General features: G+C 43.1%; 98 protein-coding genes, 3 tRNA genes, 1 other RNA gene and 1 pseudogene. 61 read left to right on the top strand and 42 right to left on the bottom strand.

Annotation, left to right across the window (positions count from 1 at the left end):
* The first annotated feature begins 154 nt into the window (after positions 1-154).
* From A3774_RS07600 to fadA, 5 genes are all read left to right on the top strand, one after another.
* The gene (locus tag A3774_RS07600) at positions 155-613 is read left to right on the top strand and encodes a hypothetical protein (RefSeq protein ID WP_067865700.1); all 459 of its coding nucleotides are present in this window, start codon (positions 155-157) and stop codon (positions 611-613) included.
* A 498-nt stretch (positions 614-1111) separates the two neighbouring features.
* Positions 1112-1861 (top strand): electron transfer flavoprotein subunit beta/FixA family protein, encoded by a 750-nt coding sequence (locus A3774_RS07605; RefSeq protein ID WP_067865703.1) that lies wholly within the window; start codon positions 1112-1114, stop codon positions 1859-1861.
* 11 nt (positions 1862-1872) lie between these two features.
* Complete coding sequence (locus A3774_RS07610) at positions 1873-2802, top strand: electron transfer flavoprotein subunit alpha/FixB family protein (protein ID WP_067865706.1); 930 nt, start codon at positions 1873-1875, stop codon at positions 2800-2802.
* A 73-nt stretch (positions 2803-2875) separates the two neighbouring features.
* Complete coding sequence (gene fadB / locus A3774_RS07615; protein WP_067865708.1) at positions 2876-5035, top strand: fatty acid oxidation complex subunit alpha FadB; 2160 nt, start codon at positions 2876-2878, stop codon at positions 5033-5035.
* 11 nt (positions 5036-5046) lie between these two features.
* Positions 5047-6222 carry an acetyl-CoA C-acyltransferase FadA gene (gene fadA / locus A3774_RS07620; protein ID WP_067865711.1) on the top strand — a complete coding sequence of 392 codons (1176 nt, stop codon included), beginning with the start codon at positions 5047-5049 and terminating at the stop codon, positions 6220-6222.
* Positions 6223-6307: 85 nt separating this feature from the next.
* Here the strand turns inward: fadA and A3774_RS07625 are convergent, their stop codons facing one another.
* The 4 genes from A3774_RS07625 to A3774_RS07640 all read right to left on the bottom strand — a co-directional run bounded on the left by A3774_RS07625 (position 6308) and on the right by A3774_RS07640 (position 9831).
* Positions 6308-7471: a PilT/PilU family type 4a pilus ATPase gene (locus A3774_RS07625; RefSeq protein WP_067865714.1), complete on the bottom strand. Its 1164-nt coding sequence runs from the start codon at positions 7469-7471 to the stop codon at positions 6308-6310.
* 97 nt (positions 7472-7568) lie between these two features.
* Entirely contained in the window at positions 7569-8222 is a 654-nt protein-coding gene (locus A3774_RS07630; protein ID WP_067865716.1) for a YkgJ family cysteine cluster protein, read from the bottom strand.
* A gap of 204 nt (positions 8223-8426) precedes the next feature.
* On the bottom strand, positions 8427-9203 hold the full coding sequence (locus A3774_RS07635) for an alpha/beta fold hydrolase (RefSeq protein WP_067865719.1): 777 nt from the start codon (positions 9201-9203) through the stop codon (positions 8427-8429).
* A 19-nt stretch (positions 9204-9222) separates the two neighbouring features.
* Positions 9223-9831 carry a TetR/AcrR family transcriptional regulator gene (locus A3774_RS07640; RefSeq protein ID WP_067865722.1) on the bottom strand — a complete coding sequence of 203 codons (609 nt, stop codon included), beginning with the start codon at positions 9829-9831 and terminating at the stop codon, positions 9223-9225.
* A gap of 138 nt (positions 9832-9969) precedes the next feature.
* Here A3774_RS07640 and A3774_RS07645 point away from each other — a divergent pair, with 138 nt between their 5' ends.
* Together A3774_RS07645 and A3774_RS07650 are read left to right on the top strand one after the other, a co-directional pair.
* On the top strand, positions 9970-10815 hold the full coding sequence (locus tag A3774_RS07645; protein ID WP_067865724.1) for a crotonase/enoyl-CoA hydratase family protein: 846 nt from the start codon (positions 9970-9972) through the stop codon (positions 10813-10815).
* Between the two features lie 33 nt (positions 10816-10848).
* On the top strand, positions 10849-12873 hold the full coding sequence (locus A3774_RS07650; RefSeq protein WP_067865727.1) for an NADPH-dependent 2,4-dienoyl-CoA reductase: 2025 nt from the start codon (positions 10849-10851) through the stop codon (positions 12871-12873).
* 42 nt (positions 12874-12915) lie between these two features.
* Here A3774_RS07650 and A3774_RS07655 read toward each other — a convergent pair whose 3' ends face one another.
* From A3774_RS07655 to A3774_RS07675, 5 genes are all read right to left on the bottom strand, one after another.
* Positions 12916-14754 carry an HD domain-containing phosphohydrolase gene (locus A3774_RS07655; RefSeq protein ID WP_067865730.1) on the bottom strand — a complete coding sequence of 613 codons (1839 nt, stop codon included), beginning with the start codon at positions 14752-14754 and terminating at the stop codon, positions 12916-12918.
* Positions 14755-14874: 120 nt separating this feature from the next.
* Complete coding sequence (locus tag A3774_RS07660; RefSeq protein WP_067865735.1) at positions 14875-15408, bottom strand: hypothetical protein; 534 nt, start codon at positions 15406-15408, stop codon at positions 14875-14877.
* A 146-nt stretch (positions 15409-15554) separates the two neighbouring features.
* Entirely contained in the window at positions 15555-16148 is a 594-nt protein-coding gene (locus A3774_RS07665) for a PqiC family protein (protein ID WP_067865738.1), read from the bottom strand.
* Positions 16135-17787, bottom strand: a complete 1653-nt coding sequence (gene pqiB, locus A3774_RS07670; protein WP_067865741.1) for an intermembrane transport protein PqiB — start codon at positions 17785-17787, stop codon at positions 16135-16137. Before pqiB ends, A3774_RS07665 begins: the two co-directional genes overlap by 14 nt.
* A 51-nt stretch (positions 17788-17838) precedes the next feature.
* A complete protein-coding gene (locus A3774_RS07675; RefSeq protein WP_067865744.1) occupies positions 17839-19134 on the bottom strand; it encodes a PqiA/YebS family transporter subunit in 1296 nt (431 codons plus the stop codon).
* A gap of 527 nt (positions 19135-19661) precedes the next feature.
* Between A3774_RS07675 and A3774_RS07680 the strand changes: the two genes are divergently transcribed.
* Entirely contained in the window at positions 19662-21836 is a 2175-nt protein-coding gene (locus A3774_RS07680; protein WP_067865746.1) for a putative bifunctional diguanylate cyclase/phosphodiesterase, read from the top strand.
* 151 nt (positions 21837-21987) lie between these two features.
* A complete protein-coding gene (locus tag A3774_RS07685; RefSeq protein WP_067865750.1) occupies positions 21988-22722 on the top strand; it encodes a glutathione peroxidase in 735 nt (244 codons plus the stop codon).
* Positions 22723-22779: 57 nt separating this feature from the next.
* Here A3774_RS07685 and A3774_RS07690 read toward each other — a convergent pair whose 3' ends face one another.
* The 3 genes from A3774_RS07690 to A3774_RS07700 all read right to left on the bottom strand — a co-directional run bounded on the left by A3774_RS07690 (position 22780) and on the right by A3774_RS07700 (position 26981).
* On the bottom strand, positions 22780-23616 hold the full coding sequence (locus tag A3774_RS07690) for a CvfB family protein (protein ID WP_067865956.1): 837 nt from the start codon (positions 23614-23616) through the stop codon (positions 22780-22782).
* A 162-nt stretch (positions 23617-23778) separates the two neighbouring features.
* The gene (locus A3774_RS07695) at positions 23779-25122 is read right to left on the bottom strand and encodes a DUF1329 domain-containing protein (RefSeq protein ID WP_067865957.1); all 1344 of its coding nucleotides are present in this window, start codon (positions 25120-25122) and stop codon (positions 23779-23781) included.
* A 29-nt stretch (positions 25123-25151) separates the two neighbouring features.
* Positions 25152-26981, bottom strand: a complete 1830-nt coding sequence (locus A3774_RS07700; protein ID WP_067865754.1) for a DUF1302 domain-containing protein — start codon at positions 26979-26981, stop codon at positions 25152-25154.
* Between the two features lie 283 nt (positions 26982-27264).
* On the opposite strand from A3774_RS07700, the gene A3774_RS07705 reads away from it, so the two are divergent.
* The 8 genes from A3774_RS07705 (at position 27265) to A3774_RS07740 (ending at position 33874) form a co-directional block, all read left to right on the top strand.
* Positions 27265-28323, top strand: coding sequence for an AraC family transcriptional regulator (locus tag A3774_RS07705; RefSeq protein ID WP_067865757.1), 1059 nt, complete (start codon positions 27265-27267; stop codon positions 28321-28323).
* A gap of 202 nt (positions 28324-28525) precedes the next feature.
* The gene (locus A3774_RS07710) at positions 28526-30304 is read left to right on the top strand and encodes an acyl-CoA dehydrogenase (protein WP_067865760.1); all 1779 of its coding nucleotides are present in this window, start codon (positions 28526-28528) and stop codon (positions 30302-30304) included.
* A gap of 60 nt (positions 30305-30364) precedes the next feature.
* Positions 30365-32023: an electron transfer flavoprotein-ubiquinone oxidoreductase gene (locus tag A3774_RS07715; RefSeq protein WP_269454614.1), complete on the top strand. Its 1659-nt coding sequence runs from the start codon at positions 30365-30367 to the stop codon at positions 32021-32023.
* A 271-nt stretch (positions 32024-32294) separates the two neighbouring features.
* A tRNA-Ser gene (locus tag A3774_RS07720) sits at positions 32295-32382 on the top strand.
* Positions 32383-32399: 17 nt separating this feature from the next.
* Positions 32400-32475, top strand: a tRNA-Asn gene (locus A3774_RS07725).
* A gap of 11 nt (positions 32476-32486) precedes the next feature.
* Positions 32487-32562 (top strand) — tRNA-Lys (locus A3774_RS07730).
* Between the two features lie 40 nt (positions 32563-32602).
* Positions 32603-32726, top strand: a non-coding RNA gene (locus A3774_RS07735) — RtT sRNA.
* A 212-nt stretch (positions 32727-32938) separates the two neighbouring features.
* Positions 32939-33874 carry a sensor domain-containing diguanylate cyclase gene (locus tag A3774_RS07740; RefSeq protein ID WP_067865763.1) on the top strand — a complete coding sequence of 312 codons (936 nt, stop codon included), beginning with the start codon at positions 32939-32941 and terminating at the stop codon, positions 33872-33874.
* A gap of 7 nt (positions 33875-33881) precedes the next feature.
* Here A3774_RS07740 and greB read toward each other — a convergent pair whose 3' ends face one another.
* Positions 33882-34391, bottom strand: coding sequence for a transcription elongation factor GreB (gene greB, locus A3774_RS07745; RefSeq protein WP_067865766.1), 510 nt, complete (start codon positions 34389-34391; stop codon positions 33882-33884).
* 104 nt (positions 34392-34495) lie between these two features.
* Here greB and A3774_RS07750 point away from each other — a divergent pair, with 104 nt between their 5' ends.
* The 3 genes from A3774_RS07750 to A3774_RS07760 all read left to right on the top strand — a co-directional run bounded on the left by A3774_RS07750 (position 34496) and on the right by A3774_RS07760 (position 37864).
* The gene (locus A3774_RS07750) at positions 34496-34924 is read left to right on the top strand and encodes a hypothetical protein (protein WP_067865768.1); all 429 of its coding nucleotides are present in this window, start codon (positions 34496-34498) and stop codon (positions 34922-34924) included.
* A gap of 255 nt (positions 34925-35179) precedes the next feature.
* Positions 35180-36283, top strand: coding sequence for a TMAO reductase system periplasmic protein TorT (torT, locus tag A3774_RS07755; RefSeq protein WP_197468033.1), 1104 nt, complete (start codon positions 35180-35182; stop codon positions 36281-36283).
* Positions 36284-36415: 132 nt separating this feature from the next.
* The gene (locus A3774_RS07760; RefSeq protein ID WP_197468034.1) at positions 36416-37864 is read left to right on the top strand and encodes a GGDEF domain-containing protein; all 1449 of its coding nucleotides are present in this window, start codon (positions 36416-36418) and stop codon (positions 37862-37864) included.
* A gap of 59 nt (positions 37865-37923) precedes the next feature.
* Here A3774_RS07760 and A3774_RS07765 read toward each other — a convergent pair whose 3' ends face one another.
* The 9 genes from A3774_RS07765 to A3774_RS07805 form a co-directional block, all read right to left on the bottom strand.
* Positions 37924-38307 (bottom strand): hypothetical protein, encoded by a 384-nt coding sequence (locus A3774_RS07765; protein WP_075107929.1) that lies wholly within the window; start codon positions 38305-38307, stop codon positions 37924-37926.
* Positions 38300-38572, bottom strand: a complete 273-nt coding sequence (locus tag A3774_RS07770) for a hypothetical protein (protein ID WP_067865774.1) — start codon at positions 38570-38572, stop codon at positions 38300-38302. The genes A3774_RS07765 and A3774_RS07770 overlap by 8 nt, the downstream gene beginning before the upstream one ends.
* Positions 38569-39399, bottom strand: a complete 831-nt coding sequence (locus A3774_RS07775) for a putative RNA methyltransferase (protein ID WP_067865776.1) — start codon at positions 39397-39399, stop codon at positions 38569-38571. Before A3774_RS07775 ends, A3774_RS07770 begins: the two co-directional genes overlap by 4 nt.
* Before the next feature lie 13 nt (positions 39400-39412).
* A complete protein-coding gene (gene dapE / locus A3774_RS07780) occupies positions 39413-40558 on the bottom strand; it encodes a succinyl-diaminopimelate desuccinylase (RefSeq protein WP_067865777.1) in 1146 nt (381 codons plus the stop codon).
* 143 nt (positions 40559-40701) lie between these two features.
* On the bottom strand, positions 40702-41733 hold the full coding sequence (dapD, locus tag A3774_RS07785) for a 2,3,4,5-tetrahydropyridine-2,6-dicarboxylate N-succinyltransferase (protein WP_067865780.1): 1032 nt from the start codon (positions 41731-41733) through the stop codon (positions 40702-40704).
* A 45-nt stretch (positions 41734-41778) separates the two neighbouring features.
* Positions 41779-42126, bottom strand: coding sequence for an ArsC family reductase (locus A3774_RS07790; protein WP_067865783.1), 348 nt, complete (start codon positions 42124-42126; stop codon positions 41779-41781).
* 14 nt (positions 42127-42140) lie between these two features.
* Complete coding sequence (gene dapC, locus A3774_RS07795; RefSeq protein WP_067865786.1) at positions 42141-43337, bottom strand: succinyldiaminopimelate transaminase; 1197 nt, start codon at positions 43335-43337, stop codon at positions 42141-42143.
* A 710-nt stretch (positions 43338-44047) separates the two neighbouring features.
* Complete coding sequence (locus tag A3774_RS07800; protein ID WP_067865789.1) at positions 44048-47212, bottom strand: efflux RND transporter permease subunit; 3165 nt, start codon at positions 47210-47212, stop codon at positions 44048-44050.
* Positions 47205-48491 (bottom strand): efflux RND transporter periplasmic adaptor subunit, encoded by a 1287-nt coding sequence (locus tag A3774_RS07805; protein WP_067865791.1) that lies wholly within the window; start codon positions 48489-48491, stop codon positions 47205-47207. Before A3774_RS07805 ends, A3774_RS07800 begins: the two co-directional genes overlap by 8 nt.
* Before the next feature lie 233 nt (positions 48492-48724).
* Here A3774_RS07805 and A3774_RS07810 point away from each other — a divergent pair, with 233 nt between their 5' ends.
* The gene (locus A3774_RS07810) at positions 48725-49576 is read left to right on the top strand and encodes an alpha/beta fold hydrolase (RefSeq protein ID WP_067865794.1); all 852 of its coding nucleotides are present in this window, start codon (positions 48725-48727) and stop codon (positions 49574-49576) included.
* 42 nt (positions 49577-49618) lie between these two features.
* Positions 49619-50638 carry a hypothetical protein gene (locus A3774_RS07815; RefSeq protein ID WP_067865797.1) on the top strand — a complete coding sequence of 340 codons (1020 nt, stop codon included), beginning with the start codon at positions 49619-49621 and terminating at the stop codon, positions 50636-50638.
* An 87-nt stretch (positions 50639-50725) separates the two neighbouring features.
* Here the strand turns inward: A3774_RS07815 and A3774_RS07820 are convergent, their stop codons facing one another.
* On the bottom strand, positions 50726-51412 hold the full coding sequence (locus tag A3774_RS07820; RefSeq protein WP_067865799.1) for a hypothetical protein: 687 nt from the start codon (positions 51410-51412) through the stop codon (positions 50726-50728).
* Between the two features lie 297 nt (positions 51413-51709).
* Here A3774_RS07820 and pdxH point away from each other — a divergent pair, with 297 nt between their 5' ends.
* The 4 genes from pdxH to A3774_RS07840 all read left to right on the top strand — a co-directional run bounded on the left by pdxH (position 51710) and on the right by A3774_RS07840 (position 53785).
* On the top strand, positions 51710-52357 hold the full coding sequence (gene pdxH / locus A3774_RS07825) for a pyridoxamine 5'-phosphate oxidase (protein WP_067865802.1): 648 nt from the start codon (positions 51710-51712) through the stop codon (positions 52355-52357).
* Complete coding sequence (locus A3774_RS07830) at positions 52354-53031, top strand: alpha/beta hydrolase (RefSeq protein WP_067865805.1); 678 nt, start codon at positions 52354-52356, stop codon at positions 53029-53031. Before pdxH ends, A3774_RS07830 begins: the two co-directional genes overlap by 4 nt.
* Positions 53032-53043: 12 nt before the next feature.
* On the top strand, positions 53044-53511 hold the full coding sequence (locus A3774_RS07835; RefSeq protein WP_067865808.1) for an FKBP-type peptidyl-prolyl cis-trans isomerase: 468 nt from the start codon (positions 53044-53046) through the stop codon (positions 53509-53511).
* 85 nt (positions 53512-53596) lie between these two features.
* A complete protein-coding gene (locus tag A3774_RS07840; protein WP_067865811.1) occupies positions 53597-53785 on the top strand; it encodes a YqaE/Pmp3 family membrane protein in 189 nt (62 codons plus the stop codon).
* A gap of 63 nt (positions 53786-53848) precedes the next feature.
* Here the strand turns inward: A3774_RS07840 and A3774_RS07845 are convergent, their stop codons facing one another.
* Positions 53849-54109 carry a hypothetical protein gene (locus A3774_RS07845; protein WP_067865815.1) on the bottom strand — a complete coding sequence of 87 codons (261 nt, stop codon included), beginning with the start codon at positions 54107-54109 and terminating at the stop codon, positions 53849-53851.
* A gap of 597 nt (positions 54110-54706) precedes the next feature.
* Between A3774_RS07845 and A3774_RS17165 the strand changes: the two genes are divergently transcribed.
* Positions 54707-54832: a hypothetical protein gene (locus A3774_RS17165; protein ID WP_269454615.1), complete on the top strand. Its 126-nt coding sequence runs from the start codon at positions 54707-54709 to the stop codon at positions 54830-54832.
* A 345-nt stretch (positions 54833-55177) separates the two neighbouring features.
* Entirely contained in the window at positions 55178-55372 is a 195-nt protein-coding gene (locus tag A3774_RS07850) for a hypothetical protein (RefSeq protein WP_156473682.1), read from the top strand.
* A gap of 47 nt (positions 55373-55419) precedes the next feature.
* Here the strand turns inward: A3774_RS07850 and A3774_RS07855 are convergent, their stop codons facing one another.
* Complete coding sequence (locus A3774_RS07855) at positions 55420-56550, bottom strand: methyltransferase (protein ID WP_067865821.1); 1131 nt, start codon at positions 56548-56550, stop codon at positions 55420-55422.
* Positions 56551-56828: 278 nt separating this feature from the next.
* Between A3774_RS07855 and A3774_RS07860 the strand changes: the two genes are divergently transcribed.
* From A3774_RS07860 to A3774_RS07885, 6 genes are all read left to right on the top strand, one after another.
* Positions 56829-57008: a hypothetical protein gene (locus A3774_RS07860; RefSeq protein WP_067865825.1), complete on the top strand. Its 180-nt coding sequence runs from the start codon at positions 56829-56831 to the stop codon at positions 57006-57008.
* Between the two features lie 483 nt (positions 57009-57491).
* Positions 57492-58409, top strand: coding sequence for an SPFH domain-containing protein (locus A3774_RS07865; RefSeq protein ID WP_067865828.1), 918 nt, complete (start codon positions 57492-57494; stop codon positions 58407-58409).
* Positions 58410-58859: an NfeD family protein gene (locus tag A3774_RS07870; RefSeq protein ID WP_067865831.1), complete on the top strand. Its 450-nt coding sequence runs from the start codon at positions 58410-58412 to the stop codon at positions 58857-58859.
* 53 nt (positions 58860-58912) lie between these two features.
* Positions 58913-59407: a M48 metallopeptidase family protein gene (locus tag A3774_RS07875; protein ID WP_067865834.1), complete on the top strand. Its 495-nt coding sequence runs from the start codon at positions 58913-58915 to the stop codon at positions 59405-59407.
* Between the two features lie 248 nt (positions 59408-59655).
* Positions 59656-60207 carry a DUF2726 domain-containing protein gene (locus A3774_RS07880; RefSeq protein ID WP_067865837.1) on the top strand — a complete coding sequence of 184 codons (552 nt, stop codon included), beginning with the start codon at positions 59656-59658 and terminating at the stop codon, positions 60205-60207.
* Positions 60208-60467: 260 nt separating this feature from the next.
* The gene (locus A3774_RS07885; protein WP_067865840.1) at positions 60468-62144 is read left to right on the top strand and encodes a S8 family serine peptidase; all 1677 of its coding nucleotides are present in this window, start codon (positions 60468-60470) and stop codon (positions 62142-62144) included.
* 130 nt (positions 62145-62274) lie between these two features.
* Here the strand turns inward: A3774_RS07885 and A3774_RS07890 are convergent, their stop codons facing one another.
* Positions 62275-62898: a LysE family translocator gene (locus tag A3774_RS07890; RefSeq protein ID WP_075107930.1), complete on the bottom strand. Its 624-nt coding sequence runs from the start codon at positions 62896-62898 to the stop codon at positions 62275-62277.
* Positions 62899-63632: 734 nt separating this feature from the next.
* On the opposite strand from A3774_RS07890, the gene A3774_RS07895 reads away from it, so the two are divergent.
* Both A3774_RS07895 and A3774_RS07900 read left to right on the top strand, forming a co-directional pair.
* The gene (locus A3774_RS07895) at positions 63633-64100 is read left to right on the top strand and encodes a DUF302 domain-containing protein (protein ID WP_067865845.1); all 468 of its coding nucleotides are present in this window, start codon (positions 63633-63635) and stop codon (positions 64098-64100) included.
* A 188-nt stretch (positions 64101-64288) separates the two neighbouring features.
* The gene (locus A3774_RS07900) at positions 64289-65269 is read left to right on the top strand and encodes a DUF6635 family protein (protein WP_067865847.1); all 981 of its coding nucleotides are present in this window, start codon (positions 64289-64291) and stop codon (positions 65267-65269) included.
* A 154-nt stretch (positions 65270-65423) separates the two neighbouring features.
* Here A3774_RS07900 and A3774_RS07905 read toward each other — a convergent pair whose 3' ends face one another.
* Positions 65424-65933: a DsrE family protein gene (locus A3774_RS07905; protein WP_067865851.1), complete on the bottom strand. Its 510-nt coding sequence runs from the start codon at positions 65931-65933 to the stop codon at positions 65424-65426.
* Between the two features lie 612 nt (positions 65934-66545).
* On the opposite strand from A3774_RS07905, the gene A3774_RS17250 reads away from it, so the two are divergent.
* From A3774_RS17250 to A3774_RS07925, 4 genes and pseudogenes are all read left to right on the top strand, one after another.
* Positions 66546-66713, top strand: a complete 168-nt coding sequence (locus A3774_RS17250) for a DUF2726 domain-containing protein (protein ID WP_407937492.1) — start codon at positions 66546-66548, stop codon at positions 66711-66713.
* On the top strand, positions 66695-66943 hold the full coding sequence (locus A3774_RS07910) for a DUF2726 domain-containing protein (protein WP_067865854.1): 249 nt from the start codon (positions 66695-66697) through the stop codon (positions 66941-66943). The genes A3774_RS17250 and A3774_RS07910 overlap by 19 nt, the downstream gene beginning before the upstream one ends.
* Positions 66944-67153: 210 nt before the next feature.
* Positions 67154-67546: pseudogene (locus tag A3774_RS07920) on the top strand (nuclease-related domain-containing protein); the annotation flags it as partial.
* Between the two features lie 160 nt (positions 67547-67706).
* Positions 67707-68621 (top strand): DMT family transporter, encoded by a 915-nt coding sequence (locus A3774_RS07925; protein ID WP_067865966.1) that lies wholly within the window; start codon positions 67707-67709, stop codon positions 68619-68621.
* A 106-nt stretch (positions 68622-68727) separates the two neighbouring features.
* On the opposite strand, the gene A3774_RS07930 is transcribed toward A3774_RS07925, so the two are convergent.
* The 3 genes from A3774_RS07930 to A3774_RS07940 all read right to left on the bottom strand — a co-directional run bounded on the left by A3774_RS07930 (position 68728) and on the right by A3774_RS07940 (position 73807).
* Positions 68728-71592, bottom strand: a complete 2865-nt coding sequence (locus A3774_RS07930; protein WP_067865863.1) for a valine--tRNA ligase — start codon at positions 71590-71592, stop codon at positions 68728-68730.
* 268 nt (positions 71593-71860) lie between these two features.
* Positions 71861-72295 carry a DNA polymerase III subunit chi gene (locus tag A3774_RS07935; RefSeq protein WP_067865866.1) on the bottom strand — a complete coding sequence of 145 codons (435 nt, stop codon included), beginning with the start codon at positions 72293-72295 and terminating at the stop codon, positions 71861-71863.
* An 18-nt stretch (positions 72296-72313) separates the two neighbouring features.
* A complete protein-coding gene (locus A3774_RS07940) occupies positions 72314-73807 on the bottom strand; it encodes a leucyl aminopeptidase (protein WP_067865869.1) in 1494 nt (497 codons plus the stop codon).
* Between the two features lie 226 nt (positions 73808-74033).
* Here A3774_RS07940 and lptF point away from each other — a divergent pair, with 226 nt between their 5' ends.
* Positions 74034-75152 (top strand): LPS export ABC transporter permease LptF, encoded by a 1119-nt coding sequence (lptF, locus tag A3774_RS07945; RefSeq protein ID WP_075107932.1) that lies wholly within the window; start codon positions 74034-74036, stop codon positions 75150-75152.
* Positions 75149-76237: an LPS export ABC transporter permease LptG gene (gene lptG, locus A3774_RS07950; protein ID WP_067865873.1), complete on the top strand. Its 1089-nt coding sequence runs from the start codon at positions 75149-75151 to the stop codon at positions 76235-76237. Before lptF ends, lptG begins: the two co-directional genes overlap by 4 nt.
* A gap of 49 nt (positions 76238-76286) precedes the next feature.
* Here lptG and A3774_RS07955 read toward each other — a convergent pair whose 3' ends face one another.
* The 4 genes from A3774_RS07955 to gloA all read right to left on the bottom strand — a co-directional run bounded on the left by A3774_RS07955 (position 76287) and on the right by gloA (position 79817).
* Complete coding sequence (locus A3774_RS07955; RefSeq protein ID WP_067865876.1) at positions 76287-76745, bottom strand: RDD family protein; 459 nt, start codon at positions 76743-76745, stop codon at positions 76287-76289.
* 49 nt (positions 76746-76794) lie between these two features.
* Complete coding sequence (locus A3774_RS07960; protein ID WP_067865879.1) at positions 76795-78039, bottom strand: YeeE/YedE family protein; 1245 nt, start codon at positions 78037-78039, stop codon at positions 76795-76797.
* Between the two features lie 209 nt (positions 78040-78248).
* Complete coding sequence (locus A3774_RS07965; protein ID WP_067865882.1) at positions 78249-79046, bottom strand: tetratricopeptide repeat protein; 798 nt, start codon at positions 79044-79046, stop codon at positions 78249-78251.
* Positions 79047-79424: 378 nt separating this feature from the next.
* On the bottom strand, positions 79425-79817 hold the full coding sequence (gene gloA, locus A3774_RS07970) for a lactoylglutathione lyase (protein WP_067865885.1): 393 nt from the start codon (positions 79815-79817) through the stop codon (positions 79425-79427).
* A gap of 174 nt (positions 79818-79991) precedes the next feature.
* Between gloA and A3774_RS07975 the strand changes: the two genes are divergently transcribed.
* Both A3774_RS07975 and fldB read left to right on the top strand, forming a co-directional pair.
* Positions 79992-80315 carry a phasin family protein gene (locus A3774_RS07975; RefSeq protein WP_067865888.1) on the top strand — a complete coding sequence of 108 codons (324 nt, stop codon included), beginning with the start codon at positions 79992-79994 and terminating at the stop codon, positions 80313-80315.
* A 64-nt stretch (positions 80316-80379) separates the two neighbouring features.
* A complete protein-coding gene (gene fldB, locus A3774_RS07980; RefSeq protein ID WP_067865891.1) occupies positions 80380-80901 on the top strand; it encodes a flavodoxin FldB in 522 nt (173 codons plus the stop codon).
* Positions 80902-80930: 29 nt separating this feature from the next.
* On the opposite strand, the gene nhaD is transcribed toward fldB, so the two are convergent.
* A complete protein-coding gene (gene nhaD, locus A3774_RS07985) occupies positions 80931-82382 on the bottom strand; it encodes a sodium:proton antiporter NhaD (RefSeq protein ID WP_067865894.1) in 1452 nt (483 codons plus the stop codon).
* 183 nt (positions 82383-82565) lie between these two features.
* Between nhaD and prfB the strand changes: the two genes are divergently transcribed.
* The 4 genes from prfB (at position 82566) to ung (ending at position 86507) form a co-directional block, all read left to right on the top strand.
* Positions 82566-83660 carry a peptide chain release factor 2 gene (prfB, locus tag A3774_RS07990; RefSeq protein WP_075107933.1) on the top strand — a complete coding sequence of 365 codons (1095 nt, stop codon included), beginning with the start codon at positions 82566-82568 and terminating at the stop codon, positions 83658-83660.
* Between the two features lie 120 nt (positions 83661-83780).
* On the top strand, positions 83781-85283 hold the full coding sequence (gene lysS / locus A3774_RS07995; RefSeq protein WP_067865896.1) for a lysine--tRNA ligase: 1503 nt from the start codon (positions 83781-83783) through the stop codon (positions 85281-85283).
* Between the two features lie 90 nt (positions 85284-85373).
* A complete protein-coding gene (locus A3774_RS08000; protein ID WP_231867963.1) occupies positions 85374-85817 on the top strand; it encodes a hypothetical protein in 444 nt (147 codons plus the stop codon).
* Between the two features lie 6 nt (positions 85818-85823).
* Complete coding sequence (gene ung, locus A3774_RS08005; RefSeq protein WP_067865979.1) at positions 85824-86507, top strand: uracil-DNA glycosylase; 684 nt, start codon at positions 85824-85826, stop codon at positions 86505-86507.
* Here ung and A3774_RS08010 read toward each other — a convergent pair.
* The 6 genes from A3774_RS08010 to rsgA all read right to left on the bottom strand — a co-directional run bounded on the left by A3774_RS08010 (position 86476) and on the right by rsgA (position 93426).
* Positions 86476-87723: a GGDEF domain-containing protein gene (locus A3774_RS08010; protein ID WP_067865898.1), complete on the bottom strand. Its 1248-nt coding sequence runs from the start codon at positions 87721-87723 to the stop codon at positions 86476-86478. The genes ung and A3774_RS08010 overlap by 32 nt on opposite strands.
* 94 nt (positions 87724-87817) lie before the next feature.
* Positions 87818-88834 carry a CAF17-like 4Fe-4S cluster assembly/insertion protein YgfZ gene (ygfZ, locus tag A3774_RS08015; protein ID WP_067865900.1) on the bottom strand — a complete coding sequence of 339 codons (1017 nt, stop codon included), beginning with the start codon at positions 88832-88834 and terminating at the stop codon, positions 87818-87820.
* An 88-nt stretch (positions 88835-88922) separates the two neighbouring features.
* Entirely contained in the window at positions 88923-89810 is an 888-nt protein-coding gene (asd, locus tag A3774_RS08020; protein WP_067865904.1) for an archaetidylserine decarboxylase, read from the bottom strand.
* Positions 89810-90622, bottom strand: coding sequence for a sulfurtransferase (locus A3774_RS08025; protein WP_067865907.1), 813 nt, complete (start codon positions 90620-90622; stop codon positions 89810-89812). Before A3774_RS08025 ends, asd begins: the two co-directional genes overlap by 1 nt.
* A 112-nt stretch (positions 90623-90734) precedes the next feature.
* Positions 90735-92351 (bottom strand): HDOD domain-containing protein, encoded by a 1617-nt coding sequence (locus A3774_RS08030; protein ID WP_067865912.1) that lies wholly within the window; start codon positions 92349-92351, stop codon positions 90735-90737.
* Between the two features lie 46 nt (positions 92352-92397).
* Positions 92398-93426: a small ribosomal subunit biogenesis GTPase RsgA gene (gene rsgA / locus A3774_RS08035; protein WP_067865915.1), complete on the bottom strand. Its 1029-nt coding sequence runs from the start codon at positions 93424-93426 to the stop codon at positions 92398-92400.
* Positions 93427-93597: 171 nt separating this feature from the next.
* On the opposite strand from rsgA, the gene orn reads away from it, so the two are divergent.
* Positions 93598-94140 (top strand): oligoribonuclease, encoded by a 543-nt coding sequence (gene orn / locus A3774_RS08040; RefSeq protein ID WP_067865919.1) that lies wholly within the window; start codon positions 93598-93600, stop codon positions 94138-94140.
* A gap of 10 nt (positions 94141-94150) precedes the next feature.
* Here the strand turns inward: orn and queG are convergent, their stop codons facing one another.
* Positions 94151-95275, bottom strand: a complete 1125-nt coding sequence (queG, locus tag A3774_RS08045; protein ID WP_067865922.1) for a tRNA epoxyqueuosine(34) reductase QueG — start codon at positions 95273-95275, stop codon at positions 94151-94153.
* An 81-nt stretch (positions 95276-95356) separates the two neighbouring features.
* Here queG and A3774_RS08050 point away from each other — a divergent pair, with 81 nt between their 5' ends.
* From A3774_RS08050 to A3774_RS08105, 12 genes are all read left to right on the top strand, one after another.
* Positions 95357-96886 (top strand): bifunctional ADP-dependent NAD(P)H-hydrate dehydratase/NAD(P)H-hydrate epimerase, encoded by a 1530-nt coding sequence (locus A3774_RS08050; RefSeq protein WP_067865925.1) that lies wholly within the window; start codon positions 95357-95359, stop codon positions 96884-96886.
* Positions 96879-97343, top strand: a complete 465-nt coding sequence (tsaE, locus tag A3774_RS08055) for a tRNA (adenosine(37)-N6)-threonylcarbamoyltransferase complex ATPase subunit type 1 TsaE (protein WP_067865928.1) — start codon at positions 96879-96881, stop codon at positions 97341-97343. Before A3774_RS08050 ends, tsaE begins: the two co-directional genes overlap by 8 nt.
* Positions 97344-97413: 70 nt before the next feature.
* On the top strand, positions 97414-98742 hold the full coding sequence (locus A3774_RS08060; protein WP_067865930.1) for an N-acetylmuramoyl-L-alanine amidase: 1329 nt from the start codon (positions 97414-97416) through the stop codon (positions 98740-98742).
* Positions 98743-98752: 10 nt separating this feature from the next.
* Positions 98753-100630 carry a DNA mismatch repair endonuclease MutL gene (mutL, locus tag A3774_RS08065; RefSeq protein ID WP_067865933.1) on the top strand — a complete coding sequence of 626 codons (1878 nt, stop codon included), beginning with the start codon at positions 98753-98755 and terminating at the stop codon, positions 100628-100630.
* A gap of 38 nt (positions 100631-100668) precedes the next feature.
* Entirely contained in the window at positions 100669-101574 is a 906-nt protein-coding gene (gene miaA / locus A3774_RS08070; protein WP_067865935.1) for a tRNA (adenosine(37)-N6)-dimethylallyltransferase MiaA, read from the top strand.
* Between the two features lie 125 nt (positions 101575-101699).
* Entirely contained in the window at positions 101700-101942 is a 243-nt protein-coding gene (gene hfq, locus A3774_RS08075) for an RNA chaperone Hfq (RefSeq protein ID WP_067865939.1), read from the top strand.
* 6 nt (positions 101943-101948) lie between these two features.
* Entirely contained in the window at positions 101949-103253 is a 1305-nt protein-coding gene (gene hflX / locus A3774_RS08080; RefSeq protein ID WP_075107935.1) for a ribosome rescue GTPase HflX, read from the top strand.
* Positions 103254-103385: 132 nt separating this feature from the next.
* Complete coding sequence (hflK, locus tag A3774_RS08085) at positions 103386-104576, top strand: FtsH protease activity modulator HflK (protein WP_067865944.1); 1191 nt, start codon at positions 103386-103388, stop codon at positions 104574-104576.
* Positions 104576-105448, top strand: a complete 873-nt coding sequence (gene hflC, locus A3774_RS08090; protein ID WP_067865947.1) for a protease modulator HflC — start codon at positions 104576-104578, stop codon at positions 105446-105448. Before hflK ends, hflC begins: the two co-directional genes overlap by 1 nt.
* A 127-nt stretch (positions 105449-105575) precedes the next feature.
* The gene (locus A3774_RS08095; protein WP_067865948.1) at positions 105576-105773 is read left to right on the top strand and encodes a DUF2065 domain-containing protein; all 198 of its coding nucleotides are present in this window, start codon (positions 105576-105578) and stop codon (positions 105771-105773) included.
* A gap of 66 nt (positions 105774-105839) precedes the next feature.
* Positions 105840-107015, top strand: coding sequence for an ATP phosphoribosyltransferase regulatory subunit (locus tag A3774_RS08100; RefSeq protein ID WP_067865951.1), 1176 nt, complete (start codon positions 105840-105842; stop codon positions 107013-107015).
* Between the two features lie 39 nt (positions 107016-107054).
* On the top strand, positions 107055-108350 hold the full coding sequence (locus A3774_RS08105; RefSeq protein WP_067865953.1) for an adenylosuccinate synthase: 1296 nt from the start codon (positions 107055-107057) through the stop codon (positions 108348-108350).
* Positions 108351-108465: the final 115 nt, after the last annotated feature.

A 108465-nucleotide genomic window follows, 5' to 3' on the forward strand; every position in this document is an offset into this window, starting at 1 on the left:
TCAGTGAAACGCCCTGTGCGGATCCGCATGCAGGGTGTTGTGGGGGCTGAGGGTTAGAGACCCTCGGCTACCCGATTATGTGTTTGGTTTCACTAGTTTAATGGCATACACCTTGCAGCACTTAATTTTTAACTAATGATACTAGGGGCTAACCATGCAAATTGGAAGTGCAATAGCGACTTCAGCTATAACACCAACACAAAAAAGCGGCAACAATATGCCGCCCCAAACAACGATGACTGGCAACACACAACCCAACCAACCGCTAGCTCGTGAACTTGCCGAAACATTTGACCCAAAGAATATGAACTACAACGAGTCAATGGCTCTTGCCAGCGCCTTAATGAAAGCTGGCGAGGGTGATTTAAGCTCAGCATTCCTCCCCCCGCCACTTCTAAAGGTTAATAGTGATGGGAGTGTAATCGACACAACTGGAACGCCGGAAGCGGATGCTAAAATGAATAATAAATTCAACATGTTCGAAACGCTTACAGCTAGAATTGACTTTAATAAAAGTATGAATTTTCCAACAGACTTACTTGAGGATGCTTATTCCTTTTTAGAGAAAGTTCAAGTCGCCCGTAACACGCCGAGTATCAATGAGTACACATAACATTTGTATATACGGGGGTCCGTGTATCTACCCATGCCAGACATCCATCTGTCTGATTTATAACTATTTTTAACTTAAGCATGGCTGCAATACAAGCATCATTTTGGATAAGAAGCGCTGTAAACCAGCATAAATAGTGTAAGGCTAAAAATATATTGTATATCCATACAGATATTGTAGAGAAACAATAGCTTTGCACGAAAAGGTAATTTTTTAACCCCAAGCGATTTATAGGGTTAGGTTTAGGTGCGTCAGCCTTTATGCCCTTAAATGACAGTTTGTAAGTTATTTGTGATCGTATTTGTTTGCAAAACATCTCCTCTGTAAGGCTTGTTTAATGGGCTTTTGATGCCTAATGGTAATTTTTGTCAGTGAAGTCGCTGCTTTTTGTTATTGTTGAATTCGGCATAGGTACTAGTATTTAGCTATACCTAAACCTTTACAGGGCGCATTTTTTAAAAAGCCCTGAAAGCCGAATAACAATGAGAAGAGGCGGTTATGAAAGTACTGGTTGCCGTAAAACGTGTAATTGACTACAACGTCAAAGTACGTGTTAAAGCCGATAATAGCGATGTTGATCTAGCTAATGTCAAAATGGCTTTAAATCCTTTCTGTGAAATAGCTATAGAAGAAGCCGTTCGTTTAAAAGAAGCCGGCGTGGCTGACGAAGTTGTTGTTGTCTCTATTGGTAGTAAAAGCTGCGAAGAACAGATTCGTACCGCATTAGCTTTAGGTGCTGACCGTGGTATTCGTGTTGATACTGAGGATGCGCCAGATTCTTTGTCCGTTGCTAAATTGTTAGCGAAGGTCGTGGAAAAAGAAGCGCCTGGTATGGTTATTTTGGGCAAGCAAGCGATTGACTCTGATAATAACCAAACGGGCCAAATGCTGGCAGCATTGCTGGATCGTCCGCAGGGAACCTTTGCGTCTAAGGTTGCCGTGGATGGTGACAAAGTACAGGTAACACGCGAGATCGATGGTGGTCTGCAAACGGTTGAATTACAGATGCCTGCGATTGTAACCACGGATCTTCGTCTTAATGAACCCCGTTATGCCTCCCTGCCTAATATTATGAAAGCTAAGCGCAAGCCTTTAGATCTACTGACCCCTGATGAGTTAGGTGTTGCTGTATCGAGCAATTTAACACTTTTAAGTGTTGAGCCGCCGGCAGAGCGTCAAGCGGGTATCAAGGTGAGTTCAGTTGATGAGCTGGTGGAAAAATTACGCAACGAAGCAAAAGTGATATAGGGGTGAATGTTATGACCATTCTAGTCATTGCAGAACATGATAATAATGAATTAAAGCCAGTCACACTGAATACGCTAAGTGCTGCGCAAGCGATTGGTGGAGATATTCATCTTCTTGTTGCGGGTAGTGGTTGTCAGTCTGTTGCGGATGCAGCTGCTCAAATTCCGGCTGTTGCACAGGTATTAGTGGCTGATAATGACGCCTATGAGCATCAGCTTGCGGAGAATGTGAGTAAGTTGGTGCAGGGTTTAGCGGCGAGTTATAGCCATATTTTAGGGGCGTCCACAACAACAGCTAAGAACGTGCTGCCGCGTGTGGCTGCGTTGCTGGATGTTAATCAGCTTTCAGATGTTATGGCGATTGAGTCAGCGGATACATTTAAGCGTCCAATCTATGCGGGTAATGCGATAGCAACGGTTAAGTCTGCGGATGCAATTAAAGTGATGACGGTTCGTGGTACCGCATTTGACCCTGTTGAAGGGGCGGGTGGTAGCGCAGAGGTTGTGAACTTATCAGACGTTTGTGATGCAGGAACCTCTCGTTTTGTTAATGAAGAGATTGCTGAGAGTGAACGCCCAGAGTTAACTGCCGCTTCGATCGTTATTTCCGGTGGTCGTGGTATGGGTAATGGCGAAAACTTTGAGTTACTTAATAAGGTAGCGGATAAGTTAGGCGCTGCAGTTGGTGCCTCGCGAGCAGCGGTGGATGCAGGCTTTGTACCTAATGATATGCAGGTGGGTCAGACCGGAAAAATGGTTGCGCCGGATCTATATATCGCTGTCGGTATCTCTGGTGCTATTCAGCATTTAGCGGGTATGAAAGATTCAAAAATTATTGTCGCTATCAATAAAGATGAAGAAGCACCTATTTTTCAGGTGGCAGATTATGGCCTTGTGGCTGATCTGTTTGAGGCAGTGCCTGAACTTGAAGGCAAGCTTTAACGCTTTTACTTAATTTTAAACAGCTCTGGCGTAAACCGCAGGGCTTAATAATAAAAAATACGGAGCAACTTAGATGCTTTTCGAAGGGCAAGCGATTCAAGTAAAGTCGATTGAAGACGGAATCTACGATCTAGTGTTTGATCGTCAAGGCGATTCAATCAACAAACTCGATCAGAGTACATTAGCTGAATTACGCACGGCAATTGATACACTTTCAGGTGTTGATGGCCTACGTGGCGTGATTTTCTCCAGTGCCAAAGATAGTTTTATTGTCGGTGCTGATATCACGGAATTTATGGGCTTTTTCTCATCCGATGAAGATGAGTTGGTTCAAGGTTTGTTAGATATTCACGGTTTATTCAATCAGATTGAGGACCTGTCCGTTCCTACGGTTGCGGCGATCAATGGTTTAGCTCTAGGTGGCGGTTTTGAGCTTTGTTTAGCCACCGATTACCGTGTACTGGGCGACAAGGCTAAGGTCGGTCTACCTGAAGTTAAATTGGGCATCTATCCAGGTTGGGGCGGTACTGTTCGTTTACCTCGCTTGATTGGTGTTGATAATGCTAATGAGTGGATCTGTGGCGGTAGTGAAAAACGCGCTAAGGCGGCGCTAACTGATGGTGCGGTAGATGCGGTTGTTGAAACTTCACGGGTTAAAGACGCTGCATTAGATCTATTGAAAGGCTGTATTGCTGGAAAATTTGATTATCAAGCGCGACGTGATGAGAAAATCAATCCTATCAAGTTAAATCAAATTGAACAGATGATGGCATTTGAGTCGGCTAAAGGTGTGATTGGTGCTAAGGCTGGTCCGCACTACCCAGCGCCAATGGCGGTACTAAAAACGATTCAAAAGCATGCCAACCTTCCACGAGATAAAGCCATAGAAATAGAAGCTAAAGGCTTTGTCAAAGTTGCTCAAACGGAAGTATGTGCGGCGCTTGTTGGTCTATTTATGAAAGACCAATATATCAAGAAAGTCAGCAAAGGTTTTGAAAGCAAAGCCGAGCCGGTGAAACAGGCAGCGGTGCTAGGCGCTGGTATTATGGGTGGTGGTGTTGCTTATCAATCGGCCTCTAAAGGCACGCCTATTTTGATGAAAGATATCAATGAGGCTGCTTTGCAGTTAGGTCTAGATGAAGCGACTAAACTGCTGAATAAGCAAGTCACTCGTGGCCGTATGGACACCACTAAAATGGCTCAAGTGCTTAACAGCATTAGACCAACCTTGAATTACGGTGATTTCTCTAACGTAGATCTTGTAGTTGAAGCGGTTGTAGAAAATCCAAATGTAAAAAAAGCGGTTTTGGCTGAAGTGGAAGGTCATCTACCTGAAGGTGCGGTATTGACCTCTAATACCTCAACGATCTCTATTACTGATCTAGCTACTGCGTTGAAAAAGCCTGAGAACTTCTGCGGTATGCACTTCTTTAACCCTGTTCATTTGATGCCTTTAGTTGAGGTTATCCGTGGAGAGAAAACCTCGGAAGAGGCAGTGGCACGCACAGTCGCTTATGCAAAAGCGATGGGTAAAACCCCTATTGTTGTTAATGACTGCCCAGGCTTCTTAGTTAACCGTATTCTTTTCCCATACTTTGGTGGTTTCAGCGCTTTAATTTCTGATGGTGCAGATTTCCAACAAGTAGATCGGGTGATGGAGCGTTTTGGTTGGCCAATGGGCCCTGCTTATCTGTTAGATGTTGTGGGTATAGATACGGCCCATCATGCCGATGCGGTTATGGCGGCAGGCTTCCCAGATCGTATGCAGCATGAAGGTGAAAATGCGATTGATCGCATGTTTAAGCTGGAACGTTTTGGCCAGAAAAATAACAAAGGTTTCTATCGCTATGAACTCGATAGAAAAGGTAAGCCTAAGAAGTTAGTAGATGATGAAGTGCCGGCGCTTTTAGCGGGTATTAGCTCTGAAACACGCGAGTTTAGTGATGAAGAGATCGTTGAACGTATGATGATTCCGCTTTGTATTGAAACGGTTCGTTGTTTGGAAGATGGCATAGTGGCAAGCCCAGCAGAAGCTGATATGGGACTTGTTTATGGTATAGGTTTCCCTCCTTTCCGAGGTGGCGCGCTTCATTACCTTGATCAGATCGGCTTAGCCGGTTTCTGTGAGATGGCTAAAAAATATGAAGCCTTAGGTCCGCTGTATCAGCCGACTGAAAAAATGAAACAGATGGCCGCCGCTGGCGATAAATACTTTTCTGAAGTTAAAGGTTAAGGGGTAAGACAATGAACTTGAAACCAAATGACGTAGTCATCGTTGACGGTGTGCGTACCCCAATGGGTAAGTCAAAAAATGGATCTTTCCGTAATGTACGTGCAGAAGCATTATCTGCAGCGATGATGACGGCACTTCTTGAGCGTAACGATGCATTAAATCCGGCTGATATCGAAGATGTGATGTGGGGTTGTGTTAACCAAACAAAAGAACAAGGTTTTAATATTGCGCGTAACGCGGCGGTATTAGCGGGTATTCCCCATACCGTTGCAGGGCAAACGATCAACCGTCTATGTGGTTCCTCTATGGCGGCGTTGCATGCGGTTGCTCAGAACATTATGACCGGTAATGGCGATGTCTTTATTGCTGGTGGTGTAGAGCATATGGGGCATGTCTCTATTATGCACGGCGTGGATATTAACCCTCAAATGTCTAAGCAAGTTGCCAAAGCGGCAATGATGATGGGCGTTACAGCAGAGATGCTGGGTAAAATGAACGGTATTAGCCGCGAGATGCAAGATGAATTTGCGGCGCGTTCACACCGTTTAGCCCATCAAGCTCATCTTGATGGTATGTGGGATAGCGAGATTGTGGCCGTCGAAGGACATGATGAGAATGGCTTTAAATCTCTACTTGAGGCTGATGAAGTTATTCGCCCAGAAACGACAGTAGAAACGTTGGCAGCGCTTAAACCTGTCTTTGTACCTAAAGTGGGTACAGTGACTGCGGGTACCTCCTCGGCTTTCTCTGATGGCGCATCAGCGATGTTGGTGATGTCAGCCGCTAAAGCTGAAGCCTTAGGACTTAAACCGCGGGCACGTATTGTTAGTATGGCCGTAGCCGGTTGTGATCCTTCAATTATGGGTTATGGCCCCGTACCGGCAACACAGAAAGCCTTGAAGCGTGCTGGTCTTACCATTGATGATATTGATTATGTTGAGTTGAACGAAGCGTTTGCGGCGCAAGGTTTGTCCGTTCTTAAAGGGTTGAAACTACTCGATAAGATGGAAGAGAAAGTAAACCTTAAAGGCGGCGCGATTGCGTTAGGGCATCCGTTAGGTTGTTCTGGTACGCGTATCACTAATACCTTAATGAATGTGCTTGAGCAACAAGATGGCACATTAGGCTTAGCGACTATGTGTATAGGTATGGGACAAGGTATCTCAACAGTAATTGAGCGTTTATAGGCTCAGACTACATTCGTATATTTTCAACCCTGCTCTATAGCTTTGTTTGCCCCATCCATTGGATGGGGCTTTTTTCGTTGTTACTTTAGACCTCTTCGCCCTCATCTAGCAGTCTTATTCCTGCGAGCGGATTCTCTTCGTCAAATGTTTCGTCTTGTGGTGTGTCTTCTTTTTCATCATCACCTTCCTCAACAGCAAGGTTCATTTTTAAACGCATATCGTTTGCTGAGTCGGAGTTGAGCAGGGCCTGTTCTTCGGTGATTATCTCTTGTTTATAAAGCTTATAAAGTGAATCATCAAAGGTTTGCATCCCTGTAGCTTCAGAGGATGAGGACATCACCTCTTTAATCTCTTTGATATCACCCTTCATAATCAGTTCTTGGATCGTTGATGTGCCTAACATCACTTCAATTGCGGCACAGCGTTTCCCCTCTTTTGTGGGGATGAGGCGCTGGGAAATAATGGCTTTAAGGTTAAGCGCTAAGTCGTGAAATATCTGTTTATGACGCGCTTGAGGGAAGAAGTTAATAATACGATCTATCGCTTGGTTAGCATTGTTAGCATGCAGTGTTGATATAGCTAAATGGCCGGTTTCAGCATAAGTTAAACACTGTTCCATCGTCTCTTGGTCGCGAATCTCACCGATTAAGATAACATCCGGTGCTTGTCTGAGTGCGTTCTTCAGGGCACTGTGAAAATTACGTGTGTCTACACCCACTTCGCGTTGGTTGATCAACGATTTTCTATGGTTGTGAACAAACTCTATAGGGTCTTCAATGGTAATGATATGGCCGCCACTGTTACGGTTGCGGTGGTCTATCAAGGCGGCTAAAGATGTAGATTTACCTGAACCTGTAGCACCAACAAATAATACCAGCCCACGTTTTTCCATAATGATATCTTTAAGAACATTAGGCAGCCCTAAGTCACTCATTTTTGGAATGTCGGTTTTAATATTTCGGGCAACAATGGAGTATTGGTTTCGCTGGCGGAAAATATTGATACGAAAACGGCCCACTTTAGGAATGGAGTAGGCTAAGTTCATCTCTAACTCGTCTTCAAAAACAGCTTGTTGTTGCTCATCCATTAGTTCGCGAGCGATCAGTTCAACTTCACCCGGTTTATAAGCTTCTTTACTTAGCGGTGTCAGCTTGCCTTCGAACTTTGCACAAGGTGGAGCTCCAGTGGTGAGATAGAGGTCTGATCCGTCGCGTTTGGACAAAATAGTAAGGTAGTCCTGAAACTGCATAATCTGCGCATCCTTTGAACAGCGAGTGTTAAATCAAAATATATAGGGCAGTGTAGTGTAAAGAGAGCGGTCCGTCATGGGGATCAGGGCGCAAAAATTATAAAGCCGCCAAAATGGCGGGAATGAATGCAAGCTGTTGATCTGAATCGGTTAATCTTTTCTGATCAGCCAATAGGGAGGTATTTGCGGCTTGATAAATACGAGATTTCACCGGATGTTGATCAATATTTCGGCCATCTTTGACGGATTTTTCGCAGTTCTGGGCATCGGGTGAGCTAAACCAGCGACAGGCCAAGGGACGTTTTGAATAGATAGAACATGCATTATTTTCATCAAGAAAAGGACAAGCCGCGCGGTATAGGGGTGGTTGCCGTGATGCTATATCGTCTATGAGTTTGGCTTTTAGTTGTTGAATCTTATCGTCGCTAAAGTGGTGATGAATATAATCGACAATATCATCGACTACTTGCTGTGATGTTTGAATAGGGAAGTAGCAGCAGTGATGGCAGCCTTTCTGGCAAGCGATCGTCTGATTAGTAGGGAAGCTTTTTTCAAAAGCGATTTCGGCGTCAGCAATATATTGTAGGGTGAGGTCCACTTTATCTGATGGGTTTTCAAGCGGTTCAATGACCGAATAGATCTGCGTGCCTAAGTGCGTAAATAGGGCTTCATATTCATGGCTTGCGTCACGAATCTTTTCCGCAACAATAGCAACATCAGCAGTAGAGAAGAATGTTTTTTGTTCAGACATAAGCGATCAGAATTATCGTTTTCAGATAATTATACGCTATTGAGGTTGTTCTAGGGGAGTTCTACTCGGAACTCTTTCTCGCCTAAGCCATGTACTGAATCGTAACTGCGAATAATGACTGATTTAATTCCAGCGGGGATCTTTACGTTAGGCAGCCTGCGTGTATGGCTGGGCTTGTTCGCTGTTTTAGGGCGAAAAATAACCTTAACAGCACTGATCCTTTAATACCTTATTTAATAGGTTGGCTGTTCCTTCTGGGTCTTCAAATGGGAAAAGGTGCCCTCCTTCAAAACTGATTAGCGCCATATTGGGAAATTTCCGTTGCCACCATTTTCGATCGCTTTTTTCGAAAAGGTCACTGTTGGCGCCATAAATAACAGTGCCTTTGACCTGTCTTAAAGATTTAGGTGCATCAAGTAGTACATTACGGAAAATGTCAGCTTCTACTTCAGGGGATATATTTAGCTCTACACCTTGATCTGTATCGACTAAGCCGTATTCAATATAGTCATCAAAGCAGCGTGGGTGAAACTTTTTAAACAGTGCTTTATTGCTAAAATACAGCTTTGCGGCGGGCCTGTCTTTAAAGTAGGTTCGGCGTTTTTTGGCGCGTGCTGCGGGGGTTATCTTATCGATAAAACCCAGTTTTTTTGCTAGTTTTAACGCATAGCGTTTACGTTTACTGAAAAGAACAGGGTCCAGTAAAATAACATGTTTGAAAAGATCAGGACGTAGTGAGGCTGCAATGAGTGTCACAATCGCACCTGCAGAATGGCCCATACCTACGACCGCTTCCTTATGATTTTTTTCAATATCTGCAATAAGTTCTGCTGCGTAATTTTTCAGATCATTATCAAGCGGATAGTCGCCATGTCCCATCTTTTCAACATAATTGATGAGGTAGTCGGGGAGTAAGCTAAATAGATAATTGTAGCTACTACCGGGGAAACCATTGGCGTGACTAAATTGAATCTGTGTCATTATGTCTATCTGTATATGATTAGCTGGTTTTTTTTATCAGTATCTCTACTGTTGTTTTGGCGATTTCATCTACATCATCTTGGTTGATGTACACGCCGTCATTAAAGAGTCGACATAATCCGTGTAAAGCAGCCCAACTTGATTGAGCTATTCGCAAAGGAGGATGGTTTGATTCGAAAACTCCTTCTGTTTGCAGAACGGTGATCCATTCTAGCCAGAGTTTAAAACAGTTTTTTGAGATCGCTTTTAATGATTTTGTTGGTCGTCCTGCTTTCCATATATCGCGTCCATACATCAAGTCGTAGGTTTCACTGTTTTCATTCGCAAAACGTATGTAGGTGAGCACATACTCTTCAAAAAGTTCAGCGGCAGGTAAATCTGTTTTTTGTGTTGATATAGCTCTAACGATTTGATCTTGCTGATAAAACCCTTGTTCAGCTATAGCGCAGAGCAACTCGTTTTTATCTTTAAAGTGATGATAGGGGGCTGTTCTGGATACGCCCACTTTATCCGCTAATTTGCGAATAGATAAATTATCTACACCGCCATCTGCGATTAGAATTGTAGCGGCGCTTAATAATTTCTCTCTTAAATCACCGTGGTGATAGGGCTTTTTTGTCTCAGTCATGGGGGGCAATTTATCAATCAATCTTGACAGTGTCAAAATTGATTACTATCTTAGTGAACTAGACAGTGTCTAGATTATGCTTTTAATGTGAGTGTAATCAGGTAATAAACCGTTTAATTAAACAGAAATGGATATCCCATGAGTTACGAAACCTTCACGTTGAGTGTTGAGAATCATATAGCACAGATAACGCTTAATAGGCCGGATGCATATAACTCCATGAACCGAGCATTTTGGTCGGAGTTTCCTCAGGCTGTTCAGGCATTAGATGCTGAAGGTGAAGCCCGAGTTCTGATTATTTCGTCTACAGGCAAACATTTTTGTGCGGGAATGGATCTAGAGGTTTTTACCCAGCCTGATCCGCAGATGTTTAATGGCGAAGCGGGTCGTAGAGCTGAAGCGATGAGACGTTTGGTGACTCAGCTGCAGCAGTGTTTTTCTGTATTGGAAGAGATTCGAATCCCTGTGTTATGCGCCATCCAAGGGGGCTGCATAGGGGGGGCACTCGACCTCGTTTGTGCTGCCGATATGCGTTATTGCACAGAGGATGCGTTTTTTACGATTAAAGAGACTGAATTAGGGATGACGGCAGATTTAGGTACATTACAACGTCTGCCTCAGCTAATCGCACCCGGTTTAGCCCGAGAACTGGCTTATACCGCAAGAAAAATGAAAGCTGACGAAGCTCACATTTCTGGATTGGTCAATTGTGTTTATCCTGATGGGAAGAGGATGTTAGAAGGAGTTAACAGGATTGCTGAAGAGATTGCGTTACGCTCTCCACTAGCTGTTACCGGTTGTAAGCAGATGATCAACTACGCCCGTGATCATAGTTTGGCCGATAGTTTAAGTTATATGGCTACATGGCAAGCAGGTATGTTTCAGCCAGCGGATATGATGCAAACCTTTAGCGCAAAAATGTCGGGCAAGCCGCCTGAGTTTGAGCCCCTAAGAAAGATTACACCACCACTGCAGAAAGCCTAACAATAATAAAATATATAAGACGAGAGTTTAGTCATGAGCAATACCCAATATCCTCACCTATTTCAGCCGTTAGATTTAGGTTTTACCACGTTAAAAAATAGAATTCTGATGGGTTCCATGCACTTGGGCTTAGAAGAGGCCCCTAATGGTTTCCAGCGCATGGCGGCCTTTTATGCAGAGCGTGCCCGCGGAGGTGTTGCCTTGATTGTGACGGGCGGTATTGGGCCTAATAAAGAGGGGGCAGTACATGGACATGCTGCTCAAATGGCGAATGCTGAAGATGTCGGCAATCATAAAATTGTTACTGAGGCTGTTCATGATGAAGGCGGTAAGATTTGTATGCAGATATTACATACAGGTCGTTATGCTTATAACCCTCAGCCTGTTGCGCCTTCTGCATTGCAGGCACCTATCAATCCTTTTCCGCCGAAAGAGTTATCAGAAGAGGATATTGAAAAACAGATTAAAGATTTTGTTCGATGTGCCACCCTTGCTCAAGAGGCCGGTTATGATGGCGTTGAGATTATGGGCTCTGAAGGTTACCTATTAAATCAGTTTATCGTGAGTCGCACCAATAAACGTGAGGATAGTTGGGGTGGCGATTATGAGCATAGAATTCGTTTTCCGTTAGAGGTCGTGCGTCGTGTACGCGAAGCGGTAGGCAGTGATTTTATTATTATCTACCGCCTATCGATGTTAGATCTTGTGGAAGGGGGCAGTAGTTTTGATGAGATTGTGCAGTTAGGAAAAGCAGTTGAAGATGCCGGTGCAACTATTATTAATACAGGTATAGGTTGGCATGAGGCGCGTATTCCTACCATTGCGACTAAAGTGCCTCGAGCTGCTTTTACATGGGCTTCAGCTAAAGTGCGTGCTGCACTGAGTGCGCCTGTGATTACGTCCAACCGTATCAATATGCCCGACGTTGCTGAATCGGTTTTAGCCCGTGGTGATGCGGATATGGTGTCTATGGCACGGCCATTTTTAGCGGATCCCGATTTTGTACGTAAAGCTGAACAGAATCAGGCAGATCAGATCAATACCTGTATCGGTTGTAACCAAGCTTGTTTGGATCATATTTTTGCTGGCAAATTAACGAGTTGCTTAGTCAACCCTCGGGCGTGCCATGAGACTGAATTGTTGATCGCACCGGCGACCCATAGTAAGAAAATAGCGGTGGTGGGTGCAGGTCCTGCTGGTTTAGCATTTTCTACAACGGCGGCTAAGCGAGGCCATCAAGTAACCCTGTTTGATGCAGCTTCTGAAATAGGTGGCCAATTTAATATAGCTAAGCGGATTCCGGGCAAAGAGGAATTTTATGAAACATTGAGATACTTCTCTAAACAGGTTGAACTGACCGGTGTTGAGTTGAAATTGAATACCTTTGTTAACGCTGAAATGCTTGAGGAGCAAGGATTTGATGAGGTTGTGCTGGCAACAGGGATCTCCCCTCGTACACCTGATATTGAGGGGATAGAGCACCGAAAAGTATTGAACTATCTTGATGTGATGTCGGGTGCTGAGGTTGGGCAAAAGGTTGCGGTGATTGGTGCTGGCGGTATTGGGTTTGATATTTCTGAGTATCTGATTCATCAGGGTGAATCTACGAGTTTAAATATCCCCGCGTTTATGCAGGAGTGGGGCGTAGATATGACGATGGATGCCCGTGGCGGTGTAGAAAAGATAACCCCAGTTTTTGAACCGGCCGCTAGAGAGGTTTATCTCTTACAGCGTAAAAAATCTAAAGTGGGTGCGCAGCTTGGTAAAACAACCGGTTGGATTCATCGCGCAGATTTAGCTAAGAAAGGCGTTAATATGCTAAATAACTGTGAATACCTGAAAATTGATGATGAGGGTCTGCATCTTCTTGTTAATGGTGAACCGCAAACTCTTGCTGTTGATAATGTGATTGTCTGTGCAGGGCAGGAGCCTCGCCGTGAATTGGTTGAACAGATTAAAAATGTAGCTGTTCACTTGATTGGTGGTGCGGATGTGGCATCTGAACTGGATGCTAAACGGGCGATTGATCAAGGTACCCGATTAGCGGCTGATATTTAATCTATAGCTAGAGAGTAAAACCACAGAGGGGTTCTGTGGTTTTCACACATGTTTTAGGCGTTCATAGACCTCTAAAATTTTCGGTAGGGCGCGATGAAAAGCTTTAATGATCTCAGGATCAAAGTACTTGCCTGATTCTTCATCAAAGAGTTTAAGTGCCTTTTCGACCGGCCAAGCTTCTTTATAAGGGCGTTTTGATGTTAAAGCATCAAACACATCGGCAACGGCAACAATACGTGCTGAAAGGGGGATCTCCTTCTCTTTCCAACCGTGTGGATAACCACTGCCATCCCATTTTTCATGATGTCCTTCAGCAATTTCGATACCGGTGGTGAACATACTATGGCCACTGGCATTAAGTTGTTCTTCGCAACGTTTTAATACTTCACCGCCAATAGCGGGGTGAAACTCCATATCTCGACGTTCTTCACCGGTTAATCGACCGGGTTTAAGTAGAATGCTATCGGCGACCCCTACTTTTCCAATGTCATGCATCGGCGAGAAGCGGAGAATGTCGCGTATGTAGCGGTTATCAATCAGATCTTGGTAAGGGCTGTTATGGCTAAGCTCTTCGGCGAGAATCATAGAGTATTGAGACATGCGTGCGAGATGGTCGCCAGTTTCCGGATCTCGACTTTCGGCCAGTTTTGATAGGCCGCTAATAGCCGATATAACGAGGCTTTCAACTAATTCTGTTTTCTCAAATGCGTGTTGGAGTTGCCCACCCGCGTTTTTTAATAGTTGCAGATGTTTTTCATCAAACGCGGATGGTTTTATGCTGGCAAAGAGTAAAACCGAACCGCTTTGATTATTAAATGGGAAAAATAGCGCTGAGTTGATCCCCGCATTGTGTAGATATGTAGCGAGCTCTGAGTGTTTCCCATCCCAGTCTTGATCTTCTTGCCAAAGAAGAGGTTCAGACAGTGTAATCATACTACACAGTTCACAATGGAGTTTAGAGTAACGGCTATTTTCTTGCAGTGTGAGTTGCTGATCGCTGTGAACTCTTTCCAGCAGTAAAGACTGGCTATCGTTACTATCGCGTATTAAGCACAGGGCATCGATTGGCAGACGTTGCTGATACTCTCGATAAACAAAGCATAGGGCACTATCAACACTGGTTGCTTGGTTAACGCTACGTGTCAGGTTGAAGGTAGTATCAAGATTGAAGGCTAAATCATTTATAGCGGAATAGATCGTCCCCATCTCATTCCTGCTTGTGATTGCATCATCTGCAGCGGTTTTTCCTTGGGCTAAGTGTTGTAAGCGAGACAGTATGCTTTGTAAGGGGCGACTAAAGAATTGGTTAAGTGCAAACAGCGCAGATAAACCCACCAGTAAAGAGAGGGCAAGCAGTGCAATATTAATCTGACTTTGTGTTTTTAGCTGTTGGTCTAACATCGTTTTAATGCGCTTATCTATCTGATCAGATAATGCATTAATCTCTTCTTGATGGGCGACGACCCAGTGTGCAACCGCTTCTAATTTAGGTTCAGCTAGATCCCCTCGAACAGTGTGTATTTCTTGGGAGTAGATTTTCCATTGTTGTTGGAGATCGGGCAGGTCTGTTAGCGTTAACAGTGTGTTATCTAATTTTAAGATGATGTTATTTAAATCTTGTCCATACATCCCTAAATCGCGGAAGTATGTCTCCCAGTCTCTAGGAGCCGCTTCTGCATATTGGCTGCTGCGAGTAATCAGCGAGCTAAAAAGCTGCTGCGTTGTACCGGAGCTTTGCAATGTGTCGTAATCATGGCGACGCTGATTCTCACTATAAAATGAAAACAGAGTATTAATAAGCAATACGCCGATTAACAGAACGATAACAAGGGTAATTTGAAAGCGAAGGGAGTGATAAATAGAGGTTGGTGCTATTTTCATTAAGAGCTTCCTGACCCGTTAAATGCTGTTAGATGCTGATTGGAGTGTATTGGAAGTGGAAAGTTTCGATCTAATAGAAAAAAACTGAACCAAATAGACCGTTTCGTTAACTTATAAGGTTTAAGCAACGGTTTCTATTAATTGGGGGAACTCTGTACCAGGATCGTTTGCGATCTGTTCCGCGAGTCGGCTTTGTAAGCGCTGTTGCAGCTCTTGTGCTTGTTGCTCGTTAGAATCAACGGGTTGTTCTGCATTTTGTTGAGCTAATGAGACTGAGGCTTGCTCTGTCTGCTCTGGGCGATTGCGCAAGCTCTCTTGTAGGTCCAGTGCTGTTTGGATGTCGATACCTTGGAATAATGCTGGATCAGCGCCGGTTTGTTCAGCCAGAAAGTTTTCTATCTGTTGTTGCTGAACTGCTGGGTCTGTCTGTTCTTCCGTATTGTTTACACGATTTGTGCGCGTCTCGGATGGATTGTTAATGTCTGGAATTTGGCTGGTGGCGGGTAGATCACGGTTTCTCTCAGCAGCGCCTGTTGAGGCGTTCGCGAGTGAGTCATTCACTGATGATGGCGCTGGTGGCTGATTAGCTGAATTATCTGTTCTTTGTGTAGATAATGTCGTTGAAAGGCCTGTTGAGAGAATACTATTTTCCATAAAGCGAACCAAAAGTTATTTAAATTGTGGATATAAATATATGTTTTTTTACTGCAGGTCGCTTTATGTAACGCAAACCCTAAGGCAAGTATAGACCATTTTTTGTCTATGAAGTTCATGCTCTATTTAGATCAACTTTAATGAGTCTATTCATTTAGTTGGTTGGTAATTTGTTGTGTTTGATCTTCTGCTAGTTGGGATAATAGCTGTCGTAGCTGAGATACAAGTGCGGCATAGCCGGGTTCCTCTAAAGGTGCCGAGAGATTAAAGCGTGCACTAAAAAGTACTTTGCCTTGTTTAGCTAATTGCCAGTAACCACTAAAAGTGGCGAGTCCATTTTCAGTACCATGGAATTGGTCCACATGGGTTGAAAGGCTGTATTGCCAATCGGAGCTTCGCCCAAATTGGCCATTGTCGATACGACTATGGCTGAGCTTTTTATTGAGTTCTCCATGTAACACACGGGTGATCGCTAAGTTAGGTTGCTCGGCCCAAAGGTGATGATTAGCAATTTTTAATTGGCTTTCAGTGGTTTGTATCGCGATACCAGCATTATTCAGATAGGCAGCCACCGTCACAGGCTTGAGACCTATGACGTGTTTAGTATCTACTTTTTGAATGGCTGCACTGTCACTACTGAGTAGATAAAACTGGTTTTCATCGCGGCTTGTTTGCTGGGCACAACCACTGAGTAATAAAAACGAGATAGCTAACGCCATTAAGCCTTTAGTCGTCGGCATTTTTACCTCCAGGAATAAGGTCTGGGCCTTTTTGAGCATCAAAAATAAGTGCATTAGGTTTTTCATCTAAAGTTTTTATGACCGGTTGTAGCTGTTTTAAGGTTTGTTGCAATGTTTGTAGTGTGTTGTGTATCTCTAAATATAGCTGACTGTCGGGGGTTAGTCCTTGGGCTGCTAGGCGTATCTCTTTTAAGGTGGCGGTTAGCTCTTCAGGTAGCGCTTTTGTATCTTTACTTTTCACTAAGCTTTCGATCTGTTGGAGTGTTTGATCGAGTTGGGTGATTACTTTCTCGCTGGAACTGAGAGTATGGTCGAGCTGATCAAGTACAGGCTCAACTTTTAAGCGTTCTATTTTGCTTAACACTGCAATTAATTTATTCTCCAGTTGTACAAAGCCTCCTGGCGCTGTAGGGATAACGGAATAGTCATCGACTTTGGTGAGTGTTTTATGGGGAGAGTCTGGGTAAAGGTCTAAGTCGACAAATAAACTACCTGTGACAAGGTTGCCTGATTTAAGGCTTGCTCGCATACCGCGCTCCACCCAGTTACTAAGTTTGGAATGCACTTCGGCTAATATGCGCTCTTCATCTTTATAACCTAGACGTCCAGGTTCGAGCCTGATCACTACAGGTATACGTGAATCAGTAATCTCTGAAAGGTGAGCGATTTGAAAGGAGATATTTTCTACGGTGCCGACTCGAACACCACGAAATTCAACAGGTGCTCCGGCAACCAGTCCTCGTACCGACTGATCGAAGAGTAACAGATACTCATTATAGTACGCATAAGGGCGTTCTTTGACGCTATTAAAATCTGCATAAAGGCGGAAGCGGTCGCCATCTTTTGCTGTGCGTCCTTGTTGTTCGCCTTCTAATAAATCGAAAGTGATGCCGCCACTAAAAAGGGTGTCGAAAGTTCCCGTTTGAACATTAACACCGTTCGCTGAGAGGTTTAGGTTGATACCACTCATATTCCAAAAGCGGCTATCTGTACTGACGAGCTGATCATATGGGGCTTGAATAAAAATCCCATAAACTGCTTCTTTCGCTTGGGCATCAAAATTAACCCGCTCAATTCTACCAACAGAAAAGCCACGATAAAGTACAGTGTCACCCACACTTAATGAGTGAGCATTATCACTAATAAGTTCTAAACGTAAGCCAGGTTCTGTTGTGGAAGCTACAGGGGGCTCTTCTAAACCAATATATCGGTTAGATGGTTTGCCTTTTTCACCCGGTGCCATTTCGATGTAAGCACCAGATAGGAGGGTGCCTAAACCACTCACGCCGCCTGTACCTACACGGGGTCTGACAACCCAGAATTTTGTATCTTTAAGTAGAAGCGCTTCTGCTTCAGGGTCAATCCGTGCTTGTACAAGAACATTATTATTAGGATAGTTAAGTTTAACTGATTCTACTTTCCCAACCTCAACATTGCGGACTTTGATTTTTGTTTTTCCGGCTTCAATACCATCGGCAGTTATAAAACTAATATTAACTAGCTGCCCTCTATGCGCCCAATCGTTATAGACCATCCAACCACCTATAAATAAGGCAATGAAAGGTAGCAGCCAAATGCTGGACACTGAACGTTTAGCACTGATTAGTGGTTGTGCTGAAGAGTGATTTGTTGCTGTCATAAGTATCAGTTATCTTGTTGGCTAAGTGTTTGATGATTAAACATATGAGGCCTAGTTTATCTCATCTAATAGATCATTTAATGGCTCTTGGCCACTCTTGATAATGTGTAACTCATCTTTATCCAGATTATCCCATATTAAGCGAGGGTCAAAGTTTATAGCCGATAACATAGTCAGAATAACGACTCCGGCAAAAGCAGTTACGGCGATACCCGGTAATATACTAGCTAACCCGCCAAGTTGTACTAACGCGACTAAAACTGCGACGACAAATACATCAATCATTGACCAGCGCCCAATAAGTTCAGTCATTCTATACATCCATATACGTTCACTGACGCGATTTTGATGGCCCGCTTGTACGCTAAGTGCGAGCCAGAACAGCGCTAGCATTTTTACTATAGGAATTAAAATACTGGCGATAAAGACAATGAGGGCAATGGGATAAGAGCCGTGCTGCCATAAAAGGACTACACCACCCAGTATAGTACTGGGTTCGTCAGCACCTAATAAGCGAGTGTGCATAATTGGGTAAATATTTGCTGGGATGTATAGCAAGGCTGCCGTGATTAAAAAAGCCCAGGTTTTTTGTAGGCTAGCTGGGATTCTTGGGTGTAACGAGCTGGAACAGCGCTGGCAGTTGTGTGCGTCTAAATGATGGATCAAACCACAGCAGTGGCAGCTTTGTAATTGCTGTTGCATTGCACCGCCATAATTGTGCTTAGGAGGAGTTCTTTGTATTGATGATGCCTTATCTAGGCTGTGCCATAGTTGTACTCGATCTATACAGGTAATTGTTGCGATTAGACAAAGGACGAAGAGTACATAAGCCCAAAAAGACATACCAATCACAAGGTCAGCCATACCTGATATTTTAACGAAGCTGACTAAAACACCGATTAAAAATACTTCGGCCATTGCCCAAGGGTGGAGGGTAAATATAAGCCGAGCGAGTGTGTAACTCCAAGGGTAAGTGGTGTGTTTGCGTAAGGGGATGAGGATCAATAAATATGCGCAAAGCAGTAAAGAGGGAACGATTAAAATGAATACGCTCAATAGTAATGCTAGGAGAGGAAAACCTAGTATGAGTAAGTCATAACCACTTTGGATTAAGGAAACCTGTTGTTCACGGCCTTGCGATTGGAAGGCCATAAAAGGAAACGGTAGTGATAGTAGTAAAAAAAGGAGTGCGCTTGCTGCGAATGCTGTTGCCTTATTGTAGGCATTGGCCGTTTGTGAAGATAATAAGTGGCCGCATCGAGGGCAGTGCGCTTTACTGCCCTGTTTGAGCGTCGACACCTCAACAATTAGATCGCAGCAGTGGCATGCTAGATTTTCAGAAGACATGGTTCTCAATGGGCATTTTATTTGGCCTTTATATTGCTGCTGTTTTGTGTGAGATAGATCAATTTTAAGCTCACTAAGCGTGGAGATTATATCTTAATTCTAATCAAGCTAGGAAATTATCAAGTTTTTATTATTTAATTTGGTAGTTTTCTCTAAGGCGGCTAGCCTTAAAGCAGTGGCTTTATTTTGGGACGCTGGGAAAAGGTAGCTGGTCTCTGTTATTTTGTTGTGAGATAAAGCTCAATAAGTGCTGTTGAGTTTTATCTGGTGACGGGGTATCGGAAATTATTTTATTTATGGCGCAGAAGGGCATGTTAACACAGTACTAAATGGGCAAAGTGCGCTATTATTAGCAATAGGTTGGAAACCTTTTTAGTAAAGCATTTTTAAATAAGATATATATTGCGAATACAGGGGCGGTCATTGAATGACCTAGTGCTTTGCAATACATAGGTTTACAACACAGCACTATGCATGAGGTGGTTTAGTCACGTTATAGTGTGAATTTAGGGGCACCATTTATAAATATGTTTCGACAGGCTCTACAGTTTTTAACACAGCGCTCATTGGCTTTTTCAGCGTTTGTGTTTTTGATCGTGTTTTTGATAGCTATGTTTTTTGTTAATCATGAGTTCGAACGAATTCGTGACAATCAGAAGCATCAGGCATTTGTTAATCTGCTTACTTTAGGTGCCCGTCTTGAAGGTGCCATTAATTCACATCTTGTTGTTTTGCGTGGTTTGAAGGCTGAAATTGCAATTAATTCTGATATAACGCAGTCAGAATTCGCTAGGCTCGTCGATGAATACCTTCAAACCCAACTAAGCATTAGTCATATCGCTTTGGCTCCAGACCTTATTATCACTAATATTTATCCCGTTCTTGGTAATGAATCGGCCCTAGGGGTTGATTATCGTGATGTGCCCGATCAGTCTGTGACGGTTCAAGAATCTGTAATTAATGATCAGGTTATCCTTACTGGCCCAGTTGATCTTGTTCAGGGGGGGAGTGCCTTAATCGCTAGAGTGCCTGTGTTTATTGGTGTAAAGCGTGATATTTTATGGGGACTCATCTCAGTCGTTATCAACGATAAAGAGCTGTTTGCTAATGCTGGCCTCCATGAGAATCTATGGGGGCTAGACATTGCCATTCGTGGTAAAGATGGTAAAGGGTCTGAAGGAGCTGTCTTTTTTGGACATGCCTCTACGTTTGATAATGACCCTGTTATTGTTGATGTGTTTTTACCTTTAGGAAAATGGCAGCTGGCGGCCAGCGCTAAAGGTGGATGGCAGGTAAGTCTTCAAGAAATTATTTATTTTTGGGCCGCCGCTCTGCTTGTTAGCCTAGTTACAGCCATGGCTACTTATCTTATTGCTTCCAACTATCGAGAAAAGCTTGTTGCTATAGATACGGCAAACTATAGGGCTAGCTATGATGGTCTAACAGGACTGTCCAACCGTTACCATTTTACGCAGAGATTCAAAAAAATAATTAATGAACATCAACGCCACGGCAATATATTTGCGTTGTTTTTTATCGATCTTGATTATTTTAAAGAAGTTAATGATAACTGGGGCCATCATGCAGGTGATGAGCTTTTAAGGCTGTTTTCTCAACGTATGGGTCATATTGTTCGTTCTGATGACCTTATTGCTCGGTTGGCGGGTGATGAGTTTGTGATTGTGCTGAATGATATTGAAACCGCTACTCAAGCGGAGCTGTTGGCAGAAAAGTTACAACTAGAGTTGGGTGAGCCTTACCTTATTGGCGGACAATATCTGTCGGTAACTCATAGTCTTGGTATTGCTATATACCCACAAGATGGACAGTCAGCCGATGTATTGTTACAAAATGCTGACCGAGCGATGTATGAAGCTAAGCGATCGGGAAAAAATAGAATTTATTTCTTTAATGACGAGCTAAGTTTTGAAGTTAAGCGGCATGTACAAGTACATAATGAAATCCTTGATGGTATTCGTCGAGGTCAGTTTCAGCTTTACCTTCAACCTATAATGTCTTTAAAAGATAGGGAAGTTTCTAAATGTGAAGCGCTTATTCGATGGTTCCATCCTGAGCGTGGTGTTGTCTTCCCTGTGGACTTTATTCCTATTGCTGAGCAGACCGGAGCAATTAGGGCCTTAGGTGACTGGGTATTAGAGGAAGCTTGTCATCTGTCTAATCAGTTGACGGAGAGAGGGGTTGATGTGCAAATCGCTGTTAACCGTTCTGTTGCTGAGTTTTTCCCGAAAGATGCGGTTGAGCGCTGGTTGAATCTTATTGATCAGTATGAAGTTGATCACCATAAATTAGTCTTTGAGATTACTGAATCGTTGTTAATGGATGGCGGGGGTAATCAATTAGATAAAATTAATCAATTACGAGAGCAGGGGATCGCTTTTGCTATTGATGATTTTGGTACCGGTTATTCAGCAATAAATTATCTACGTCACTACCCGATTGATTTTCTAAAGATTGATCGTAGTTTTGTGACGGATATTATGGATGATGTACAGGACCGTATACTTGTGGAGGTGATCATCAAAATGGGCCAGACATTAGGGATTCGGGTTGTGGCCGAGGGTGTTGAAACTAAGGAACAACTGGCTATGTTGGATGAGTATGGTTGTGACTTTATTCAGGGGTTTTATTTAGGAAAGCCTTTGCCGTTTGATGAGTTTATCGCTTTTTATCGTTCTCGTTAAATTGGGTCATGGTAAATCGTGTCTAGATATAGTTTTAATCTATCGGTGCTTTTGTTTTATTAAATTTCTTAAATTATTTGATTTTCGTTATAGTAATTCCATCAACGCAAACGGGCGTTAGAGTAATAATTTTAGTATGAGGAATTGATTGATGTTACAGACAAAAGAAGGTCAAAGCGTACCACAGGTTGTGTTCCACACTCGTCAGGGTAATGATTGGGTTGATGTGACAAGCGATCAGTTGTTCAAAGGAAAAACGGTTATTTTGTTCGCATTACCAGGGGCATTTACGCCGACATGCTCTAGTACTCATTTACCACGATATAATGAGTTAGCGCCGGTTTTTTCTGATAATGGCGTTGATGAAATTATCTGTTTGTCTGTGAATGATACTTTTGTAATGAATGCATGGGCTGAAGACCAAAAGGCTGAAAATATTACGTTTATACCTGATGGTAATGGTGAGTTTAGTGAAGCTATGGGTATGTTGGTCGATAAAAATGACCTAGGTTTTGGAAAGCGTTCATGGCGCTATTCGATGTTGGTAAAAGACGGGGTGATCGACAAAATGTTTATCGAACCCGATCTGCCAGGCGACCCTTTTGAAGTATCTGATGGCGATACTATGCTTGAGTATATTAATCCACAAGCGGAGCAGCCAAAACGTGTCACACTTATTAGTAAGCCTGGCTGCGGACATTGTACGCGTGCTAAGAAGGTATTGGCTGATAACGGCTATAAATACGAAGAGATTGTTCTAGGTACCAACGGTGTTAGCTTTAGTTCTTTGCAGGCGGTATCTGGGCGTGGTACTACACCGCAGATCTTTGTCGATGGCAAGCTTATTGGTAGTGCTGATGAGTTAGAGGAGTGGGTTGCTTCATAATCCTTCCTCTTAGTATATGAAATAAAAAACGCACTTCATTGAAGTGCGTTTTTTTATTTAATCTTTAAGGCGTAGACCGCTGGGTTCTACAGTGATTTTGTCTTGTTTTAATAAAGCGCCGACCGCTTTCTTAAATGCTTTTTTGCTGAGACCAAAATGTTGGAAGATTATCTCAGGTGATGATTTATCATGCACTGTGATAAAACCGTCTTGTTCGGCCATCATTTCTAAAATTTTATCGGTTGTATCTATCACTTTCCCATAACCGGGTTTTTGCATAGATACATTGATCTTCCCGTCGGCACGTACTTCTTTTATATAGCCTTTAAACTTTTGCCCAGGATAAACCGTTTTTAATACGTCACTGCGGAAAATCATGCCCCAATGTTCATGGTTTACGATAACTTTCTGACCTAGATCTGTACGATTTGCTACAACGAGTTGAACTTCTTCGCCGGTTTTGTAATTTGGAGGGGTTTTATCTAAAAACCTATCGATTTTGGTGGAAGCGACAATGCGATTGGTGTGCTTATCTAAATAAAGGCGTACAAGGTAGCGTTTATCGACTTCAACAGGGCGGTTTTTTTGCTCGCTATAAGGTAGTAATACCTCTTTAGGTAAACCCCAATCCAAGAAAGCACCAGTATTGTTGACCTCAGATACTTTTAGCATGGAAAATTCACCAACAATGGCCACGGGTATTTCGGTTGTGGCGATAAGATGGTCATCAGTATCAAGGTAGATGAAAACGCGAATACGATCACCTACTTCTAAGTCATCAGCACAGTAACGCTTAGGTAACAGAATTTCACCTAAGTCTCCGGCATCTAGATAAACGCCAAAATCTCTTTCTTTAAGTACTTCAAGGGTATTGTATTTGCCGATTTCGGCCATGGTTTTCATTTCCGGAGTAGGTGAGCTGTAACAGCATTCATTGCTAATCTAACCTATTATCCTAGCCCCTGTTGAATTAGAAAAGCCTTTTTATAAAAAAGCCTCCTCAAAAGCTGAGGAGGCTATGGAAAACTATCAAATTAAAGGAGGATAAATGGGCTATTACTTGCCTAAGCGTCTAATGGCCTGTGGTGTAAAGTTTTTATGACTAAAGCGTTTAGTAAAGTCGAACCCTTCACCCTCTTCATTGGTTAAACTACCGACTAAATAACGTCCTGATTGAAGGTCATATAAGGTTTCCGCTACAAGCCAAGGTACGTTTGCATCACGATATTGGAACTGATGAGCTTCTGCTACGCGCCAAAGCTCGCCTCGACCATCATAGTGATCAACAATCGCGATTTGCCAGCTATCTTCATCTATGTAAAAAGTACGCTTGGCATAGATGTGTCGTTCACCCTCTTTTAATGTTGCTTCAACTTTCCATACCCGATGCAGTTCATAGCGAGTGTGTTCAGGGTTCATATGACCAGACTGTAAAATATCTTCATATTTTAGGCCTCTGTCTGCTAGCTTGAAGCTATTGTAAGGAATATAGACTTCCTGTTTACCTACAAGATTCCAGTCGTAACGATCAGGCGCGCCATTGAAAAGGTCTAAGTTATCCGTGGTGCGTTGCCCGTCACTTGCCGTTCCCGGTGCATCGTAAGCAATCTGGGGAGCTCTACGTACTCTTCTTTGGCCGGCATTATAGGTCCAAGCTTGGCGAGGCTGGGTGATTTGGTTCATTGTTTCATGCACCAAAAGTACATTACCGGTTAGGCGTGAAGGTGCTTTGACCTCTTGAACGAAATAAAACAAGATATTCTGGTCTTTTTGAGGATCAGCACCGTCTTCTAAGGCGCTTGGCCAAGACATTTTCTCGTTTATTTTTACCGCGGTATAGCTACCATTGGCTTGTACAGGAACTTGCACAAAAGTACGTTCCAAAGCCCCGCCTCTATATCGAGTCATATGATTCCAAATGACTTCTAGTCCATTGCTAGGGATAGGGAAGGGGATTGCTGTTGTAAAGTCTTTTAGGCCGTTGCCTCCATCGGTTAACGTGGTCGATATGGCATTAGCTTTAGCTGCGGTATAGATATGATCGGGTAATGCAGCGGTTCGGTGAGTCGGATAAACAGGGATAGAAAAACTATCTTTGTAACGCTCTAACATTGCTAGCTGGCCGGGCGTCAAATTATCTTTATACTGATCGGCATTGGCCGCTGTAATTGTAAATAATGGTTTTTCGTTAGCAAATGGGTTGGTATAACGGTCAGTTGATGTGGCTAAGCCCCCCTTCCATGCAGGAATGCTTCCCGATGAATTAGCGGCTTTTTCTGCGCCAATTGGTGTCAATGAATCACCGAGTTTAGCTGCTTCTTCAGCAGTTGTAGCTGAATATGCTGCAGATGAAGCCAAAATAAGGGCAGTGCTCAGCAGCAGTCTTTTAGTTTTAAGCATTGATGATATCTCCATCTGGTAAACGCTTCTTAGAAAGAAACGGATGCGCTGAGTGAAAGAAAGTCGCGGTCTTCAATTGAATTGAAGTCACCACCAAAGTAATCAGTGTATGAAAGCTGGACTGAGTATCTGTTAAGGTAGTCAGCGGTTAAGCTTAGACCTAGTGTTTTCTCATCCTCATTGAAGCCTGCACCGGGTTGAGGGCCATAACCCTCTAAACCGTGCTTAAAGCTAATCTCTGGTGTTAAGTTTACACCTGCAAAAACATTAGTGTAATTAAGATTGGCTCTGACTACATAACCATATGAGTCTTGAGTAACGAAGCCATCGTTATCGCCAGCCGCATAACCGTATGCACCATGACGGCCATATTTTAGAGCGTTCGCGCTTTCATCTAGACTGTGAACATGGGTCCAGCCGAATTCACCGATTAAGGTTAAGCGGCTTGCGCCTAATACCCGATCATGAAAGCTAATCAAGCTAGTTTGGAACTGTGAAACATCAAAGGTTTGATAACCGTCTACTTCGCTATCAAACGAAGCACCGTTGCCGGTTGCATCCTTTATATAGTTATCTAAAGCTGTATTCCCTGTCGCACCGGCGGTTAGAATACCTGCTATTAACGAGGTTCCGTTGATTTGCATAGGGACATCTTTTTTATGGCTGATCTCACCTGACCAAGCTATGTCACCAACGTTTGTGCTAAAACTCAGACCGAGCATTTTAATGTCTTCTGGGTATTCAACATAATAAGATGAGCCTAAGGTTGCTGGAAGGCCACCAAAGAAAGCCCCAACGTCATAGACACCACTAGTGATGGGTAAGCGGCTATGGTATTGCGCAGCATAGAGACCAAATTCGGTATTATTTAGCTCTTCTGCAAAATAGCGGAAAGCGATACCAAATTGACCATCGTCATCCGCTTCACGTCGGCCATCTGCGTTTCTATAAACGACGGGGTCTTGCCCGCCTAAAACCGCTGGATTGTTGAAGTAGGTTTGGTCATCTAGTGTTCCTAAAGCACCACTGCCTATACGAATACCGTCACAACCTTCGCCAACAAAGTCGTTGTTTGAAAAGTAAGTACCGCAGCCATCAATAGCAGTTGGTTCCCACGAGATTTGGTAGAAGCCTTCAACACTTAGGTTATCGGTAACACCTAAGGATGCAAATGCCATATTTACAGGGAGAAGGCCCTCTTTGACTTCAGCGCCAGCCCGTCTGAACGAGCTAACGTCCACTGGGTTGATCGCATTTAAACCACCTTGAATAAAGGTGCTTTCGCCCCAGTTGATAACTTGTCGACCTAAGCGAACGTCAAGCGGTTTTTGATCAATATCAAATGATCCGTACCAGTAGGCATCGAGTAGCTCGAAGCCGGAGAATTTGGCAAAGTCATTAAAGCCCGAATCGTTTAATTCAGTATCTGGCGTATAGCCGTTTGCAGTATGTCCATGTGCACGAGCGCCATTTTCTAATTCGAGGTCGTACCAATACTTTGCACGGGCAAAGAAACCTACATTCTCATAACTTAATTCAAGGTCATGAACTCCTTTAACAATTTGAGAGAACGTCTCACCTTTGTCAAAGTTTTGGGTGGCATCATCATAGCTGCCACCGCCTTTACTTGTACCCCCATTCGCTGGCGAAATTAGTGCTTGAGAAGGGTCATCCATTCGCCAGCTAGCGCCGACTGAAATTTGAGAATCTAAACGACCTTCTATCTCACCTAGATTAAATTCGAGGGCGTGCACTTGATTAATAGATACGACAGAACCTATCAATATGGGAAGTAGTGTGTGTGTGAACACCTGTGTTTGGTTTTTGCTGCAACGCAAAATCCTATTTCTTATTGCCATTTCGTTCACCTAGCATTGTTATTTTTTTAAAAGGCGCTAATTAGTATTACTTCTAAGATAGCCGACTTTCTGATAAAGCGCCTTTTTTCAGGTGCTTTGGGCGTAAAATAGAGTAAGGAACCCTACACATAATCTATGTCAGCGACTTGAGTCTCAATAACAATTGACTCCACATTTATTAACAAAATTGTTCTTTTGGGTTGATAAATGTACTACTTCAGGTCAACAATAGGGAGGGAAATGCGTTTCATGTTAACCAATATTAATTGTAGGTAGTGAGATTATGGAGCGTAAAATTACTGTGCCGGCAGGCTATGTACGGCACCTTCTGCAACTAGTTCAAGAACAGGGTTTTAGTGTTGATCAACTGTTAAATCAGGTGGGTATCAGTCCTTCAGAGGTGGGAAGTCAGACCGAGTTTCCAGCGGATAAATTTGGTCTATTATACCAACGTATATATTACATCGCTCAGGATGAATATTTTGGCATGTTAAGCGGAGGGAAGGTTCCGAATGGGACTTTTCGCATGATGTGTCATTGTTTGATTCATTGCCCTACGTTGGAAAGAGCGATCTACCGTGCAAGTGATTTTCATGAGATCTGTCGTGGAACTCAGGTTAAGCCGTTTTTAGTACGCAAAGGGCGATATGCCAAAGTTTCGTTCACTACAACAGATGCTTCCGGCGCGTCTATGGAGGAGCTGTTGGTTGATGAGAATCCAGGTCGAATTAGAACCTCTCTTTCCATGTGGCATCACTTTTTATGCTGGTTGATTGGTAAGCGTTTGGAGTTAAAAGCGGCTTATTTTTCATTCTCTGAACCTGATGATGTAGCGCAGTATAAAACTCTTTTTCAATCTGAAGTTAAATTTGATCAGCACGATAATGCCATTGTTTTTCCTGCCCGCTATTTAGATTTTCCTATAGTGCAAACGCCCGAAACTCTACGTAGTTTCCTGAAAACAGCGCCCTATCAACTGATTGTAATGGTGGATGATGATGCGAGTCTTAAATCGCAGGTTGTTGCACTGATTGGTAAAGATTTTAGCCAAGAGTTGCCTAGTGCTGAAGAGGTTGCTTACCGTCTACATATGTCGGTTTCTACACTACGTCGGCGCTTATTAGAAGAGGATACCTCTTATCAAAAGATTAAAGATGAGAGCCGTAAAATGGCGGCGCTTAATTATATGAACTCGCCACAGTTGTCGATTAATGATGTGGCTGGTTTGATGGGCTTTGATGAGCCTTCCGCTTTTTTCCGCTCCTTTAAAAAATGGACAGGTATGACACCCGGTGAATATCGTCGTAGCGATACATATTGTCAGCAGTTAGCTTCTTCTTGATAGGGCTGTAACTTATAAAATTTAGGGTTTTTTAATGTATTGACCGTTATTGTTAGCGAATAAGGTATTAAATGTTATTGCTGGTTTGGTGTGCTAAATAGATCATGTTAATAGCATTTCCCGATGTGATTATAGTTCCTTTAGAATAATAAAATGTGGCCTATTATTGATAGGTGGGTTACAGAACGGAGCAAGAGTAGCAATGAGTGATTATCGATATCCCTATCAAGATGGTGTTTTTGTTTTAAATCAGTTGGTGGGTTTAGAACAAATTTGTCAGCAGGCAGGTTTGGACGATTTTGCTGATGGTCTCGCGGAAGCGGTACTTGATGAGGCTGCGAAACTTGGCAGTGAGCAGTTGGCGCCATTGAACGTTACTGGTGATAAATTAGGTGCATCCATTGAGAATAATAATGTGTCTGAAACACCTGGTTTCTCAGATGCATATCAACAGTTTTGTGATGGTGGCTGGCCTTCACTTGCGGGCAATCCCGAATTTGGAGGGCAGGGCTTACCGAATGTATTAGCCGTTGCGGTTAATGAGGTTTGGCAGTCGGCGAATCTTGCTTGGGCACTTTGTCCACTGTTAACGCAAGGGGCTATCGAAGCGATCGAAACTCATGGAAATGATCAACTTAAAAAACACTATCTGCCTAAGTTAATTAGCGGTGAGTGGACTGGAACCATGAATTTGACTGAACCTGATGCAGGTACTGATCTGGCAGCGCTCAAATCTAAAGCGGTACCTGAGGACGATTATTACCGTATCACTGGGCAAAAAATCTTTATTACTTGGGGTGATCACCAGATGACGGACAATATTGTTCATCTGGTTTTGGCTCGTCTTCCTGATGCACCTGCAGGTGTTAAAGGTATCTCGCTCTTTGTTGTACCTAAATACCCACTCGATGAGAACGGCAATCCAACTGAACAGCGCAATGATGCTTATGCCGTTTCTCTTGAGCATAAATTAGGTATTCATGGTAGCCCGACTTGTGTGATGAGTTTTGGTGATAACGGGGGAGCAATCGGTTATCTAGTGGGTAAGGAAAACCAAGGTTTAGCCTGTATGTTCACAATGATGAACGATGCGCGGCAAGGTGTTGGCTTACAAGGTTTGGCGATCTCCGAAAGGTCGTATCAGCATGCTGTTACCTATGCGAAAGAGCGAATCCAAGGGACGCTACGGGATGGTTCACGTATTAGCATTATTAAGCATCCGGATGTGCGCCGAATGCTTTTGCAGATGAAATCGTCAATTCAAGCAATGCGTGCGTTGGTGTATGTGGCGCGTGCCGAAAGTGACTATGTAAACAATGCTGTCGATGCTGAGGCTAAGTTAAAACATCAGAAACGTAATGATCTATTGACCCCTATTGTAAAAGGCTGGGTGACTGAGTTAGCACAAGAGCTGACTTATCTTGCGGTACAGATCCATGGGGGTATGGGGTTTATTGAGGAAACAGGCGTTGCTCAATACTATCGTGATGCACGTATCTTAACTATCTATGAAGGTACAACAGGGATTCAGGCTTTGGATCTTATTGGTCGCAAGACCCTTGTGGATGGAGGTGATGCGGTTACCGATCTGCTCTCTGAAATAAGCAGTGATTTAAAGGAAATAGACCATCCAGAGTTGCAAGACATTGTTAGCGCAACACAGGCCGCGGTTGAGCAAGCGAGCATCGCTAAACAATGGGTTTTAGAGGTTGCTGCAAAAGATGCTTCAGCGGCAGGGAGTGCGAGTGTCAGCTATATGATGCTAATGGGCTATCTTTGCGGTGCTTGGTTGTTAACTAAATCGGCAGCTATAGCGCAAGAAAATCTCTCTAAAGAGGGGGCTGATAGTGACTTCCTTAGTGCCAAAATTATCTCTGCCCGTTTCTTTACCGAACAGATGTTACCTAGGGTTAGTTCTTTATTAGTGGCCATGCAATCTGGTGGTGAGACCGTTATGGCTATGAGCGAAGAGCAGTTTTAAGCTGCGATCAGATAAGTATATAGATCGCGCTTAATACCCGAAAAAACTGAGGTGAAAAATATGAATGCTGTGGCTAGAGAATCCATGGAATTTGATGTGGTTATTGTCGGTGCTGGCCCTGCTGGTTTATCCGCTGCATGTAAATTAATGCAGCAAGCGCAGGCGGCCGAGCAAGAGATGACGGTTTGTGTGGTTGAAAAAGGATCTGAGGTGGGGGCGCATATATTGTCTGGTGCCGTGGTTGAAAGTCGCGCACTCGATGAGCTTTTTCCTGAGTGGAAAGAGCTAGGTGCGCCTTTAAACACCCCTGTAGTTGAAGATCAGATCTTCATGCTAAAAAACGAAACCTCCTCCATAAAAGTACCTAATATGTTTGTGCCTAAAACTATGCACAATCACGGCAATTACATTGTTAGTTTAGGGAATCTTTGTCGTTGGTTGGCGGAGCAGGCTGAGCAGCTTGGTGTTGAAATTTTCCCCGGTTTTGCTGCATCCGAGGTGCTGTATAACGAGGATGGCAGTGTTAAAGGGATTGCGACAGGTGATATGGGTGTTAGTGCATCCGGCGAGCACAAAGATGGTTATATGCCGGGTATGGAGTTGCATGCTAAATACACCATTTTCTCTGAAGGTTGTCGGGGGCATTTAGGTAAGGAACTGATCGAACGCTATGATCTTGCTGCTCAATCTGATGCTCAGCATTATGGGCTAGGTATTAAAGAGCTATGGGATGTTGATCCAGATAAACACCAGCCAGGGCTTGTACTGCATGGTTCGGGTTGGCCGTTAACAGGCGAGAGCAGTGGTGGCTTTTTCCTTTACCATACTGAAAACAATCAAGTTGTTGTGGGTTTGATTGTTGATTTAAACTATAAAAACCCTTACTTAAGCCCTTTTGATGAATTTCAAAAATTGAAGCATCACCCTGTTCTTAAACAGTATTTAGACGGCGGTAAGCGCGTCTCCTATGGAGCGCGAGCAATCACTAAAGGTGGTTTTAATGCACTGCCTAAGATGACTTTCCCTGGTGGTATCGTTGCGGGCTGTAATGCAGGTACGTTGAATTTTTCAAAAATCAAAGGTACGCACACGGCGATGAAGTCTGGTATGTTGGCGGCTGAGGCGATCTTTGACGCGCTGCAGTCCTCGTCTGCTGGTGGGGAAAATCTAAATAGCTTTGCAGATAAGTTTAAAGCTTCTTGGTTATATGATGAGTTATTTAGCTCTAAGAATTTTGGTCCAGCTATGCATAAGTTCGGGCCGTTATTAGGCGGAGCTTTTAACTTTATTGATCAGAATATATTTTCCGGGAAATTGCCTGTAACACTGCATGATAATCATGAAGATTATGCACAGTTAAAGCCGGCGGCAGAGTGTGAGCAAATTACGTATCCAAAACCGGATGGGGTGCTTAGCTTTGATAAACTGAGTTCAGTTTTTCTGTCTAATACTAACCATGAAGAAGATCAGCCTTGTCACTTACAGTTAAAAGATCCATCTATACCGCTTGGGAGTAACCTAGAGCGCTTTGCTGAACCTGCACAACGCTACTGCCCTGCTGGGGTATACGAAGTGATTGAGGAGGCAGAGGGGAAGCGGTTTCAGATTAACAGCCAAAACTGCGTACATTGTAAAACATGTGATATTAAAGACCCTGCGCAAAATATTCGCTGGGTGGTGCCTGAAGGAACAGGCGGGCCAAATTACCCAAACATGTGATTTTTTTAAGGTTTTTTATAAGAAATACATAATAGAGGGAAGATATTGACCCATTAAGGGGATGAAGGAGTAACGTTAATGGGATCAGGATATTGACCTAATGGTTATAATTTGATCTTATTTGGTTGCTTTGTTGTGTATTTCTGTACACTATCTAACCGCTTATTTTTATTGTGAAAATAGTTTCATAATAATTCAGCTTTTTTCAGTAAAAAGTCGCGTTATTGGTTGACACAAAAACTCAATCCTATAATATACGCGCCGTTCCTGCGGAGGGATGGCTGAGTGGTCGAAAGCACTGGTCTTGAAAACCAGCGGTCCGAGAGGGCCCTAGGGTTCGAATCCCTATCCCTCCGCCATTTACTGGAACTAGAGTTCCCTGATAGCTCAGTTGGTAGAGCAGTAGACTGTTAATCTATTGGTCGCTGGTTCGAGTCCAGCTCAGGGAGCCAATCTAAGAGATGGGTCGTTAGCTCAGCTGGTAGAGCAGTTGGCTTTTAACCAATTGGTCACAGGTTCGAATCCTGTACGACCCACCACTTATAAGAATCCAGCCCTGTGCTGGTTTTTTTATGCCTGTAAAAAATGCACGAGTACAGGATGAGAACCGTTAAAGGTTCGATTCGCATGACGAAGTCATAAGAAAACATCGGAGCTTGCGACGATGGCCCGTAGGGTAATAGTAATCCTGTACGACCCACCACTTATAAGAATCCAGCCCTGTGCTGGTTTTTTTATGCCTGCAAGAAATTCAGTGAAAATTTTTAAGCCTACCTTTCTCTAAAGGTTAGCGTTTAAACGCCTTTGGTTTAGTTATTGTCTATGGGGCGTTTATCTATCTTTTTAAACTATACAAACTATTTGCTAATTGGAGTGTCACAGTAGTAGTTCTAGTTGTATTTATAAGGAATGGCGATGCTTACCCCTGACCAGTGGGTGTTAGATGAGAGTGAAGGTTCAGTCCCTTTAGCTAAGTGGCAAAAAACAATTGATGTTATGGCGCGTGTCTTTAACGCGCCGGCAGGCTTTATTGTTCAGTATGCACCAGAAGGGTTCCAAGTCGTGATCTCAAGTGGTCAGGCATCGAACCCTTATGATGCTGGCGTGACGGTTCCTCAGGATACTAATCTTTTCTGTAAAAAAGTTGTCGAGCAGCAGGAGTTGCTTTACGTTCCTGATGCGTCAACTGACCCTTATTGGAACACTAATCCAGAAGTGAGTGACGATGGATTTTGTTCCTACCTAGGCTTGCCTGTTAAATGGCCGACAGGCGAGCCTTTTGGCACCATTTGTGTGATGGATTTTAATGCCACTAATTATCAAAAAGATTATGTTGATCTGGTGAGTGAGTTAAGAGATTTAATTGAGGCTGATCTTAAAATCCTATCGCAGTATCAAATGATTTCTAATCTTGCTATGACTGATGAGCTGACTGGACTTTATAACCGGAGGGGGTTTTATTCCGTAGCTCAGCAATATATTGCCTTGGCTAAACGCTCGAAATTGTCGCTGGGGCTTCTGTATATGGATATGGACGGTCTTAAGAGGGTTAATGATGTCTACGGGCATTTAGCCGGTGATCAAGCGTTAAGGCGCTTAGGTAAAGCTTTGGAAGAGACGGTAAGAGAGAGTGATGTCGCCGCTCGGTTATCGGGTGATGAGTTTGTGATGCTGGTCGCGATACGTAATCTTGAGCAGCTAACCCAAATTGCTGAACGAGTAGTCGACCGAATAACTAAGGACGATATCCGTGTAAGTATTGGCTCGGTATTAATGGATGATAGCGCGCAGACATTAGAGTACTGGATTGGGGAGGCTGATCGGCGGATGTATGAAAATAAAAATGCGTAACCGGCTTTTAGGGGGTGTATCTAATCCCTACAATTTCGTAATAGACTTCACTTCCATCGGGTTTCTTGAGACAAATTTCGTCCCCTAGCTGCTTTTTTAAGATAAGACGCGCCAATGGTGAATCTATGGAGATAAAATCAGCTTCGATACCAATCTCATCCGGTCCTACGATGCGGTGTGTTCTTTTGTTGTCATCTTCATCGATAAGGGTTACCCAAGCACCAAAGAATACAGTGTCTTGCTTTGATGGCTCCGGTGCACGATCGACCACTACCATGTCTTCGAGACGTTTTGATAGGTAGCGAACTCGCCTGTCAATTTCACGTAGTTGTTTTTTGCCATAGATATATTCAGCATTTTCTGACCGATCACCTTGGGCTGCAGCCTCTTTTACCGACTGCGTGATTTCAGGCCGTTTTACTTTCCATAGATATTTCAGCTCCTCATTTAAGCGAGCGTAGCCTTCAGCGGTAATATATTTCGAGCTGCGAGGCTGTGGTGGACGCCACCTTCCCATAAATTATCCTTATTTTTTATGATTTTATAGTAAAGAATTCTAGCCTTTGGTCGATAAAATTGGGACTAGAAATCAGTATTTATTTTTACTTATTAGCGAGTAGTATGCGAACCGAGCAGATTATCAATCGAATTGAGGGCTATACCTCTACTTTGAGCCAAGCGGTTCAAAGTGGTAGTGGTGCGCAATTCTCCATGCTGCTGAGTTTGATTCATTCTAATCAAGCGCTCATTAAATCGGAGTCCATATCTGAAGGGTCCGGTGACTTTAAGCTTCCTGAAGTCCAAAGTACCTACCCAGATCCAAACGAATTATATAATGCGCAAGTAACTGAAAGGTTAAATGTTGCTGTGCATGAGGGATTAGTAGGGGATTTCGCTTACGTTAATGGTTACATCTATAGTCATAGTCATATGCCTCGTCAGCAAGCTCAGGCGTCTGATGAGTATGCGAAAGTCGGTTTGATGTCGACAGGGCAGTTACTTATTGGTGAAATTGAGCGTTCTAAGCAGCAGATTCGAGCTGCGGCTTAAAATAACTCCTCTCTGTTTCAATTAGAGTGTTTTTAATTCAGCGTTCTGGCTGTTTCCCCGTTGTCTTTTTCGACCTTCCAGATAAAAAGCTGCTATCTTGTACACTGTGGATTTTTAAAAGATCAACGCTGACTGTGTATAAATAGGGCGCGATGCGTTTTATCCACGTATGCAATACGACACCGGTTTTATCTATTTTAGCGGCACTTTGTGAGTGCGTTTAGGTAAGTTATGGGCTGTGGTGATTCTTGAATAATGATGAGATGTAGTTTAACAACCTTGATCTCTATCCTGCTTCTAAAGTGCGCTGTTGTGACGGTGTATGCTCAGGGAGGTGTTTCTTGGTACCCCTTTCCTGTAGAAGTTCAGGGGCACTCTATTGATGGTGAAAAAGAAAAGAGTATTGCGTTCTACAGCCCATTAAAGGCCGCTCAAAAAACGTGGCGTATCTGTACATCCTTCCCCCATATGAAAGACTCCTATTGGCTGGCTGTTAACTTCGGTGTGGTCAGTGAAGCGCGTCGTTTAGGGATTAACTTAGAGGTGCATGAAGCGGGAGGATATGATCATTTGCAGACTCAATTGCAACAGATCCGTAAGTGCGTGGAGGAGGGAAGTAACGGCGTTATTATTGGTGCCATCTCTTATAAAGGGTTAGATGATCTTGTTGAGGAGCTTCATAATAAAGGTATACCTGTTATTGATGTGATTAATGGCATGTCATCTTCACGTGTGGCTGCCCGCTCCTTAGTGTCCTTTGAAGAAATGGGGTTTAGTGCTGGCACTTATCTTGCTCAGCTTCATGCCACATCAAATTCACCTGCAAAGGTGGCTTGGTTCCCCGGACCTGAGGGTGCGGGTTGGGTGTTAGCGGGTGATTTGGGGTTTCAGAAGGCGTTGATGGGCAGCGATGTTAATATCGTTGCTAAACGCTATGGGGATACGGGAAAGTTAGTGCAGACAGCCTTGCTAAACGAGGTGTTAGATATGCAACCTGATATTGATTATATCGTGGGTACTGCTGTCACGGCGTCTGCGGCCATTAAGGTGTTACGTGCCCGAGGGTTAAGTGACCAAGTTAAGATCCTTGCTTATTATTTTACGCCTGAGGTCTACCGAGGGATTAAGCGAGGACAGATTGTTGGAGCGCCGACTGATTCTGCGGTTATTCAAGGGCGAATTGCAGTCGATCAATTGGTACGAGTACTGGATAAAAAAACCTTTATTCGCCATGTGGGCCCCGAAATTTATGTGGTTGATCAAAAAAATATAAACGCGTTAGCGCGTTTAACGTCATTGGCTCCTAGCGGTTTCCGTGCGACTTATTCAGTGGGGGTTCGCTTGAAAGGAGAGGACTGAATCGGCGGGTATTTGGACAGGGTTTAAGGGCTATGTGTGTTCAATTTTTATCTGTGAAATAAGGCATTAGATGTGTTAATACAGAGGCGAGTTGTAAAGCTTATAATGTTTGTTCTGGCGTTTTTGATTTCGTTGATTGGAATCAATGGCTGGGGCTGGGCTTTAGGGGATCACGCCGCCAAAGTTTGGTTAGATAAAGCCGAGCTGGAAACCCAGCAGATTACCCATATTAGCCTTAACTGGATGTCGCTTTTTCATTCAGAGTTGAGGGGAGTAGCCGCCCTCTTTTATGGCTCTCAATCTATTACAGAGGATGAGTTTTTTAAAGGGGTCGAGTTGATGGAGGAGATTGAGAATGAATCAGTAATCCCATTAACCAGTGTGGCCTATGTTTCGGTGATGAATAGCAATTCTCCCAATATGGAAAGTAAAGTGCGCTATAGCACGGATGTTCATGGGGTGCTTTCTAAAAAGGGTGATCTTAGAGCGCAGCCGATTATTGCTCCGGTTTTGCGCCAAGCGCTGGCGAGTCCTTCGCAGGTGGTCTTAAGTCCTATGTTTATTGATGATTACGGCAAACTATTTATCGCCTTTGCGTTTAGTGCTGCCAATGATAATCAGCCCGGTGTTGTTCTCTCTTTAGTTAATTTAAGTGATTTTTTTGCAGATTTAAGCGTGCTGCATGTACCGAATGGTTTAAGGCTGCGAATGGTTGAACGCCTTCCCGTGGGTGAAGGTGATCGCGAGGTGTTGGTTGAACATCTGATGATTGGTTCGCCGGATACCGACGATATTGTTGAAACGTTTTATTATCAGACGCGCTCGGGTAATGCGCGCTGGGATTTTTATTGGGACGTTGAGGCGAACTATCAGGGAGGTATCAATAAGGTATTGGGCTGGGTGGTCCATGTTGGAGGGACTGCGTTAGTGTTAGCGTTATTTTCCATTATTGGTGCGCTGGCTCGGCAAAATATGTTGGTTATCAATCAAGTGAAGATCCGGACGCATGAGTTAGCAGAAGCGTCGGCTGCCTTAGAAAAGAGTAATGAGGAGTTACGAGAGCTTGCTAATAGGGATTCGCTGACCAATGCTTATAATCGCCGGTATTTTATGGCGCAGGCAGAAAGCGCGTGTGCAAGAAGTAAGCGCTATAGGTTACCGTTAACCCTACTTATGCTAGACGTGGATTACTTTAAGCAGATCAATGATCGTTGCGGCCATGCGTTTGGTGATGCGGTTTTGTTAGACATTGTAAACGTGTGTACCCGTGAACTGCGAGAAGTGGATAGTTTTGGTCGAATTGGTGGTGAGGAGTTCGCCATGCTGTTGCCTGAAACCTCTCTAGACGCATCTTATGCGGTGGCTGAGCGGTTACGGCATAAAGTATCTGAGCTAAGTTTTAATGATAATGGCGAGCTTATTAGCGTCACAGTTAGTCTTGGTGTATCGCATTTATATACTAACGATGAGGATACATTAAATAGGCTACTTAAACGGGCTGACGAGGCACTTTATGCGGCAAAAGAAGGAGGGCGAAATCGAGTGGTGGTTTATGGTGAGGGTAATAGCCAGCTAACTTAGCGTGGGATAAGTTATAAGTACCGCTCATCTTATGCAGCTAATTAATGGATAGGCAAGTCTTATGTTTGCCACTGAATTTTTTCTTCTGCGCCGTTTTCAATCTTCCAATATTCATCAGGATCATCACCATCTTCCCAGCTTGAAACGATGCATCGAACTTGTGTGTTTAGTGCGGTGGCCGTTGCGTGAGCGCATTCAAGATCTGTTGCCCAAGGGCTTTTGTCAGACTTTAACCAGAGGCTTGTCCATGCTTTTCCTGCTGCGCGCTCATGAATCATTGTCTCTACATCGTTACCGGAGAAGCGCAAGTTGAGCTGGTGGGTTGTTCCTTTGGATGAAATATAATCTATTTTTTCTGCCTGTGATGCTAGCCATTCCTGAATCGCTTCGAACGAACAGTTTTTAATATAGATTTCGATATCAGGGTGTCGTGTACTAGTCATGTTTGTCATCGCTTATAAAACGGATAATGCGTAAAACGCTAAGGCTTATGTAGCCAATTGCTGCCAGTATGATGCCAGCCGATAGGATGATCAAGCCAATGAGTGCAAGAATCTCCTGCGATATGGAGCTTTCTAATACGAACTCTGCGGCTCCTAGAATTAACATACCTAAAAAGAACACAACAAAACCAATGCCAAGCAGGATTAGATTTTGTTTAGGGTTATCTGCTCGTTGGTAGAGCCAGCGTTGAAGCTTTTTTTTCATCGCCGTGTGAAGACCCCTAGATTAACATCTAAGGTAAGCGGCAAAGTATTTAGCTGACAGATTTTATCTTTAGCTTCTGGGGGCAAGCGTTGACTATGAGGGGTCATCGCTAATAGGGCTGTAATTTCTTTGTTGGACTCTAATTGAAAAGGGTAAGTAACTTGTTGCTTGTGGCTGAGATCGAATTGTCCACTCAATGTACTGATGGGATCAAAATGGCTCGTTTTGATCTCTTGGTAGATCAGCTGACGTAGCTCTATTAAGTGCTGCTCCCCTGGCCAAGCAAGTATTAAGGTACTTCCGGGCTTCATTGGTTTAGCAAATGCTTCAGGTATTAAGCGGCTAAAAAGCACAAGTTGTAGATCTAAACTCTCTGCAGGCAAAGGAATATCTGCGCCGGATGCTACAAGCCAAGTTATGGCTTTGCTTTTTCCACTTGCGGCTTTCACTGCATGCTTTGAAATATCGAGTGCTGTTATTGAAGGGGCTTTATGTGCTTGAAGTAGTGCATCTTGTAGCCGCGTTGTGTAGTAACCTTCGCCGCAGCCCATATCAAGAATCTGAGGATGATCGACACTCGCTAACGCTTCTACGGCAAGCTTATTTATCTCATTGGATAAGGACTCATAGAACCCTAGTTCAAGAAATGTTCTACGGGCCTGTACCATCTCAGGATTGTCTCCTGGATCTTTTGAGCGTTTTTTATGGGCTAAAAGGAGATTCCAGTAGCCCTGTTTAGCTGCGTCAAAGCTGTGGTTGTTTTCACAGCGAAGGCTTTTATCCTGCAAAATGAGCAGTGATTTGCAAACAGGGCAAGTGAGTGGCATCTGAGCGGGACCTTTAAGATTGAGTTAACAGATGAGCCATAATGTTTTCATAGAGATCAGACAGTGTGTCTAAGTCTTTACAGCTAACCCGTTCATCAACTTTATGAATGGTCGCGTTAATCGGGCCTAATTCAACCACTTGAGCGCCTGTAGGGGCGATAAAGCGGCCGTCAGAGGTACCACCTGATGTAGATAGCTCTGTTTTAGTGCCTGTAACGGCTGAAATGGCCTGTTGGCAGGCTTCTACTAAGTCCCCTTCGGCGGTTAAGAAAGGATTGCCGGAAAGCACCCAATCTATATCCCATTCTAAATTGTGGCTATCAAGGATGTCACCAACACGTGTTTTTAGTTCATCGGCGGTAACTTCCGTGGAAAAGCGGAAGTTAAACATAATGTCGACATGCCCAGGTACAACATTAGTAACACCTGTACCGCCATTAATGTTTGAGATTTGGAAACTAGTTGGTGGGAAAAAGTCATTCCCCTCATCCCATACTTCAGAGGCCAGTGCTGCGAGTGCAGGGGCAGCCATGTGAATAGGGTTTTTAACTAAATGGGGATAGGCTACATGGCCTTGTACGCCACGAATTTTCAGGGTAGCGCCTAAAGAGCCGCGACGGCCATTTTTAATTGTATCGCCGACATGAGTGGTGCTGGATGGTTCGCCAACGATGCACCATTTTATTTTTTCATTACGCGCTTCTAAATGGTCAATAACGCGAGTAGTACCGTTAATCCAAGGACCTTCTTCATCACTGGTAATCAGTAATGCGATAGAGCCTTGATGATCAGGGTGATGTTCAATAAAGCGTTCAAGTGCAGTCATAAAAGCAGCGATACTGCCTTTCATGTCGGCAGCGCCTCGGCCACAAAGCATACCTTGTTCTATAGTTGCTTCGAATGGCGGAAACTCCCAACGTTCTTCTGGACCTGAAGGTACAACATCAGTGTGGCCAGCAAAACAGAATACTGGGCCGGAATCGCCGCGTCGTGCCCAGAAATTTTTCACATCTTCAAAAGGTAGACGTTCAATTTTAAACCCTAGCGCTTCTAATCGCTCAATCATCATATCTTGGCAGCCTGCATCCTCCGGTGTTACTGAGCGGCGGTTAATGAGGTCTTTGGCAAGTTCGATTGTTGCTGAAAGTTTCTGGGTCATAATTGTGATCCGTGTAGCCTTTTAAAATTTAGTGCTAGTAATAAGAAGTGCGCCTATGGCGCACTTCTAAATATTACCGCTTAACCGCTGTCATCTATCAGTTTAGATTGTTTATACAATCAGTGATTGAATGACCGGGTTTATTAGTTGTGCTTATGCAGCTCTTCGTTCAACTCGATGGCAGATTTGTTGGTTTTAACTTCAATGCGGCCATTTTGAGAGTTACGACGGAACAATAGATCAGGCTTACCTGCTAGTTCAGCAGCTTTCACTGTGCTGACTTCGTTATTTTGGTCATCAAGGATAGTGACTTTAGAGCCTGCTGTGACATAAAGGCCTGCTTCTAAGGTACAGCGATCGCCCATAGGTAAGCCTAGGCCAGCATTTGCGCCTAGTAGGCAGTTTTCACCTACAGAGATCACAACATTGTTACCGCCAGAAAGTGTACCCATAGTAGAACAGCCGCCGCCAAGATCGGAACCGTTGCCTACTACAACACCCGCAGAGATACGGCCTTCAATCATACTGACGCCTAGTGTACCTGCATTGAAGTTCACGAAACCTTCATGCATGACCGTTGTGCCTTCACCTACGTGAGCGCCTAAACGAACACGGATAGCATCGCCAATACGAATACCTGTTGGTACAACGTAATCTGTCATTTTAGGGAATTTATCTACAGAAGTAACACTTAAAATACGACCTTGGGCGCGGGCAGCAAGTTGACGCTTTGGTAGGTCATCTAAAGAGATTGCGCCTTCGTTAGTCCAAGCCACGTTAGGAAGTAGACCAAAAATTCCTGTCAAGTTAATGCCGTGTGGTTGTACTAAACGATGTGATAATAGGGTCAGCTTTAGATAAGCTTCGGCAGTAGATGATGGTGCTTCATCTGTTTCTAAAATACACAATACTAGTGCTTGGCTTGTACCTTCTAAAATCTCGACAACTTCGGCTTGGGCTTCAGCATTAACTGAAAGAAAGGCCGCTTCAAGGTCTTTAAGTTGAGATTCTTTAATTTCTATTGCCGCATTGCCGCCTTGGTAACCTACTTTCTCAGCAACGGCGTTTACGATGGCATCATCAGCGTTAAGTAGGGGTACGTTGTAATAAACTTCAAGTAACTCGCCCGCTGAGGATTTTGTTCCTACACCTAAGCCGAATGCAAAATTAGCCATGTTGATCTCCGATTCTTAAAATTATTTATTCGTTATGCCTGTGACTTATATGTCAAACAGAGCGGAATATTCTGTGTCTTTAAAACCTACCAAACGAACGCTTCCTGTATCAATTAACGGTCGTTTTATCATGGCAGGGTATTCAAGCATCAAGCTAATAGCTGATGTTTCATCAATCGCTTTTTTTATCTCTTCAGGTTGTTGGCGCCATGTAGTGCCACGCTTATTAAGTAAAGTTTCCCAACCTAATTCTGATACCCAATTTTTTAATTGGGTTTCGTCTAAACCATCTTTTCGGTAATCATGGAAGCGGTACTCTATCTGGTTGGCTTCTAGCCATTTACGCGCTTTTTTGATCGTGTCGCAGTTAGGTATGCCGTACATCGTAATCATAAATTGCCTACCTTTTATAGTGCTTCAATATAGCTACGAATACGTTGTGCTGCTTCGACGCATTCATCCATTGTTGCAACTAAGGCCATACGTACATAGCCTGCGCCGGGTACTATGTTGTCAGTTGTTCTAGATAGATAGCTGCCAGGTAGTACAGTAACGTTTTGTGATGCAAATAGGCCTTGTGCAAATTTATCATCGGCAATCGGTGTTTTTGCCCATAAGTAGAAGCTGGCTTCTGGTTTTTTTACATCCATTACTGGTTCTAAGATTTTTATAACGGCGTCGAATTTGTGTCGATACTGATCTCGGTTATCTAAAACGTGATCTTCATCGGACCATGCTTCTATAGATGCCAGTTGATGTTGAATCGGCATAGATGAACCGTGATAAGTACGATAGGAGAGGAAAGGGGTTATTAATGCTGTATCTCCAGCAATAAAGCCAGATCTCAATCCTGGTAAGTTTGAGCGTTTAGATAGGCTGTGCATAACTACACAATTTTTGTAATCGTCACGACCTAGCTCGGCGCACGCCTGAAGAAGCCCTACAGGTGCTTGCTCTTCATTTAGATATATCTCTGAATAGCACTCATCAGATGCAATAATAAAGTCATACTGGTCTGAAAGTTGGATCAGTTTTTTCAGGGTTTTTAAGTCGGTGACTGCACCCGTTGGGTTACTTGGGGAACAGATAAATAGTAATTGGCAGCGCTGCCATACGTCTTCAGGTATTGAATCGTAATCTGGAATAAAGCCATTCTCTTCTAGGCAATTCAGATAATAAGGCTTCGCACCCGCGAGGTATGCTGAACCTTCATAGATTTGGTAAAAGGGGTTAGGTGATAAAACTAATGCTTCAGGTGAACGGTCTACAGCGCATTGAGTAAATGCAAAAATCGCTTCACGGGTTCCATTTACGGGTAATACATTGTCTTCTGCGTTCAGACTACCTTCTGTAAGCTTGAAACGACGGGTGCACCAATCGGTAATAGCTTGGCGCAGTTCAGGCAACCCTTTGGTGGTGGGGTAGTTAGCCAGCTTTTCCATATTTTTAATTAAACACTCTTGCACAAACGGTGGTGAAGGGTGCTTAGGCTCACCAATAGACAATGCAATATGATCTAAATCAGCCGGTGGAGTCACTTCTGCCTTTAGTGCAGTGAGTTTTTCGAAAGGATAAGGCTGTAGCAGGCTAAGGTCGCGATTCATACTGATCCTTGAGTTCCTATATTTAAGGCGATAGATGAAAATGGAAATGCAGAAAATAGGAGCGAAATTATACCTTAACTATCCCCAATCTGCGAATAGGCTACGTTATATGTTGTTTAACTGAACGCTGCGTATGGGCGCTATTTTGTGAAAAGGTTTCTCTAGTCTCTGCCCTTTATAGGGAGCACTGGTTTTGACTTTGATTTATAAGACCTTTTGTCCAACTTATAAAAAACACTATGCTGCAATATGAAGATAAATATAGGTTGGTTTTTGTTACTGAATGGTGATGTTTTATTTGTAACTTAGGTCAGTATATTTTTTCGATTTTTATAAAGGCATTGTTATGTATATAGATAGAGGAACTTATCCTCGAATAGATACGTACCTGCCTGCTGAGGTGTGGATGTTTGCTGGATTGAGTGTTGGCGTTAGGTTGATAAAACTTAGTTTGGTAGGATGTTCGTTGAAGGCGGTAAGGCGGTAGAGTTACTGCAGCCACTGGTTGACGGAGTTCCTTTGGAGTTATACCTGCATTTTGGCCTGAATCAGTATCCTTTACACTGTCATTGTTGAGTGGTTTATCAGCATCGACAATCCCAAGGCTGTATACAGTTGGGATTGTCCTTGTTGAGTATCGATGATAGAGCCTTAGCGTTACTTCAACAGTATATTTCTGAACAGTTAACTTAATGGATATATAGCCAGATTTATCCTCCTAGCTCTGGTTTGTCTGCTGTGACCGGTGTGTTGTGATCTTTCATATTTAATCTGCCACGTGTTGATTCAATAATGGTTAGGGTTGCAGGGACAAATAACAGGATCAGCGCCGTACCGTAAGCTAAGCCGAAGACAATGGATACCGCCATAGGAATTAGAAACTGCGCTTGTAGCGAGGTTTCAAATAATATGGGAGTGAGTCCTGCTATAGTGGTGAGTGATGTTAATAGTACGGCTCGTAAACGCTGACAAGCTGCTTCAATCAACGCTTCTTTGATGGCGACTCCTTTTTTGCGTAAGCCCTGATAGAAAGTGACTAATACGATGGAGTCGTTGATTACAATGCCGGAGAGGCCAAAAAAGCCAAATAGGGACAGAATTGTCATACTCATCCCCATAAAAGCATGGCCAAGAATAGCGCCAGTCAGGCCTAAAGGAATAGCAAGCATTACAGAAATCGGCCAGCTGTAAGAGGAGAACACCCAAGCTAAGATTATGAAAATTAATGTTAAAGCGAGCATTAAACCTAGTTTCATATCATCTAAGGTTTCTCGCTGGCTTTTATTTTTACCTTCGAAGCTTGCTGAAACACCGTACTGAGCAAGTATCTGATCAAGTTTGCTCGATTTTAGATCGGTGATGATCTCATCTGCATTGGCGATGGCTTCATCCAAATCCGCCGTTACTTTGATGGATAGTTGGCCATCGACACGGGTTAAGGTATCTAAGCCTTGTTTGGCGCGGAAGCTTACAACATTACTCAGTGGCGTCGTGCCCCCATCGGGTAGTACAACGGGGAGTTGTTCAATAATACTAAGGCGATCTCTTTCCTCCTCCGGTAGCTGAATGCGTACTTCTATTTCGTCTTGGCCTTGATAGAAGTTTTGCACCTCTAAACCATCAAATGCTGCACGTAGCTGGCGGCCTACTGCATCTAAGGTCAGCCCTGCGGTTTTACCGGCGGGGGTTAGTTCGTAAATTAGTTGTGATTTTCCATAAGGCAGGTCATCGTCAATGTTGCTTAAACCTACATAGCTTTTTAACAGAGACTGAAGATCCAAAGAGGCTTGCTTTATATCGTGGATATCATTGCCTGCGAGTTTTACCTCGATAGGTTTTCCAGGAGGTCCACTTGTTGCCACATCAATGGTGAACTTTTCAATGCCGGCTGGTACGGTGATCCGTTTGCGCCACTCTCGGTTAAATTCTGTGGTACTCATTTCACGGTCGTCCCCTGGCTCTAATTCCACTAACAGTGAGCCGAATTCATCGCCACTATTGCCGGAGGCGGAGGTACGCGAAAAGGAGGCACTACGTAAACGTTGGAAGGCGACTTTAATATTATCACCGCCAAGCTCTTTATCTGTTTCCTGCAAGGTGATATCCAAATGGCGGACAAACTTATCCACTGTCGCTGAGTCTGTTCCTGCGCTGAATTGCACGTTGGCTGTCATTGTGTCGCGTTCAACCGCAGGGAAAAAAGTGAATTTGACCTTACCACCAAGAATCAGTGCTATGGCTAAAATAAACATCCCTAGTGCGGTTGCTATGGTGGTCCAGCGGAACTCTACCGCTTTAGTAACGAGTCTCCTAAAAGGCCCATCTTTAAATTGGTTAAAACCGTTGTCTAGTCGAACACGTAGTTTAGATGGATGTAAATCTTTTATGTTCTTAATACTGTGGTGAAGGTGGCCTGGGAGAATGAGAAAGCATTCAACTAATGAGGCTAAAATAACGCAGATGACTACGGTGGGTATATCTATAAGGATGTTCCCAATAGTCCCACCAATCATGAGCAAAGGTAAAAAGGCGGCTATAGTGGTCAATGATGAGGCTATTACAGGGGCGAGCATGCGATGTGCTCCACCAATGGCGGCGTTTAATCCACTTTCTCCCATTTGGACATGAGTTAAGGTGTCCTCTCCCACAACAATAGCGTCATCAACGATAATACCTAACGCCATAATCAACCCAAATAGGCTGATCATATTAATGCTCCCACCAATGGCATAAAGTACCGCTAAGGTAGCCATAAATGAAACCGGAATACCAATAGTGACCCAAAAGGCAACGCGGGCATTGAGGAATAGGAAAAGGATGCAAATAACTAAGATTAAACCGCTAATACCGTTTTTTAAGAGGAGGTTGATACGTTGTTTGACCGGTTGCCATTGTTCATCATAGGCGATCATTTGTATGTCAGCGGGTAGTGTCGGTCGCGTTTTTTCTAACCAATTATTGAGAATTTTTGCAGATTTAAGGGTGTCTTGGGTTTCTGTGCGGCGAAGCTGTAACATCGCTGCAGGTTCGCCTTGATATTGTAGTAGTACTTGACTGTCTTTGGCTTTTAAGGAGATCTCCGCAATATCGCCTAGGCGGATTAAACGTCCATCTTTATCAGTAATAATGGGAAGCTGTCGAAAACCCTCTACATCGCGTTGTTGATTTAAACTGCGTATTTGCCGTGAACCATCGCCTTTAGCTGCGGTGCCTGCTGGCAGATCTAAACTTCTTAATTTTATGCTCTCAGCGACTTGCCCCATGGTCATATCTAGCTCATGTAATTGAGCTGCCGGAAACTCGATGCTGATTTGTTGGTCAGGTAGGCCGATAAAATCTATCTTGTTAATACCTAGTGCTAAAAGCTCTTGTTCAAAGCGGTGCGCAAAGGTTCGTAACTCCTCCAATGTGCCTTTTTTACTGCTAAGAATTAAGCTGGCAATTTGCTCGTAGCGGATAACACGCTGAACTAAAGGCTCCTCAATATCACTAGGTAATTCATTACGCACACTATCTATTTTCTGTTTGACTTCATCTAACAAAAAATCAACGTCGGTGTCTTCATCAACCTCGATACGAATAGATGCGGAGCTTTGTTGAGCCGTGGAATAGAGGGTGTCTATGCCAGTAAGAGATTTAAGTTCCTCTTCGATGGGTAAAATGATAGAGCTGGCAATATCCTCAGCAGCGGCACCACTCCAGATGACTTGTACTGTTATTACATCTAGCTCAAAGGTAGGAAAGAACTGAGTATTAAGCTTCTTTATACCCCAAACTCCCGCCAATATCATTAGCAGCATAAATAAGTTGGCAGCTACTCTATGGGTTGCAAAAGAGGCGGTTATATTTTGTAGCGAACCATTGTACTTACTCATCTTTTAGCCCCTTTGTTTCAGGGGATGTAAACTCTTTAACACGTAAACCGGTAATCGCATTGGGTAGCTGTGTTGTTACTATAGAATCCCCAGCTTGAAGGTCAGGGCTAGTAATTAGGACTATGGGGTTGTTATCGGCGTCAGTACTATCCCCAATACGTTCAATTTGAACCGAAACTAAACGATCATCCACAACCTTGTATACCTTATTTAAACCATAGAGCGCGGTAGGGGGAACAGGAATGACTTTAGTGGTTGCAGGGAGCGTAACACTAATCGCCAAAGAGCGGCCCAGTTCTGGTTGATAATCCTGTTTTTGTATACTAAAAAATACGTCAACCCCTGCGCGTCCACTATTAACTGCAGCGGCGATACGTTCTAAATTGAGCTCAATGGTGCGATTGTCGATCGTACCGGTTGCTGCAATCTCTTGTAATGAGTTTTTGTTTCTCAATAAAGGAAGAATACGATTAGGAATTTGTGCGCGGACTTCTAAACGATCTAAACTGTAAAGCTCAACAATAGGATCCCCAGCACGAACGCGATCCCCTGGGGATACACTTAAACTTGCTACTCGGCCGCTAAAAGGTGCGTGGATTTTGGTGCGCGAAAGATCAAGTTTAGCTGCATCTAAAAGACTCGTTGTACGCATGAGCTGGGATTCTAATTGACGTAAACGATTTGGATGGTCAGCTATTGATTGTTCCCGTTGCGCAATAGATAAAGCTTGCTGTTGATAATCACGACGGGCTGAATCCAGTTGTTCTTGGCTTGTTAGTTTGCGTTTGATTAGATTTTCATAACGTTGAACCGTCTTGAGGCGTAGCTGCTGTAAGTTCTTTTCGATTTTTAGAGATTTTAGATCGGTCTTGTGACGTACTTTTTCGGTTTCAATCTGAGCGATAGTATTATCGACATCGGCTTGTCGTTGTTGAACTAGTAATTGTGTATCACTATCGTCAAGTTGGACCAGAAGTTCATTTGGGTTAATAGCGCGCCCTTCATCGGTATAAACGTCTTTGACAAATGCAGTGACTGCTGCGGTTATTTTACTGACACGTGGAGATTCTACTTTGCCATAAAGTGTGAGCACGGGTTGATGGAGTCCAAGCGCTGCTGGCACTGTACTTATGCTCCATATCTTTTCCGTCGTAGGGCGAGAGGGTGCTTGGGGCTTGGTCATCATCAGGAAAGCGAACACGGCAATGGCGGCCCCAATAATAAGTAGAGGTAGAATCCATTTTAAGTGGGTGTTTTGTTTTACTTTCACTTCGGTCATGTCATTTCCGTATTCAGGCAGTAAGCATGTTTATTATGTGAACGGGCTAATATTAGCCGAACCCTATATTAATGATCATTTATCGTTTCGTATATCTACAATCTTTGAAACTATGTACTTAGTATCGATGTTTATGGAATAGTGAGTATGACCACCGAAGATTGTGATTGTTCACGTTGCCGCTTTAGATTGTGCTAACGTGCTATTAATTATGACCATGAAAAGGAGTTTGTATGCATACTGATAGTGTACGCTGCTTAAACGCAACTGGATTTCACAATATGGTATATCACGAATGGGGTAGTCGTGATAATGCTCGTGTGCTTGTGTGTGTGCATGGATTGGCGCGAAATAGCCGTGATTTTGATGAGTTGGCTTTAGCTTTGTCTCGCGAATATCGAGTGATCTGCCCTGATATTGTTGGGCGAGGAGCAAGCGAGTGGCTACCTTCAGGTCAAACTTATGATATTCCCCAGTATTTAAGTGATATGACGACCCTACTAGCCCGTTTAAATGTAGATACAGTGGACTGGATTGGAACATCGATGGGTGGGATTATCGGGATCTGTTTAGCGGCCCTGCCTAATTCCCCGATTAAACATTTAGTGCTGAATGATATTGGTGCTTTTGTGCCAGCTACTGCGTTACAGCGTATTGCCGAATACCTAGGCGATAAGCATTTTCAAAGCTTGTCGGATGTTGAGCAGTATATGCGCAGTACCTATCTGTCATTTAACAACCTAACTGACAAGCAGTGGCGTCACTTAGCAAAGTATGGCTCACGGTTACAGGGTAATGGTGAATATGCCTTGCACTATGATCCCGCGATTGCTGAAGCTGCTAAGCATAGTTGTAGTGATGATGTTGACCTTTGGCCTTTCTGGTCGGCTATTAAAATCCCTCAGTTATTAATCTGGGGTGAGGAATCAGATGTGTTGCCAGAAAAGACGGTACGAGCTATGCAGGCGAATGATCAGCTGGAGTTATTCACTATACCTAGAATAGGGCACGTTCCCTCTTTGATGGAGCGCCCACAGATTGAAAAAGTTAAGATGTGGTTGCGTGAACAACATAGACATAATTAAAGCACTGCCTACTATATTTGAGCGGACTATAAAGGAGTTTAGATGAGCGTACTAACACGTTGGCCACAAGATCAGCTTTGTTTAAGTGACCAAGAGCGTAAAGATGCAGTAGATGCGGTAGAGAAAGCTTTTGCCTCAACGCTTGAATCCTTGAAAGTGGATATTGGGCTAGTCGATATGTTTGAAGCGATTTATGTTCCTTTAGGGGCATGGCTAGCTTGTAGAAAACGACAGAAAACAGGCCCGCTTGTCATCGGCATAAACGGAGCGCAAGGGGCGGGAAAATCAACCCTATTTAATTTACTAGAAGTGATTCTTACTGAAGGTTTTAATTTTAAGGTTGTTGGCTTTTCTATAGATGATCTCTATAAAACCTATGATGAGCGCGTTGAGCTGTCGGAAGCCGTACACCCTTTATTGCGTACAAGAGGGGTCCCAGGCACTCATGATGTTGAGTTGGGAATAGAGATTCTTAATTCGTTAAAAAATAGTGATGAGCATACCGTCACTAAGATTCCCGTTTTTGATAAATCTACAGATGACCGTTGCCAAGCAGCGGTTTGGCAAGAGTGGGTTGGGCCTGCTGATATTATCGTCTTTGAAGGGTGGTGTGTCGGTGCAGATCCGCAAAAAGCGGATGCTTTATTAGAACCGATTAATGAGCTTGAAAGGGATAAAGACTCCAGTGGTTTATGGCGTGATTATGTTAATGCGCAACTATCCGGTGTTTATCAAGATCTTTTCTCCATGATAGAGGTACTTATAATGTTAAAAGTACCGAGCATGGATGCGGTTTTTGAGTGGCGTTCACTACAAGAGAAAAAGTTAGCGGAGCGGGTCAAATATATTTATGACACTCAACAGCCAACCGAGCATTTACGGATTATGAATGAAGAGCAAATTAAGAGCTTTATTCAGCACTACGAGCGGTTGACTCGGCATATGTTGGAAGAGATGCCAGATCGTGCCGATATATCCCTGTTTTTGAATAAAAATCATAAAATTTCAGAGATAAGGATTAATAGCCCACTCAAATATTGTGGGTTAAAGTCTAATAGCTAAGCTTCCTAATAATCGATGTAGAGGGCTTAGCTTTTCAGTTAAATGATAGGCTAGTGCTGGGTAAAAAAGGGCTATGCTTATGGTCCGCTAAATAGGTAAAAATGTCATAGATGCCGCACCTTGAACAACGCGGTTAATCGTTCGGTTAGTTTTGTCTGCAATAATATCGGCCATAAGGTCTTGAATGCCTATAAGTTTACCTAGGATTCTCTCGTAACTGTAATTACTGATCCCTTCTGGTGAGATGCCGTTACTCAATATATAGAGCTGTCCGGATGGATCTTTGCGATTGTTCAGATGCCAAGCGATAGATTCGAGGTTGCGTGCAGAGTTATAAAGCTTCTGTTGGTCTAGATCGTCTAAGAAAAAAATCTCTTTCTTCCCATCATAAGCTGCATTAAGCATACCTGTAATTCCTGCCATTAACGCGAAGACACGATCACCCTTAAACTCATCCGAGAAGGCTAAAGGTACAGCAGAAATTCCATCAGAATAGTTAAGTTCAGCGAACCCATTGGGAAGTCGTTCTGCTGGAAAAAGCTGTTCTAAACGCATGTTAAGCGTCATACCTTCAATTTTTCTAAGTTCCTTTGGATTACGTTTGTAGAGTTTAATCGTGAGCTCTTTTGTAAGTTTATGCCATTCTTTGATATTAACGTCTGCAACCATATCAATGTCAGATTTAGCTAAGTTTTTGACCTCGAACGGCTTTGCATTTTTATCTAAACAGCCAGTAATTAGAAATAACGAAATAATAACCAAAATAAAACGCATAAATTCCCTTAATGATGCGTAGCGGGTGACAGTAGCAACTATATAGGTAATGCTGAATAAGGTACAAGTTAACAAGGAATAAGAACATATAAACATTCATATATGTTTGAATACGAAAGGTTTAACTGCCCCCAGTAGGCAGCCTTTGTATTAAGGTGTAAGGACTGACTTGTCTTATCTGCTCGTAATGATTAAATGGGCTGGTGGCTATTTTGACCGCTCTTATTTGCTGTGGTCCTTAATGATATAGTTCGCTTTATTTTTTACTGAACATAGACATTAACTTGAGACATATTTATGAAAGCGAAAGGTGATCTCACCACTACCCGTCGAGAATATATAGCTGCCCCTCTCAGTGAAGCAGGATTAAATATAGATCCTCTCGTTCAGTTTTCTGAGTGGATGGATACAGCACTCTCGGTCACGCCTGATGATGCCACTTCCATGACCTTAGCGACGGCTAATTCATCGGGCATGCCCTCGGCACGTATCGTATTGTTAAAACATTTTGGTGAAGAGGGGTTTGCCTGGTACACGGACTATCGCAGCCAGAAGGGCGCTGATCTAGCGGAAAATCCTCAAGCGGAATTGATGTTTTACTGGTACGGTCTAGAGCGGCAGGTCCGAATTCAAGGCAGAGTAGAAAAACTATCGCTTTCTCAGGGAAAGAAATACTTTGAGGAACGTCCTCTTGGAAGCCGTTTAAGCGCAGCGGCTTCTTGTCAAAGCCACCCTATTGCCAGTAGAGAAGAATTAGAGCTAGCTGTGCAGCGTTTAGAGCAACAACACCAAGATGGACAGATCCCTCATCCTGAAGAGTGGGGAGGATATATTTTAAAACCTACGCGGTTTGAGTTTTGGCAAGGTCGAGAAAGTCGACTACATGATCGTTTTCAATTTAATCTGACCGAGAGCGGTTGGCAGATACAGAGGTTGCAACCATGAGTAGCGAAACTGAAGCGACCTTAGTTCGCGTTGAACCAGAATCTACACCTAGTACTTGTATTATTTGGTTGCATGGATTGGGTGCCGATGGCTACGATTTTGAACCGATAATACCTTACTTAAAGCTCCCTAAATCGAGTGCGGTACGTTTTTTATTTCCCCATGCAGAGGTGATGCCTGTAACGGTTAATGGCGGAGCACCGATGCGGGCATGGTACGATATTTTAGAAATGAATGTAGGCCGTAAAGTGGATAAGGCTACATTGATTGCATCTAGCGAGAGGATACAGCGCCTGATCGATGAGCAGATTGCTGAAGGCATTCCTGCGGATAAGATTCTGTTAGCCGGTTTCTCACAAGGTGGTGCAGTTGCCTATCATGCCGCTTTAACATATCCCAAATCCTTGGCTGGCTTAGTTGCTTTGTCTACTTATATGGCGACCGCTGAGGAAATTAAACTACAGCGCCAATCGAGTAATTATCAAATTCCTATTTGGGTTGCCCATGGTGAGCGAGATGAAGTTGTTCAGCTTGCGCTTGGCGAGCAAGCGCTGACTGCATTGAAGGATATGAATTATAACGCGTTATGGACTACTTACCCTATGGGGCATGAAGTCATGATGGAAGAGATCGAAGCCTTAGGTTGCTGGATGGCTCAGCAGCTTAAGCTTTAAGTCGGAGAGTGTATGAAGATTGCAAATAATAAAGTTGTTAAGTTTCATTATGCCTTAGTTAATGCTGATGGCGAAGTATTAGATGGCTCCCGTGGGGGCGACCCTTTACCTTATCTGCATGGACATAAAAACATTGTGCCGGGTTTAGAGCAGGCCATGTTGGGTCACAGTGTCGGTGATAAATTCAAGATTAAGGTGTCACCTGAGCAAGGCTATGGGCTGCGTGATGAAGACAAAGTCTCATTGGTTGAACGTGCGTCTTTCGAGGGGTTCACCGAATTAGCTGAAGGCATGGTTTGTCAGATGGAGGATGAGCAGGGTGATCTTCAGCTTGTCTCAATTACCAAAATTGATGAAGAGGAGGTGACGGTTGATGCGAATCATCCTTTTGCCGGTCTTGAACTCAATTTTGATGTGGAAATTATGGACATCAGAGATGCAACAGAAGATGAGTTGTCTGCTGGACGTATTGAACTATAAACTTTTTAAAGTTATAAAACCGTTTAAATAAAGCCGTACGCAGTAGCGATTACCTTCAAGCTACCGTGAATATTTGGAAATTATCATGCGTTTAATATTAGCTTTGCTTATACCTTGGTTACAGTTTTTTACTATTGGTCGTCCAATTGCCGGCATTATCTGTTTGATTTTACAGATCACGGTTGTCGGTTGGATTCCTGCCGCTATTTGGTCAGTGTATGCACTAAGCCAGTATAAAACTGATCAGAAAATTAAGGATGCATTAGATCGATAGTATTGCTTTGCTATCGATTCTTACTCCTAGCTAAGCCGTTGAATAAACGGCTTTTTTATGTCTTTATTTTACTTTTTCCTGCCATTCTAAATCTCCTATTTGAACTTTTAACCACTCAAACCCTATCTTCTTAGCAACGGCGGCTGCGCCATCTAAGCTTTTAAATTCACGTTCCTTTTTTGAGCGTTGTAGTTCAAGTGTAAAAACCTCTTCATGTTTAGTGACAAATTTTAGTGTCCAGCCTCGTGCCATAGAGATCGGTATTGCTTGGCAAGAATCAAATACACCTGCCTTAAAAAGAAGTCTTATTTCTTTCTCTTGCATATTCATATTCCTTATTTAACTTATCTTAAATTAATAATGATAATTATAAATTAAGTTTTGAATATAGCCAAATTTTTAGTTGATTTTTTGTTGTCTAACTAATTGAAAAATAAGGATAAAATAAATTATTTCTAGGTTTTAAAAGGGGTGTATTTGTTGTTTGTAACTAATTGAAATTAAAGGATATTTTTTATTTGTCATCTTGAAATATTTTAATCAAATTATTGTTTTAAATGATTAAAATTTATTTATGTTTGTTGTAATTAATTTTTGATTGTTTATTGATTGTTTATTGATTGTTTATTGATTTTTTTTGTTGTTCAACCGCTGGTTATCTTATGGAGTAGCTTTCGAAGGTTGGGCGTGTGAGAAGAGTCGCTGTTGATTTGCAGCATTATCTGGGATCGGTAGGTCAGAAAGAACTGCCTGGCGCTTGGGGTAAAAGGCCCAATAAATTGAACTAGATCAATAAAAGGCTAAGCCAGTATTAAACGGGAGGGGCTTTCTTGAGCTGCATCAATATTTGCTAATGTGTAAAGGGGTAATCTCCTTTACCAGAGCAGTAAAAAATTACGAACAAATCGTGGGGATATCGTGATGGTTGATGTATATAGTATGGAAGTGTTGGTTCCTAGCTTGTTGATGATTGGTGTAATGAGCGCCGCTATGACTTGGGGCTTTTTTAAAGTTCGCGGATTGATGAACGAAGATAAAAAGAAGTAAGCGGATACTATTGAGGTTGTTGTCACCTTCCTCGGTTCGATAGAGAGTTCTCTTACTACAGCAAAAGAAGATCACTTTGGTGGTCTTTTTTTGTTTTTGTCATATGCCTATTGAGTTTGTATATCTCTGCATACTTATTAAACCTTAGACTAAATGCTGTTTATAGCTTAAGCGTATTGTGTACACTTATCCCTGATTTGTATAAGTGAAATGGCCCCATGTAATGAGAGGTCAGCACTTGTACATTTTTGAAATAATAGGTCCTTTACAAGCAAGAGGTTCTTCAAACTGCTTCTTGCGTGATAAATGAGAGGTTTTCGCATTTTGAGCAAAAAGGAGACGATGGTGAATAACAGTAGAGAAAGAGGCTTTTATAAAGTCCGTTATGGTAAGCGTTGGATTGCCGCTTATTGGTGTGGTGAACTATGGGGTTTACCGGACGAGATGAAACCGGGGGAAGAGGGATGGGAAGCTGTACTTGATCAGCAACCCGATGAAGTTGGGGAGTTCATCCCTATGCCGCTGACCTTAAGTAGCTGATAATCAATGGGTCGGTAGATGCACTATCGACCCCATATTGTTATATTTTATTTAGTGGCTCTTAAAATTATAAATTTTTTATTACTGGCTACGGTTATACAGTTACCAAAGATTTTCTTAAGTGAAATATGGTAACCAAGATGGCGATTGCCAATAACCCAGAGCTCCCCACCTTTTTTGAGTACGGCGTAAGATTCATGGAACATCTGCTGTGCTATAAAATCACCGACAACATTCTGCTGATGAAACGGGGGGTTGTTGAGTACTAAATCAAAACTATTCTTAGCTAAACCCTGTAAACAATCAGTCGGTGTGAATATCGCTGTGCGTTCAGGCCCGAATGCATGGATAAAATTTATTTTAGCTGAATCTACAGCCATAAATGATTCATCAACAAAGTTGATCACCGCTTTAGGGTTTTTCTCCGCAGCAACTAATCCGACGACACCGTTTCCGCAGCCTAAATCAACAATCGTTTCATATTTATCGGTGGCAGGTAGGTACTGTAGGAAAAAGCGAGTCCCTATATCCAAGCTATCTCTAGAGAATACGGCAGCGTGATTGCTAATTTGATACTGAGTTCCTTCAAGTTTGTAAGTTGAAGGGTATGGCGAATCGGTGATATTAAGTGACTCATCTATAGTAGGAAAGATTAAACGAGCTTTCTTTTTAGCTAAAGATGTCTTAGTCGGGCCGATTATTTTCTCGAACAATTTTAATGTTGATGTATGAATTGCTTTAGTCATCGCTCCCGCAATAATAGTGCTTTCTCGTGTTAAAAGCGGTTTTAACCGGATGAGCTGATCTTCCAACATAGCTAAGCTTTTTGGTACTTTGATAAGCACTATGTCAAATATCTGTTTGGGATAGTTAAGGCTCGTATGAAGGGTTATATCTTCTTGGCTGATTTGGTTGTCCGTTTGGTTTTCCTTAGTGCCTGCATGGGCTAACCAAGAGTCGCTTATGGATTCTGGATGGAATTGATTGAGCGATACAGCCAGCGCGCCAAACTGATCATTAACGATGAGCACCTTTGAATGCTCATTGATTGCTTCATTTTCGCTAAGATGCTGAAGAATATATTCATCCGCTGCATCCCAAGCTCTAAGTTGATCTTTTCTACGGCGAGGAAAGCGTGATAGTTGGAACTCTCCAAAGGCGCTGCTAAGTATGTCCATCTCTTTTTACCGACTCCGGATCTTAAATGAGCGCGATTTTACCACAAGCTCTTAGACAAATGCCGCCTAGAAATTAAAGCGGATTAGAAGCACCTTTAGATCGATCTATATATAAAAAGTGCGTTGCTTTTATATGTTTCATTTTCATGAAGTTTTTCATAATCATTTGATCCTGAAGGTTAAAACCTATATAAATATGTATATACATTCGATGTGCGTTGGGCATGCGTTGTATTTGCTGTATTCTTCCTGTCAGAAGATATTTGAGGTCGCACAGTATGACTGAAAAAAAGAAGACGAAAGCGAAGAAAAAAAACAGCCAATTAGTAATTCGTATTAATGGTGAGCAACGAGATGAGTTTGTTTCGCTGTGTGATGAATTAGATACAAGCGCTGCACGTGAGATACGTCGTTTTATACGTGGTTTTCTAGAAGAGCATGCGCAAAAAGAAGAGTGATAATTATCACCTGGATGATTGCTGTGCTTATATTTAATTATTCCAATGGAGATTTATATAATGGCTAAAGTAAAAGCAAAAACAGTTAAAAAAGAGATCAAAGCACGTAAAGCTAAAATTGCTAAGCACGAAGGTAAGCTTAAAGGGCTTAAGAAACTGCTTAAAAAAGCAAAATAATTAGCGCTTAACTGATTATTTTTAGAAAGGAAGTAGATGATATCTACTTCCTTTCTCCTCTATTCCATTCAATTCTGTAACCCTTTCTCATCTCATCTCATCCTGCATCTTTAGAGCTATTTTTTTATAGGCTCCCTATCAGTTATTCTTGATCAGTATTACCATAGACGGCTCTAGTTCATTATTCAGGTAATAATGAAAAATAAGGGAATCGATGCTGTACATGTCATAGTTGCCAATTACTCTAAAAGGTAGAGTGGTTGGATCTGCGTACAGGCGTTTAGTGTTCCACAAATGGAGGTTGTAATGTTTGGATTTGAAATGACAGCAGGCGTAGTCGTTGTACTGGCTTTGATTGTAATTTTTTCGGGGGTCAAGATGGTCCCACAGGGCCACAACTGGACGATAGAACGGTTTGGTCGTTTTACCAAAACCCTAACGCCAGGGCTGAATTTGATTATTCCTTTTGTGGATCGTATAGGCACTAAGCAAAACATGATGGAGCAGGTATTAGATGTTCCTCCGCAAGAAGTTATCAGTGCAGATAATGCTCAGGTTACAACAGATGCTGTTTGTTTTTATCAGGTGCATGATGCATCTAAAGCCAGTTACGAAGTAAATGATCTATACCGCGCTATGCAGAATTTGGTCATGACAAATATTCGTGCGGTGCTAGGCTCAATGGAGTTGGATGAAATGCTATCTAACCGAGATAACATTAATAGCCACCTTCTGAATAAAGTTGATGAAGTTACCGATCCTTGGGGTGTAAAAGTTACCCGTGTAGAAATTCGTGATATTTCCCCTCCTAGTGATCTGGTTGATGCGATGGCCAACCAGATGAAAGCGGAGCGTGAAAAGCGTGCTGCTATTTTAACGGCTGAAGGTGAGCGCGAAGCAGCAGTTCAGGTAGCCGAAGGTGAAAAGCGTGCGGCTATTTTAAGAGCCGAAGGTGAAAAAGAGGCCGCTTTCCGTGAGGCGGAATCCCGTGAACGTTTGGCTATGGCCGAAGCGAGAGCTACAAAAGTAGTATCAGAAGCGATCTCTCAAGGTAACCCGCAAGCGTTGAATTATTTTGTTGCACAAAAATATACTGAGGCATTGCAAGGTATAGGTGCAAGCGAAAACTCTAAAGTGGTTATGATGCCATTGGAAGCAAGTAGCATGATTGGCTCTATAGCTGGCATTAGTGAGTTACTTAAAAATACTAAAGCAGGATCTTAAATGATTGAGCAACTAGAAACGTTGTCATATTGGCACTGGATTATTCTTGGTCTGTTGCTACTGGCCGGTGAAGCCTTAGGGGCAGCAGGCTTTTTAATCGGTTTGGCAATTTCTGCGTTTATTGTTGGAGCTTTGTTAGCTATAGATTTGGTACATGATTGGCAGATCCAATTTCTGCTATTTGCTCTATTTTCTGTACTTGCTTCTATTGTTTTCTGGAAGTTTTTCCGTAGTCAAAATACGACAGATGAAGCGGTTAATATTAATAACCGCGCAGCCCAGTTGATTGGTAGAAAGCTGACCCTGCAGGCGGATATTGACAATGGCCAAGGTAAAATTCAGATTGGCGATACCCTATGGAAAGTAGAAGCAGAAGGTGAGCTAAAAGCCGGAACCTTGATAGAGGTTTATGCCTCAGAAGGCATGGTGCTTCATATTCGCGCAGTTTAATGACCCAGCCAAGCGTATGATTAGCTTATTACGCTTGGCTAATTGAAGATAAAATGCATCGGTTAAAATATATCAGCCATTACCCTAGCCACATTCAGCATCAAGTGCAGGAATTGCTGGACCAAAATAAGCTAGGCACAATATTACAAAAAAAATACCCAGCAATTCATAGCTTTCAAAGTAATAAAGCGTTATATGATTTCGCTATAGATATTAAAAATAGCTATATGCGTAAATCTTCGCCTCTTAGCAAAGTACAGTACAGCGATAAAATATCTGCATTAAACGCTTTAGGCTTACATACCCGTATATCCCGTGTGCATGGCGGGAAGTTAAAAGCTAAAAAAGAGATTAAGATAGACTCTCGTTTTAAACAGATGCCACTGGAATTTTTACGTATGATCGTGGTACATGAGTTAGCGCATTTAAAAGAGATGGATCATAACAAAGCGTTCTATCAGCTTTGTGAGTATATGGAACCTAACTATCATCAATATGAATTAGATCTTCGCCTTTATCTGACCTTTCTAGATATTTCTGACTCTTAAACATATCTTTTAATATATTTGAGTCGAGCACTTTTAAGTGGGCGATCTCTTTATAGAGGCCGATCTCGGTATATTGTTAAGTTATCAGTAATTTTATTATTGTTACGCTTCTTGTCACTGATAGATTTAGAGCCCCGAAAATAATTGATAGATTTTGTTTGAAACAGGTACAGTTCGCTTAAATTTGAGATGCTTTCTGTATACACACTGGGTAATATTGCCGCCTCATTTTGTACAAGGTTAAAAATGTGATTGAACAATCGTGGCTATATCTTTCTGCTTTAGTAATCTTCTTAATTCTATTGTTAGTTTGTTTCAAGAAAGTCAGGGCAAAACAGGAAATCGATCCAAACTTGTCTCAAAAAGAGCGTATGTTTACCTCTGTTCTTGAAAAAGCAGTCGGGGAGCAATATAGAGTTATCTGTAAAGTTCCAATGGAGCATGTATTTGAGGCAGAAAGTGGCTTATCAGATAGAGCTAAGAATAAAGTAACTAAACCGCTTAAATCCCTCCAGTTTGATTACATTGTGTGTGCTGTTAGTAATAGCGCCGTTATCTGTGCTGTCGAATTAGATGATCATGAATATCATAAAAAGCGTCATAAACAACAAGATCTATTTATTGAGGAGTTGTGTTATGAAGTGGGTTTGCCTTTACTTAGAGTCGCCCCTCAAAATGGTTATAATTTAGTCGAAATTATTGAGCGGTTTGAACGAACAATCTCTGCCCCTAATACTGCTAATTCTGAACTCGGCCAAGCGCAATTTAGTTTGAAAATGGTCGATGTTTATCGCCCTTAGCCGGGCTAAATACATCGTTTTTACCTCACTGCGCTTAGCACCCTCTTACGTTTCTCGCCTCTAGTTAATGAATTTCAAGTTATTTAGTCTTCAATTGAAAACCGCAGTGAGCATTTTTTGTTCAAAAAAGCTAAAATGCCACTACCAGTTTTTGAACTTATAAGATATGAGGATTGGTTGATTGATCCGATATGCTTCAGAGCCGTCTTTTAAGATTCGAATTAGTTTATCCATGTGGTAAGGGATTATAGGAATTTAAAATGAAAATTAGGAATCTTCGGTTGTTACCATTGCTTGGTTTAACCTCTTTAATATCGCTAAATGCAGCGGCTGTTACGGTGGAGCATAAACCTACTGATCAGATTATCATTAAGTTTGATAATGCAAATGTTGAAGGGAATTCACAAGCGAGAACGTTATCAACACGCCTTAATAAGAAACTTGCCTTTGTTCGTAAAACTTCTCAAGGTTCCTATGTATTTAGACTTCCCTCAAGAGAAAATTTTTCGAGTGTAAAAGCCTACTTGAAAGTGTTGAAAGCTATCTCTGGTATCAAATACGCTGAAGCTGACCAGATGATGTTTGCTATTAATGACTTAGCGGTCCCTCCTACCGAAGGCATCGTGGGTACAAAGAAGCCAATTTATGACCTGCAATGGCATTATTTTGAACCGGTTGGAGGTATGAATGCTGATGGTGCATGGAATCAATTAGATAGTAGTGATTCAGTGGTAAATGTAGCTGTTTTAGATACGGGGATCACAGCGCACCCCGATCTAGATGCTAATGTTATTGGCGGTACAGATATGATTACTGCACAGTCCATATCTAATGATGGCGATGGACGAGATGCTGACCCAAGTGATCCCGGTGATTGGGTTAGTCGAGGCGAATGTTATTTAGGCTCTAAGGCGTCAAATAGTAGTTGGCATGGGACTCATGTCAGTGGCACGATCAGCGCTTTTACTAATAATAGTGCAGGTGTTGCTGGTGTTGGTTATAACAAAATTAATATAGTGCCTGTTCGTATATTGGGTAAATGTGGTGGTTATACCTCCGATATTGCAGATGCGATTGTTTGGGCTGCGACTGGCGAGGACAACCCGAATAAAGCGCAAGTTATTAATATGAGTATCGGTGGCGCGGGTAGTTGTAATGCAACCTACCAGCAAGCGATAGATACTGCGGTTGCGGCCGGAACAACGATTGTGGTAGCAGCGGGTAACTCGGATGATGATGCTGGAAACTATACGCCTGCTAGCTGTAATAATGTAATTAGCGTTGCTTCTACTAACCGAGCTGGAGGTCGAGCTTATTATTCAAACTACGGCGATGTTGTTGATCTAGCAGCACCTGGTGGGGAAACAAGTACAGGTGCACGTAATGGCGTGCTTTCTACCTTAAATGAAGGTACAACGGTTCCAGCCGCTCCAACATACGCTTATTATCAAGGCACTAGTATGGCAGCCCCTCATGTGGCAGCAGTGGCTGGTTTACTCTATGTGAAAAAGCCGAGTGTTACGCCTACTGAAGTGAAAACTATATTAACCTCAACGGCACGTGCATTTCCTGACTCCTGTGTTCAATGCGGGTCTGGTATTTTAGATGCTGGTGCAGCTATTGCGGCATTGGATGGTAGTGTTACGCCGACAGAACCTGCGGCACCAAGTAACTTTACTGCCATAGCGGGTGCTGGCACAGTAACGCTTAATTGGTCCGATCAAAGTACAAATGAAACGGGTTTCTATATTGAGAAACGTCGTAAGTTCTCTAATCAATGGGGTACTTATCGTTCCGTTGTGAGGGCGGCAGCCGATTCTACGAGTTATCAAGACTCTGTATTTGGGGGCACTTATCAATACCGTATCCGCTCTCAGAATAGTACAGGTGACTCTGCTTGGGTTGTGAGTGGGGAGGTTTCAGTATCAAGAAATTGATACGGCTTCTATCAGAACAATAATTAGACCTTTCTTCTATTACTGTGAAATCAATGGATGAACAGCTATAGAAGGAAGGATCTTACTTCCGTTCTTAGTTATTGAGCTCTGTTTTAACTTGGAGCAGGGCTTACTTTCCTAGTGCTAGCCATAATCCAACAATAATCATAAGTGAGCCTGCAATACGGTTCATTAAACGGACATTGTCGCGCTTCATCAGTAGTTGCCGAAGTAGCTTGCCGCCATTTGCGTAAATCAGCAAACAGATGAACTCCAGCAGTAGAATTATGGCGATTAACATACTTAATTGCGGTGCTATTGGCTGTGTTGAGTCTATAAAGGGTGGTAAGAGGGTAACAAAAAAAGCCCAGCCTTTAGGGTTTGCTACCGCAGTTAAAAAACCATTGGATGCCAATTGTAATCGAGATAGCTCTGGTTGCTCTTGTGTCGATTCGGTTAAAACGAGCTTTCCTCTTGAGCGGAACATCTGATAACCAATCCAGCATAGGTAGGCTCCGCCACCTAATTTGAGAAAGAGAAACGCATCAGGATATTTAAGCATTAAGGTAGCAACCCCAAGGGCCGCCGATGTAGCGACTAAGCCCACGCCAATCAGTTCCCCCCACATCATATGAAGGCTGCGTTTTACGCCAATTGATATACCTAAGCTAAGAGCTAGGGTCATACACATACCAGGGGTGATAGAAACTAAGAAAAAAGTGGGGATAAAAAGGGAAAGAAGGGTCAACGACATCTAATCTATTTTAGTTAGGAACAGTTAGTGTTAGAAGTACTATAAGGGTGGGGTAGAAAGCAATAAAAGTGGTGGATATATTAAATAATTTTATAGTCCATATAATGGGCTGAAAAGTAGGCAGTCTTCTATAATCCCTATTTTACGGGCCTTTGTGAGGATACCCATAATTAGTCTACATACTTATCCACAGAATGTGGGGGTAAAAAAATAGTTAAACATAAGCTTAAGTTGAGTGAATTTTATACAAAATTTTTGGTTAAAGAATTAAAAGCATATTTATTAAAAAGATGTTGCTATTAATCGAGAAATGGGGCTTTAGTGGATAGGGTTAATAAATAAACAGTTATCTGAAAGCCTTATATTTAGGGGTATATAGGGGATGTCCATAATTAATCTACAGTGTTATCCACAGTTTTTGGGGAAGCTTTGTGGGCTAATCTATTTTTTCCTGTGATAGGTTTAAAGTATCTAGCTAAGCTGGCGGCTAAGGAGTTTAAATTAATGACTAATCGGAGATGAGGGAGTCGTTCAAGCGATTATCTTTTCCCTTACGCTGAGGAATGATTGTCAGTAGTTACTTTTTCTTACTTGCTTTGGGTGTAATCCTTATTGTGACCCGTTGGGTCAACAGATTAAGAAGGTTGTAATTACTTTATTTGAAACTTATTCTCATGTGTCTTGTCACATATTCAGTTCAACCGCTGTTTGATTAAATTGAGGGAGCTTTATATATGAAACAAGCATTAATCTTAGTTGCGCTTACGTTAGGTATTAGTAATTTTTCGTTTGCGGCGGATGGCTCCTTAGCTGAAAATGGTCTTGTAAGTGTACCAAGTACGCATGGCGTAAAAGAAACTGCGGATAAATTAGAATCAGTACTAACAAGCAAAGGGATGACTGTTTTTACGCGTATAAATCATACGGAAGGCGCTAAAAAGGCTGGTAAAGAGTTACGTGAAACTGAGGTGGTGTTGTTTGGTAACCCCAAGGTAGGTACTCCCTTGATGCAATGTTCCCAAACTATGGCGATAGATCTGCCGCAAAAAGCACTAGTTTGGCAGGATGAAAATGGAGCCGTATGGTTGAGCTATAATGACCCTCATTACCTTGCTTCACGCCATAATGTTAAAGGCTGTGATGCTGCGGTGGCTAAAGTTTCTGGTGCGTTGGCAAAGTTTGCCAAGGCCGCTACAGAGTAATTGTTAGCTGATAGTTAAGATACAAACCATTCATATTAATCGGCCAGTATTGAATGCTGGCCGATTTTTCTGCTTTATGTCGATATAAACTAATTTACCGAGTTTCATCAGGGCTTAACCTAAAGGTTTTAAACTCAATAAGGTTTTTATCATCATGGCCATAAGGTCTTACTTAGGCTAAGTTATTTATGTCACACTCAGATCTAACGTTACCTATAGTGAGCTTGTCGGGAGAGGTCGAGCCAGCTATTGAGCGTGGTATCAAGCGTTACTTTGAATCTTGTCAAGCGCGTATCCCCGATTTTGTAAGCCGGCATTTTAATTACCCTGGCGCTATAAAAACCAACCGTATTGCTTGGGGATTAGATATTTTCCGTGCCCCTGTTAATCTTTTTTGGGCACCCTGTTTTACCTTAATCAGTTTGTTTAAGTTTTTGCTAGGTCGTTTTTCAGATGGGGATCAGTTAGGCAAAATATTGGCTGCTATTCCCGCCGGTTTTACCACCGATGTTCAGAAACAGATTTCTGATCTGGTTCTCAGTGATCTGCTTAAGGCAGCTAAGGAGGATTTGGGTGAAGGCGAATACACCCTTAACTGGTATATCACAGATGAATTGCGCAATCTTTATCAACGTGCAGAACATGTGGAAGTGGATGAAAAACACTTCCATGCCTGTTTTCAACCTATTGTTACTGAATCTTTAGCCCAGTATCAAGTTGCCAGAACCGCTTCAGCTGATATTGCAAACACACTGTCATGTACTATCTTAGGAGCCTTTGCCTTCCAGAAATTTACACCCGGAGGCATAGGTATCGCGCTAATGTTAGCCTATTCATTAAGTATCCAATTAGCTGCTTCAGATTTTATTTTTGGCCATAGAGTGGGGGAGCTCTATTATGGTGCTTTCCCACCTGATCCATCTTTGGGTTTAACTACGCTGAGTATAGTGTTTGTACTGACATTGTTGGCATCTTTTGCCGCTTTATCCGGTATTATTACAGACCCTATACAAGCGAAAACAGGGTTACATCGTTTCCGACTGCGCAAAATGCTTAAGCATATGGAAGATGATTTACTCAAACAGACTCAGGGTAGTTTCCGCCCTAAAGATCAGTATGTAGCACGCATATTAGAAAGCTTTGATTTGATTAAGTCGGGGTTGTTGTAGCTGGGGTAAGCACCTAACCTATAGGTCACTGTATATTGTGCCGTTGAAGTTGTAAAAAGCAAAACCTTATCCCTCGAAGGGACCCCTCGACTGCTTTCGAGAGGTCTATTTTACAGGTAAGGTTGTCTCTCTTATCTTTGTGATTTGTACTCTCTTAAAAAACGGGTACTAATTTATATCCTTTAGTTTGCCACCCAATAAGAGAGATAAAGCCATCGGCCACCATGCTTAGTTCTGGTGGTAGGGTTTCATCTTTTACATTAAAAACTTTAGTCGCAATTGCACAAACTTCAATTCTCACCCCGCGCTCATGTAAAGCTTTGATACTCGCTTGAATAGAGTCAAACTCTTTTTCATAATCGAATGTCAGTTCAGGGTTATTTGTTTTGCTGAGGAATTGCACTGTGGGCCCGATAATAACAATGATCATCTCGGTAGATACGCCTTGTCGCTCTAAGCCATCGTAAGTACTTTTTATTAAGTCCATGTAAAAAGCTGTTTGTGCGGCCGTTTTAAAGTCGATTAAGAAAACAGATTTCACTGCATCAATTCCTTTAAGAGCCACTGAGTCATCATATTTTTCTGCGCTTGCAGAAAAAGATAAAACGCTTAAAAGAAGAGCGCTAACTAAATATAAAAAACGACGATAAGCGACAAAACACATAAGTAACTCCATTTAATATACAAATTATCCGAAAACTAGACGGGATTATATAAGCCGATCTGAAAGCTTAACGGCTCTTGACCATAGGCAGCTAACGTCTGCTCAGATCTAACTAATTCCGCTTACCTTCGCCCATTAGCACTCCTGAATTTTTTCAGGAGCTAAGATCTATTGCTTACATATCTGCACGTATAACATTCCCTTTTACGCGAAAGTTGTAATAAATACCATTCCAAATGTTAACGCAAAAAGCTTTATTTTCTGGCGTGAAGATAATCAAAGCAGTGCTTGAAAGTACGATTACAGATTTTCATCATTTATGAGCTTAAGCCTCAGCTACTTATCAGTAAGTGTAGTTGTGTCATGGGCTGCTGATAAAGGCAAACTGTTTGCCAGTAGACCAAGAGGGTCTAGGAGCAAAAGCCAAAAGGAACGGCGAGTAAAGGGTATTTAATGGATATAATTCTGATTGTTGTCGTACTAATGTTAATTGCGTTATTTTTCTTAAAAGGTCTTGTCTCTTAATTAAATAGTGAAAACCCTTTAAGTGACGCACTTGGTTATCGTCAAAAGAAAACCCTGTTTAGTGCAGCCGAACGCTCTTTTTTAGGTGTGCTTGATCAAGTCATTGATCAGGATAAGTATCGTGTTTTTGGCAAGGTGCGTGTAGCTGATCTAATAGAACCTAACCCATCAAAAAACCGAAGCGAATGGCAAAAAGCTTTTAATAAGGTTAATGCTAAGCACTCCGATTACATTATATGTACCGCGATATTTTAATCCCTGTCTGCACTATTGAGCTGGATGATCAAAGTCACAACCAAAAGAAACGTCAGCAACGTGATGAACTGCTTGAGTCAGTATGTGAATCCGCAGGGCTTTCGCTTTATCGAGTACCGGCAAAACGTGGGTATAAACCAGAAGAGCTAAAGGCTTTGTTGGGGAAGCGCTTTGAAAGTATGGATAAAGCTGAGATTTTGCCGCAGAAAATTAATGGAACCGTTTTGTAGGGAGGAGATTAGTGGAGCGGTTAGATAGCAGTTATCCCTGTTTTTTTATTTGTTTGCAAGTAGGTTGCTTATGGCTGAGTTGATCCCCTTCTTAAATACTTGCTTACCTAATATGACATCAGGCGAGAAGCGTTTGGCTCGCCGTTTAGAAGCCTTTCTGGAAGATGATTATTTGTGTTGGTATGACATCCCGTTGGTGGGAAACGTCGTGATCCTGACTTTATTATTTTGCACCCGTCAAGAGGCTTGCTGTTTTTAGAGGTAAAGGATTGGAAGCCTGAGAGTATTAAGAAGATCAGTCATCATTCGGTAGATTTACTGACTGGTTCAGGAATGAAAACAGTATCTAATCCTATTGAACAAGCTCGCCAGTGTAGTTACCAAGTTTTAAATATGTTGGAGGCTGATACTGCTTTAAAACAAGTGTCCGGTCGCTATAAGGGGAAGTTGTGTTGTCCTTATGGCTATGGGGCTGTGTTTACAAATATTAGTCGGCGGGCTTTGGATAAAGCAATTCCAGAGGAATATAGGTCAATACTTTTATCAACATTGGGTTATTTGAATCGGGAAAATAACTTCCGGCTGGGGGGGGCTGAACTTTAGCAGTGTGTGAATAAAAGGCCATGATGACATGACTAACGCACTAGAGGAAAAAATATGTTTCGCTAACTTGGCGAATCTGCATGCCTATTTGTCTTATTTTAGCTATATAAATTATTTAAGACAAAACATAATAGTGGCTACACTATTATGGGGTATCTATATGTTGGTTCGTCAACCACTCGATCTGTTTGCATTTGGTTGTATGTTGCTGTTTTGTTTAGTAATGGCATCACAACAGGTGGTTTTAAAAGCGGTTGAAGAGGATATTGCGCCGGTTTTCCAGATTGCGTTGCGATATGGAATTGCGCTACTGCTGTTGATGATGTTGATTCGCCCGAAGCGAACTCAAGTCAGGCTCGCGCCTGAAAATAGATGGCCAGCGCTGTGGATCGGTGTTTTATTTACTTTGGAGTTTCTTTTATTAGGGGAGGCGTTAAGATTTACAACGGCTGGACATGCAACGGTTTTTCTTTATACCTCCCCTATTTTTGCTGCGATAGGGCTACATATTAAAATACCGAGCGAGCGTATGGGCATTCTGCAATGGGTCGGTATCGCCTTAGCATTTAGCGGTATGGTGTTGGCATTTATTGGGGGAGACGCAAGCAGTTTCGGTGCAGTGGTGCTGTTGGGCGATCTATTGGCATTGTTAGCGGGGGCTTCGTGGGGCGTTACAACGGTTGTTGTTCGAGCAACGGGGTTGTCGGTGCTACCAGCGAAGCAGATCTTATTTTATCAGCTGTTAATTGCATTTGTGGTGCTGGGGTTGTGGTCCTTTTGGAGCGAGCAGGCTTCTATTAATCTGACACCTGAAGTGCTGGCAAGTTTGGCGTTTCATGGAATTGGAGTTGCTTTTCTCGCTTTTTTGCTCTGGTTCTGGTTGTTAACCCGCTATAAGGCATCTCAGCTAGGCATTCTCTCCTTTATGACCCCTGTTTTGGGTGTGTTGCTGGGGAGCTGGTGGCTTAATGAGCAGATTGAGCTGAACTTTATTATTGGCGCGGGATTTATTCTTGCGGGGGTGTTGCTGGTTTGTAGGAGGCCTGCCTCTGGCCGAAGGGTTGCTGTGGCATAGTCTGTTTGTGGTGACCTTGTAAAAACTGAACACGTCTCTACCCTCTGCCCAAAAAAGCCCAGAACAGTGTCTGGGCTTTTTTGTGATTCAAATATCTAGTGCTTAATTAAAGCGCTTCAATTTTCGCGTATTGCTCTTGTAGCTTATCAAAAGAAGATTGAGAGGCAGCCATCTTTTCACGCTCTTTAGCGATAACCGCTTCAGGGGCGTTGGATACAAACTTCTCGTTACTCAACTTGCCTTTGACGCGAGCTATATCTTTTTGCAGCTTATCGAGCTCTTTTTGTAGACGTGCTAGCTCAGCATCTTTGTTTATCAGGCCAGCCATTGGCACGAGTACTTCCATTTCACCAACTAGTTGTGTTGCTGACATTGGCGCTTCGTCACCGACGTTAAGCCAAGTAATGCTTTCCAGTGCGGCTAATTTACATAAGAAAGTACGGTTAGCGTTAAGACGAGTTAGATCTTCAGGGCTGCCGTTTTGTAGTAGCACTGAAAGTTCTTTAGCTGGAGAGATCCCCATTTCACCACGAATATTACGTACGCCAGTGATAACACCTTTTAGCCATTCGATCTCCGTTTCAGCGGCTGCATCGAACTTATCGTTGTTAGCAACAGGGTAGGGTTGGTTCATGATGGTGTCGCCATCTTTGCCGGCTAAGCCTTTAACTTGTTGCCAGATCTCTTCAGTGATGTAAGGCATGATCGGGTGTGCTAAACGAAGGAGCGCTTCAAGTACGCGAACCAAAGTGCGACGTGTGCCACGTTTGGCTTCTGCAGAGGCATCTTCGTCCCATAATACCGGCTTAGATAGCTCTAAGTACCAACCGCAGTATTCATTCCAGATGAAGTCATACAGGGTTTTAGAGGCCATATCGAAACGGTATTCGTCGAAATGTTTGATAACGTCGGTTTCGACTTGCTGTAGACGGCTGCTGATCCAACGATCTGCTAAAGATAGTTCAATGCCGTTATCGTCAGTGGCGTTTTGGCCGCAATCTTCGCCCTCTGTGTTCATTAACACGTAGCGGGCTGCGTTCCAGATTTTGTTACAGAAGTTACGGTAACCTTCTAGACGTTTCATATCCCAGTTGATGTCACGGCCAGTAGAGGCCAGTGCAGCAAGGGTGAAACGTAGAGCATCAGTACCATGGGCAGAGATACCTTCTGGGAACTCCTTCTCGGTACGTTTGCCGATCTTCTCAGCCAATTGCGGCTGCATCATGTTGCCGGTACGTTTCTCAAGTAGCGTTTGTAGCTCGATACCGTCAATCATATCCAACGGATCTAGCACGTTACCTTTAGACTTGGACATTTTATCGCCGTTTTCATCGCGGATTAGGCCAGTAACGTAAACGGTTTTGAAAGGTACTTGAGGTTTGCCATCTTCATCTTTCATAAAGTGCATGGTCATCATGATCATGCGGGCAACCCAGAAGAAGATAATATCGAAGCCGGTAACCAGTACATCAGTTGGGTGGAACGTCTGCAGGCGCTGGGTGTTTTCAGGCCAGCCTAGTGTGCCGAATGTCCAAAGTGCCGAGCTGAACCAAGTATCTAGTACATCATCGTCTTGGCGTAGTTCTGTTTCTGGATCTAGATTGTATTTTTGGCGTGCAGCTTCTTTATCGTTTGCGACATAGACATTGCCTTCATTATCGTAGAAGGCCGGGATACGGTGGCCCCACCATAGCTGGCGAGAGATACACCAGTCTTGGATATCACGCATCCAAGCGTTGTACATATTTTCGTATTGTTGTGGTACAAATTTGATGTCGCCCTTTTCGACTGCTTCGACCGCAGGTTTAGCCAGCGTTTTTGCATCGGCAAACCATTGATCCGTTAGCATAGGTTCGATAACCACACCGCCACGGTCACCGTAAGGTACGGTCATATCGTTTTCTTCGATCTTAACCAGTAGGCCTGCTTCTTCAAAATCCGCGACGATTGCACGGCGAGCAGCAAAGCGTTCCATACCGCGATATTTTTCTGGAATAGCTGTATTAAGATCGCTGTTAGGCGTTCCGTCCGTATTAAAGCCTTCACCTTCATCGCGAATATCGGCGTTGTAGGTCAAGATATTGATCATAGGTAGGTTGCAGCGCTTGCCAACTTCATTATCGTTGAAGTCATGAGCCGGCGTAATTTTTACGCAACCCGTGCCTTTATCCATATCAGCATGTTCGTCGCCAACAATAGGAATACGGCGGTCAACAAATGGAAGAACAACCTCTTTGCCAATGAGGTCTTTATAGCGCTCATCGTCTGGGTTAACGGCCACGCCAGTATCACCCAAGAAAGTTTCTGGACGAGTGGTGCCGACTACGAGGAAATCGTCGCCTGTAGCCGTTTTTTCGCCATCGGCTAATGGGTAGCGTAGGTACCACATTTTACCTTTAGTCTCTTTGTTTTCGACTTCAAGGTCAGAGATGGCGGTATGTAGTTTTGGATCCCAGTTTACAAGGCGTTTACCACGGTAAACGAGGCCTTCATCATAGAGGCGGATAAAGACTTCTTGTACGGCTTTGTAAAAGCCCGAGTCCATAGTGAAACGCTCAGTGTTCCAGTCAACAGAGTTGCCTAGGCGGCGCATCTGGTTAGTAATTGTGCCGCCGGATTCCTCTTTCCATTCCCAGATCTTTTCGATAAACGCATCGCGGCCAAGGTCATGGCGTGTTTGCTGACTTTCTGCGGCCAATTTACGTTCTACAACCATCTGGGTTGCGATACCCGCGTGGTCAGTACCGACTTGCCACAATGTATTTTTGCCCTGCATACGCTTGTAGCGTGTGAGCGCATCCATGATCGTATGTTGGAAAGCGTGACCCATATGTAAGCTACCAGTGACATTTGGCGGCGGAATCATGATGCAGTAGGAGTCACCTTCGCCAGATGGGGCAAAGTAGTTGTTTTCTTCCCAGGTTTTGTACCAGGATTTTTCGATCTCTTGCGGCTGGTAAGTAGTTTCCATGGCGCTCTAGTTCTTCCGAAAAGTATTTTCTGAAAATCAGTCAGTTGTGGGCTTCCCTGAATGGTTGGGAGGCACAAATAAACCCGGCATTATACAGGTTAAAACTAATAAGTGGCGAGGGATTGGAGCAGATGTTTTGATCTATTTTTATGCTCTGTTTGGACGGGTGGGGTTTGAGGGAGGGTGGTGTGTTAAATGGAGTCTTGTTTTATAGGTCTGAATAAGTTGCAGATATTAATCTGTCGATCACTGAATAAGACAGGATATATCAGACTTTCTTACGCATATCATGCATGTCTATCTGTACATTGCTTTTTTGATAGAGTTTGTAATTACTACGTGTTGCGGTAAGTATGTCCTCACTTTGGACAACAATTTCAAGAATTCGATCAAAGTTGAGCGCGTCTTCTGGGATCTCTAGATCTAGGTTTACGTAAACATCGTGATGGGCTGGGCGTTGTTTGTCCCAGCCTATCTTTACGCCTGCAGTATCTTCCTCATTTGATAAGCTGTGAGGGATAAAGGATTCAGGTCGATACTCCCAGAGGAGCTGATCGATACGTTGTGCTTCGCTTTCGTCGCGGGTTTGGATAAAGATCTCATGCCCAAGGGCGCGGATCTTTTCAACCAAACGGCAAAGAAAGCGACCCCGAGCATCGGGATCGGTTGAAGGTAATACGTAAAAATCAGCTTTGCTGGTCATCTATGTTAACTCTAGACCTTATTCTTCAGTTGCTTGATTGAGCAAGTATTGGGTCAAAAGAGGAACGCAGCGACCAGTGGCACCTTTGGCTTTGCCTCCGCTGTGCCATGCGACACCCGCAATATCTAAATGCGCCCAGCGATACTCTTTAGTAAAGCGAGATAGGAAACATGCTGCAGTGATAGTACCACCTGGGCGACCACCAATGTTTGCAATATCAGCAAAGTTAGAATCAAGCTGTTCTTGGAACTCATCCCATAAAGGCAACTGCCACGCTTTATCAGCGGCTTGATTACTGGCTTCGATCAGCTCTTGGGCTAAATCGTCAGTGTTCGTTAGTACCCCGGTCGCGTGATGGCCCAGAGCGATGATGCAAGCACCCGTTAAGGTTGCAATATCTACCACAGATGCTGGTTCGAAACGACCTGCATAAGTTAGCGCATCACATAGTACTAATCGACCTTCTGCATCGGTGTTTAGGATCTCTACTGTTTGACCCGACATTGTGGTTACTATATCACCGGGCTTAGTTGCGTTACCGCTCGGCATATTTTCTGCCGCTGCAACAATACCTACAACATTGATCGGTAGGGCCATTTCACATACAGCTGTCATTGCTCCAAATACGCTGGCCGCACCACACATGTCATATTTCATCTCATCCATGCCGCCGCCTGGTTTTAGTGAGATGCCGCCGGTATCAAAGGTCACGCCTTTGCCGACGAGTACATGTGGCTTTTCACCTTCTGGACCACCTTTGTATTCCATAACCACTAATTTTGAAGGCTGTGCGCTACCCGTGCCTACGGATAGAAGGCAGTGCATACCTAACTCAGCCATTTCCTCTTCATCAACGATGGTCGCTGTTAGGTCTTCAAATTCATCATCTAGTTCAAGGGCTTGTTCAGCAAGATAAGTAGGCGTACATATGTTTCCTGGCAGGTTGCCAAGGTCACGCGCGATGCTCATTCCGTTAACAATAGCGGTTCCATCTAATAGGGCGGTTTCCGCTATATCAGAAATTTCTTCGTTAACCAGAATACCGATCTGCTCTAATTTTAATGGATCTGCTTTTTTGCTTTTTGTCTCATCGTAGCTGTAAAGCTCAGCTCCACTCCATTCAACCAGGTGGCGTAGTTGGCGGTACTGATCAGCATCGTCTGTCAGGGTGCAATCTAAGGCAAACGTTACGTTGCTTACTCCTGTGCTTTTTACGATGCTCATTGCCGCAGTGATTATTTTGCGGAAGTTGCGGTTATTGCGTTCATCTTTTTTGCCAAAGCCCAGTAGTAGTACACGTTTGGCCGCGAGGCCAGGTACTTTATGTAGTAATAAGCTTTCTGCGTTTTTACCACTTATATCGCCACCCTTTAAAATCTCACTAATATAGCCCGAGCTTGCTGTGTCAGCTGCTTTGGCTGCAGGTGAAAGAGTAGAATCCGCTTCTACAGCGATAATTAGACATTCGGTTTCAAGTGATGCGATATCACCGTTTACAATTTCAAAATCCATATTGGCTCCAACTTGAGGCGTGTATGCGTCTGCACAAGACATTGTCCGCAGATTAAAGGATAATGTTGGCTACTATATAGGTGTGTGACCTGATACTAAATAGATTTTCCATATCGGTTTTTAAAATAAGTAGGCAATTTCTTGTGGCAATCTGCTTTATTTACTGTCAAAGCCTAATAATATAAACCATTTTTGGGTCAGTAACAGTTTTCATTAAGGACATAGAGTGATCGTTTTTCGCTATTTAGCACGTGAAGTTTTGTTCAGCATGCTTGCTGTCAGTTCTGTGCTGCTGTTTATTATTATGAGTGGGCGCTTTGTTCGGTATTTATCGAAGGCGGCTGTTGGTGAGTTAGATCCTAATGTTCTATTTTCTCTTATCTTTTATCGTTTACCTGGTTTTCTTGAGCTGATCTTGCCTTTAGGTTTGTTTTTAGGCTTTTTGTTAGGCTATGGACGCCTTTATCTTGAAAGTGAGATGACCGTTTTAGAGGCTTGTGGAATGAGTCGTCGACGTTTAATCGGTTACTCTATGGGACCCGCGCTGTTTATAGCTTTGATTGTGGGCTGCTTGGCTATTTTTATATCGCCTTATGGTGCATCAGAAACAAATAAAATTTTTGATGAGCAGGAAAGTCGCAGTGAATTAGAGAGCTTGGTACCAGGGCGTTTTCAGCGTCAAAGTAGCAGTGCGCGTGTTACCTACACCGATTCTGTTACAAGCGATGGCTTGCTCGGTATGACGTTTATCTCCGATAAGAATAAAAGTAACAATCGTACGCGAGTCACCTTGGCCGCTAGTGGAGACACATTGCTTGATAAAGAACGAGATCAGCGTTTTGTTGTCTTGGAAGATGGTTTTCGTTATGAAGGTTCGCCCGGTTCTGGTGATTTTGTTGAGTTAGGATTCCAGAAGTATGGTAGCGAAATCACGCGGAAAGATAATGAAATTCGTTATGATAAAATTGAAGCCTTGCCTACATCGGTACTTTGGAATTCAGATGAGCCAAAATATCGTGCGCAATTAAATTGGCGCTTATCTTTGCCTGTATTAGCTATTGTTGTAACGCTTTTGGCTGTGCCTTTAAGTCGTGTAAATCCTAGACAAGGGCGCTTTGCCCGTTTAGTGCCCTCTATTCTTATCTATTTAGTTTACATCTCTGTTCTTAGTAGCATTACGAGTAAGGTGGGTGAGGGGCAGAGTTCTCCTATTCTGATCTGGTTAGTACACTTTGTTTTTGCGGCCTTTGCTTTCAATATGATTTTGTTTGGTGCTTTCTGGAGTAGGTTATACAACCAGATACCTATGCCGACGTTAAGTATGTTGTGGAAGAAAAGCTCATGAAAATTTTAGATCTTTATGTGGCTCGTCATGTACTAGGTGGCTTCCTTATTGTTCTGCTCGTGGTTGCTGGTTTAGATATGCTCTTCGCTTTAGTTGAGGAGGTTAAGGATGTTGGCGGCGACTATACTTTTGCTGCTGCCGTTGAATATGTGATGTTAACTGCGCCCCGCAGGTTTTATGAATTTATCCCCCTTTCTAGCTTGATTGGTTGCTTGTTAGGTCTTGGTATTTTGGCCTCCAGTTCTGAGCTTACTGTTATGCGTGCGGCAGGTATTTCAACATTTGGGATTATTCTCTCAGTGATGAAGCCGGTTCTGTTGATTATTGTTCTGGCTCTGAGTTTGGGCGAGTTGGTTGTGCCGCAAAGTGAGCAGAGCGCGCAAAGTCATCGTCAGGTGATGCTTACAGGGAACTCAGCGATTAGTGATGCAAGCCATGTTTGGCATAGAGATGAGATGACCTTTCTACATATTAATGCGGTTATCCCTGATGGCTCTGTACGTGGCTTAACCCGTTATGAATTTAATGAGGATTTGAGCTTAGCACGTGCCAGTTTTGCAAAAGAGGCGCGTTATGATGGCAAAGATTGGCTTCTATCGAATATTAAAGAAACTCGCTTTCCAGACAATGTTGATGGCAGCGATCCCGCTACAGCACAACTGGAAACATCTATACTGAAAGAAGAGGTTTGGCCGAGCGGTTTAACACCTGAGTTGCTTAAAGTGGTGATGATTGAACCCTCCAATTTATCTATGGCTGGATTACTTTCTTACGGGGATTATCTGGATGAGCAGGGGTTAGCTTCTTCGCAATATCGTGTTGCTTTCTGGAGTAAATTGCTACTTCCTGTTGCTATTTTTGCCTTGGTTATTGTTGCAGTGTCTTTTATTTTTGGTCCTTTACGCAGTGTTACATTAGGGCAGCGCTTGATAACCGGAATTATTGTGGGTTTGACCTTTAAGTTAAGCCAAGATGTTTTAGGGCCAACTAGTGCAGTTTTTGGCTTTTCGCCTTTAGTCGCTGTGTTGTTGCCGATTTTGATCTGTATAGGGCTTGGTTTTTGGTTACTTAATAGAGCTAAGTAACTCTGTTATGAGCTGTGGATTATTTAGCTAAGCCATAGCTCATTAGTGTTTATTCTAAGATCTTAGCGCGCTTAGGCAGTTCAATAACATGGGTGCCTGAGGCTAAGTCGTGCCATGTCATTTTTTGTTTGTTGATGAACATCCATAAAAATCCCGCACCTCCCGCTAATAGGGAAAGTATACCTACGATATATCGAAGTAAGCATTGTTTAGCATTTAGGCGTTCTCCTTCTGTGGTTTGAACACGCAAACGCCAGGCAAGCATGCCTAATGTTTGGCCGTTTCTCATCCAGAAAAAAGATAAAAACAGGTAGACCAAAATAAAAAGGAAGGATTGGAAGAGGGGGCCTTGGACGGATTCCCCTTGATTAAATCCCATAGTGATAATGCCGGTGGAAACCATAAGTAAGGCGATAATTAGCATCATGTCATAAACAAAAGCGCCTAAACGTTTGATGGGGCTGGCAACTTTTATATCGGAATATGTTTCTTTAAATGAACGTGACATCAGGTTGGGTACCGCTTTAATCTTAATTATTGAAAAGTGATAAGTGTCTTTAACACGAGCTACGCGTTGATGTTTTTTTATCTAATTTAAACAAGGGGCGTAGGTGGCTGCCTATATAGCTCCCTGCAAAGGCTGCAACTAGCCATAGCCAGCCATGTAAACTACCAGAGGCTATACCGCTAAAATAGGCGCCAATATTACAGCCAAAGGCTATAGTAGCGCCATAACCTAGCATCAATCCACCTAAAATGGCTGCGACCCAATGTAGTAAAGGTAAACGCCACTCGAAGGAAAATTTACCCGCTATTGCTGCGGCAAAAAAGGCACCGAGTAATACACCCGCGTTCATTACTGAATTAATATCGCTGGTAAGGGGTTGGCTTAGAGCTGTTTCTCTTCCCGGTTGTAGCCAGTAAGTCCAAAAATCGAATTCTAGTTCCATTTCGAGAAGCATCGCAAGTTTTGCACCCCAAAGCGGATAGGCTACTGCAACGGCCCATGGGCGGCCGGTTAGTGCCAGTGTGGAAAAGTTTAATAAGGCTAAGGCGAGAGCTCCCCAAATAAAAGGCCAGGGACCTTGCAGGTAGCGCCGCCAATTTTTTATATTATTGAATGTTTTGTCCTTTTCTATGTGGCCATGGGAACGTTTTTCTAGCCAGATAGTCATTCCTGCAATCCCGGCAAAGAGAGTGAGGTTAAGGATAATTGCACCGACAACCCCTGCTTGTTCAATCAGAGATACGGGAGCTAATTGCGGTAACTCCATCCACCATTCATAGTCTGCTGTTGCCCATAACCCGCCTATGACAAAGCCGATCATGCTTGGTATCGCGCGTACTTGACCACCGCCGGCATGATAAAGGTTGCCTGATGCACAGCCGTTACCTAGTTGCATGCCAATACCAAAGATAAATGCGCCTATAAGGACTGAAGAGCCTAATGGGCGGATATAACCTCTAACCTCTTCGCCAAAAAGCGCACCTGCATTTAATGCAGGGAAGAATAGACATACTGTCACGGCAAGCATAACCATCTGCGCTCTAAGGCCGCGACCTCGACGGTTGATGATGAAATTTCGCCAAGCTGTGGTGAAGCCAAATGAAGCATGATAGAGAGAAAGTCCTAATAGTCCGCCTATAAACATAAGCCACATAAGCTTGTTGGATTCATAGGTGTTTAGCCAATACAAACTATAGATAAACAAGCTTGCAGCAAACATTACTATCGCTGCTTTGCGTGTGCGATTAGGCGAGATATTGAACGTAGCTGTAGAGGGCGTTTTCACGCTATTCATAAGTTTTATTCATATTATAAGGGCAGCGGCTTGGGGTGAAAGATCGTTCCTGTTTATCAAGAGGGTATCTATCAGTATTAGTTGATCATTATATCATCAACCAATAGTGATCTTGAATGAAATAAAATCAGCTTAGTGTTTCTTTAAAATAAATGGGGCCTTATAAAATAATAAAGGCGATCATAAGATCGCCTTTTTCGATATGAAGTTTATTTGCCGACGTACTCATGGCGGTAAGTTGCCGCTAATTGTTTTGCATCGCTCAACTCACTTTCATTCAGTTTCATAACTAAGCGTTTCTCGATAGCCACTGCAGTGCGGTTACCAAGTTCTGCTGCATTATGCATCCATGCATAAGCTAGAACGTTGGTGTTCTGGTCTGCTTGTGTCCCATGATTATTGGAGTAAAGAGTACCTAAAAAGAACATTGCATCGGTGTGGCCTTGTTCTGCTGCTTTGCGATACCAATGTTCAGCTTCGGCAAAGTCTTGTTCTACGCCAGTGCCAAAATTGTAGCAGCGTCCAATATTATGTTGTGCAGCAACTAAGCCTTGGTCAGCGGCTTGTTTATACCATTGAATTGCTAAGTTTGGATCTCGTTTCATGCCGTAGCCAAATTCCGCCATCTCTCCTAGACGGTTTTGTGCTGTAGCATCTCCAGCTTCTGCTGCTGGGATGACTGTGACTAATTCTTTTTTATATTCCTGGTCTTTTAAGGCGCGCAAGCTGTTGACGCAGCCCATATGACCTGAAGCAGCGCCACGTTTATAGAAGCGGCGTGCTTTTTTAATGTCTTTATCAACACCCCAGCCATTTTCATACATTTGGCCAACCATGTTCATAGCATCTTGGTTGCCTTCCTTAGCCAACGAATTTAGCTCATTAAACGCAGTAGTGTAATCTTTGTTGTCAAAAGCTATTGTGCCTTTGCCTAGATCAGCTGCTATTAGTTGGGTTGTGCTAATGCTTAGCATCAAACCTGCAGCTAAAAGGATTTGTTTCTTCATCGAGTATCGCTCACTTTAAATGTCGTTAGGATTCGAGAGAGGTGGGTAATTATAACCCTATTGAATACAAATTTTCATATCTTATGAATATAAAGGTGAATTTTATATGCAATTTATAAAACGGCGACCTTTGTTGTTTAGTAAACTTTAATAATATCGTTGCTACTGTTCTGCTTAATGATCCACGTCTATAAAGTAAGACTGCAATTGTTGGTAATTAAGGCTTATTCGGTATTTGAGAGAGGTTTGAATATAGGCTTTGATCCGTTGAGAGGAGTAATTGCTAGGCGTTTTTTATCGGTATAGGAGGTATTCTCTACAGCGATAAAGCTAATCGCTGTAGAGTTGATATTTTATATCTGTTTGGAGGTGATCGACTTAGTCGTTCCTTGTTTTGTCGAGTAGTTCGATCATGTAGCCATCAGGATCTTTGGCAAAGGCAAGTATCGTTGTACTGTTTTTCATAGGTCCTGCTTCGCGAACGATCTCGCCGCCCTTACTTTTTATTTTTTCGCAGGCTTTGTACACATCGTCTACTTCAATCGCGATATGCCCATATGCATTACCTAAATCATAGCTGTCAGTGTCCCAGTTGTGGGTTAATTCTAGTGCTGTGGTTTCAGATTCGTCACCGTAGCCTAAAAAGGTAAGGGAGAAACGACCTTCTGGGTAATCCTTGCTGCGTAAAAGCTGCATTCCTAATATATTGGTGTAGAAATCTATCGATTTTTGTAAATCTGTGACACGTAACATGGTGTGTAATAGGCGCATTTTCTACATCCTTAATATTGTTATTTGGTATCATAAGGGCAAGATAAGCTTTGCCATTTCAATGATAGAGTGCTTTATTATAAGTGATTAAAGAAATAAGTCATGCGTACATTATGTGAATTATAAACGGCGTTAAATAGTTGTGCTTCTGGCGGTAGGGTAGAGGAAGTTGTTATGTTCCAAGACATGAATAAGAAAATATCAGATTCAATAGGGCCTTTTAGGGAGCTGGTTAATATACAAACGAAAATGTTGGAGGAGCTAACTCGGCAGCAGATGGCGTGTACTAAATCTTGTATTGATGCAACTATACAACAGACACAAGAGATGCAAAAATGCCAGTCGCCGAGGGATCTTGTTGATCTTCAAAAGAGTTATGCACGAGATCTTGAAGCAACAATTAAAAGCGCCAGTGATCAAAATTTGAAAGCCTTGCAAGATGCAAGAATAGAAATTGAAGAAATTGCACATTCAGCTTTTGATGCTTTTAATAAGTAATTTGTTATCATTCATAAAAGCAGCCAAGGGCTGCTTTTTGTTTGTCTGGGGTAAGGTATAAAGAATGACAGCACCGATTGGTCTTTTTTATGGTTCGACAACAGGAAATACTGAAAGCATTGCGGATCTTATCGCTGAAAATATAGGGTTTGATAAAATTGATCGGATCGATATTGCCGCTGATGGTTTAGATAGTATATCTGATTATCAGTACCTTATTTTAGGAATCCCTACTTGGGATTTTGGGGAGTTGCAGGAAGATTGGGCTGATTTATGGGAGATTGCAGAAAACGCTAATGTTGCAGGTAAGACCTGCGCTGTATTTGGTTTGGGCGATCAAATTGGTTATGGCGAATGGTTTCTTGATGCGATGGGGTTGCTCCACAATCTTCTAAAAGCACAAGGTGCTGAGATGGTCGGGTACTGGCCTATCGAAGGCTATAGTTTTGATGAATCTAAAGCGTTAACTGAAGATGGTTGCCAGTTTGTCGGTTTGGCAATCGATGAAGATTGTCAGCACGGTGAAACCTTTGCGCGGGTTGAGCAATGGTCACAACAAGTCCTTGCTGAGTTTGATATGCTTTAACGTTGATTGTTATACGTTATGAGTGCTTCCTATATTAACCCGCTAATATATAGGTGGGTTAATATACCAAAGCTATAACCGATCAATATTGCCCAGCTCCACTTCAGGTGGCTCATAAAAGTGTAAACACCTTGGGCTTGTCCCATAAGCGCTATTCCTGCTGCTGAACCTACAGAAAGAAGTGAACCACCAATACCGGCAGTTAGTGTGACGAGTAACCACTGTTGCACGTTCATATCGGGTTCCATGCTCAATACTGCAAACATAACAGGAATATTATCTATCAATGCTGAGGCGACCCCTACGAGTATATTGGCTGTTGTGGCGCCTAAGCCGTTATACATAAATTCAGATAACAGTGTAAGGTAGCCTAACGTTGCGAGCCCACCTACACAGAGTACAACTCCATAGAAAAACATAAGTGTGTCCCATGAGGAGCGCTCAACAACGTTGAATATATTGAAACGGCGAATAACATCAGCGTTATCACCTTTGCTCTGTTCGTGGCTTTGCATATTTTCAGCTTGAAAGTTGTGGATATGCCCTTGTTCTTGGACGATAGGGGCTTGTTTACTGATGTAGAAGCCAAATAATTTCAGTATCCCTAACCCAGTCATCATGCCGAGTACAGGAGGCAAGTGTAAAATGCTGTGCGACAGTACGGAGAGGACAATCGTGAAGAGGAAAATAAAGATAATTGTAATAGCACCTTTCTTCATATGAAGGAGGTTTGTTTCGCCGGATGGTGGGCCATCCTCAATCACTCTATTCATAATGAGTGCAGGTATAAACCAAGTAATTAATGCAGGGAAGAAAAGTAGTAAAAACTCCTCAAATTGAACCAGCCCCTTTTGCCAAACCATAAGTGTTGTAATATCACCGAACGGGCTGAATGCCCCTCCTGCATTGGCGGCAATAACAATATTGATACAACCGACAGTAACAAAATGATGGTATGAATTACCTACGACGAGCACGACAGCGCCCATGAGTAGCGCTGTTGAAAGGTTGTCAGCTATAGGTGAGATAAAAAACGCGAGTAGCCCGGTAATCCAATAGATCTTTCTTAAGGAGAAGCTTTGCACAACAAGCCAAGACCGAAGTGCTGCGAATACTAATCGCTCCTCCATTGTGGTGATAAATGTCATAGCAGCTAATAGAAATAGAAATAGCTCGGCATATTCAAGAATGTATTGCTTTACGGCTAATCCTGCTGTGAATTCGTCGCCACTAAGAGAGTAGGCGATACCGGTTAATAACCAGATCAATCCTGCCGCCACCATAATTGGTTTTGATTTTCGAAGGTGGATAAACTCCTCCCCGAGTACAAAAATATAACCGATAACAAAAATAATCAGTGCTAAAATACCAAAAATTGATCCGGTCATATCGGATAATATTAGAGGGGGGGCGCCTGTAGACGCATATAAATGGGGTGCAAAAATAAGTGTGCAGAGTAACAGAATTTTTTTACTAAGCATCTTTGATTCCGTAGTTACTGAATAAGCTTATTCTAAATCTTTGTTTCTGTGTGATGCTAGTTTGAGTCGAGAATTTCATTTTAAAGGCAATTAAAGCGTAGATAGGGTCGAAATTGGTAGTGTTATATGCTTAATTTCGATAAAATACCGCACTTTTTCAAACGGTCGTCTACGATTTTTATCATGGAAATTAACCCGATTCTCAATGCCTTAAAAGATATTAGCGAACGCGCGAACGAATTGCGCGGTTTTCTTGATTATGAAGGTAAAAAAGAGCGCCTAGAAGAGGTGGCTCGTGAGCTAGAAGATCCTGCTGTTTGGGATAATCCAGAAAATGCTCAACAGCTTGGTAAAGAACGCTCAGCACTTGAGATGGTTGTTGAAACAATTGACGACCTTACTGCGGGTGTTGAAGATACCCGAGACCTGCTGGATATGGCCGTCGAAGAAGATGATGAAGATACGGTCGGTGAAGTCGAAAATGATGTGGCGGCCATGATGGAACGTCTACAGAAGCTTGAATTTCGTCGTATGTTTTCTGGTGAAGCGGATCCTAATAATGCCTTTCTGGATATTCAGTCAGGTTCAGGTGGCACAGAAGCTCAAGACTGGGCTGAGATGATGTTGCGTATGTATCTGCGCTGGGGTGAAGATAAAGGTTTTAAAACTGAATTGTTGGAGTGCTCAGCGGGTGATGTGGCGGGGATTAAATCCGCTACGATTCGTTTTCAGGGTGAATATGCATTTGGTTGGCTTCGTACAGAGACGGGTGTTCACCGTTTGGTACGAAAATCACCTTTTGATTCTGGTGGCCGTCGTCATACTTCCTTTTCTTCGGTATTTGTCTCGCCGGAGATTGACGATAACGTAGAGATCGATATTAACCCTGCGGATCTACGTGTTGATGTTTACCGTGCCTCGGGTGCGGGTGGACAGCATGTAAACAGAACGGAATCTGCTGTACGTATTACCCATGAACCATCAGGTATTGTTGTGCAGAGTCAGAGCCAGCGTTCACAGCATCAAAACAAAGACACTTGTATGAAGCAGCTGCGTGCAAAACTCTATGAGATGGAGATGTTAAAACGCAGTGAAGCCGCGCAAGAACTAGAAGATTCAAAAGCGGATATTGGCTGGGGTAGCCAGATTCGTTCTTACGTTTTAGATGATCAGCGTATCAAGGATCTACGTACCAATGTGCAGAGTTCCAACTGTGACAAGGTACTGGATGGCGATCTAGATCTATTTATCGAAGCAAGTTTAAAAGCTGGATTGTAAACAGATCTCTTGAGGTTATAGCGTTTGTTACAGGGATAGGTTTTGCGCCTTAAACTCTAACAGCTAAGTTCTTCCTTTCGGGTAGGGCTATTAGTTAACAAATTTAAAGGTTTACCACCGATGTCTGACAATAATCAGAAGCAAGATGAGAACCGCCTGATTGCAGAGCGCCGAGAAAAACTAAATGCGCTTCGTGAAGAGGGGAATGCATTTCCAAATAACTTCCGTCGTGATTCTTACGCTCAGGACTTACAAGATCAGTACGGCGATAAGACTAAGGAAGAGCTGGAAGAAGCAGCGATTACCGTTAGTATTGCTGGTCGTGTAATGCTTAATCGTGGCGCATTTGGCGTGGTTCAAGATATGACAGGCCGTGTGCAGTTTTATGTCAATAAAGAGGCGCGTAAGTTTGCTAAGCGTTTAGATCTTGGTGATATTATTGGTGTTACGGGTGTACTGCATAAGTCAGGTAAAGGTGACCTTTATGTCGATATGGGGGAATACCAGTTATTAACTAAAAACCTACGTCCACTACCGGATAAACATAAAGGTTTGCAGGATACTGAAATTCGTTACCGTCAGCGTTATGTTGATCTTATTACTAATCAAGATTCACGTAACGTGTTTGAAATGCGTTCTAAAATTGTATCCGGTATTCGTAATTTCCTTACTGAACGTCGTTTTATTGAAGCAGAAACACCAATGCTTCAGGTTATTCCAGGTGGAGCGACTGCGCGGCCATTTATTACCCACCATAACGCACTCGATCGTGATATGTATCTTCGTATTGCACCTGAGCTTTATTTGAAGCGTTTGGTTGTGGGTGGTTTTGAACGTGTTTTTGAGATCAACCGTAACTTCCGTAACGAAGGTCTATCGACGCGTCATAACCCAGAATTCACTATGATTGAGTTCTATCAGGCTTATGCTGACTACAATGATCTGATGGACCTAACCGAAAATATGCTGCGTACTGTGGCACAAGAGGTGTTAGGTACAACAACGATCATCAATACGGTTCGTAATGATGAAGGTGAAGTCCTTGAAACCTTTGAATACGATCTGGCTAAGCCGTTTCAGCGTTTAAGTGTGTTTGATTCTATCTTGCATTTTAATGAAGATATCACTGCTGAAGCTCTGGCTGATGATCATGCGGCGCGTCAAATAGCTGAGCGTTTAGATATTGCAGTTAAAGATAGTTGGGGCTTAGGTAAAGTTCAGATCGAAATCTTTGAGAAAACGGTTGAACATCGCCTTCAGCAACCGACCTTTATTACTGAATACCCAACTGAGGTCTCACCGCTGGCCCGTCGTAGCGATGATAATCCGTTTGTTACAGATCGCTTTGAGTTCTTTGTTGCAGGGCGTGAGCTTGCTAATGGTTTCTCCGAGTTAAATGATTCAGAAGACCAAGCAGAGCGTTTTAGTGCTCAAGTGGCAGAAAAAGATGCAGGTGATGATGAAGCAATGCATTACGATGATGACTACATCAATGCTTTAGAATATGGCTTACCACCGACTGCGGGGGAAGGTATTGGTATCGACCGTTTGGTCATGCTATTTACTGATTCGCCTTCGATCCGTGATGTGATTCTGTTTCCTGCCATGCGTCCACGGACATAATTTAAAGTCTGTTATTTAAAAGATTAAAAAGCCCTCGTTGAGGGCTTTTTTGTGGTTGTTTGCCGCCTTTTGTTTTATTTAATGAGGGATATGATGGCTTGGCTCTTTCCTATAAAAAAACGGATCATCCCTGGGAAACGCTGGATAAGTATTCTTAGCCGTACTTTGCATCTGGTTGGTATTTGTGGATTGGCGGGCGCTTACTTGTATCATCAGCCTATAGGGTCTTGGCAGTTGTTTCTATATCTCACCGTTGTGAGTGGTCTGGTGATGAGCGGTTTGGAGATTTATACCGATGGCATCTGGCTTTTACAGCTTAGAGGTACGGCTATAGGTATTAAGCTGCTTTTGCTATCTACGATGATTTGGTGGTTTGAACAGCCGAATTCTAATATATATTTTTTGGTCATTATTATTTCTGGTGTAGTATCCCATGCGCCCGGTAAAGTCAGGTATTTTTCGGTTTGGCATGGCCGTGTAGTTATGAATTCGTCTATGCGTAAAGGTAAGCAACTTACAGATTGTGGGGGATAGGTGATTATGGTCTTAGAGCGTGCGAAAAGCTGGCAGAATGTATTGTCTGATGAGTTCGATCAGTCCTATATGCAGAAGTTGAAACAGTTTTTACAAGAGCAGAAAGATCAACAGAAAGTGATCTACCCCCATTCGTCTAATTGGTTCCATGCTTTGGAATTAACGCCGCTTGATGATGTGAAAGTCGTTATTTTGGGGCAGGACCCTTACCATCAGCCTGGACAGGCCCATGGTTTGTGTTTTTCCGTACAGCCTGGGGTGAAAATACCTCCCTCATTGGTAAATATTTATAAAGAGTTAAAGAGCGATTTGGGTGTTGAGCCTGTTTCCCATGGCTATCTAGAAAGTTGGGCTAAGCAGGGTGTTCTGTTGCTGAATAGTGTACTGACGGTAGAGCAGGGTGCAGCCGGTTCTCATCAAGGCAAGGGCTGGGAGCATTTCACTGATAAAATCATTCAAGTTATCAATGATAGATGTGAACATGTTGTTTTTCTTTTGTGGGGAAGTTATGCGCAAAAGAAGGGGGGTTGTATTGATACAGATCGACATTTAGTGCTTAAGGCGCCACACCCATCGCCGCTCTCTTCTTACCGAGGTTTTTTTGGTTGCAGGCACTTTAGTCAAGCGAATGAATATCTTAGGCTGCATAAGCGTTCGATTATAACCTGGCAGCTCCCGCCTCAGGTTTAGTAATCTCAAGTGCTAACTCTTCTTGGTAGCTGTTTGTCTCACTGTAGTAATGATGCTGCCCGCGGCCATTTTTCTTGCTGTCATACATGGCAATATCGGCATAATGAACTAGGGTTTCAAAATCCGTGGAGTCTGTAGGGGCGACGGCGGATCCTGCACTATATCTAACATGTATATCTACGGGTGTTGTTAAAATCGGTTGTAATAATTGCTGTTGCACACGTGTAATTATGCGATTTAGTGATTCGTGAAGCTGAGTTTCACTGTCTGCTTCGATAAGAAGAATAAATTCATCGCCCGCTAAGCGAGATAAGATATCTCCCTCTCTTAATTGAGCTTTGATGGCCTTAGTAAAGTTAACAAGAACTTTATCGCCTACATTGTGACCAAACTGATCGTTAATTGGTTTGAAAAAGTCTAAATCTATGAAGGTTACGGATAGCCATTTATCTCCTCTGTTTACTTTGCTAAGCGCTTGATTAGCAAATGTTTCTAGCATTTTTCTATTAGGGATTCCCGTTAGTTGGTCTGTATGAGCAAGGGTTTTTAGCTGGGTATATTGTTCTGATATTTGATGATGGGCGGAGGATAATTGTTTGAGATAACGCGTTCTATTATCGGTAAAGCGCCAAACTGAATAAGCAGAAATAAAGCACATAAAGCATATCGCAATAAATAACATAAACAAAAGTGCATTTTGTGAATGGTTTTCAGATGCGATATGTTGTTTTAATTCGACTTCAAGCAGGTCTGCGTCTTCCATAATCTGAACAAATAGAGCATCGAGTTGCTGATCTGATTTTGAGTTTTTGTCAGGAAATTGGTAGCGAACGGTTGTAATATTATGAAATTTTTGTAAAGAGTAGAGTAGCTTATTAACTTTTGCCCTTAGCTCTGCATTTTTTAGTGGGTAATAAGTGCCTTGATCATTTTTGCCGCCATCGAGTATGGCTGTGGCATACCACTTAGCCATAGTGATGTGATGATAGACTGAGTCGATGGAGCGAACGCTATCACCTGATAGAATTTCTTCGAACCAAAGATGGGATAGGGTTGTTTCTAATTTTATTTCAATGGAGGCATCAACCCAAGGAACATATTTTTGGCTAGTGCTTTTTGAGATGACATGAATATAGAGAAGCAGCAGGATACTAAGTATTGCGGTCATACCGATAAGTAGTAATGGTATAGTCGGGGTGTTCGTTGTTCGCTTCATCCCCGCGCATCTCCCTTTGCGTTGTTTGATCCCATACTAGAAGTGTCTCGCTATTTGACGGCAAGGTCAACTGTTGGTATTTAATTGAGCACTTTTATTTGGGGAGAAAAAGCTTGGGATCTAATGTGTAAGGGAGTGTTTTTAACTCTACTGCTTGGTTATGCAGTGATAAAGCGCCTTCCTCAGCTAAATTTTTCACAATAACGGCTAAGATTCTATATCTATTTTCACCGCATTGAGCGGAAAGCACAACGCGTCCCGCATTAGGTTTATTGGGTGCTGAGATTGTTTCTCCTACTTGCGGTTCTTGATCAGTTGATACTTCAGCAAGATACATAGGCTTTTTTAGCTGTCCGCGATGCTGTAAGCGGGTAATGATCTCTTGGCCCGTATAGCAACCTTTAGTGAAACTAATGCCAGCGAAAACTTGGAAATTTGTCATTTGAGGAATAAAGGCTTCTTGGGTTTCAGCTCTAAGATCAGGGATACCAGCATCTATCTCACTGAGGATCCAATCATTAGTTGAGCCAATCCCAACCTCTTCCGGTAACTGACGTACTATCTCTGTTACTGCATCATCGTCCATCCATATTTCAAAACGATCTCCAGGAACACGTACAATAAGGCCGTTACTTAATGAGATGATACTATTTGTTTCACTTGGGCTATTTCCAAACCAGCGTTCTATGAGTGTTTGAGCACCTGGGCCGACTAAGCCTATTCCTGAGATTGTATGACTAATTGCTTGAGCTTCAGCTTTGGAAAAAATCATATATTTTTGCAGGTTCGCCGTCGCGCTTTCAAAAATATCCTGGCTCATACGTAGCCAGGCTTCTTCACTGCCTGCTTTAAGTAGACGAAATAGGCTTAACATATGCCCTTTGATGTTGCAGTGTGAGCCTAGTGAGCTGCCTGTCTTGAAAGCGTTGTTAACGTCACAGCTCAGTTGTCCTTGTAAGAATTTTTCAGTCTCAGGACCTTTAATGGAAAGAACGCGTTGGTGAATAAGAGGAATAACCTGCGTTTTTTTACCGCTACTATTTAATACGCGAGTTTTATCGGCGTTAAGTTGAATTTTTTTCTCTTCAAGTAAGGTTAGTAGGTTGTTCATTGTAACTCTTATACCTGTAGGTAATCGTTTAAGGTACTCAGTCTACGCCAAAAAATAGTTGAGAACAGCAGACATATTTTAAGGTTATTTAATTCAGATTCTTTGATTCGTTGTTTTGTGAACCTATAGCTTCGCCCAGCTTTATGGGGCTGTTTGCCTCTAGACCTGTTTGCCAGCTGATTTTGTCTTTACCGAATAATAATATAACCGTTGAACCCAGTTTAAAACGGCCCATTTCTGCGCCTTTCTCAAGCTTGATAGGTGGGATTGTTTCATTCTTGAATGATCTGTGTTCAGGCGCTTTTAGGCGGGGTGCTTCTTGGCCCGACCATACCGTCTCTATTCCAGCTACAATCATTGCACCTACTAATACCATTGCCATAGGGCCATGTTCGGTCTCAAAATGAGCAATCAGCCTTTCGTTGCGAGCAAATAGCTGTTCTACCCCTGCCGCCGTTGTTTGGTTTACTGAGAATAGATCACCAGGGACATAGGTTGTGTGGGTTAGTGTGCCAGCAATAGGCATGTGTACACGGTGGTAGTCACGTGGAGAGAGGTAAATAGTGGCAAACTCGCCATCGATAAAAGGAGCGGCTATCTCGTGGTCACCACCTAAAAGGGTGGTTAAGCCGTAAGCGTGTCCTTTAGCTTGAAAGATTCGTCCATGTTCGATTTTACCTAATTGGCTAAATGCGCCATCGGCAGGACTTGTAATAACCCCCGGTGTTTGGTCAATAGGTCGAACATCATCTTTTAACGCTCGGGTAAAGAAAGCGTTAAAACTAGGGTAGTTTGTGGCAATCTCTTCCTTAGCTTCCGTCATATTGATCTGGTAGTTATTACAAAACCACTTTATAAAGCTGTTTTTTATCCAAGGGGTTGTACTGTCAGCGATTTTTCCGACCAGTCTAGATAAAAGGTGCTGAGGTACAATATGCTGAAAAAGAATAAACAGCGTTTCTTTTAGCTTTTTCATTATTTCTCCACAGGTGTGTCAGGTAGATTACCCCATTCAAACCATGAGCCATCGTAGCAGCGAACATCCTTGAAACCTAAGTAGCGTGCCACGAAATAGGTTAAGCCAGAGCGGCGATGTGTTTGGCAGTGTGTAATGATTGTTTTCTCTGGGGTTATGCCCTGTTCTTTAAGTGCAGCTAATAATGTATTAGCTGGTTTAAGCCGAAGATTATCTTCGCTAATAAGGCAATCTGTCCATTCAAAGTGGTGTGCTCCTGGAATATGCCCTCCTTTTGCGGCATTGATCACCTTTTCACCAGTATATTCTGGGTAACTTCGGGCATCCCATATAGCTAGATTCGGGTCTTGTAGATGTTGGGTTATAAACTCGACGTCAGCGATTAGTTTTGGGTTGATACTAATTTTGTAAGTGGAAGCTTTTGCTTGATTAACTGCTGTTTCAAGCGGAAGTGCTTCTGTTGTCCAGCTGGTTATCTGCCCATTAAGCATTGAGCAGTTGTTGTGCCCAATAATATTTAAACTCCATATAAATCTGCCTGCCAGCGCTCCTTTCTGATCGTCATATGCGACTACAAGGCTTTTCTCTGTTAAGCCTATTGCCTTACATAGTTGTTGGAGTTGGTCGTTAGATGGCAGCTTGTTCGGAACAGGAGGCTGTCCAGAAAGTAAAGAGGAGGGTGATAGATTAATAGCGTTTGGAATGTGCCCTTTTAAATAATTTTCTTCGCTAGAGAGATCAACAATTAATAGATCTGGATTATTGAGGTGTTGATGTAGTTCAGAAGCCTCAATCAATAGGGGCAGTGTCATTGTGGTCGCTCCAAAAACTGATTAGAAAAAAGGATAATACTGGGTTGGTTTAGCGCTGGAAAGCGGGTTATATGGATATTTATAACAAACCAACCTGCTGTAATTATTGAAACTAGGTTTTTATTTTTTGTAAGTTGGCGGTTGCCGCAGAGCATAAGTGTTTGAATAGCTCATAATGAAATTCAGATATTTCGGTGCCTGCCATATCATAATCTGCATGGATAATAGCGAGTGGTGCTTTGTTAGAGAATATGGACATGAGCAAGAAGCCGTTGGGACTTCCCCAGTTGTGATAAGTTTCCGGTAGCATAGGCAGCAGCTGCTCTTTGTTGGTTGGCTTTATCCAGATGCAGGCAGGCTTATCTCTTAGCTTTTTAAAAAGACTCGGGACTTCAAGATCATATTTAAAGCTATGGATAGGGTGCTCATCGGTAAAGCCAACGCTGAGTGCTGTTTTGAGAGAGCGAGCTTTATGGTTTATGAGTAATAGCGCCACACGATTAAACCCTAGACCTTTGTTTAATCCCTGAGTCAGTACGCGTAGAATGTGCTTAGGTTGAGTATAGGCATCGTACCCTTTTGAAAAACGCTCAGATATTTGGTCATAAAGAAATTTGTCTAAAAATTCGGGTTTTGTTTTTGTGTTAGGCGCTGAAGTGTTGCGTTTTTTGGGAGAGGAAGGCTCGATAATAGTGGGGCTGATGGCTGGCATTAAACTACAAAGTAGCTTTTCTTCTTTAGAAGATATGCGGTAGTTGATCGTTTCGTTTGATGGAAGTAATAGCATCTCTGCAGCGAGAGCCATAGTACCTGCTACATGAAATGTGCGTGATGAATGGGCGCAGGTCATATGTAAACTATTGGTCGTTTCTGCAATTTCAGCTTTTAAATAATCATTAATAATGTCGATTATTTTCATTGATTTGGTGCTGTTCCAGCCGAAACTGGTCGTTAATGCTATCCAGTTGGATAGTTTTACAGGGAAAAACTTCTCTTGTACTAGATGGTTGATTTCGCGAAGGCTCTCTGCACTTAAACGTGGATCGCCTAATGCTCTTTGATGGAGTTGTGCCAAGGTTTTCTTATTGGGGGACGTTTCATGCTCTAAGCTGGTGACAGCTAATTCTGAAATCCCCCAGCTCTCAATGAGACCGCGGGATATCTCTTGCACAGTGCAGCCGAGAATATCGGTTTCAGCCAAGACTACGTCGATCTGTTCCTCTCGTATCTTTATCTGAATTTGGCTCATATGTAAGGCTGCATGTTGCCAGAGAAACCAATGCCCTACGCCATAAAAGAGAGAAGCCAGATAGGTTTCTTCTGCAAATAGTGTACTTTTTCGCGCTAACCAAGCTTGAGCTTGAGAGGCTGCATGGTGGCTAACTGATATATAGCGGAAGTACATTTTTTGCGCAACGCTTGAAGGGTTTAGTCTTAGCGGGGTTATTGTTTCGGAAACCGCTGCAATATTATCTAGCCCCAATGAGCTAATAGCATGGTCAAGACTTGTGACTTTTGAGTCGACCTTGTTATGAAGTTCAGCGGCTTTACGTACCATGTGCAAAGAGAGGACAGGATCCAATTTTATTATCTTTTTCAGATCTTGTAAGGGGACTGAAGCATCACGTAACTTGCGTTGTAGTCGGCGAAGTACACTGTTTCTTACAGGCAAAGGGCGGTCTTTTAGGTAGCTAACCCAAGACTCTGCACCGTATGGAAAATTCGACATTTCTACTACGCCTTTGTTTGCTGATTATTTATAATTCTAACTGCATTTAACTGTTTTGCTCCTTAATAGAGCAAAGAATATATTTGTAGCTTTTCCAGCGTTGCTCGCTAATTGTGCCATCTTCGACCGCGCTTTTCAGCGCACACCCAGGTTCTTTTTCGTGATTACAATCACGAAATTTACATAGACCTGCAAGTGGTTTTAACTCTCTAAAGCCACTTATAACGTCATCCAACTCAATGTGCCATAAGCCAAATTCCCTGATGCCTGGGGAATCTATTAGGTCACCACCATCGGGAAAGTGAAATAAGCGAGCGGTGGTTGTCGTGTGTCGACCTTTCTTAGTCTGTTCTGATAGATCGCCGACTTTTAGATCTATACCGGGTAGGAGTGCGTTAATTAGTGAGGATTTACCTACACCTGACTGGCCAACGAATACACTGATTCTCTGATCAAGTTTAGCCTTAAGCTCTGCAAGCCCTTGTTCTTGAGAGGTGGACGCGAGTAATACTTCGTAGCCTATATCTCGGTAGCGTTGCAGCATAGCTTCAATTTTTTCGCGGTTTTCAGCATTAAGTAGATCGGTTTTATTCAGCAAGATAACTGGCTCTATACCACTTAATTCTGCGGCAACGAGATAGCGGTCAATTAAATTTGCATGGGGCGTTGGTTCTACGGCTACAGTAATAACGATAAAATCAATGTTTGCGGCTACAGGCTTCATCTCTCCGTATGGGTTAGGGCGAAGTAGTTCGCTCTTTCTCTCTAGTTTGGCAACGACGACTCCGGTATCTTTGCCTTGACGCCAGATGACGCGATCGCCAGTAACAAGCTGACCTAAATTTGTACGCATATGGCAGCGGATTATGTCTCCCTTATGCTCACCTTCAGACGCTTCTACATCTACAGTACGGCCAAAGTGGGAAATAATAAGCCCATGTTGTTCTGGACCTAATTCGCTACTATCGAGCTGTTGCTCAATTGTGGCGTCTTTTTTGGACGCACGAGCAGTACGTTCGTCTTGAATCTTTTGAATGCGCCAGCTTTGACGGCGAGTAAGTTTACGTTTTGTCATAGGCTGTTAGTGACACGCCTTTAGTTGCTGTATGTTCTTAAAGAGTAGCGACTGAATCACTAAATATCCCCGATTTTATGATTTTAATAGAATAATAAGGCCTGTTTACCTGCCCAAGGTAAGGTATTCTAAGGGAAAGTGCAGTGCCTGCGTCAACTTTGGAGGTTTTTAATGGAAAATAAGGGCAATTTGATCTGGATTGATTTAGAAATGACCGGTTTGGAGCCGAAAACTGATGTAATTATTGAAATTGCAACGGTTGTTACAGACTCTGATCTGAATATATTGGCTGAGGGGCCTATGTTAGCTATCCATCAAAGTGATGAGCTATTGGACGGAATGGATGAGTGGTGTACTAATCAGCATGGTAAGTCTGGATTAACTCAGAGAGTAAAAGATAGTTCTGTCACTGAGGCTCAGGCTGAACAGGAAACTATTGCATTCTTGAAGCAGTATGTGGCCGCGGGTGAGTCCCCCATGTGCGGTAATAGTATAGGTCAGGACCGCCGTTTCCTTGATAAATATATGCCTGAATTAGAGGCTTTCTTCCATTACCGTAATTTGGATGTCAGCTCGCTGAAAGAGTTAGCTAAACGCTGGAAACCTGAAGTTGCTGCTGGTGTTGTTAAAAAAGGCTCTCACTTAGCTTTAGACGATATTCGTGATTCTATTGATGAGCTGAAGTATTATCGAGAGCACTTTATTAAGCTGTAAATCTATTTTCTTAGAATTTGATCTTATTTCGACGGGAGTGGGTGTGGATTGGCAATGCCCCTTCAGTCCTTTTAGTCGCTAACCTGTTGAGTGCCCATAAGCTATGTTCTTGTACGATCTCTGAACTATGGGATAGCTTTGCTTTCAGTGCGTTAATAACATTCTCCCCGCCATCACTATTACCTAAAGCAACAGCAATGTTTCTTAGCCAGCCAATATGGCCTGTTCGACGGATAGCGGAGCCTTCAGTTTTTTTCAGGAATGTGGCTTCATCCCAGTTGAAGAGCTCAATTAATTCGCTTTTGTCTAACTTTTGTCGAGGATGGAAGTCTTGTTCGTGAGTGAAATCGGCAAATCGATTCCAAGGACAGATCAATTGACAATCATCACAACCAAAGATGCGATTACCCATTTTGGGGCGGAGCTCTTCTGGAATAGATCCGCTTAGTTCAATTGTTAAATAAGAGATGCATTTTCGTGCGTCAAGCAGATGCGGTTGGGGAAAGGCCTGTGTTGGGCATACATCTAAACAGGCCGTGCATTTCCCGCAATGCTCTTCCGTACTAGGTTGATCTATAGGAAGGGGAAGGTCGATCAGAAGTTCGCCCAAGAAAAACATGGAACCCGCTTCGCGGTTAAGGATAAGTGTATGTTTTCCACGCCAGCCGAGACCTGCTTTCTCCGCTAAAGGGCGTTCCAGTAGAGGGGCGCTGTCAACAAAGGCTCGAAAGACTGTGTTCCCTACTTCATCATCTATTTTTTTACCCAGCTGAGTTAGACGTTTACGAATGAGTTTGTGATAGTCTCGACCTAAGGTATAACGAGATACATACGCATGTTTACCATCATCAAGCCGGTCTACAGCTGCAGTATCTGGTGGAAGGTAATCCATCCGTACACAAATAATGCGTTGCGTGCCAGGGAGTAAACTCTCAGCTGAGAAACGTTTGTCTAAATGATTGTTGAGGTACGCCATTTCACCGTGATATCCCGCTTCGATCCACTGTTCATAATGGGCTCTCTCCGCACTCAGATCGCAATCGGTGATACCGCATTGTTGGAAACCTAGCTCTTTTGCCCAGCTTTTTATCTTCTGTGCGAGTGTTGCTAGTGTATCTGATGGTTTATCTGGCATATATTCAGGCTTGCCCTTTACGGGGAAGATTCCTCATAATGTTCTAAAAACATAACGTTACATAAATAATTGGTTCGAGCGATGTCTGTAAACAGAGCGGTTCTTCCGGCGACATTATACACAGCGGAACAAACTCGTGTGCTGGATAGTACGGCAATCAATGAATTTGGTATTCCAGGTATCCGCCTTATGCAGCGGGCGGGTCACGCTGTTTTTGCTGAAATGCTAGATCGTTTCCCAAATGTAACTGCAATTACAATAGTCTGTGGTGCAGGTAATAATGGGGGTGATGGTTTTGTTGTTGCGTTGCTGGCTAAACAGAAAGGGCTTGATGTTCAACTGATTTGTGTAGGGGATGAACGCTTTCCTTTAACACTTAAAGGTGAGGCGTTAGCGGCGTGGCAGCAACTGCAATCGATCTATCCTAGCTATGAGCTTTATAGGCCAGGTATGAGTTTTCGTGGCGGTCTATTAGTTGATGCTATGTTAGGCACAGGGCTTTCTGGTAAGGTTCATGGTTTGTTTTACACTGCGATTGAGCAGTTTAACGCTTCCACTAAAGCTGTTGTCTCAGTTGATATTCCCTCAGGGCTTTGTGCTGACACTGGAGGGGTTTTGGGTGTGGCGGTCCATGCTGATATCACCATAAGCTTTATTGGCATGAAACGGGGCCTGTTGACGGGTCAGGCTGTTGATTACTGTGGAACACTGTTGTTTGATGACCTCAAGGTGCCTGATGAGGTTTATGAAGCGGTTCCTGTTAATCTTTTTAGAACAACAGAAGAGGATCTCGGTGAGTGTTTGCCGCCTCGATCAAAGTCATCACATAAGGGGCGATTTGGTCACTTATTAGTTGTTGGTGGCGACCACGGTATGGGCGGGGCTGCTCTATTAGCTTCAGAAGCAGCCATGCGAAGTGGGGCTGGTTTAGTCACACTGGCTACACGCTCTGAACATGTGCGGGCTTCGTTAAGTCGCTGTCCAGAGATTATGGTTAAAGGGGTTGATTCAAGCGCTCAACTGCAACCTTTACTTGATAAAGTGGATGTTATTATTGCCGGGCCAGGGCTTGGTCAGAACGCTTGGGCTGAACAGATGCTCTTCACCGCTTTAGGGGCTGGTAAGCCTATGGTGCTAGATGCGGACGCGTTGAATTTGATGGTAGGTAAGAATTTATTTAGTCAATTTGAGCTGAAACAGCGTAATAAATGGCTATGTACACCCCATCCGGGCGAAGCTGCGCGCTTACTGGGTGAAACCGTGAATGATATAGAGCGGGACCGTTTTGATGCGGTTGAAAGGTTGCAGATTGTTTGTGGTGGCGCTGTAGTGTTAAAAGGTTCAGGTTCGCTGGTGTCGGCGGGTGATGCGAGCTATTTGTGTTCTGCTGGTAATCCAGGGATGTCTGTCGGCGGAATGGGTGATGTATTATCGGGTATTTGTGGAGCATTTATGGCGCAAAAGATGAGCCCTGAAAATGCGGCCCGTATCGCTGTTTATGTACATGCGACAGCAGCAGATTATATTGCTCAGTCTCAAGGGGAGATTGGTATGTTGGCGTCCGATCTTTTTTTAACGATTCCTAAAGTGATAAATGGTCAATATGAGTAAAGAGTATCGGATTGAATTGCCTGATGAAGATTCCATGGTCGCCTTTGGTTACAAAATAGCCCAAGCTGCAGAAAATGGGGGCGTTGTTTTTTTATTAGGTGATTTGGGTATGGGTAAGACCACCTTAAGCCGTGGTGTTATTAGAGGGGCCGGTCATCAAGGCTCCGTTAAGAGTCCTACCTATACGCTGGTGGAGCCTTATGAAATTAACGGTAAACATATCTATCATTTCGATCTTTACCGCTTGTCGGATCCTGAAGAGCTAGAATACTTGGGTATTCGTGATTATTTTGATGAAAATGCATTGTGCTTGGTTGAATGGCCAGATCGAGGTCGTGGTATGTTGCCGAAAGCCGATTTAGTGTTACAGATAGAGCTATTGGGGTATGGTCGGCAGTTAAGCTGGACGCCGCAGACTGAATTAGGTCAGATAATGGCCGATAAGCTTATTGATTAAACGATTCGATGCTGAGTCATAAGTTGGGTTAGGGTGTTTTGCTTTTTGTGAAGGGGTTTTTTGGGGCTTTATGCAGATAACGAAGTATAGACAGGTAGTCAGTTGGTTATTTTGTGCGGCCCTATCGTTGGGCAGTTTTTTTGTTCAAGGGGCAGAAGTCGAAAAGGTACGTATATGGCTTGCACCGGATCATGCTCGTTTGGTTTTTGATCTTTCGGGGCCTGCTGTACATAAGGTTTTTACCTTAAATAACCCTGAACGTATCGTTTTGGATATTGAGGATACGAAGCTAACGGCAAATTTGGAGCGCTTAGGTCTTGAAAAAAGTCCGGTTGAGCGTATTCGTTCTGGTAAAAATGGTAAAACACTCAGGTTGGTGTTGGACCTCAAACATGCTGTGCGCCCGAAGAGTTTTGAACTTAAACCTAATCAAAAATATGGTCACCGTTTGGTCTTGGATCTTTATGAAAAAGCGTCCTTAGTTAAAGCGACTAAAACGGCTAAACCGCAGGCGGTAGCTGGTCGAGATATTGTGATCGCTATTGATGCTGGGCATGGGGGCGATGATCCAGGTGCTATTGGGAGTGGGCGAGTTAGAGAGAAAGATGTTGTACTTGCGATAGCAAAAGAGTTGAAGCGACGTTTAGATCAAACGCCGGGTTACAAAGGTCAGTTGACGCGTACCGGGGATTATTACATTAGCTTGCGTGGACGAACGTCGGCGGCACGAAAACATAATGCAGATCTTTTTGTCTCAATTCATGCGGATGCGTTCAAAGATCCTAGAGCCCGAGGTGCTTCTGTTTGGGTGCTCTCCTCGAGAGGGGCGAGTAGTGAAATGGGGCGATGGTTGGCAAGTAAAGAGAATAGTGCAGATCTGATTGGTGGTGTGGGTAGCGTTAGCTTAGATGATAAAGATAATGTTTTAGCCAGTGTATTACTTGATATGTCGATGACCGCAAGCAGAGAAGATAGTCGCTCAATAGCTAAAGGGATTCATACTAATATTAAGCGTTTTGCTCGTATGCATAAGTCCTATGTTGAACAGGCTGGTTTTGTAGTCCTGAAATCGCCTGATATTCCTTCTATATTGGTTGAAACTGGCTTTATCTCTAATCCTGGAGAAGCGGCTAAGTTAAAGACGCGTAGCTATCAAAAAAAGATGGCTGATGCGGTCTACAAAGGTATTGTTCAGCATTTTGAACGGAAGCCGCCGGCTCTAACGCTTATTGCACAGCGTAAAGTAAAGGATGCTCGTAGCTACAAAGTTGTACGAGGTGATACCCTCTCCGTTATTGCTTCAAAAAATGGTGTCTCGTTGGCATCGCTTCGTAAGGTTAATAGCCTTAAAAATGATACGATCAAAATTGGTCAAGTTCTAAGAATTCCCGCAAGTTAAAGGATTTTTAATGTCACGTATTCATTTGCTATCACCACGTTTAGCTAACCAGATAGCAGCGGGGGAGGTTGTTGAGCGTCCTGCTTCAGTTATAAAAGAAATCTTAGAAAACAGTCTTGATGCTGGTGCCAGTAAGGTTGATGTTGAGATTGAGCAAGGCGGTGTTAAGTTAATGCGTGTCCGGGATAATGGCTCCGGTATAGATAAAGAGGATTTGCCATTAGCGCTTAGTCGGCATGCAACATCGAAAATACAGGTGCTGGAGGATTTGGAGTCGGTGGGAAGTTTGGGCTTTCGCGGCGAGGCTTTAGCCAGTATCAGTTCGGTTTCTCGCTTATCATTGACCTCTCGGCAGGCCTCACAAGAGAATGCTTGGCAGGTACAGACAGAAGGGCGTGATATGGAGGCTACAACGGAGCCTGCTGCCCATCCAGAAGGGACAACGGTTGAAGTTAAGGATCTTTTTTTTAATACACCTGCCCGTCGTAAATTTCTTAAAACAGAGAAAACAGAATTTCGCCATCTAGATGAAGTGGTTAAACGCCTTGCGTTAAGTCGTTTTGATGTGGCTTTTCAGTTACGACATAACGGAAAGGTGATTCATCAACTTCGACAGGCTGATAGTCAGCTAGAGCAAGAGCGGCGAGTCGCTAATATTTGTGGTTCGGCCTTCATTGATAACGCTTTAAATGTTGATGTTGTTGCTGAGGCATCAGGGCTAAGGTTGTGGGGTTGGGTTGGCTTACCTACCTTCTCACGTAGTCAGGCGGATCTGCAGTATTTCTTTGTTAATGGTCGAATGATTAAAGATAAAGTGGTTACTCATGCTGTGAGGCAAGCTTATGCTGATGTGCTTTATCATGGTCGTTTCCCTGCGTATGTTCTCTATTTGGAACTTGATCCTTCCTTAGTGGATGTTAATGTCCATCCAACCAAGCATGAAGTTCGGTTCCGTGAAAGTCGCTTAGTGCACGATTTTTTATTCAGAACCTTGCATAGATTAATTGCAGATATGCGGCCACAAGATCAATTGGGCGGTGAACGAACGGCTGAAAATGTAGGTTTTGAGCAGGGATTACAACCGGTTGTCGCTGTGCAAGAGCCGTCGCATGAGCAAGGGAGAATGGCATTTACTCAACGGTCGCCAACTCGCTATGGAGAAGGCGCCGTTTCTTCTGGATATAGATCTAGTTATTCGCAGCCACCATCGCAGGGGCTGGTTAATGATCAGTTAGCTGGCTATGCTGCGCTACACCCTGATAGTGCTCAGCAGACTGGTGAAATTGATGAAGCTCAGGAGGAATGTCCTCCCATGGGGTATGCGGTTGCTCAATTGCATGGGGTTTATATCCTTGCAGAGAATGCGCAAGGTTTAATTGTTGTAGATATGCATGCGGCCCATGAGCGTATTGTTTATGAGCGTATGAAGCAGTCTTACGAGGAAGATGTCGTGCGCTCTCAGCCCTTGTTGGTGCCTTTGAGTCTTGCTGTAAGTGAGCGTGAAGCTGATTGCTCTGAAGAGTATGCAGACACGTTTAAGCGTTTAGGTTTTGAATTAGCACGTATGGGTGAAGAAACAATTGTTGTACGCCAAGTGCCAGTTTCTTTAGCTAAAGGTAATGTGGAGCAGCTTATTCGTGATGTGTTATCAGACATGCTGGTCTATGGTGAAAGTAAGCGAATAGAGCAACATATTAACGAGTTGCTAGGAACTATGGCTTGCCATGGGGCTGTGAGAGCAAATCGGCAGCTAACCATACCTGAGATGAATGCGCTGCTGCGTGATATGGAAAATACAGAGCGTAGTGGACAGTGCAATCATGGTCGGCCTACGTGGAGTCAAATGACGATGAACGATCTTGATAAATTATTTATGCGTGGGCAGTAGTTGAGGATAATTTGAGTAATTTACCGGTTGTTTTTTTAATGGGGCCTACGGCTTCAGGTAAAACTGATCTTGCCATGCAGCTTTACGATAATATGCCTTGTGAAATAGTCAGTGTTGATTCCGCTATGATCTATCAAGGAATGGATATAGGTACGGCAAAGCCCGATGCTGCCATGTTGGCGCGTTACCCGCATCAATTAATTGATATATGTGACCCCCTTGATGCGTACTCAGCGGCTGAATTTCGTTGTGATGCTTTAACGCAAATTGAAGAAATTCGATCAGCGGGAAAAATTCCTCTTTTGACTGGGGGGACTATGCTGTACTTTCATGCCTTAAAGAATGGGTTAGCCTCTTTGCCGAAGGCTGATGTCGCGGTGCGGGAGCGCATCCTTAAAGAAGCTGAATTTAGTGGTTGGGAAAGTATCCATAGCCGTTTAGCTGAAGTTGATCCTGAATCTGCAGCTCGCTTAAATAAAAATGATTCGCAGCGTTTGCAGCGTGCCCTTGAGGTGTATGAGATTACGGGTCGGCCCATGAGTGAGCTCTGGGCAGAGCAAAAAGCCCAACAGCCTGATTTTTCTATTATTCCTATGGCGGTAATGCCTAAAGATCGCTCTGAACTACATGAACGTATAGAAAAACGATTTGATCTTATGCTGGATCAAGGCTTTATTGATGAGGTTAGAGGGTTGTGGGATCGTGGCGATTTAACGTTGCAAATGCCCGCCGTTCGGTGTGTTGGCTATAGACAGGTGTGGGAATATTTTGCCGGGACTTGGGATTTTGAGACTATGAAATTCAAAAGTGTGGTGGCTACGCGTCAGCTAGCAAAAAGGCAGGTTACTTGGCTGAGAAGTTGGGAAAATCTTACTTGGATGGACACTCATGATTCAAAACTATTATCTAATGCCTTGAAATTAGTGGATGGTGGCATTATATAATGTCATGCTGGACTGAAAAACTGCCGTATATTAGTTGTAATTCGGCTACAGTGAGGCGAATTGCGCGCCGTCAGTAATACTATAACGACAAAATATAAAATATTTCTTGGGAAGGAGTTTGCAAAATGTCAAAAGGGCAATCGTTACAAGACCCTTATTTAAATGCGTTACGTAAGGAACGCATTCCGGTCTCTATTTTTCTGGTAAATGGTATTAAATTGCAGGGACAGATTGAATCGTTTGATCAGTTTGTCATTCTGTTAAAAAACACAGTTAGTCAAATGGTTTACAAGCATGCAATTTCTACAGTTGTACCTGCACGCCCTGTAAAACTACCAGCTGCTGACGAAATGAAAGCTGAGGACTGATAATAATTGTTCTTTGAGCGACCGAAGAGTGGCGAATGCGCCATATTAGTACACATGAATTTGGCAGCTGCTGCTGACCAAGAAAGTCCAAAGGAACTCGAAGAGCTGGCATTGTCAGCGGGTGCAGATCCGGTTGAGTTTCTTACCGGGTCTCTTGGGCATCCGAACCCTAAGTTCTTTATTGGTCAGGGCAAGCTTGAAGAGCTAAAAGTATTGGTTGATCATCACAACTCCGAGGTTGTGATCTTTAATCATGCTTTGAGCCCTGCTCAGGAACGAAACATTGAACATGAAATTCAATGTAGAGTGCTGGATCGTACAGGGCTGATATTGGATATATTTGCTCAGCGTGCGCGTACTCATGAGGGGAAACTGCAGGTTGAGTTAGCGCAGTTGGATCATATGTCGACTCGTTTGGTTCGAGGCTGGACCCACTTAGAAAGACAAAAAGGTGGTATAGGTCTGCGAGGTCCAGGTGAAACCCAGCTTGAGACTGACCGGCGTCTGCTTCGAGCACGTATGAAGTCTATTCATAAGCGCTTAGAAAAAGTTCGTAAACAGCGAGATCAAGGGCGGCGCTCAAGAAAACGTGCCGAAGTCCCAACACTCTCGCTGGTTGGCTATACCAATGCTGGTAAGTCCACACTGTTTAATTCTCTTACAGCCTCTGAGGTTTATGCGGCTGATCAGCTTTTTGCGACGCTTGATCCTACATTGCGCCGTATAGAAATTGAAGATGTTGGATCTGCGATATTAGCTGATACTGTTGGTTTTATTCGTCACCTTCCGCATAAGTTAGTTGAAGCATTTAGAGCAACATTGCAAGAAACGATTGAAGCAACGTTGCTGTTACATGTTATTGATTGTCATGATGATGACAGGCACGAGCATATAACTGAAGTTGAACACGTTTTAAGTGAAATCGGTGCTGATGAGGTTCCTGTACTTGAGATTTATAATAAAATAGATCTGCTTGAGGGGCGTGAAGCAAGAATTGATCGTAATGAAGAAGGTAAGCCCATTCGAGTGTGGCTTTCTGCTGTTGCAGGCGTAGGTCATGACCTGTTATTTCAGGCTGTGAATGAGTTGCTTGCGGATGATGTTTATCATGATCGTGTCTCTTTGCAGCCAGACGAAGGGCAGTTTAGAGCAAAGTTATATGAAAGCGGTGCGGTGCTTTCGGAGCAAATGGATGATAAAGGGTCTATTGTTCTTGAAGTACGTATACAAAAGAAAGATATGTTACAAATTTTGAGTCGGTTGGGTATGTCTCGGGAACGTTGTTTCCCAATGGAGGTCAATCCTTATTGATTTAATTTGATTGCTGGAGCTGTTTTGTGAATACTTCGGGTATTGCGAAGGGCTGAGTAATATCAATCGAATAATACTTATTGAATTTGTGTGTTTTAATTTAGCTAACTAGTTGTTTATACGGAGTGGCATATGGCTTGGAATGAGCCTGGTAATAATGATAATAAAGATCCTTGGGGTAGTGGTAATAACAACCGTGGGGGCAATAAAGGTGGTGGAGATCAGGGGCCGCCAGACTTAGATGAGGCGTTACGGAAATTACAAGATAAGCTGAGTGGTATTTTTGGTGGTTCTGGTAAACGTAGTACTGGAAATGGCGGTGGTTCAAGCACCCCCTCGGGTGGTGCTGGCTTGTTCTGGATTATTGCGCTTATTGCTATCGTGATCTGGGCTGGTATGGGGGTGTATACCGTCGATCAGCAAGAACGAGGTGTAGTGCTACGTTTAGGTAAGTATAACGATACTGTTGGCCCTGGTTTGCAGTGGAATCCGCCGTTAATTGATCTGGTTGAAAAAGTAAACGTAACGCGTGTACGTACGCGTGATCATCGTGCGCTTATGTTGACTAAAGATGAAAATATTGTGGATGTTGAAATGACGGTTCAGTACGTTATTACTGACGCCAAAGGTTTTGTGCTAACCGTTAGAGATCCTGAAGCGAGTCTTTCTAATGCTGCAGAATCTGCACTTCGTCATGTGGTTGGTTCTACCAATATGCATTCAATCTTAACCCAAGGTCGTGAGCAGCTGTCTATTCAAGTGCAGGAACGCTTGCAGGGTTATATGGCTGATTATGGTACAGGTCTGCGTATATCTAAGGTCAATATTAAAGAGGCTAAAGCACCTAACCAGGTTCAAGATGCATTCGATGATGTGATCAAGGCGCGAGAAGATGAGCAGCGTGTTAAAAACGAAGCTGAATCTTATGCGAATGGTATTATTCCAGAGGCTCGTGGTCAGGCGCAGCGTGTGTTAGAAGAAGCAAGTGCATATAAAGAGCAGGTTGTTGCCCGCTCTGAAGGTGATGCTAAGCGTTTTACGGCATTGTTGACTGAGTATGAAAAGGCTCCTGATGTTACTCGTGAACGTTTGTATTTAGATACAATGCAGGAGGTGCTTGCTGCTAATCCTAAGGTTCTTGTAGATGTTGAGGGTGGTAATAACATGATGTATTTACCGCTTGATAAGATTATGCAGAATCGTCCGGTATCGGCAGATGCTAATTCGCCAGTTCGTCTAGATAGTCAAAGCTTGAGAGAAGTGACTGATCAGGTGGTGGATGAGCTTCGTATAAGACAGAGTACACGTAGGGAGGGTCGATAATGCAATCTAAATCTATGGTAGGCCTAGCTTTACTGGCTGTTGTTGTTTTGTTGGCTCAAAGCTCTCTTTATATTGTTAAAGAAACTGAACGTGCAGTATTGCTGAAGTTTGGTGAAGTTTCTGAGGCTGATGTTGCTCCGGGATTGCACTTTAAAATTCCGGTTATGAATAAAGTGCGTAAATTTGATTCGCGTATTTTAACGTTGGACACGCGTCCGCAAGCGTATTTGACGCTAGAGAAAAAGCGTTTGATCGTTGATTCTTTTGTTAAATGGCGTGTATCAGATGTGCAAAAGTTCTATACGGCTACATCAGGTGATGCACTGAAAGCGGCCCAATTGCTGTCTGACCGTGTTGATACAGGTTTACGTAATCAGTTTGGTGAGCGTACTGTTACTGAGGTTGTGTCAGGTGAGCGTGAAGAGTTGATGCGTGAACTGACTAATAAGTTGAGTTCAATAGCGATCCAGGAATTTGGTGTTGAAGTGGTTGATGTACGTGTTAAACGTATTGATCTACCGCAAGAGGTATCTGAATCAGTTTATGGACGTATGCGTTCAGAGCGTGAGCTTGAAGCTCGTGAGCTTCGTTCTCGTGGTAAAGAGTTAGCGGAAGGTATCCGTGCGGATGCTGACCGTCAAAGAACGGTTATTGAGGCTGAAGCTTATCGTGAATCTGAAGAGCTTCGCGGTGAGGGTGATGCGGTTGCGGCAAATAACTACTCTAAAGCCTATTCAGCTAACCCAGAGTTCTACTCTTTCTATCGTAGCTTGCAGGCGTATCGCGAGTCATTTTCTCAAAGTGGCGATGTGCTTGTCTTAAAGCCTGATAGCGATTTCTTTAAGTACATGGGGCAGCCTAGTGTACGTTAAGAAATGTTGATGTAAAAATGCACAAAAAAACGGTTCAGGGGAAGGCATTCCCCTGATTCCGTGATAGAATACGGCAGCCGGGTTAAAGCCCGGTTTTTTTGTGTGATAAGATTGGGGATATTAAGTAGTGTCATCTGAATTAGTTGATGGTTTGGTGATTGGTTTCTGCTTGATGCTTATACTCGAAGGTATTATTCCATTCCTCTATCCGCAGCGTTGGCGCAATCTTGTTCAGCAGCTTGCGCTTGTCAGTGACCGATCTCTGCGTTTTATCGGCCTTGGCAGTATGCTACTAGGGGTTTTTCTTCTCTACCTAGTTCATTAAAGATTTATTGAAGTATCGGGTATTTGCCCGGTGTGATGTTTTTTTTTGAGATATACGGAGTACCACATGGCATTGGCAGATCGTTGGCTGCTACCGGAAGGTGTGCAAGAACTTCTTCCTTCGCAAGCCCGTCGCGTTGAAATTTTACGTAGGCGTCTATTGGATCTGTACGAACATTGGGGTTATGAGCTCGTTATGCCTCCCTTGTTTGAGCACCTAGAATCTCTGCTTACTGGTGTTGGTCGTGATTTAGAGCTCAATACGGTTAAAGCTACGGATCAGATGAGTGGCCATTTGATCGGTGTACGTGCAGATATTACGCCTCAAGTTGCACGTATAGATGCTCACCGTTTGCGTGAATCGGGAGCAACACGTCTTTGTTATGCTGGTCCTGTTGTTCATGCTATGCCAGCACAGCCCTTAGCTTCACGTAATCCTCTGCAAATTGGTGCTGAACTTTATGGTCACTCAGGTATTGAGAGTGATGTAGAGGTTATCTCTCTTATGGTTGAGACTATGCAGGTAGTAGGTCTTGAGCATGAGCTGAGTATAGATTTAGGTCATGTAGGTGTGTTTACTGGGTTAATGGAGATAGCTGAGCTGACTGACCAGCAGCAAGATCAGTATCTAGATATATTAAGCCGTAAGGCTTTGCCAGAATTAGAAGTGTTTGTAGCCTCCTTAGATGCGCAGCCTATCATTGCTCAGTGTTTATTAGCGTTACCACGTTTAAACGGTGGTGTAGAAGTGCTTTCTCGTGCTCGTACATTATTTGCTGAAGCGCCGAAGCGCGTACTCGATGCAATTGAGTATTTGCAGCAATTAGCTGATCGTATTGCGTTACGTTTCCCTGAATTGGATCAATATTTTGATCTGAGTGAATTACGTGGTTATAACTATCACACGGGTGTTGTTTTTGCTGCGTATACCCCAGCGTTTGGGCAAGCGATTGCTAAAGGCGGTCGTTATGATGAAATTGGCCGAGATTTTGGTCGTGCGCGCCCTGCAACGGGTTTTAGTGCTGATTTGCATAGACTGGTTGAGCTCTCTAAAGAGGTTGCTTCGAGTCTTGAGGTAGTTTTGGCGCCAGTTGAGGAAGATGCTTCGCTTTTAAATAAAGTGAAACAGCTCCGTTCAGAGGGTGTTTGTGTGATTTATGCGTTGTCTGGTGTTGAATCGGCAGCAAAGTGTACCGCTCAGTTAGTGCGGTGTAATGGTGAATGGATCGTTAGTGATCTGTAACTTGTATTAAATTTTTTAAGTAATCTCAAGTAGGCAGCAATGGGCAAAAACGTAGTCGTTCTGGGTACCCAATGGGGTGATGAAGGTAAAGGCAAAATCGTTGATTTGCTAACAGACCAAGCATCAGCAGTCGCTCGCTTTCAAGGCGGACATAATGCTGGGCATACGTTGGTTATAGACGGTGAAAAAACTGTTTTGCACCTGATTCCGTCGGGGATATTACGCGACAATGTCGTGTGTATGATTGGTAATGGTGTAGTGCTTTCGCCGGAAGCGCTGTTGAAAGAGATTAAAGGTCTTGAAGATGCAGGGGTTCCTGTACGTGAGCGTTTGCGCTTAAGCCCTGCTTGTCCTCTTATTCTCCCTTATCATGTTGCATTGGATCAGGCGCGAGAACTTGCGCGTGGTGAGGCAAAAATTGGTACAACAGGTCGTGGTATAGGTCCTGCGTATGAAGACAAAGTTGCTCGTCGTGGTTTGCGTTTGGCTGACCTTATGGATAAAGAGCGCTTTGCGGCTAAGTTGAAGGAGGTTTTGGCGTATCATAACTTCCAGCTTGAGCATTATTATAAAGTTGAGCCGGTTGACTATCAGACTGTTCTTGATGAAGCGTTGGCTATGGGTGAGCAGATTGCACCTATGGTTGCTGATGTGACAGCGATGCTTCATGACTTGAGAAAGGCAGACAAGAATATTATGTTTGAAGGGGCTCAAGGATCATTATTAGATATTGATCATGGTACTTATCCATATGTTACCTCTTCTAATACTACTGCTGGCGGTACTTCTACGGGTAGTGGTTTTGGTCCGTTGTACTTAGATTACATATTGGGTATCACGAAGGCTTATACAACTCGAGTTGGGGGTGGGCCTTTCCCTACGGAGCTTCATTGTGATGTGGGTGAGGGCTTAGCAGAGCGTGGGCATGAGTTTGGTTCTACAACCGGGCGTTCCCGTCGTTGTGGTTGGTTTGATGCGGTTGCGTTGAAACATGCGATTCAAATTAACTCTGTTTCCGGTCTTTGCTTAACTAAGTTAGATGTTTTGGACGGCATGGATGAAATTAATATCTGTGTAGGTTATAAGGACTCTGAAGGTAATTTGGTTACTTCCCTAAGCGGTAGTGAAGACTACGAAGTGGTGGAACCTGTTTACGAAACTATGTCGGGCTGGAGTGAAAGTACGGTTGGTGCTCAATCAATCGATGAGTTGCCAGCAGCTGCTGTTGCTTATATTAAGCGTATTGAAGTGCTAATTGAGGCGCCTGTAGATATCATTTCTACTGGACCTGATCGTGTTGAAACGATTATTTTGCGTAACCCTTACGAAGTGTAATGGTTCGTTCAGATATAAAAAAACCGGCATTAGCCCACTGCTGTCCCATAGTTTTGGATGGTAAATGAAAAAGCCTGAGATCCACTGGTAAACTGTTGTTACCACACACCAGTTA

It is taken from the genome of Neptuniibacter marinus (assembly GCF_001597725.1).
Lineage (GTDB): Bacteria > Pseudomonadota > Gammaproteobacteria > Pseudomonadales > Balneatricaceae > Neptuniibacter > Neptuniibacter marinus.

Bases quoted from the DNA above. Each gene is read 5' to 3' on its own strand.
- A3774_RS07840 (WP_067865811.1), top strand. From the start codon at position 53,597: ATGCGTTTAATATTAGCTTTGCTTATACCTTGGTTACAGTTTTTTACT.
- A3774_RS08100 (WP_067865951.1), top strand. From the start codon at position 105,840: ATGGCATTGGCAGATCGTTGGCTGCTACCGGAAGGTGTGCAAGAACTT.
- A3774_RS07870 (WP_067865831.1), top strand. From the start codon at position 58,410: ATGATTGAGCAACTAGAAACGTTGTCATATTGGCACTGGATTATTCTT.
- fadA (WP_067865711.1), top strand. From the start codon at position 5,047: ATGAACTTGAAACCAAATGACGTAGTCATCGTTGACGGTGTGCGTACC.
- A3774_RS07875 (WP_067865834.1), top strand. From the start codon at position 58,913: ATGCATCGGTTAAAATATATCAGCCATTACCCTAGCCACATTCAGCAT.
- A3774_RS07835 (WP_067865808.1), top strand. From the start codon at position 53,044: ATGAAGATTGCAAATAATAAAGTTGTTAAGTTTCATTATGCCTTAGTT.
- A3774_RS07940 (WP_067865869.1), bottom strand. From the start codon at position 73,807: ATGGATTTTGAAATTGTAAACGGTGATATCGCATCACTTGAAACCGAA.
- dapE (WP_067865777.1), bottom strand. From the start codon at position 40,558: ATGACCCAGAAACTTTCAGCAACAATCGAACTTGCCAAAGACCTCATT.
- A3774_RS08105 (WP_067865953.1), top strand. From the start codon at position 107,055: ATGGGCAAAAACGTAGTCGTTCTGGGTACCCAATGGGGTGATGAAGGT.
- queG (WP_067865922.1), bottom strand. From the start codon at position 95,275: ATGCCAGATAAACCATCAGATACACTAGCAACACTCGCACAGAAGATA.
- A3774_RS07900 (WP_067865847.1), top strand. From the start codon at position 64,289: ATGTCACACTCAGATCTAACGTTACCTATAGTGAGCTTGTCGGGAGAG.
- rsgA (WP_067865915.1), bottom strand. From the start codon at position 93,426: ATGACAAAACGTAAACTTACTCGCCGTCAAAGCTGGCGCATTCAAAAG.
- A3774_RS17165 (WP_269454615.1), top strand. From the start codon at position 54,707: ATGGTTGATGTATATAGTATGGAAGTGTTGGTTCCTAGCTTGTTGATG.
- A3774_RS07650 (WP_067865727.1), top strand. From the start codon at position 10,849: ATGAGCAATACCCAATATCCTCACCTATTTCAGCCGTTAGATTTAGGT.
- A3774_RS07680 (WP_067865746.1), top strand. From the start codon at position 19,662: ATGTTTCGACAGGCTCTACAGTTTTTAACACAGCGCTCATTGGCTTTT.
- A3774_RS07895 (WP_067865845.1), top strand. From the start codon at position 63,633: ATGAAACAAGCATTAATCTTAGTTGCGCTTACGTTAGGTATTAGTAAT.
- A3774_RS07830 (WP_067865805.1), top strand. From the start codon at position 52,354: ATGAGTAGCGAAACTGAAGCGACCTTAGTTCGCGTTGAACCAGAATCT.
- A3774_RS07790 (WP_067865783.1), bottom strand. From the start codon at position 42,126: ATGATTACGATGTACGGCATACCTAACTGCGACACGATCAAAAAAGCG.
- hfq (WP_067865939.1), top strand. From the start codon at position 101,700: ATGTCAAAAGGGCAATCGTTACAAGACCCTTATTTAAATGCGTTACGT.
- A3774_RS07775 (WP_067865776.1), bottom strand. From the start codon at position 39,399: ATGCCACTCACTTGCCCTGTTTGCAAATCACTGCTCATTTTGCAGGAT.
- torT (WP_197468033.1), top strand. From the start codon at position 35,180: ATGATGAGATGTAGTTTAACAACCTTGATCTCTATCCTGCTTCTAAAG.
- A3774_RS07890 (WP_075107930.1), bottom strand. From the start codon at position 62,898: ATGTCGTTGACCCTTCTTTCCCTTTTTATCCCCACTTTTTTCTTAGTT.
- A3774_RS07935 (WP_067865866.1), bottom strand. From the start codon at position 72,295: ATGACCAGCAAAGCTGATTTTTACGTATTACCTTCAACCGATCCCGAT.
- A3774_RS08050 (WP_067865925.1), top strand. From the start codon at position 95,357: ATGTCTGTAAACAGAGCGGTTCTTCCGGCGACATTATACACAGCGGAA.
- mutL (WP_067865933.1), top strand. From the start codon at position 98,753: ATGTCACGTATTCATTTGCTATCACCACGTTTAGCTAACCAGATAGCA.
- A3774_RS07925 (WP_067865966.1), top strand. From the start codon at position 67,707: ATGTTGGTTCGTCAACCACTCGATCTGTTTGCATTTGGTTGTATGTTG.
- A3774_RS08000 (WP_231867963.1), top strand. From the start codon at position 85,374: ATGATGGCTTGGCTCTTTCCTATAAAAAAACGGATCATCCCTGGGAAA.
- A3774_RS07965 (WP_067865882.1), bottom strand. From the start codon at position 79,046: ATGAAGAAACAAATCCTTTTAGCTGCAGGTTTGATGCTAAGCATTAGC.
- A3774_RS08060 (WP_067865930.1), top strand. From the start codon at position 97,414: ATGCAGATAACGAAGTATAGACAGGTAGTCAGTTGGTTATTTTGTGCG.
- A3774_RS07750 (WP_067865768.1), top strand. From the start codon at position 34,496: ATGCGAACCGAGCAGATTATCAATCGAATTGAGGGCTATACCTCTACT.
- lysS (WP_067865896.1), top strand. From the start codon at position 83,781: ATGTCTGACAATAATCAGAAGCAAGATGAGAACCGCCTGATTGCAGAG.
- A3774_RS07930 (WP_067865863.1), bottom strand. From the start codon at position 71,592: ATGGAAACTACTTACCAGCCGCAAGAGATCGAAAAATCCTGGTACAAA.
- A3774_RS07705 (WP_067865757.1), top strand. From the start codon at position 27,265: ATGGAGCGTAAAATTACTGTGCCGGCAGGCTATGTACGGCACCTTCTG.
- pdxH (WP_067865802.1), top strand. From the start codon at position 51,710: ATGAAAGCGAAAGGTGATCTCACCACTACCCGTCGAGAATATATAGCT.
- A3774_RS07955 (WP_067865876.1), bottom strand. From the start codon at position 76,745: ATGTCACGTTCATTTAAAGAAACATATTCCGATATAAAAGTTGCCAGC.
- A3774_RS07700 (WP_067865754.1), bottom strand. From the start codon at position 26,981: ATGGCAATAAGAAATAGGATTTTGCGTTGCAGCAAAAACCAAACACAG.
- A3774_RS07600 (WP_067865700.1), top strand. From the start codon at position 155: ATGCAAATTGGAAGTGCAATAGCGACTTCAGCTATAACACCAACACAA.
- A3774_RS08030 (WP_067865912.1), bottom strand. From the start codon at position 92,351: ATGTCGAATTTTCCATACGGTGCAGAGTCTTGGGTTAGCTACCTAAAA.
- A3774_RS07660 (WP_067865735.1), bottom strand. From the start codon at position 15,408: ATGGAAAATAGTATTCTCTCAACAGGCCTTTCAACGACATTATCTACA.
- A3774_RS07975 (WP_067865888.1), top strand. From the start codon at position 79,992: ATGTTCCAAGACATGAATAAGAAAATATCAGATTCAATAGGGCCTTTT.
- tsaE (WP_067865928.1), top strand. From the start codon at position 96,879: ATGAGTAAAGAGTATCGGATTGAATTGCCTGATGAAGATTCCATGGTC.
- A3774_RS07710 (WP_067865760.1), top strand. From the start codon at position 28,526: ATGAGTGATTATCGATATCCCTATCAAGATGGTGTTTTTGTTTTAAAT.
- A3774_RS07910 (WP_067865854.1), top strand. From the start codon at position 66,695: ATGTACCGCGATATTTTAATCCCTGTCTGCACTATTGAGCTGGATGAT.
- A3774_RS07845 (WP_067865815.1), bottom strand. From the start codon at position 54,109: ATGCAAGAGAAAGAAATAAGACTTCTTTTTAAGGCAGGTGTATTTGAT.
- A3774_RS07685 (WP_067865750.1), top strand. From the start codon at position 21,988: ATGTTACAGACAAAAGAAGGTCAAAGCGTACCACAGGTTGTGTTCCAC.
- A3774_RS07645 (WP_067865724.1), top strand. From the start codon at position 9,970: ATGAGTTACGAAACCTTCACGTTGAGTGTTGAGAATCATATAGCACAG.
- greB (WP_067865766.1), bottom strand. From the start codon at position 34,391: ATGGGAAGGTGGCGTCCACCACAGCCTCGCAGCTCGAAATATATTACC.
- pqiB (WP_067865741.1), bottom strand. From the start codon at position 17,787: ATGACAGCAACAAATCACTCTTCAGCACAACCACTAATCAGTGCTAAA.
- lptG (WP_067865873.1), top strand. From the start codon at position 75,149: ATGAAAATTTTAGATCTTTATGTGGCTCGTCATGTACTAGGTGGCTTC.
- A3774_RS07885 (WP_067865840.1), top strand. From the start codon at position 60,468: ATGAAAATTAGGAATCTTCGGTTGTTACCATTGCTTGGTTTAACCTCT.
- A3774_RS08025 (WP_067865907.1), bottom strand. From the start codon at position 90,622: ATGACACTGCCCCTATTGATTGAGGCTTCTGAACTACATCAACACCTC.
- A3774_RS07905 (WP_067865851.1), bottom strand. From the start codon at position 65,933: ATGTGTTTTGTCGCTTATCGTCGTTTTTTATATTTAGTTAGCGCTCTT.
- A3774_RS07635 (WP_067865719.1), bottom strand. From the start codon at position 9,203: ATGACACAGATTCAATTTAGTCACGCCAATGGTTTCCCCGGTAGTAGC.
- nhaD (WP_067865894.1), bottom strand. From the start codon at position 82,382: ATGCTTAGTAAAAAAATTCTGTTACTCTGCACACTTATTTTTGCACCC.
- A3774_RS07805 (WP_067865791.1), bottom strand. From the start codon at position 48,491: ATGACCGAAGTGAAAGTAAAACAAAACACCCACTTAAAATGGATTCTA.
- A3774_RS07630 (WP_067865716.1), bottom strand. From the start codon at position 8,222: ATGTCTGAACAAAAAACATTCTTCTCTACTGCTGATGTTGCTATTGTT.
- A3774_RS07625 (WP_067865714.1), bottom strand. From the start codon at position 7,471: ATGCAGTTTCAGGACTACCTTACTATTTTGTCCAAACGCGACGGATCA.
- A3774_RS07665 (WP_067865738.1), bottom strand. From the start codon at position 16,148: ATGCCGACGACTAAAGGCTTAATGGCGTTAGCTATCTCGTTTTTATTA.
- A3774_RS07690 (WP_067865956.1), bottom strand. From the start codon at position 23,616: ATGGCCGAAATCGGCAAATACAATACCCTTGAAGTACTTAAAGAAAGA.
- A3774_RS07960 (WP_067865879.1), bottom strand. From the start codon at position 78,039: ATGAATAGCGTGAAAACGCCCTCTACAGCTACGTTCAATATCTCGCCT.
- prfB (WP_075107933.1), top strand. From the start codon at position 82,566: ATGGAAATTAACCCGATTCTCAATGCCTTAAAAGATATTAGCGAACGC.
- A3774_RS07695 (WP_067865957.1), bottom strand. From the start codon at position 25,122: ATGCTTAAAACTAAAAGACTGCTGCTGAGCACTGCCCTTATTTTGGCT.
- A3774_RS07655 (WP_067865730.1), bottom strand. From the start codon at position 14,754: ATGAAAATAGCACCAACCTCTATTTATCACTCCCTTCGCTTTCAAATT.
- hflK (WP_067865944.1), top strand. From the start codon at position 103,386: ATGGCTTGGAATGAGCCTGGTAATAATGATAATAAAGATCCTTGGGGT.
- A3774_RS07765 (WP_075107929.1), bottom strand. From the start codon at position 38,307: ATGACTAGTACACGACACCCTGATATCGAAATCTATATTAAAAACTGT.
- A3774_RS07675 (WP_067865744.1), bottom strand. From the start codon at position 19,134: ATGTCTTCTGAAAATCTAGCATGCCACTGCTGCGATCTAATTGTTGAG.
- ung (WP_067865979.1), top strand. From the start codon at position 85,824: ATGGTCTTAGAGCGTGCGAAAAGCTGGCAGAATGTATTGTCTGATGAG.
- A3774_RS07865 (WP_067865828.1), top strand. From the start codon at position 57,492: ATGTTTGGATTTGAAATGACAGCAGGCGTAGTCGTTGTACTGGCTTTG.
- A3774_RS07640 (WP_067865722.1), bottom strand. From the start codon at position 9,831: ATGACTGAGACAAAAAAGCCCTATCACCACGGTGATTTAAGAGAGAAA.
- A3774_RS07810 (WP_067865794.1), top strand. From the start codon at position 48,725: ATGCATACTGATAGTGTACGCTGCTTAAACGCAACTGGATTTCACAAT.
- hflC (WP_067865947.1), top strand. From the start codon at position 104,576: ATGCAATCTAAATCTATGGTAGGCCTAGCTTTACTGGCTGTTGTTGTT.
- fldB (WP_067865891.1), top strand. From the start codon at position 80,380: ATGACAGCACCGATTGGTCTTTTTTATGGTTCGACAACAGGAAATACT.
- ygfZ (WP_067865900.1), bottom strand. From the start codon at position 88,834: ATGAACAACCTACTAACCTTACTTGAAGAGAAAAAAATTCAACTTAAC.
- A3774_RS07815 (WP_067865797.1), top strand. From the start codon at position 49,619: ATGAGCGTACTAACACGTTGGCCACAAGATCAGCTTTGTTTAAGTGAC.
- dapC (WP_067865786.1), bottom strand. From the start codon at position 43,337: ATGAATCGCGACCTTAGCCTGCTACAGCCTTATCCTTTCGAAAAACTC.
- fadB (WP_067865708.1), top strand. From the start codon at position 2,876: ATGCTTTTCGAAGGGCAAGCGATTCAAGTAAAGTCGATTGAAGACGGA.
- A3774_RS07610 (WP_067865706.1), top strand. From the start codon at position 1,873: ATGACCATTCTAGTCATTGCAGAACATGATAATAATGAATTAAAGCCA.
- miaA (WP_067865935.1), top strand. From the start codon at position 100,669: ATGGGGCCTACGGCTTCAGGTAAAACTGATCTTGCCATGCAGCTTTAC.
- A3774_RS08010 (WP_067865898.1), bottom strand. From the start codon at position 87,723: ATGAAGCGAACAACGAACACCCCGACTATACCATTACTACTTATCGGT.
- A3774_RS07860 (WP_067865825.1), top strand. From the start codon at position 56,829: ATGACTGAAAAAAAGAAGACGAAAGCGAAGAAAAAAAACAGCCAATTA.
- dapD (WP_067865780.1), bottom strand. From the start codon at position 41,733: ATGGCTAATTTTGCATTCGGCTTAGGTGTAGGAACAAAATCCTCAGCG.
- A3774_RS07800 (WP_067865789.1), bottom strand. From the start codon at position 47,212: ATGAGTAAGTACAATGGTTCGCTACAAAATATAACCGCCTCTTTTGCA.
- A3774_RS07605 (WP_067865703.1), top strand. From the start codon at position 1,112: ATGAAAGTACTGGTTGCCGTAAAACGTGTAATTGACTACAACGTCAAA.
- gloA (WP_067865885.1), bottom strand. From the start codon at position 79,817: ATGCGCCTATTACACACCATGTTACGTGTCACAGATTTACAAAAATCG.
- asd (WP_067865904.1), bottom strand. From the start codon at position 89,810: ATGAAAAAGCTAAAAGAAACGCTGTTTATTCTTTTTCAGCATATTGTA.
- A3774_RS07740 (WP_067865763.1), top strand. From the start codon at position 32,939: ATGCTTACCCCTGACCAGTGGGTGTTAGATGAGAGTGAAGGTTCAGTC.
- A3774_RS07770 (WP_067865774.1), bottom strand. From the start codon at position 38,572: ATGAAAAAAAAGCTTCAACGCTGGCTCTACCAACGAGCAGATAACCCT.
- A3774_RS07855 (WP_067865821.1), bottom strand. From the start codon at position 56,550: ATGGACATACTTAGCAGCGCCTTTGGAGAGTTCCAACTATCACGCTTT.
- A3774_RS07715 (WP_269454614.1), top strand. From the start codon at position 30,365: ATGAATGCTGTGGCTAGAGAATCCATGGAATTTGATGTGGTTATTGTC.
- orn (WP_067865919.1), top strand. From the start codon at position 93,598: ATGGAAAATAAGGGCAATTTGATCTGGATTGATTTAGAAATGACCGGT.
- A3774_RS07820 (WP_067865799.1), bottom strand. From the start codon at position 51,412: ATGCGTTTTATTTTGGTTATTATTTCGTTATTTCTAATTACTGGCTGT.